This window comes from Paenibacillus sp. 32352 (assembly GCF_002042965.1).
GTDB lineage: Bacteria > Bacillota > Bacilli > Paenibacillales > NBRC-103111 > Paenibacillus_S > Paenibacillus_S vulneris.
The window spans coordinates 115,343-230,685 of the sequence record NZ_MZNT01000012.1; the positions used below are offsets into that span (position 1 = coordinate 115,343).

Genomic DNA, 115,343 nt, shown 5'->3' on the forward strand with positions numbered 1-115,343 from the left:
AGCGGGCTGGTGCGTCAGGATCCGGAAGCGCAGCAGATGGATTTTGTACTGCTCCGTGAGGTGGCAGGTGTGGCTTATGATCATGAAGCGCTGCCGGAGCTATTGAGACCCCGCGCCTATGGGACGCTTGGGGCAATATGGCGGGAAAGCCTTCATCTGTATCTTAGAGACGGAGAGGAAGCCGTACCGTTCAACGCTTTGTGTCATCTGGAACGTTCGGGGAAACCTTTCATCGATGCGTGGGTGCAGAACGAGGGAGTAGAGGCATGGACTTGGCAGCTGCTGGAGGCGGCGGTTCTTCCCTTAATTCATTTGCTTTTCGCTCATGGTGTGGCTCTAGAATCCCATGCCCAGAATATGATTCTGCTGCATAGAGACGGAAGGCCCACACGTGTAGCCTTCAAGGATTTCCATGACGGAATCCGGTTTTCCCGGCGACATCTGGCTCATCCTGAAGCTTGCCCTCCATTGCACTCATTATCCGATCATCATAGGCGGATTAATCCGAATTCTTTTATTGAAACGGAGCAGGCGGACGGGGTCCGGGATTTTGTCCATGATGCCTTCTTCTTCATTAATATGACAGAGCTGTGCTTCCTGCTGGAGGACCATTACGGGCTCTCGGAAAAAGCCTTCTGGCAGATGACAGCGCAGCTCATTCATGACTACTGCCGCAAGCACCCGCAGCACGAAGCGCGGTTTCAAGCTTTCGATTTATTTGCCGACACCATCGAAGTAGAGCAGCTGACGGCAAGACGGTTATTCGGGGACACGGAGCTTCGTCTGCAGAAAGCGTCTAATCCGCTCCGGCCTTACCGATGAGCGCTATGCTAAGAGAAAATCGTTTAAAGCGGAAGCTTGGGCTGGGGGAAGCGGTATTCGGCTTGATCGGTTCGATCCCCTCGCCCGTTGTCGTGGAGATGATCGGCTGTGCGGGCTTTGATTTTATCATTATCGATACGGAGCATGTGCTGGTTAATCCGGAGACGCTAGAGCATATGATACGGGCCGCCGAGACGTCGGGTCTTACACCATTGGTGCGCGTTAGCGAGCCCAATCCGAAGGAAATACTGCGCGTTCTCGATGCCGGCGCCCTCGGGATCGTCGTTCCCCATGTGGAGACCCGGGAGCAGGCGGAGCTAATTGTTCGTTCCTGCAAATACGGGCCTATCGGCAGCCGAAGCTTGAACAGCGGCCGGGCGGGAACGTTCGGTAAATATGACTTGACGCAATATATTGAGAGGGCTAACGAGGAGGTGATGGTCATTCCCATGATCGAGAGTAGAGCTGGGGTGGATCATGCCGAGATGATTTTGTCGGTTCCGGGCATCGACATGGTGCTGGAGGGAGCTGCTGATTTATCGCAATCTTATGGGATTCCGTGGCAAACCCGATCGCCTCAGGTGAAGGAGGGATTGAGGCAGCTGTATGCCTCTTCCATAAAGGCAGGCGTGCCTTATTGCGCCATTCCGCGCGCCGCAGAGGATTATGCTGAATGGCAAGAGCTTGGCGTGAAATCGTTCGTGCTGGGTGATGAACGAGGTGTTTCGTTTCGTGCGTTGAGGTCGCATCTGCAGGCATTTCATCCTGATAGGCGGCTGGCTCCGGTCAGCCAGGGTCAGACCGAAGGCTGACTGTGTGGTGCAAAACCTGAGAGCGGTCAGGAACCGGGGAACCGTGAGTACAATGAGGAAAGGTGTGGGTGAGATTTAATGAGTCAGTTGGTTGCGGAAGATCATAAGGTTATATCCCGCATTGCACAGTGGAAGCAGGAGCGATCGGAACCGGTGTGCGCCTTCTTCTATGATCTGAAGGCGCTTCGCGAGCACGTGAGGGCGTGCGTCAGCACACTGCCGGAAGGCTGCCGCTTGTTCTATGCCATGAAAGCGAATCCGGCCAAGGAGCTATTGGAAACCTTAGCTCCGATCGTTCATGGCTTCGAGACGGCGTCGATCGGCGAAATACGTAAGGTTCGCAGCGTTTCCGGCGATATTCCGGTTATTTTTGGCGGTCCCGGGAAAAAGGATTCCGAGATTATCGAGGCGCTAGCTCTAGGCGTGACCTTAATTCATGCTGAAAGCACGCATGAACTGCGACGCATCTCGCATATTGCGGGACAGATGAACGTCAAGGCGTCCGTGCTGCTTCGCATCAATCTTAGAGCGTCTTTCCCTGAGGCCACTCTGGTCATGGCCGGCAGACCGACCCAGTTCGGAATTGACGAGGAGCAGGCGGACAGCGCCATTGAGTTAGCGGCTGCACTGCCCCATGTACAGCTGGAGGGCTTCCACCTGCATTCGATTTCAAATAACCTGGACGCCCGTCTACATGCCAAGCTCGTATCTGTGTACTTAGAGCGTGTTCAGCAATGGCAGGCCCGTTACGGTCTGCGGCTCCGCTATCTTAATGCAGGCGGAGGGTTTGGCATCTCGTATACGGATTTGGAACGCAAATTCGATTGGTCTGAGTTTACGTCAGAACTGCGCAGCGTATTAGAAGCGACGCGGCTTCCCGGTGTCGAGCTGTTATTTGAGCCGGGTCGTTATTTGGCAGCTGCCTGCGGCTATTACGCCGCCGAGGTCATCGATCTCAAATGCAACCATGGCAAGCATTACGCCATACTTCGGGGCGGCTCGCACCATTTTCGGCTTCCCGGTGCCTGGCAGCACAGCCATCCGTTCGACATTGTCCCATTGGAGAGATGGGATTATCCATTTGAACGGCCAGAGGTCCGCGATGTGGACATCACAGCAGCCGGAGAGCTTTGCACACCGAAAGATGTGCTGGCGAAGGATGTTCGTGTATCCCGTCTACGTGTCGGAGACGTACTTTTGTTTCGTTATACCGGAGCGTACGGCTGGACGATTTCGGCCCACGATTTCTTAAGCCATGCCCATCCCGAGCATATCTTTATTGATCCGAGTTGACCAGGAGGTGATTTAAGATGAAAGAGGCCACCACAGAACTGCTCACAAGCAAAGGCAGGATCAGAATCGATCAGGCTTCACAGAATGGGGGCGGCATACGTTCTCTGCAGCAAGCAGAGGAAAAGATACTGTCTGATCTCATCAACGCACTTCTGGCAGAAGGCTTGTGGGATGTTGGCGGACGCGGTGAAATCATCGAAGCGGGAGAGCTGCTGTCTACGGATAGCTTCGCAGGGAGTGTTCTTAGGGCTCTGCTTACGGCAGAGGATCACGAGCTGTCCGAGCGTAGGTCATCTTCTGATTGCATAAAGCTGTTTCGCTGGCGTCGTCTTCCTTCGGATGCATCGTATCTGCTGTTTCCGGTCCGGCCGGCGATCGTTCAGGCCTATCGTCATGTGACCGGGGGAGGCGTGTATGAGGTGTCCCCGGCAGCACAGGCTGTTCCTGTCCGTATTGGTGCTATGGAAGTATGGGGCCGTATAACAGGTGCATTATACCCGGTGAACGCTGGTCAAACGGAGGGGGAGAAGGAAAACGGCGTGACCCGCTTGACAAAGCTGCTGCAGCTGACGCTGGAGCAAACCGGCTGGACCTGCGAGGAGCAGTCTGGTACCTCACAGGTCTCCATCGGCACGAATCCGCCGCAATTGGAGGATTTGGCAGGTCTTGAGCGGCTGGCAGCCTTCCGGGATCGCCCGTTTCATCCGGTCGCGAAGGCCAAGGGGGGCTGGAGTCGGCAGGATTACCAGAGCTACAGTGCAGAATTCGGGCAGCCGATCACGCTGCGATGGGTTGCGGTGCAGCGACGGCATTTACTGCAAAGCGGAGGCTCTCGAGTGTCAGAAACGGACGCTCCGCCAAGCCCTGCGGAGCTGCTGCTGAGCGTGGAGGAGCAGGGACTGTTGAAGAAAGCTATGCAGCGACTTCAGCTGCCGGAGGATGAATATATCGCGCTGCCCGTTCACCCTTGGCAGCTGGACGTAATCCTGCCTGTAATGCTCGCGATCGAGCAGGCAGCAGGTGACTTCGTGCCGTTGGATGTGGTGACCGGCACTTATTATGCGAGCTCGTCCGCTCGTTCCTTAGCTCCGGCCAGCGGAGGTACGGCGCATGTGAAGCTGCCCCTTGGAATTGTATCGCTTGGTGCTGTCCGCTATTTGCCTGCGGTACACATGATGAATGGGGAGCGCGGACAGCGCCTGCTGGAGCAGGCGAAAGAACGTGATCCCGTACTTCGGGATCAGTTAAGCCTGTGCGACGAAACATGCTGGTGGGCTTACCTGCCGGAATCTGCCGATTATTTTGACGATCCGCCGAGACATTTGTCCGCTTTGGTTCGAAAATATCCATCCAGCTCGATGGAGTCGGATGGAACGGCACTCGTGCCGATGTCGGCATTGGCAGCCTATGCGCTGAACGGCTCGCATGTTTTGGATGCATGGATGCGGGTGAAGGGGGAGGAGCCGAGCCCAGCAGGAGCCGAGGTATTGTTCGGCGAGGTATGCCTGCACTTTCTCCATCTTTGCTTGCGGCTGTTCCGGCTAGGTGTCATGCCCGAAATTCACGGGCAGAATGCGGTGCTTGTTGTAAAGGACGGGCATGCAGCAGGTCTGCTGCTCCGAGATCACGATTCTGTCCGCTTGTACCTTCCGTGGATGGAAGAAAATGGGCTCGCTGATCCCTGCTACAAGATGAAGCCGGGTTATCCTAATTCCTTGTATAACGTGACACCTCAAAAGCTCTTGTACTATTTGCAAACCTTAGGCATTCAGGTCAATCTATATTCCATTCTTGAAGCGGTCGCCGAACATTACGGTATCCATGAGAGTCGGTTATGGCAGGTAATGAAAAGCAGCCTCCTGCAGGCTATGGAGCTAGCAGAGCTCTCTTCCGACGTCAGAGCTATTGTCGAGCAAGCGATGTTTGATCAACCGGTTTGGCCATGGAAAAACCTGCTCAAGCCGCTGCTGGAGCAGGAGGGAGTTCCTTCGGGCAGCATGCCTTCAGGCGCCGGGCAATCGGTGAATCCGTTTCATCGTTTGAGCCTCAACTGAAAAGCTCACAAGAATAAAACAAATCCCCCACTGAAATATCAGCAGGGGATTTGCCTTTTTTACCATCCATATGGCTTTATATTTCTCCCCTCACATTGGCAGCAGTTCGGGAAAACTATTGAAGTGCGAACACTGCTTTACCAAAAGCGCTTGAAGAATCGGCGAATTTCCATTAAAAAGTACCCGCTACCGCAGCTCACCGCGTAAATAACTGCCGGTGATCGATCGCGCAGCATCACCGTGCCCTTCGATCAGCTGTCGCGGTGTCCCCTGGAACATGACGGTGCCGCCTCGGGTTCCACTTTCCGGGCCCATATCGATGATCCAGTCGGCGCTCCGGATGATGTCCGGGTGATGTTCGATGACGATGACCGTATTGCCGGCGTCAACCAACCGGTTCAAGATGTCGATCATCAGTCCGACATCGGATATGTGGAGGCCTGTCGTCGGCTCGTCCATGACGTAAATGCTGCCCGCCTTATGCAGTTCGCAGGCGAGCTTCAGCCGTTGGCGCTCGCCGCCCGACAGGGTACTCAGCGGCTGTCCGAGCGTTACGTAGCCTAGCCCGACGTCCGAGACCGCCTGTAGGCGGCGACGGATGGCCGGCTGTTTGTCGAAAATAGCCAAGGCCTCTTCCGTTGTTAGCTCCAGTACATCTGATATGGATCGGTCTTGATACCGGTAGCGCAGCACTTCCTCCTTGAACCTACGGCCGCCGCACGTTTCACAGACGGTACGTATCCCCTCCATGAAGGCGAGATCCGTATAGAGGACGCCGAGCCCCTGGCACGTCTGGCATGCGCCCGATGAATTAAAGCTGAACAGGGAGGCGCTCACGGCATTCACCCGTGCAAACAGCTTGCGCAGCTCATCCATTATGCCCGTATATGTTGCCGGGTTCGAGCGGACTGAAGCCCCGACGGCCGACTGATCTGTCGCAATCGTCTCCGGGTAGCGCGATAGAAACTCGCCATTGATCAATGAGCTTTTGCCGGAGCCAGCTACGCCGGTCACGACCGTCAGCACGCCTGCCGGGATGTCAACCGATACCCGCTTTAAGTTATGAAGCGTCGCATCGACGATCGGGTACATACCGGTCGGTTTACGGACATCCTTGCGAAGCGGTACCTCGTGCCGCATGTGACGGCCCGTTTGCGTATCTGCACGCAGCAGTCCTTCTACGTCCCCTTCATAGACAATCCGCCCGCCATTCACACCGGCATGGGGGCCAACATCAACGATATGATCGGCTGATGCGATGACGTCACGGTCGTGCTCGACGACGAGCACCGTGTTTCCCTTGTCGCACAGTCGGCGGAGCAGCCGATTCAACCGAATGACATCCCTCGGGTGCAGCCCGGCGCTTGGTTCGTCGAAAATGTATAGCATGTCGGTCAGGCTGCTGCCGAGGTGGCGCACCATCTTGACTCGCTGCGATTCGCCTCCGGATAGCGACGCCGTTTCCCGGTCGAGGCTAAGGTAATCGAGTCCGATGTCGATCAGCTGCTGCAGCCGCTCGGTCAGCGCGGACGTTACGGTCACCGCTTCCGGCTCCCGAATGCCATGAACGACTCGTATGAGCTCTCGGATCTCCATGGCGGCCATCTCTGCGATGTTCAAACTGCCGATACGACAACCTAGCGCTTCTTGATTGAGCCGCGTCCCACGACAGAGCGGGCAGGGGTTGCAGGACATATACGGCTGAGCGCGACTTAACGTCGCTTCGGCTATTTCCTCCGAATCCCGCTTGATGTAAAGCCGTTCAAATTTCGTAATGACACCCTCGTAGCTGGCTTCCATCGGGCCGGTCGGTGTATCGAACGTTATTTTCGCTTCCTTGCCGCGAATACCGTATAGCAGCAAGTTCCATTCCTCTTCAGAGTAATCTCCCAGTTTCTTGTCGTTGTCGAACAACCCCGACATGACGTACAGCTTCCAATACCACGTGCCTACGCGGAATGTCGGAAAGGCAATGCCGCCTTCGTTCAACGATTTCTCCCGGTCCAACAGCTTGCCAGGATCCGCCGTGACGATCTTCCCGACACCATGGCATTCTGGACACATCCCGGCTGGTTCGTTGAAGGAGAAAGCGTTGGAATGACCGACGAACGGTTGCCCGACACGTGAAAACAAAAGCCGCAAGAGTGTGTAGGTATCTGTAATTGTACCGACAGTCGATCGCGAGTTGCCGCCAAGCCGCTTTTGGTCGACGACGATGGCAGGGGAAAGGTTTTCGATCGCTTCCGCATCGGGCTTGCTGAATTTCGGGAGCCGGTTACGGATGAACGCGCTGAACGTTTCATTTAACTCCCGCCGCGCCTCGGCACCGATCGTGTCAAAAACAAGCGACGACTTGCCGGATCCAGATACCCCGGTGAAAACCGTCAGCTTCCGCTTCGGGACAAAAAGCGTGACATCCTTCAAGTTGTTTTCACGTGCGCCTTTTATGAAGATGCAATTTTGATCCATGCTTTTAACACCCTTCCAGTAGTTTATTACACGAATCAGTATACTGGGGTATTTATGCCATCTTCTGTCATATTCAAGCAGGGAATGAAACTAACAGGCAGCATAGTTGAAAAGTTACTCGATCCTGTCGCTAATATGACATAAGGTGACGTATATAAGGTTTATAATGAGGGGTATATTAACGAAAAGGAGTAAAATATCATGAAACGAAGAATAATTTTAGATTTAGCAGTTACTTTAGATGGTTTTATTGAAGGGAAGAATGGGGAAGTAGATTGGTGTATTATGGACTCTGAGCTGGGGTTTACTAATTTCTTAAATCAAATAGATACTATTTTTTATGGAAGAAAAAGCTATGATTTATGGGGACAGTATACTCCAGGAACGGAACAAACTGATGTCGAAGGAGAAATATGGGACTTAGTTCATAGTAAAGAGAAGTATGTGTTCTCCCGGACAAAAAAAGGGACAGATCATAAAGCAATATACATTAATGATAATATTCTCGAAGAAGTAAATAAATTAAAGAGTAAGCCTGGCAAAGACATTTGGCTATATGGCGGGGCAAGTCTTATTACAACTTTTATCAATTTAGGACTTGTTGATGTATTTAGATTATCTGTTCACCCCGTTATATTGGGAGAAGGAAAACCATTGTTTAATGAAATAAAACAGAGGTTGAATCTAAAATTAGTGGATACTAGAACGTTCTCTTCTGGCGTAGTGCAACTAATCTATCATTTGAACAAGAATGAATAATTGCAAGTGAATTTATGGGATCAAGCTTTTGTCAAACGGAAAGACCTTGTCGTAACTGACGGGGTCTCTTTCTTTTGCGGTCATATTCCATTTTCTCAGTAAACATTAAGGAAACTTTCATGAGTATTTCAGAGAGAGGAGGCATAATGAAATTTATTATTTATGATCACAAAAATTCTCTCACCGAGATAAAACATAGGAGGTATTGGCTAACATGAAACAATCCAAATGGTTTAAATGGCAGGTTGGTATGGTGGCTTCGGTCATTGCAGCTTTTCTCTTCCATGAAGTGAAAGCAAGCTCAGCATTCGAGCAAGCGACAACAGCTGCCAAAAACAGCACCACGGACCCAAAGATCTCAGCGAATGCTGGGACAGAAGATTATATGGATCGTTGGGCTAGTCAAGCAATGTCCGGCTCTAGCGATACGCCTGGTTCTTCAAGTTTAACCAACCCGAGCACCAAGAATAACCAAAACGATTTATCCGGCAACACGGAGAGGCGCTCGAGCCACAACTCGGACACGTTCTCCCGCTCAAAGACTGGAAGATCGTAATCGCCGGCCTGCATGTCATTATTGAAAAGAGGGATACATGATGTCGTCCATGAACGTTACCCAATTTAATACGCTTGGTCAATATGAATGTAGCTTCCGCGCCATGAATACCTGGATCGAGGTTAAGTTCCAAGCTGCGGAAAATGAGGTAGAGAATTTGATCCATCTCGCAAAAAACTGGTTTGAGACGGTTGAACAGTGCTTCAGTCGATTTCGGGCGAATAGCGAGTTGTGTTATCTGAATCGGTCGGCCGGCAAACCGTGCTTGGTATCGGACCCCATGCTAGAAGTCTTGCAGCTTGCAGAGCTGTACCGCGTCAAGACAGATCACATATTCGAACCCTTCGTATTGCAGGCGTTGATAGAAGCGGGCTATTGTGAATCTTTCGAGCTGCTCAACATAGATAGAGTGGATTCAAGTCCGTTCCGCGATAAGGCCCAAGCTTATCCATTAATCGCTCTGGATATTAAGATGAAATCCGTACTCCTGCCGGCGGGCTTACATCTGGATCTGGGCGGAATCGTCAAAAGCTGGTCGGTTAAACGCTTCGCTTCTTATCTTCGGAATAAGCGTTTCGTAGAAAAAGGCCTCATAAACGCGGGAGGAGATCTCCTTGCATGGAACTCTAGTGAAGAAAGAACGCACCAGTGGTCTATCGGGATCGAAGATCCCTGGAATCCCAATAAAGAGCTTTGCGTAATTAACCGCAACAATTTGGCAGTCGCGACCTCCAGTACTTTAGGCAGACAATGGACCAACAGCCAAGGAGCTCAGCATCATCTGATCGATCCGCGCACGATGCAGCCGAGTACGAGCGATACGGTGCAATGTACGGTCATAGGGCAAGACCCGGTTGAATGCGAAATCTGGTCCAAAACCATTTGCATTCTAGGCAGAGAGGAAGGAACGCAGATGCTCTTGGCACGTGCCCCCGGTTATGAAGCGCTGGTGTTTACGGAAGACTACCAGAGTCATTTTTATGGGAAAAGTGAATTGTGGAAGACAGTCGATACGGATGAATTTCATTTTACGGATTAATCAGAACGGATAGGAGGAGCCACTATGCTGCAAACCATAATCAACTTACCGATGTGGCAGATTATTCGCTCATTAGGTATCGTATCTTATTTGTTTCTTGCTATCGGGATTTGTCTCGGGATATCCTATAGCATGCCAATCTTACCTGTAACTTGGAAAAAAAACATGTACAAGCTGCATAACTTCTTTACGCTCGCAGGCGCTGGAATCGGTTCGCTGCATGGCATTATTACAGTGATCGATGCATATATGCCGTATACATGGATAGAAGTATTGGTTCCTTTTACATCGAAGCAACACCCGATTTTGAATGGGCTCGGCACGATTTCCGGTTACCTTATGCTGATTGTGATCCTCACAACGGACCTCCGCAATAAGCTGAAAAAGTCTGTCTGGTTCGTCCTTCACTTAATGGCATATCCGTCATTTTTCATGGCCTTCATTCACGGATATTACTTGGGTACGGACACCAGCAATTCTGCGGTTCATGTGATGTATCTCGTTACCATCGCTGCTGTATTAGGTGTATCCGTGATTCGCGGCTTCGTTCACGGCAAAGCCAGCCCTTCCCAAGCAACGAACTAAGCCTTGGTGTCCCAAGGCTCTTTTGTTTTACAATCTCCTGAGAGCTAGTCTGCAGGTTTGAAAATATGTACTTTCGGACCATTGAGTTCCAGGCAATCTCCACAGTATCTCACGTTAATGAATAGAAACCCACTTTAATTCCCACTCTTTGGACATGCTCGGCATAATTAATCCATGAATGCTCGCTCTTTTCACAAAGGTTCTTGTACGGTAGTAGAGCGGAGCCATTGGCATATCCGCCATCAATTGCTTCTCGGCATCGACAAGCAACTCGGAGCGTTTCGCTAAATCGACTTCTTTATCTGCAGCTTTCACTAGGTCGTCATAGGCTTTGCTATTGTATTGCATATAGTTGAAAGATTCGTTATCAGATACCCACATGTCTAAAAACGTCATCGGATCATTGTAGTCGGCACCCCATAAGGCAATCATAGCTTCGAAGTTGTCTTCCTGCATGTTTTTCACGCGCTGTGCGAATGGTAATGGTTCAACTTCAATGTCGATACCCAAGTTTTGTTTCCATTGTATTTGAATGAACTTGGTCGTTAAGATGGCTAAGTTCGTATCGTCACTTGTCAGCTTGACCCCAATATTACTCCCCGATCGATTCCGGTTATGATATAGCGGCGTATTCATCTTAAATGCTGGAACGAAAGAGCAGGGAGGAGGGTAGCATTGGCGGCCAACAGATGGCTCTTTAACCTTACTTGGAAATATAGAAAGTATTATTTTCAAATTTAGTAGTCAGCCCAAGCTCCTCAACTGCAAATTTCCAAGTCATAGGGAAATAAGTCACATCATTTAAAACCAGCAAAGGATATTCTTCAGTCGAATTATCAATCCAGGAATCATTTACATAAACACTAAAATCAGGGAGTTTAGCATAAAGTTTTGAGTCAGGTGTACCGTTTTCTGCTGTTAACTTAGTTGCTTTATTATCAGATTTTCTAATGACAAAGCCAACATCCGCATCCCATTTAGTTTCTAGTCCTAAAGCCTGAGTATAGTTCCAGGTCATGGGGAAGTATGTAATATTCTTATACTCAAAAACCGGATACTTGGAAGATGAGTTTGAAACTAGTTGTCCGTTAACATTAACTTTGTAGGAAGGTAAGTTAACCTTTACAGCGCCTGACGGAACGGTTTCCTTAGCTGGTGTCACAGCCTTTGGTGAATCTGAAGCTGAGCTTGAACTTGAACTTGAAGAACCTCCGCCACCATTATGGTAATGGTACTCGCCATCTTTTAACCCCCACTTTGCACAGTTGGTTCGGCAAGTATGCCCGCCATTAGCATCCGTCCTGCCCGGATGTGCGTTTGCGATAGAGGAGAATGGTAAAGTTAATAGTGCTATAGTAATGATAGTTTTTCTAAGTTTCATTGTAGTGCCTCCTTGTATTGGTTCCAATTTCCTAGTAGATATTACCATATGCAAGAATGTGAGGCAATGAAAATGATAGGATCATGATGCATTATCCGTTAATAAAAGGGGTGCCCCGGCAGGGACATGCTTGTGGAGCTGCCGCTAGGACAGCTCTTTTTAATGATCTTTGAAGTAGAGCGTAAGCGCTCAATTAAATGAGAAACACCTATATGAATCGGAGTCATCCACCTTAATAGCATCAAAAACCAACCGTCTGAAATAATCTGACGGTTTCTTCGTTTGCAAGCAACACGAACGCTCGATGAAAGGGTGTTTTGCATAATCGTGTTGACAACTGAAATCGCAAAGTATTATAGTATGTTACATGACTAACATACCGGTATGGCTAGTTGTTTTATGATTACATAGTTAGTGGGATCGGAAAATATAGGAGCTGATGTTCCAAGAGGAGGCTATATCATGAAAAAAAAATCTTTTATTGTAACCATGGCCAAATGGAGCGCAAAACATCCATGGTACTCCATAATAGGTTGGGTCCTGTTCGTCGCTCTGTGCATTGCTGCGGGCAACGTTTCGGGAGTAAATAAGACGGAAAATGAAGATTTCTGGGTAGGGGAAGCCGGACGAGCGGAGGCAATTATTGCGGCCGGTCAGTTAGATCCGCCTTCTATTGAGAAGATCCTAATTACTTCTCCAAATGGAGAGCTGACCCGTCACGTAACGGATGCAGCTGGGCTTATTTCTAAGAAGATGTCTGTTCACGAAGCAGTCGAGAAAGTAGATAAACCTATTGGTTCGGCAGATGGAAAAGCACTCATGATAAAGGTCACATTGAAAAAAAACTACAAAGCGAGGGATTATGTACAATCGTTACGGGATCTGACCCATGCTGTGCAAGCCGAATACCCGAACGTGCAAATAGAACAAACGGGGGACGCCTCCATTTCAAAAGGTAATGAAGAGATGCTGGGAGGAGGGCTTAAGCGTGCGGAGATGATAACTTTACCGATCACAATTATCATTTTGTACCTTGTATTCGGAAGGTTCCTCGCTGCGGTAGTGCCGCTAATACTAGCCTTAACTTCCATAATAGCTTCTTTGGGGTTATACAAAGTCGCTACCTATGTGTTCCCAGATGCGGGTGGTGCAGTCACCAACGTAGTTCTAATGATAGGCTTGGCGGTTGGTGTTGATTATTCATTGTTTTTTCTCAAAAGGGTACGTGAAGAGCGGGAACGCGCCAACGGACAAATTAGTCATGCAGCCGCGGTGGAGCTCGCTGCGTCAACCTCAGGAAGAGCGATCCTAGTTTCCGGGTTTGCAGTGCTCGTTTCGCTGTTAGGTTTATATGTTGCGGACGATGTGATTTTTTCCTCCATTGCTACTGGGTCCATTATTGTCGTTTTAATTGCCATGATGAGTTCGTTGACAGTACTCCCGGCGCTATTGGCCAAACTTGGAACGAAGGTAGATAACCGGGCTTACAAACGAAAGGCTCAATTATCTGCATCAGCCCCTATGTTATCCCGTATGCTGAAAGTTATGATGAATCGCCCATGGCTCACGTTCCTCTTGGCAAGCCTGGCTATGGTTGTTATTGCAATTCCGGTGTTGGATTTACAGTTAAAAGTAGAAGGGAAAGAAACGTTTCCAAGGTCAATGCCAGCCATGTCGGCCTACGAGCGTCTGACAAAGGCGTTTCCTGACGAGGGCGTATCGCATGTCATTGCTATTCGCAGTGATTCGGCCCATTCCGCTGAGGTCGTTACTGCTCTGAAGCAAATGTCGCAAAGTTTGCATAATAATCCCCTGTTCGCAGTTGGCGATACTCCAAGGATCCGAACGTCTGCAGACAAAACGGTCAGTACCCTTGAACTACCGATTCCATTTGGGTCCAGTTCCCAGGAGGCTGCCAATTCATTGGAGCTGCTTAGGAACGGATTGGTACCGGAAATGATCGGGTCTATCGCCGGTGTTGAATACGCTATAACCGGAGAAACAGCCAGATCGGTAGATACCGTGACTCATCAAATCGCCAAGCTCCCTTTGGTTGCGCTGTTTGTTCTCATGTTGAGCTTTTTCATTCTAGTTTTCGCATTTCGATCTGTCGTGATAGGATTCATCGGAATTTTGCTGAATATCCTTTCCGCTTTGGCAACGCTTGGAGCTCTAGTCATGGTATTCCAGTACAACTGGATAGAAATACTCGGCTTGGCAGGGGGCGGCTTTGTCAGCTCGCGAATACCGCTCATTCTGTTCGTCATTTTATTTGGGCTTTCAATGGACTATCAGGTTTTCGTAGTAAGCCGTATCAGAGAAGCTACCCTGCGTGGGTTATCTACCCAAGAAGCAGTATTTGAAGGGATTACAGGCTCGGCTACGGTTGTAACAAGTGCAGCTGTTGTCATGGTATCCGTATTCGTAAGCTTCATGTTCGTTCCTTATCTGGAATTGAAAGAAATGGGATTTGGACTTACCGTTGCCGTCCTGCTTGACGCCATAGTGGTCAGGATCATGATTCTTCCCTCTATCATGACGCTTCTTGGTAAGGCAAACTGGTGGCCGTCACGCTTGGTGGAGCGTATGCAATCAGCTAAATCATCTAGCATTTAACAATAGAACGGACAGTAACGGATATTATGCAATGAGCACCTCATTTAACTCCTGATTTACTATGTAGGCCGGGTTAACTGCGGTTCACATAACACCAGAGTTCTGTGTGAATGAAAGATTGACATTGGAATTCATTAGGATTATAGTGTATCGCAGTACTAACATACAGGTAGGGAGATAAAATGACTATTAACTTTGAGGATAGGCAACCGATATTTCAGCAAGTTGCCATAATGATTGAAGATGATATTCTAAACGGTACCTACCGCGAAGATGATCAAATTATCTCTATAGCGCAGTTCACACGAACGTTTCAGATTAATCCCGCAACCGCAGTGAAAGGGATTGCTCTGTTAGTTAGTGAAGGCATTTTATACAAAAAAAGGGGACTAGGTATGTTTGTTTCCCCGGACGCCAAAAAAATTATTATGAGAAAGAGACGAGATCGTTTTTTTAACGAGCTAGTGCTGAAGCTGCTTGATGAGGCTGAAAAGCTGGGACTGACGAACGATGATGTGATAGAAATGATAAAACAAATGAAACGGGGGTGAGCGAGTGAGCACTATTCTGAAATGCACGAATATATGCAAAAGCTACGGGAATACCAAAGTGATAAGCAACCTAGAACTGCAGCTGGAAGAAAACACAATATATGGGCTGCTCGGGCGCAACGGCGCTGGCAAGACGACACTGCTCAATATGATAACCGGAAGCTTTTTTCCTGATAGCGGGGAAATTCAGGTTGCCGGATTACTGCTAAACCGGGGGGATACGCCTAAAGAAGCTTGCTATGTTCGGGAGAAAAATCTGTTTTTCAGCGACGCCAAGGTCATTGAGATATTGGATATGGCTTCGGCATTTCATCCAAACTGGGATGGGGCGTTTGCCAATGAGATGCTCAAACTGTTTCGGCTGGATCCATCAATGAAAATTCGGAAGCTTTCCAGAGGAATGGAGTCGGTCGTTGGCAACATCATAGGTTTAGCGAGCCGAGCATCGCTGACGATTTACGACGAGCCCGTACTAGGCCTTGATGCGCTCATGCGTGAAAAATTTTACAGTGCACTTATGGAAGATTACGCTAACCACCCCCGTACGATTGTTATATCCACGCATCTGATTGATGAGATCGCCAAGGTTGTCGAACAAGTATTTATACTTGAAGCGGGGAGTATTTTGTTAAAAGATAGTGTAGATCATCTTCAAAACCGTTCTCTTTTACTAAGAGGGAATAGTGAGGCACTCAGAGCGTTCACCCGGGGTAAACAAGTCATTTATCAAGAATCTTATGGTCATGGTATGCTCATGGCTGTCTACGATACTCTTAGTGAATCGGACAAAATAGAGGCAGACAAGCTAGGAATTACAATGGACGGTATACCGTTACAGAAACTTTTTGCTTATCTGGTCGAAGGGGGCAAAGGTTTTGAATAAGGTAAAAGTTCAAATGAAGGCGTCCTACTTGCAACTCCGAATTTATTTACTTATTGTCCTCGGGTTAATGGCAATAGGAATTGTCACTAGTGTCATACTGGACCTGACTATGGGAAGCGACAGAAACCACCATGTTTCCGTCGGTAATGTGTTTACATTATACCTTATTCTTGCGGCCACCGTGCTTCCGCTCATCTATTTTAAACGGATCATAAACATCGGGGCTACACGAACAGAATATTTCATTGGCCTGCTTGCTATTTATTCCTTTTGGGCAGCAGTTAACGCGGTATTCAATACACTGTGGCTTCAGCTTGAAATAAGTCTAACCTATATCCGCGCGAACAATTACATTAATATCCTAGAGGTTTTTCATTGGGATCAATTCGGGATTATTGGAATGGCCATTTACCAATTCGGGATTTACATGCTGCTCCTATCCGTAGTGAATCTGTTATTCTCGGGAATGTGGCATTATATCGGCTGGCTCCTGTGGGCCATCCTGATTGCAGCGATATCGGTCGGCACATCAATCGCTTTTTTACGAGGCTATGTAGCAGATTTCTTCAAGACGCTGCTATTCAATCAATCACTATTGCAAGGATTCATGCTTGCTATAGGTCTTAGTATTCTTTTCTTATTGGCCGGATGGCTATTAACCAGAAGACGGACGATTTAAAATGGTAACTGCTCCCCTAGTTGCGGTCCTTTCAAGCGTTATCGTGACTGTGAGTTGTAATAAATTTTGTTGTTGTACTTGAACAATAAATGTATCAGGCTCGTTCCTTTATGGAACGGGCTTTCTTTATACTGGGCTTTATCTTGCTTTAAAGGGTGGTCGTTGTCTGTTATTAATTAAGAGCAGTGTTTATTATCATTCGGTATGTAATGGGTTATAATGGAACTATACAAGCATTAGGAAACATCAGGCATTTGTTCGCCATCTTTATAATTATCCTCGAGGATAGGGTATACATTGTCGTACCTTCCCTTGCAATAAATATTAAGAAAGCGGGATTTTGTATGAGTCGAAAGAAAGAACTGAAAATGAAGAAATTGGGAATTGAGCATTTGGAACAGTATAGTCAACTACTTAAATATGTTTTTCAAGTGACTCGTAAAGATCTATACCAAATTGGTTGGGAAGAGGAAGAGATGATTCAAGCCTATTCCCCTATACTACAACAAGCCGATGTCTGGGGATGGTTTGACAAAGAAAAGCTGGTTTCTCAATTGGCTGTTTACCCATTCCAGGTCAGGATATTCAACAAAACGTATGATATGGGCGGATTGACAAGCGTCGGAACTTTTCCAGAATATTCTGGTCAAGGTCTCATGAATAAGCTAATTTATCAAGCACTAGAAAAGATGAAAGAAAGAAAACAATCCATTTCTTACTTGTACCCCTATTCCATTCCATATTATCGTAGAAAAGGGTGGGAAATTATAAGCGACAAGATTACTTTTGAAGTTCACGATTATCAATTACCTAAAATGAAACAAGTTTCCGGGGATGTTGAAAGAGCTACCGCTGACAGTGATGAGGTTAAACAAGCCTACAAACGATTTGCATTACGAACTCATGGGGCGATGCTGCGGAATGAATTAGCATGGAATGAATATTGGCTTTGGGATTCAGACGACTTAATGGCTGCGATTTACTACAACGAAAAGCACGAACCTGATGGCTATATTCTTTATTGGATTGAAGATGAAGTATTTCATATCAAAGATATGATCTTTCTTCATGAAGAAGCCCGCATCGGACTTTGGAACTTTATTAGTGCTCATTTTTCGATGATAACAAAAGTCATTGGTCACACACACACAGATGAACCTTTAGCGTTCTTACTTGAAGATGCAGATATAAAAGAAACCATCTCACCCTATTACATGGCACGTATTGTTGATGTTGTGCAGTTTATTGAACAATATCCGTTTAAGCCGGATACCGAGAAAAGAGAATGGATCTTTAAGCTGGAAGACCCCCTTCTGACATGGAACCAAGGAACTTTCGCACTACGGATCTCCCCCTCAGGAAAAGGAGAAATCAATCGTACACTAGAGCACAGCAGCTCCAGAATTGATATTCAAACTTTGACAACTATGCTGCTTGGATACAAACGTCCGGATTATTTGAGTAAAATCGGACGGATCACATGCACCTCTGAGACGTTAGATATGCTTGAAGATGCGATTGAACAACAAACACCATATTTCTCGGATTATTTCTAAAAAACAACTTGCCAATTGGAATTGTCCCTGAGGCGAAAATGAAACAACGATTGGATGAGATTTCAGCATGATGTGCAAGAAACAAGATCAATGAAAGACATCGCAGGCAGGAGTAGTCTAGAATGAAAATAGAGGAGATCGTAGAATACTGTTTATCCTATCCAGGGTCTTATGAAGATCACCCCTTCGGAGAAGGATGGACGGCTATACGCCATAAAGAAAACAAGAAGTTATTCGCCTTGATTTTCAACCGAGATGAACATCTTTGCGTTAACCTTAAATGTGATCCTGAACGATCCGATTTTCTTCGACAAGCATTTAAGGAAGTCAAGCCAGGGTACCATATGAATAAAGAGCACTGGAATACAGTGATTCTGGATGAAGGACTTCCGGAAGATGATCTTCATGACATGGTAAGGCATAGTTTTGAACTCACAAGGCCTAAACGTAAAACCAAAGAATAGTGCGGATAAACCTTAAGGGCTTCGATAGGAGGCTAGGTAGCTTGACAAGGTGTCAGGTACTAATCTAATAAACCAATCTATTTTAAGCCGCTTGCCTTAAGCGGCATTTTGTTTTTAACCGGGGGAACTTTAGAGACCCGACTGATCGTTGCCGCTGGGTAAAGAAGGAACTTTTGCTTCCGAACACCGAGCCGCAATGCTGGAATACTTTACTTGAAACTTCGTCCGCCATCGAATTGTAATTGTGGTACGATATTCACACAACATGTTAATCGAACAGGAGGGGAAACGATGGTGGCAAAACCGAATATCGTCGAAGTGGCAGCGCTCATCGGTGACGCTTCGCGGGTCACGATGCTTTCAGAAATGTTAGGAGGTAAAGCTCTTCCGGCAAGCGAGTTGGCGCGTATCGCGCGTATTACGCCACAAACGGCAAGCTCGCATCTGGCTAAATTGGTCGAGGGTGGACTGCTCTCCATGGAAACATGCGGCCGACACCGCTATTATCGGTTGGCCGGACCCGAAGTTGCCTATGCACTTGAAGCTCTCAATGCTATCGCAACGCAAAAGCCGAGCCAGTCACTCAAGGAATACGATCGCTTAAAAGTGCTGCGGTATGCCCGTACTTGTTACGACCACATCGCGGGAGAAGTGGGTGTTAGGCTGACGGATCAATTGCTTGCTTTAGGAATGATTGACCGATCAGGTCGAGACTTTGTCGTTAGCGAACGGGGTTATGAGCGATTCAGGAACTTCGGCATCGATGTAGATAATGTAAAAAAAGAGCGTCGCCATTTTGCCAGGCAATGTTTAGATTGGAGTGAAAGAAGGCACCACATTGCCGGTAGTCTTGGCGCTGCAATGACCAACAGATTGTTTGAACTCGGATGGATTGCCCGTATTCCCGGCGGACGTGCAATCCACGTAACGGACGCGGGTTTAAATGGCTTGGCTGACGAATTTTGCCTGAAACTATGACAAGCAAATCACTTCAACTAACACATAACATTCATCATTCGATGAATGTCGAATGGTTTTCCGGCTATAATGCTCGTTGAGGTGAGTAAAATGAATAAACAAATAAAAACAGCAATTCGGGCCATTCAACCAAAAATATTGTATTTTGGTACTCCAGTCGTATTGCTTTCAACTTTGAATGAGGACGGGACGACAAATCTCACACCCATGTCATCAGCCTGGGCACTGAGGAACCGCATCGTTCTTGGGCTTGGTGAAGGTGGGAAAGGGGCGGCCAATTTGCTCCGCTGCGGGGAATGCGTTGTCAACCTGCCAGATGCTTCCCACTGGGAACAAGTTGAGAGGCTAGCCAGATTAACCGGCGCAAACCCGGTACCAGACTACAAGCAGGAACTGTACCGGTTTGAGCACGACAAATTTTCAGCCGGTAGTTTCACACCGCTTGCTTCAGATGTAGTGCGACCGCAACGAGTGGAGGAGTGTCCTTTGCAAATTGAGGCCAAAGTCGTCAACCTCTACGATACAGACGGATTTACCATCATCGAGGTAGAGGCACAAAAAGTCCATGCTCACGAAGCGATTATGCTAAATGAGCAGCATATTAATCCAACTGCATGGAACCCGCTCATTTACAACTTTCGCCACTACTTTGGCCTAGATCAGGAGTTGGGCAAGACCTTTAAGTCAGAAACATGATGAACATGGTTACCTCGTTTTTGACAACCATTCGATCATTCAGCAATGGATTAGGGGATGTCCCACAGGCTCAATATCCTTCTTTGCACCTCGACTACAGTAAAGTCAACTTTGATTTTACACCAGTATTTATGGTATGATTTTCCTTAATGAGGCTCTTATCTTTGGGTGATGTGTTATGGATAAAACACAATATCTACCAAAGGTAAGAGTTTTTTTCATAACCGTCGCATTTCGAAATAAGGGAGGGTTTGCATTGCTTAGAGTTATCTTTGTAGACGACGAACCCTGGGCTCTGACAGGAATCAAAAATATTATCGATTGGAATAAGGAGGGATTTGAAGTCATCGAAACCTTTTTAGATCCGCGGCAGGCATTGGATAGCCTTCCCCGAATTCAGCCAGATATCGTCTTTACCGATATACGAATGCCGGGAATGACCGGACTTGATCTGGTTAAGGAATCCAGAGAAAAAGGAATTCATTCTGAGTTTGTGATCGTAAGCGCTTATAGCGATTTCGAAGTAGCCCGCGGGGCTTTGCAATATGATGTATTTCACTATATTCTTAAACCTCTTGACCGGGATGAAGTAGGGACAGTGGCGGATAGGCTAAGAAAAAAACTTAATTCCGGCAAACACCCAGTCTTAATGGAGGTTTTTCAAACAGGCAAACTCATGAGTAAAAAACAAAGAGAGGTGCTTGTAGCAGCTGCAATCCATAATCATTGTTACGTTGCAGTTGCCGATTCCAAAGATTACAACCTGCCCAATAAGAAGGACATCTATGTTGAACAATTTTTGCTTAGTGATGGAACACGCCTCTACCTGCTTTCATCAAAGCAGAGTCTGGAGCCCCTTTTCAATCAATGGAGGATATCTGCTGCCGCGTGCGGGGTAAGCTTAGGAATAAGTGTGCAGCGTCCAGGTTTTGAAGATTTCGATAATATGTTATCTGAAGCTGTCTGTGCTGCTCAACTGGAAATTGATTATTCTGCAAACTCTATAGTATCGGCGATCCAGGTATACCTTAGCAGAAATTATCAAAATGAGCTTTCACTTAGCGAGATCTCTGAACGATTCTATTTATCCGAAACATACTTATGCGAGCTTTTCAAGAAGCAAACAGGGGTTACACTAACAGGCTTTTTGACTGCGATCAGAATGAAGAGGGCGGCACACCTTCTTGTGGAAAACGAAGCACCTGTACAACAAGTGGCGGACAAGGTAGGTTATTCAGACTATGGATATTTTGGAAGGATATTCAAACGGTTTTTCGGATTTACTCCCAGTAAGTACCGAAAAATTCAGCATGCTGCCATCATCAATAAAAACTTCAGTGCGTTGGAAGAGTAAAATTCGGGCTTAGTAATGTGAGCGCTTTAGGCACGCGGATGATGACTTTGGCGTAGTGACCCTTAACAGAGCGGACCTCAAAGCGATATTGGTCACCATAGCTGTTCTTTAGACGCTGCTGGATATTATAAAGACCTATACTCGTTTCTCCGTGTGAGGTATTATCGTTTATTGGCTGGGTAAAGTTATTTATTTTTCGGAGCTCATCACCGGAGATGCCGGCACCATTATCGGCAATGTTCAATAAAAGGGATCCATCTTCTTGAAGCCGGCCTGATATTCTTATGATGCAGGGTGGTTTTTTTTCAGCAAATCCATGTTTAATGGAGTTTTCAACGATAGGCTGGAGAAACATGGCATGCATAGGATGGTTCATTGCCTCATCCTGAATATCCAGCTTTATTGTGTATTTCCCCGGAAAACGCTGGCTCATTACCTTCACATAATCGCAGGTGTGTTTTATTTCATCTTGCAGGGTCACGATAGTTCCAGTGCTTACCGAATAACGGAACATGCTGGCCATGGATATGCAGATATCTTCAATACTTCTGACACCATAGACTTGGGCCATGCTTCGTACACACTCCAAGGTATTAAAAAGAAAGTGTGGATTTATTTGGCTTCTGTATGAGAGCAATTCGGCCTTTTGCTGGGCAATCATGGATTGGTACAAATTCTGCTGGGATTTCCTAATCTCTTTTTGAGAAATATCAATTCGCTCCAGCATTTCATTGATATCCTCGGCAAGTCTGGCAAGTTCGACCGTTTTCGGTACACGAACCCTGGTTACATCTTTCCGCAAAGTAAGATTTCTCATATCACTGATAATCTGATCTATAGGATTGGTCACGGAACGGAGCACAAGCTGCATCTGGAAAAAAAGCAGAAGTCCGGCAACAAGAATAATAAAGATACCGATACTTCTTATAGGAATCAGATCGCCAATCAGGGAATGTCTCGTGGCTAGTGAAACAAAACGCCATCCGAATTCGGGTACCGATACGGAGCTGGTGAGAAATTTTTCTCCATTGACGTCCGCCTTGCCCCGGCCCTCTTTAGCGTTTAGCAATATAGACTTTTCTACTTCATTCATTTCCCGGCTAGAATTTATGATTTTATCTTCAAATATGAGTGCAGTTAGACCATCGCTGGATATTCCGGTGCTAAGTTCGCCTGTAAATGATTTCAAATCGACTACGACTGTACATAATGCTATATTTTTTTTCTCGCTATATCCTTCTAATATGGAACGGACAGGGAGAATGTACAGAAAGAAGGGTCCGTTATTGCCGCCGTTATTATCGAAGAATACATTGCTAACGATCGGATTGCGCAGTGTGATATCTTGAGCCAGCCCGTTTTCCGCCATCGCCTTTTCTCGAATCTCACGGAAAATATCGCTAATATAAAAGTTATTCCTATTTCGGGATGTAAGGACAATGCTTTTTATATTTTTGCTGCCGTAAGTGGAGTCATATAGAACCTCGGTAGCTGAAGTCTTCAATTTAAAAAATTCGGATGGTTCATCCGTTAACAGGAACTGCTGAACAGCCGTAGAGTAAGACACCCGCTTGGCAGCTCTGTCGATTTCATTGATAGCCATACCAAGTCTCCGGTCCATCTCATCGGACAGGAGTTCAAAGGTCTGATAAGCCCGGCGCTCAATGATGGATTCGAACCCCAAATTGTATATGATGATTAAAACTCCCATGGAGATTAGAAATAGAAGTGTGCTTCCTATAATCCGGCCCCGAATTGACTTGAACTTACCAAACCTCATCATAGATAAACTCCTTCAAATAAATTAATGAAAGCCAGAATAATATGCCTTTATTATATAGAAGATCAGAGAAAATTCGCAATATTCCGAATATAATCCTATTTCAACCTAATCCAATGCATATCGCGGTTTCCTTGCACTTGCTAAAATTTATCTATGAAAGCGATTACTTTTGAAGCAAAGTCCAAGGAAAACGTGTTGCCGATTCGATTGCGGGTTTGAACAAGGGACTTAATATAAGGGAGGATGAAGCATGACCATGTTAAGGAAATTAGTATGTTTGGGAACGGCTGTATCCATGATCCTTACTATTGCAGCATGCAGCAGTGACTCAGGCAATCAGCCTGATTCAAAAAGCAGCGACAGTTCCAAGCGTGTCAAACTAACAATGGCGTCCGTACAAGGAATCGAAGGGTTTAATTACACCAATGGCGATGCCCTTGCCAAGTATTATTCCGATAAGTTCAATTATGAGTTGGATATGACGGCGCTGAACTGGGATAACTGGAACGAAAGACTCCGCATATGGATCAACTCAGGGGACATGCCGGATATTGCCGTATATAACTATATTCACGCGGATGCCGCCGCTTTCGTCGATCAGGGACTTATCAAAAAGCTTCCCGACAACTGGAAAACCCGTTGGCCTAATGTAGCCAAAGTGTTTGACAAAACGTCACTCGGGCCTCAGATGGAAAAGGTCTTCGGCGGAACTTATTTCATTCCAAGAGCACGGTTTATGAATAACTTGCCAGGAGATCCATTGTCGAATCATCCAGCCTTATTTATACGTAAAGATTGGGCTCAAGCTGTGGGTTTCCCTATCAAATCCGCATACACGACCTCTGAGATTATTCAGTATGGTAAGCTGCTCAAGGAAAAAGATCCTGGAAAAGTAGGCGACAAATTAATTCCGCTTGCTGAAAATACGAATCATGCAGTTGACTTGTTTGTTGCACGAAACAGCACTTATTACAATAACTTCTACAAGGACAAAGACGGCAAGTATAAATGGGGCGGGGCTTCTGAGGATACTTTGAAAGGGCTTAAGGTATTCTCTGAAGCCTACCGATCCGGTGTCCTGAGCAAGGACTTCTTCACTGTGAAAAACGAAGAGCATGGCTCCTACTTTAATGTCAAAGGCAATGCAGGAGCAACCTACTTCCAGGCACCGACATCAGCTCTTCAGGTATATTTTGATGATTTTCAATCTAATACAAAGCTTGATTCTTATCAAAACATCCATATGGCTATTATTCTGGGAGAAGACGGAAACTATCACCAGGAAGACCTGATTAATTTCTGGGGCACTATTGTCTTTAATCCGAAAATATCCAATGAAAAATTTGAGCGTTATATGGATGTGCTCGATTATAACGCTACTCCGGAGGGCAATACAATTACCAATATGGGGTTAAAGGATGTGGACTGGACTTATGACAGTAATGGCAAAGTAAAATCGCTCTACGATCAAGTGAAAGAAGGCAAGCCGCTTGGCGGAGCAAACGGAAAGTATCCTTCCAATGGTTATCTGCTAGGCAGCACGATACTGTTTGACGATTTCGCATTCGACAATCCCAATACCGACCAAAGATTAAGGGATTTGTCCAAGCAGCTTTATGCTGAAAAATCGAAAAAAGGCACTCCAAACACTTTTACAAAAGTGAACTGGGATCTATACACCTACGATTCGCCAAGCAAAAGAAGAGCCCAAATCGATTACAATACAGAGTACGCTAATCTTGTTACTATGCAAGGGGATATAGAGGCAAACTGGAAGAAATGGGTGGAATCGAAGATGTCAATCATCCAGCCGGTTCTTGATGAACTGAACTCAAAATTGGCTAAATAGTCAGCCAATACACTTCGAATCATTGTCCTCGGGTAGCTGCGGTGGATCCGATTAGATTTGCCCAGCTACTTCATTTAAATCCATTCTGGCAGAAGGGGGATTGTATGGAGAATCTAGTAGCGGAAAAGAAGAAGGCAGCCTTGGAAACGAATCATTCATCTTTATTGAGTCGCGTAGTAAGGTCCAGGGAAGTTTACCTCCTGCTGTTACCGGGAGTCATATGGTATATCATCTTTGCTTATATTCCCATGTATGGGTTAACATTGGCGTTTAAAACATATAAAGCTAATCTTGGAATTTTTGGCAGTCCGTGGTCTGGGCTTGAGAACTATATCTATGTTTTTAGAGATCCGGCTTTTATTGAATCGATTTGGAAGACACTGTGGATTAACGCAGGCCGGATCCTATTTCAGTTCCCCATTCCGATTATATTGGCTCTAATGTTGAATGAGGTGCGTGTGAACAGATATAAAAAGGCTATACAAACGATTTATACATTCCCCCACTTCTTGTCCTGGATTATCGTTGCCAGCATTATGATTAATACTTTAAATACTCAAGGTATGGTAAACGGTATTATCAAAATGTTGGGATTGGAAGCAGTGAATTTTCTAGGCTCCACACAAATATTTCAGCCTTTGTTATATATTACTGAAAACTGGAAGTCGTCGGGATGGGTCATGATCATCTATCTGGCAGCTATTGCAGGGATTGATACGGAACAGTATGAATCCGCTCAGCTCGACGGCGCAAGCCGTTTGCAGACGATGTGGTATATCACCCTTCCAGGAATACAAAGCACCATTGTTGTTATGTTGATTTTATCTGTGGGAAATCTGATGAATGCAGGATTTGATCAAATTTTTAATATCAGTAATGCTGCAACTGCTAAAGCCGGTGAAATCCTGGATATGTATATTTATCGAATTACATTTCAGTCTGCCGCCGACTTCTCTTTCTCAAGTGCAGTAAGTTTGTTCCGGTCTGTAATCAACTTTGCGCTGCTGCTATTCGCTGATCGGGTTTGCAAATGGCTTGGTTCGGAAGGACTTTTTCCGTCCAGGAAAAAGACGGTTCGGGCATAAATCGGATGCGAATATGGGAAAGGAAAGTGAATATGGCGGACATTAGATCCATACCGAAGAAAGCTTATCGTCATAATCAAATACAATTGCTGGATATTGTTTTGTTGGTTATTCTCACCTTGTTGGCTATCGCCATCATATTACCGTTTATCAACGTTACTGCAATCTCTTTATCCACGCAACAGGAATATTTGAAAAGAACGGTGTTGTTAATACCAACGGAAATTACACTTGAAAACTTCAAAGCCTTGTTTGAAGACGGACGCATATGGGTGGGTTATCGTACTACATTGCTGCTCCTTGTAATCGGATTGCCGCTCAACATGTTTCTGACGACCAGTATGGCTTATGGGCTAAGCCGCCCCGATTTTCCGTTTAAGCGATTTTTCGTTTATTTTGTTGTCGTTACTCTGTTGTTTCACGGCGGTATTGTCCCCATGTACCTGTTAATGAAGCAGCTGCAATTAATTAATACCATTTGGTCTGTTGTGCTGGCCTATGGAGTGAATTCGTTTTATTTGATCATTATGATGAACTATTTCATGTCGTTACCGATATCGCTTATGGAGTCGGCTAAGCTGGACGGAGCAGGTGAATGGCGGATCCTCTTTAATATCATATTGCCGTTATCCATGCCTATCATTGCAACAATCTTGTTGTTTTATGCTGTGGACCGTTGGAACGAATGGTTTAATGCAATGATATTTATCAGGAAAGGCAACCTTGTTGTCCTGCAGCTTGCTTTACGGTCTATTGTTATCGATTCCCAGATCAGTCAGCAGATGAATATTTCGAATGTACAAACCGATGTTAAGTTTTCGGAAGGTATGAAAATGGCGGCAATTATTGTAACGATGATCCCTATCATGTGTGTATTTCCCTTTTTGCAAAAGCACTTTGTCAAAGGCATGCTGGTAGGGGCAATAAAAGCCTAAATCATTCAAGAAATGAGGGTCTTTAATGGTAAAGAAGGCGAAAGTGACCGTACAGCCGGATTATAAGATAGGTAGGGTAGATAAACGTCTGTTTGGTGCGTTTCTCGAGCCGATCGGCAGTTGGGTATATGGAGGGATCTATAATCCCAAGCACCCGACTGCAGATGACATGGGTTTTCGGACGGATGTAATAGACGCTGTCAAGGAATTTGATCTTCCAGCTCTTCGCTTTCCCGGAGGCAACTGGGTTTCGGGCTGGGACTGGAAGGATTCAATCGGACCGGTTGAAAACCGCAAGGCACAGCTGGATCTGGCGTGGTTCCAGGTTGAGCCGAATATAATCGGCCATGATGAATATATTGAGTGGACCAAACGTGTCAATACGGAACCGATGTACACTCTCAATCTCGGTACGGAAGGTATCAAAAGCGCCGCACACTTGGTAGAGTATTCCCGTCATATCGGCGGCACTTATTGGTCTGACCTGCGCAAGAAGTACGGGCACCCCGAGCCTTATCCCATCAAGACCTGGTATCTTGGGAATGAAATGGACGGCCATTGGCAGATCGGTTCCTGGGAAAAGGATCCGGTTGGCTTCGGCATTCGTACCCATGAGATTTCCAAAATGGTCAAATGGATTGACAACAAGGCGGAAACCGTTTTTGCGGGTACCTCCGACCATTACAAGCATTTCCCCGAATGGGAAATGGCGGCGCTTGAGCAGTGCTACGAATCGGTAGACTACGTATCCCTGCACCATTACCACTCCGCGCCGGAGGGCGACATCGCCAATTATCTTAACATTTCCTCCGTATTTGAGAACTATATCAAGACGACCATAGCCATTTGTGACTATCTGCAAACCAAGCTGCGTACGCCTAAGAAAATGTACATCTCCTTCGACGAATACGGCTGCAGCTTTGGCAAGCAGGGCGAGGTTCTCTTCGGACGCAGAGGCTGGCAGGATGTAACCAAGAGTTATGCCCAGTTTGCTCCCAGAGACAATGTCTTTACAAGATATGACCCGGAGCATTATGTAGAGCGAAGGTTTGGTTCCCACCAAATGCTGAATGCCCTTGCCATGTCTTCCGTGCTTCTGACTTTCCTGCGTCATGCGGATCGGATCAAGATAGGCTGCATGACCGGCGGAATTCGAAACGCCCTGGCATTTAACGGTGCACATGTGTGGAAGAATGCGGCATATTATCCATACTACCAGATGAATAAGCTTGCCCGTGACGGCATCTCGATCCTGCCCGTGGTCGACGGACCGACCTTCAACACCGAGCAATTTGCCCTTACAGGTTCTAATCAGTGCCATGCCTATGAAAATGTTCAAGCTATTGAAGCGGCCGCAGTACAAAATGAGGAAAAGGGCGAGGTCTACATCTTTATCATCAACCGGGGGATTGAGGATGACATCGAGGTTAACCTGGACGTTCGGGGCTTTGATGGTTATAGGTTCGCCGAGCATATTGAGATGTACACCGATGACCTGGAAAAGGGGAATAGCTTCGAGAATCAGGAAGCGATAAAGCCCACGAAAAATTTCGAAACGAAAATTGAAAACGGTAAAGTAACAGCCTTGACCCAAAAGCTTTCATGGAATGTCATTCGCCTTATGAAAGAGACAAATAATTGAAGAGAGGGGCATTAAGTATGCTTAGAGTTGTGAAGGTTGAAAACGGTATCGTTCAAGGGCTGCCGGCGGCCGACCCTCGTATAACAAGTTTCAAAGGGATTCCATTTGCCGCGCCCCCCGTGGGCGAAAATCGCTGGCGTGCCCCACAGCCTGCTAAAGATTGGGAAGGTGTGTTGAAAGCATACGATTTCGCGCCGGTTTCCATGCAGGTAAGACAAAAGATCGATGTAAATAACATCTATACCAGGGAATGGGCTGTGGACCCGGACATCCCCATGGACGAGGATTGCCTCTACCTGAATGTGTGGACCCCGGCTAACACTCCCGATGAGCAGCTGCCGGTGTTTGTATGGTACTTCGGCGGCGGGCTGCAGGTCGGTCATACGGCTGAGATGGAGTTTGATGGCGAACGCATTGCACGCAGAGGCGTCGTGGTGGTAACGATTAACTACCGTCTGAACGTGTTCGGATTTCTATGCCATCCGGAAATAACGGCGGAAGCCCCGGAAGCTCCCGCAAACTTCGGACACCTCGATCAGCAGTTTGCTACCCAATGGGTCAAACGCAATATCGCGGCTTTTGGCGGTAATCCCGACAACATTACGATTGGCGGTCAATCTGCCGGCGGCGGAAGCGTGATGAGCCAGCTCACTTCGCCTCAGAACGAAGGTCTTTTTCAGAGAGCTATTGTTCAGAGCGGTGTCTCAGCACCGCTTTACCCGGGAGGCCGTATGCCGAGAATTCGGCACAATCTGGTGGAGGCTGAGCAAGAGGGTCTGAAATTCTTTGAATTTATCGGAGCTTCCTCCCTTACAGAAGCCCGTAGACTTGATGCTGAATATCTCCGTGACAAAATGCTGGAATATAATAAGGGGTTTGGGTTCTGGGGCACCGTTGTTGATCAAGTATTCTGCATGGGCAACCCGTTTGATCTATTCCTAGAAAACAAGCGCCGAATGGTACCGGTTCTTTGGGGGCACACTTCGTCCGAATTTATCAGTGTTCCGAATGTCAAGACGCTGGAGGAATTCCGGCAAATGGCTGCCCATATGTTTGGCGAGAATGCCGAAGAGTTTGTTGCACTTTGCCAGGGACAGTCGGAAAACATAGATGAAATAGTGAAGAATGCTTCCGTGAGCGGTTTCGAATATGCAATCCGGATTGCCTCACAGGCCAATGCGGATACCGGAGCCAATATCCCGCTCTATTATTACAATTTTGATGCGGAAATACCCGGATGGGATAACCCTGGAACCTTCCACTCGGTGGATCTCTGGTTCTTCTTTGAAACTCTGGCCAAATGCTGGAGGCCATTTGTCGGCAAACATTATGATCTTGCCCGTCAGATGTGCAACTACTGGGCAAACTTCATCCGTTCCGGAGATCCTAATGGGAATGACTCCACTGGAGAGAAGATGCCGCAATGGGAACCTTATACACCTGAGGCACCGTACGGGATGGTATTTAAAGATAAACCAGAGTTTGTTAGAGAACAACCCGGCGATGTAATGAAATTTCTAGTGAAGCAATATTTCAATAAAACCAATAAGGGGATGTACCTATGAATGTACCTATGAAGCTAGTATGCGGCGACTATGCTATTATCTTTCAGGACGGCGGCGTTGAGGTACAAAAGGGCGGAAAGCTTCTATATTTTAATAAACGTCCAATGTTTGTAACGGTAAAGACAACCGTTGCCCTTAGCGAGTTTTATGACAAAGCTTACTGCGAGATTTCTGCTTCCGGCGATACCATCACCGCCCAAGGTACATTAACCGTACCCTCCGGATCTGAATTTTCCTTTACAGATACTTATGAGGCAGCTGGAGCCGGATTGAAGGTAAGCAGAAACGTAAAGGTGCTGAAGGCGGGAGGAGACCTTGGTTTTTCCACCAAGCTCTCCTTGGTCATGACAGATTCGGATGATCCGCATGACTATAACTGCTTCGCCCCCGGTGTATGGTATAAGCAAAACGAATTTGCGCGTGAGAATGCCTTTGGCAAAGACCTGGATTGCGAGTATTTCTGGCGGCTCGAGACCGCTTGTGCCCTGCCTTTGTTTGCTATGCAAAACGTCGCATCGGGCGAAATGGCGGCAATATCGCGTTGGACGTCAGACGTAACCATGCGGTCTCTGGATATTGCACAGGCTGCAAATCATGTAGATCCCAAATTTACCATTGGAGCCGTTGGCATGAGCAGGCCGGAAAGCAGAAGCATGAACTATATGTATTATGGTTTTGCCGTACGCAAGGATTTCGAGACGACGGTCGACGGCTTGTCTATCGATTATGTATACCCAGGCTGCGACGGTCAGATGCCTGCTGCAAGAAGGTATGCGGGACTTGACTTCAAAGATGAGTTCAAATTCTTCCAGCGCGTGAGCCACCCGGTGGAGGTCGGTTTTGAGCAAAACTACGCTGTGGCAGTAAATTTCGGACACTATAGCAGCTTCCAGCTGATGATGAGAGACATCTGGCGGATGACCTACGACCGGATGCGCGACAAGTTATTCGATGTAGATAATGGGCTCCATTTCCACAACTGCATGAAGATGCTCACCCAATATACGCAGCAGTACGGCGATTCGTACGGGTTGCCTTTCTCCTGCCAACTGCCCGACATGGATGTATCCAGTGTGTCTTTTCAGTTCGGCTTTGTCGGACAACAGCCTGGTATCGGTTACCAGCTGCTGCGTTACGGTGACAAGGAAAACGTGCCCGAAGCCTTCGAAAAAGGCGTCAACATTATTGACTTTTGGGTACGGACGGCGATGACCGAGTCCGGTTTGCCGCATATGTGCTACCATCCCGGCATCCAGGAGTTTGAGCCGTATCCTCATTATATCCGGATGCTTGCCGACGGAATTGAGGCCATTCTGGATGCGTACCTTTATATGCGCAAGATAGGCGACGAGCGGCCGGCATGGCTGGAATTCTGCAGAAAGACCGCCGATTGGATTGTGAACATTCAGAATAAAGACGGCAGTTTTTACCGTGCATACAATACCGACTGCTCCATCCGTATGGACTCCAAGGCCAACACGCCCAGTGTGATTCGTTTCCTGGTGCAGTTCTATCTGGTGTCGGGTGATGAAAGATATAAAGCCGCTGCGATCCAGGCGGGAGATTGGTCTTACGATAATGCCTACTTGAACATGGAATACCGTGGCGGAACCTGTGATAACATGGACATCATGGATAAAGAGGCCGGGATCTACGCTTTGTTCGGCTTCCTTGCCTTGTATGATTTGACCGGTGAGAAGAAGTGGCTGGAAGGCGCGATTGGCGCCGCCGATTATACCGAAACCTGGACCTATGCGTGGACATTCCCTGTGACTACCCCCTGGCCGAAGCATCCGTTCAACAAGTATTCTATCAGCGGGCAGAGCATTATCACCATCGGCGGGGGGGCCGATGTATATATGGCCGCCTGTTCATATACCTATTACAGGCTGTATGTGATTACAGGCGACGAGCATTATCTCGATTTTGCCGAGTTCATCGATAAGAACACCCGACAGTCGAATGATGTAGACGGCAGCATTGGCTATATCATGCCTGGCTTGGGGCACGAATCAGGCAACTTTACCAGTCAAATCCTGCAAAGTCACTACCACTGGCTGCCTTGGTGCACCTATGTGGAAATCGACCCCTCATCAAGGCTGTATGATACCTTTGGCGGCTATGAGATTGCAGATGCCCAAAAGCTCAGTCCGGAAGAGAGGGCCAAGCGAAACCGTATCTACGATACATTTACTGAAATTCAGATCGGAAGCTAGGGGCTTGCTATATAATAGGAGAAATCTTTTTAAAAAAATCAATGTTTAATGAATAGGTACGAATGCAGCTTAATGGGGTGGCGATCGCCATCCCTTTTTTTATTTGTTTCTGTACAAAATTAGCAGCCCTGGAAATATAATTAAATATGTACGTTAGTCCTTTTCCTATGTAATGTCGTAATTTATGAATGCGATTGTCTGAATGTTGAACTAATATTATCGCGGGGCTTATGCTACTTTATTATTATCTTATAGAGATGAGGTAAACGTCATGAGCAGAATATTGAAGATCGGTATTATTGGCAGCGGGGGGATTGCTGGCTCGCATGTGAAAGCATATCGAGAACTAACCGATGTAGAAATCGTTGCGGTTGCGGATGTAATACCCGGGAAGGCTAAACAATTTATTGACTTCTGGAATATTCCATCAGCACAACCTTTTGATGACTATAGGAGGTTATTGGAATTAGATTTGGATTGCGTAAGCATCTGCACACCGAATGTAGCCCATTATCAAACCACTATCGATGCTTTGAAGGCTGGGAAGAACGTCATGCTGGAAAAGCCCATGTCTGTTACTTTAAATGAAGCGATAGAAATGGCCCAAACTGCAAAGCAAACTGGCTTCATGCTCAATATAGGCTTTCAACCCCGTTATGATCCGAATATGAGAATTATTCAGGATATTGTGCAATCTGGTCAGCTCGGAAAGGTATATTATATAGAAACTGGCGGAGGCCGGAGAAGAGGCATGCCTGGGGGAACATTTATTTCCAAGGATATTGCTGGAGCAGGTGCGATTGCAGATATCGGCTGTTATTCCCTCGATATGGCATTGAATGCGATGGGTTATCCTAAACCGGTTACAGTTTCCGCAAGCAGCAGTAATTATTTTGGAACCAATTCCCGCTATCATAAGGAAGCAAGTCGTTTCGATGTAGAAGACTTCGGTGTTGCTATGATACGTTTTGAAAATGATCTCGTACTGAATTTTAAAATATCTTGGGCTATGCATATGGATACTCTGGGTCCAACTTTATTCTTGGGGACAGAGGGCGGACTGAAAGTTACGCCTGCCGGTAAAGGTCCATGGAGTGGTGTATTTGATGGGAGCGTAGGTGCTATATCTTATTTCCACGATGTTAGAGGTCAACATGTTGAGAGCCAGATTCCGATAATAGAACATAATAAAAATTTGTTTCACGAAAAAGTTCGTGATTTTGTTCATGCGGTATTAGAAGGCAAGCAGGCGCCTATACCTGGGGAGCAAATTGTACGAAATCAAGCCATTATTGATGGTATTATACGATCATCCTTACTGAAGCGAGAAGTAACCATTGATCTTGAATAAATTGCTCTATTCCATAAGTGTTCACCCGATAATTACGGACATTTTATGGTGAAATAACAATATTAATCTACATTGCTGGTAGTACCAGTGAAGCTGACACCACCAGCAATGTAGATGGATATATATGTTAATTCTAATCTGATGCCTTTTTTAAAGTTAAAAAGGGTTTCTTACTTGGTTTAAAATTAGCCTCAATGATCCAAACCTTGGCATTATGGTCCAAACCAATATCAAAGCCTATAATGCTTTGTGACGGATAATAATCACTTAGTTGTTTTGCTGCCAATAAACAGACTTTTTTTATGCTCTTTAATAATTTATGAGTTGGGGTTGGCTTCAGGAATGTTTGTTCAATCGCTTTCTTAACTGGAAGTATTGTTCTGGAAACGTTCGTAACAACATAGTCTCTTTCAGCCACTACCGCCAGCATACAGCTTACTTTCCATAATAATTGTTTTTGTTTTTTTCTTTGTACAAGCACTTTTATATCAAACGGTCTTTTATTTATTTCAGCCAAACATATACGGCGTTGTACTAAATATTTTGATTGACAGATCATTTTTTTTAGTTGACCAAAGACAGCTCGCTTACCGTCTAAAACGATTTTTTTGTTTTCATTTTGTAGCTCATACCGATTCTCTTCTAATGTAGAAACTTGAATTATGCCGTACCCTGATTTTCCGTGATATGGCTTAAGTATCACCGCTCCGTATTTCCTCATATATTCCCATAAAGACTTCCGTGAAAAACTTTGGGTTTCCGGCAAATACCGGTCAAGCTTTTTCGTGCCTTTCAACACTTTGAATTTTGCCCACTTGTTTTGTGAACGATCCTTCATCTATTCATCCAACTTCACGTTAGAGATTTGCGCGGATAAATCGTACTGCATTTAATCCGATCATCTGAGCAGGTATGGAAGTATTGCCATCAGGTAAAACAGGAGCGACGGAAAGATCGGCTACTTTAAGATTTTGGGTTCCAAAGACATTCAGGAATCCATCAACGACTCCTTCACGGATATTTTTCCCCATTCTACATTGTCCACCAAAATGGTCAAAATTCGCATAAGATGCCCTAACATAAGAAGCAAGCCGGTTTCGTTTATCTTCCTCTTTCGGTAAATTGAATATATCCTCAGGAGGGAATACAACCTTAAAAATACCGTCTGGATCCAGAGCACGAGCCCTCATCATAATATTGAACGTTTCAATGTATTGATCCACCAAAAAAGTTAAGTCGTCCGGATCTTCTAGTGGATTAAAGGAAACCGACGGATAAGCCTCGGGATCACTGTGTGCTGCCGTTATCGTGCCCTTACTTTTAGGGTTTAGATTAATAATTGAAATACTCATTATATTACTTGGTTTCGCAGGATCAAACTCCCAATTATTTATAAACACTTCCTGAACCGGGAGCGCCGCCGGTACCGGAATCCCCATTAATTGAAGACGGCGTCCTGATCCGTTATCCTTTTTAAAAGCGCCTATTGTTATCGGCTGGTCGGGATCAGCAGCCAATACCTGCAGAAGCCGGTTTGTTTCTACTTCTACACCCAATCCAACAGAATGATGAGCCTGAAAATTGTGACCGACATTTGGGCTCTCTACCAATGTTGATATCCCTGCCTGCGCTAAATCAGCCGAACTGCCGATTCCTGAACGCTGTAGTATGACCGAGGACAAATTACCTGCAGAGATAATGATCCCTTTTCGGGCAAAAGCTGCTTGTGACAATCCGTCTCTGACAAATTCAACGCCGTTGGCAATCATCAGCCTGTTCTTTTTCTTGAATAAGACTTTGTTTACCGTTGTTTTTGCGAAAATAACCAATTTTCTCTGGCCAACTCCGAACTCATCGGGACGGAACTCATTGCCTTGAGTAACAATATTTCGATTCAAATACCCGGTTGCCGTAGATGAACGAACAAACATACCATCTACTTCTTTCTGGGTAAATTGAGATTTGAAAAATGTACAATCCCTTATGCCTGTATTATAATCTTCGACAATCGGGATGCCTAAAACGTCTGATGCTGCTTCGGCTAATGTGCGAGTAAGCCCGTCATTCGGAATCATTTGTTGCCTGACAAAAATAGGACCTTTTGTCCCCCGGTCATTCGGACTTTGCGTAAGACCTGTATACGTTTCATTTATTTTAAATAAAGAACGTACACTCTCATAACTCCACTGATTTCCGACGAGACTTGCCCATTCGTCATATAGGTTACGACTTCCGCGTACTGCATACATGAAATTATGTTGAGAACTTCCCCCAAATACTCTGCCACCTTCTAATTTAAGCTGACGTCCGAGATTTTGCTCCAAGATGGAAAGAATGTTGAAGGACAGCTTATTATCACTGGCTAATAATAAAGCCATCTCAACAGAAGGACTATCATTCATCATATTCGTTCCAGCTTCAAGAACGAGCACCGAAGTTTTTTTATTATCAGTCAGTTTTTTGGCTATTACTCCTCCGGCAGTTCCAGCACCTACCACGATATAATCAAAAGTATCATTTACAGGAGGCCGAATTCCCACTAAATCCACTTCCTTTTCTGAGTTATCCAACCAGGTTAATGATAATGTTATTACATTACAAGATGCTGCTCAGTGTTGAAGCGCTCTAAGAATTTCCGGTAACGTCATGTGAGAAATCTTGCTGACGATATTGATTGAGATTTCACTCTTTATTGGTTGTGATACTTAAACCACTGCAACAGTCTATGTACGTTCGCACAGGGGAAACACGGTCTTTGCCTATTTAGTGGATATATGAACGCAAAAAGATCCCCCATGCGAAAGAGCACGGGGCTAGGATGGCGACTGCATTCCACAAATAATCGTATTCAAAGTGGGTTACCCAACGTTTCGGATCAAGCTTGCTAAATTCACCCCAAAGAAGCACAGTTACTACTTTTTTGCATTGTTTTAAAGAGTGGAAGCAGCAAGGGCATGGCCACAATGGCTGGATACCGGTTAGCACAGACCTAGTCATTATTAAATAAGTTCCGTTTTTGGTTTTGTAATTTGAACTTCATTGAGTTTTAGTTTCTCATTGCCCAGTGTCAAAAAAGTGTAGTGGCAGCATTGGATTTATAAGAGTCTGTTGCTGACATTTTTTTGAACCTATGGCTTAAACACTATTGGTACCGTAATGGCAGATATGGTTTCGTTAATTCAACGAAATCGTGCTAATGGCATGAATGAGCTGCACCCCAACTGTTAGATGGTGTCTAACAATGGGGGTGCAGTTTTTCACTGATTAAGGTCGGTAACGGTTCCTTGGCTTTTCCGCTGGCAGTCGTGCTCTGGACTTACATGCCTCCTGCTGCGGCTATCCCTTTGTAACGATGTGCAAGTGCTTTATGATAGTATTCGCATTCGGCATATTTATAAAATAGTTCAGGATTACCGGCACATGCCATTTTCATTCTCTCGCAGTGTTCTGCCATCACAAAATGCCGCCCTGCTTGATGTAATGGATTATTATGGTACGTATAGATATCACGGGTCATAGTTGCTGACAAAATAAACACTCCTTTTTTAGATGCAAATATTAGGCCATATTACAATATGATAAAAGCCCGTAAGCGGCACATGATAAGCGCCTAAGGAATCTGGAGATCATTAGTTTCAACCCGCTTCTGGATGTCGGTGCCGGTCATCAATTCTTTCATTTTCTAATGGTCTACTCGATCAGGAGTCGAGATTCCAACTATACAAGAGTTTTCAACAAATGGAGTTCGTATATCGATGGGAGGATGGTACTTTCGATTTGAATGCTTTTGACTGATAGGTAGAGGAGCCCTTAGCACGTTTTGAGCTAAGGGTTTCATTTTTGTTGTGAGCCTTTTCAAGCGATTGCTAGCGGTTTGCGCAGTATACTTAAGCGAGCAGCGGCTAAGTATGTGATATTATTCACATACTAGCGAGCCCGTTTTTAGCTTATTCAGAACGGTCACGTTGACGATGAATTTGTAGCCAATCACACGAACGGCTTTGAAGAGATGAAAGAGGTTGTGAAGGAATTCACACCTGAATATACAAGCGAGATCACAGGCGTTGCACCTGAGAAGCTCATTCGCGCAGCTGAAATATACGGCAAGGCGCCCAATGCGATTGTGATGTTTGCCCGCGGGATTGAGCAGCAGCACAAGGGAGCGGACAATGTCTCCGCGTACACGAATATGTGTCTGGTCACTGGCAAAATCGGCCGCCCGAAGTCTGGCGTTGCTACATTTACCGGACAAGGAAACGGTCAAGGCGGACGTGAGCATGGACAAAAGTCCGATCTGCTGCCCGGTTACCGCAAGCTGACCAACCCGAAGCATGTGGAAGAAGTATGCAAAGTGTGGGGGATTACTCCCGAAGAAATGCCTCAGCCAGGCGTATCGGCTTATGAAATGTTTGAGCTGATGGAGCAGAAGACCATCCGCGGTCTGTACCTGCTCTGCTCGAATCCGGCTGTTTCCGCGCCGAACCAAAATTTTGTCCGCGAGGCGCTTAAGAAGCTTGACTTTATGGTTTGCTCCGATATTTATTTATCAGAATCCGCCGAGTTCGCCGATGTTGTGCTCCCTTCTGTTACTTGGTCTGAGGACGAAGGCACCGTAACGAATTTGGAAGGCCGGATCATTAAAATCAATAAAGCGCAGGAGCCTATCGGCGAGTCGAAGCCGGATTGGCTGATCGAGATAGAGCTGGCTGAGCGGCTTGGAAGGGGGCAGTACTTCCGCCACCTGAAGACGGCCAGAGATGTAGCTGACGAATTTCGTCTTGCTTCTAAAGGCGGCTATGCCGATTATTACGGAGCGACATGGGAGAAGATCGAGAAGCAGGATGGCGTCTTCTGGCCATGCCGCAGTGAGGAAGATCCGGGCACGCCGCATATGTTCCTGGATCACAAGTTTTATCACGCAGACCGTAAAGCCAAGCTGTGCGCGCTCCCTTACAGGCCGCCGGCCGAGGAGCCTTGTGAAAAGTATCCGCTCCGCTTAACGACTGGCCGGGTCGTGTATCACTACTTGTCAGGCAACCAAACGAGAAGAATTCCGTTTATGCGGGTTATGTGCCCGGAGCCATACGTTGAGGTGCACCCTGAAACGGCTGCCAAATATAACATTCAACATGAAGAAATCGTTCGTTTGTATACTCGCCGCGGGGAGGCATTTTACAAGGTCAAAATCATCGAAGCGATTCGCAAGGATACCGTATTCGTTCCTTATCACTTCGGTCATGAACAGTCCATTAATCTGCTTACGATTCCAGCGCTGGATCCAATGTCCAGAATGCCTGAATTTAAAGCTTGTGCGGCCCAGATTGAGAAGCAGCCGGAGGGGATGAGCATCCGATGAAACAGCATCTGTATATTGAAATGGACCACTGCATCGGCTGCCGCAGCTGCCTGGCTGCTTGTACGCAATGCGGAGGGCATGATGAAAGGAACCGGAACTACGTATATGACGTGAATCCGCTGGTCACGCGGCAAACGATTCCGCTCATGTGCCTGCACTGCGTCAATCCTGCGTGTGCCCGAAGCTGTCCGGCGCAAGCAATCCAGATTACAGAAGAAGGCGCTGTGCTCTCAGCTCTGGTTGAGAAATGCATCGGCTGCCAGAACTGCACAATCGCTTGTCCCTATGGAATCCCCAAATTCGATGAAGAGCAGAACCTGATGTATAAGTGTGACTTGTGCTATGACCGTACCAAAGAGGGCATCCCGCCGATGTGCGCATCGGTTTGCCCGACGAATACCCTGCAGTGGCTGACTGAAGAAGAGCTTGCTGCAAAGAAATCACAGCATCAATTGGGCAAATGGACGGCAAGCCGCCAGCCAATCGACCCGCTTGAAGGGGAAACCAATGTAAAGATCAGCCTTCCGGGCATTCTGCAAGGAAAGCACAAATTGTTCTAATCCACATGTAATGGGGTGAGTCTATATGGAACAAGACAAAAAGCGTGATAATAACCATAGTCCGTTTAATGAGGATAACTATACACATAACATACGTAAAAACAACGAAAGAAAGCTGGATCGGCGCGGGTTTATGAAGACGCTGGCCGGGGCTGCGGGGGTCTTCGCCGTATCTACACTTCCCTGGGGAGCATTGGCGGCAAAAGAATTGACAGGTTTAAAGAAGAAAGCTTATCCCGAGCTGAAAATAACCGATATCAGCTCGCTGAAGATTGGCGACGCTGTGGAATTCGCTTATCCGGGAGAGCATGATTCAGCGCTGCTCATCCGACTTGGCGAGGATGAATATAAAGCCTATCAGAATGCATGCACACATCTGAAATGTCCCGTGTTCTGGAGCAAGGAACAGGACGAAATGGTATGCCCGTGCCACCATGGGTTATTTGATGCCAGAACAGGGGCACCAACCGCCGGCCCGCCGAGAACACCGCTGCCTGAAGTCCTGCTGAAGAAGGATCAAGGCGCGATTTACGCGATAGGAGTGAAGCGCTATGAAGCGTAGCTATGCAGGGGTGCTTCTACTATGTGCAGTTCTGTTTCTGAATATTATTTGCACCCAGAAAGCAGTCAACGCGTACTATTTGGAACAATATCGTACGGTTATTATCTATGCAGCATGCAACATCCTGTTGTTTCCACTGGCTTTATGGATCTACCGTCGGGAGCGTGATACTCAATGAATGCAATCAAAAAAATGCAGCTGCCGCTGCAAACCGTTTGCTTGGTGCTTGGCTTCATGGTATGGGTGATTCTCTCTTCGTTAATGCCGTTTATTAAGGAATCGATCAAGCTGACTCCTTCCCAGCTGACATGGGTTACGGCCATCCCTGTCTTGTTCGGCTCAGTAATGAGGGTGCCTGTAGGGTATTGGACGAACCGGTACGGTGCCAGAAAACTATTTGCGATCAGCTTCATTCTTCTGCTGGCTCCTGTATATTGGGTAAGTCAAGCAGATTCCTTCATGGATCTGATTATTGGCGGCTTTTTCTTGGGTATTGGCGGAGCTGTGTTTTCTGTTGGGGTAACCTCTCTGCCCAAATATTATCCTAAAGAACGCCATGGCTTTGTTAACGGAATCTATGGGGCCGGTAATGTGGGTACAGCGATTTCGACATTCGGAGCGCCAATCGTTGCCAACCATTTGGGATGGTCTAAAACGGTCATGTTGTACAGCATCCTACTTTTTGCCATGGCTGCCTTGAACTTTATTGCGGGAGACCGTAAGGAACCTCCTGTGAAGACCTCTCTTGTGGAGCAAATTAAAGGGGTTTCGGGAAATTCCAAGCTATGGTTCTTATGTTTATTTTATTTTCTTACCTTCGGCTCTTTCGTAGCTTTTACAGTTTATTTGCCCAACTTTATGGTCAGCAGCTTTCATCTTACCAAAGTTGATGCTGGCATGCGCACAGCGGGATTTATCGTTCTTGCAACGCTTATGCGGCCTGTTGGGGGATATCTTGCAGATAAATTGAATCCTTTCAAAATTCTGATGTTTGTTTTCGCTGGTCTAACGGTCGCCGGTATTCTGCTTTCCTTCGCTCCATCCATGACTTGGTACACAGTAGGTTGTTTGACGATCGCATTGTGCGCGGGTACAGGTAACGGAACAATTTTCAAGCTGGTGCCCATGTATTTCTCGAAGCAAGCCGGCATTGCGAATGGTATCATATCGGCGATGGGCGGGTTGGGCGGATTTTTTCCTCCATTGATGCTAACATTCCTGTTTAAACTCACAGGTCACTACGCCATAGGCTTTATGGCTTTATCCCAGGTGGCTTTAGCAAGCTAAATTCTCATTGTCTGGATGTTCTATCAGGAAGCGCTGGGACTGTCGTCCAAAATTATTGAAAATACGGTAGAAGGGATCATGGTTACTGATACCAGCGGTAATATTCGTTCAGTCATGCGGCATTTACCGAGCTTACGGGTTACGAGGCCGAAGAAGTCATCGGCAAAACACCAAGTTTATTGAAATCGGGCAAACAGGACCGCGGATTTTACAGCGCAATGTGGGATCAGATTCGCAGTCAGGTTTTTTGGCAGGGGGAGATCTGGAATCGTAAAAAGAACGGAGACATCTATCTGGAGTGGCTCACCATTAGCGGGGTCAAGAATGAAGCAGGGGATATCGTCTATTATGCCGGTATGTTCAGCGATATTACCAAACAAAGGGGACATAAGCAGGAAGAAGGAAGAGGATGATGGCTAGCGAATTTGCATTGGATTTGTGTTTTATTCGCGAGCATGCACAGCCCCCGTTTAAGACGGCGCTTGACCAACAGCTGCAGGAACTCTTTGCCGGGCGGGGAAGCTGGTATATCGATTACCGGGAAGAAGAAGGACTCGATATTGCTGTCGCTGAAGTGAAGGGGCTCGGGATCTGGGAGTCAGAAGATGACCTGATCTGTTATATCGAAGATTCTATCGAGAATGACGGGAATTCCGCTTCCAGCTGTTGGGGGCATCTGCAGGGTTATCAAGTGAAGGTAACACCAAAAGAGGATGCGGGATGCTGCCGTGTAAAGACGAGGTGAACGTGGATGAAGTGGGATGAAAAGCTGTCATGCTGGCTAGGCTCAGAGATTGAGGTGCATATTGAGGATCAAGCAGGTTATGATCCCGTAGCGCCACCTAAAAAAATGACACTTGTCAAAATAAAAATGACCGATAATGATGAATACCTGAACATTTATATGAATGAACATCAATTTCTTGCCATTCCCATCAAGGGGGAAGCATTGACCAGCCTTGTCATAACCGATCATGGCGCTGTGCTTTGTTCCTCCGATTTAGGTGCGCAGCTTGTATATAAAGTGCATTTTGGCCAATAGGTCTCCTGTTTGCATTCTTTAATATCATAATAGTGTCCCTTAGCTACTGACCTCAAGAGGTCAGTTTTTTGTTGTTATACCCTCACCTGAACAATGGATTATGGAGCTCAGGAAATACAGACTGGTTAATATTGCCAGATCTATGCCTAATCTAGCAGTATAAGCATTATGGTGTATAGTCGGTAACTATGAATAATCACGGACATCTTGATTTTTTGCCCTATAAACCCATATAATGGCGACGAGTTCTTCATAGCACATGAGAATTAAAGATCATGCACGGAAAAAGGGGATACTACATGATAATCAAAAAAAATATTTTCTCAAAAATCAACGCCGTTATCTTTATTTTTCTAATACCCATCTTACTCCTTTACGGATTATCGAATCAGGTTAGCGTTCGTGTCGTGGAAGGGCTCTTACAAAAAGAAAAAAGCAATCAGCTGGAGTTTTTCCGCAAACAATTGGATTCGATAGCTGTTAGCTTAGCTATGAATGCGATCACACTTACTAGAGATACAACAGTTCTGGGTATGGAAAGAACCCTGTTGACCGGCAAACAACAGCCCTCTAGTCGGATCGAATCGACCGTTCAGGAAAAATTGACTCTTCAGAGCTCCGCCAGCAGTTGGTACAACGATATCACACTGTACTTTCCCTCTGTTCAAAAAACTCTATCGACCACTTTACGACAAATCCCTTATGATGAGCAGCAGCTAGACAAAAATATAAGAAATACCAGTTGGAGCTACAGATCGGATCCTGACCACCCAGATATGTCATCCTTTGTTTACTACGCAGGCGGGCCGATAAATGATAACGGGAAGCTGGATCAAAGCGTCGTTATTGTAGAAATGGCTTTTTATGAGCAAAATATTACCTCTCTATTGGATCAGTTGAAGACGGGCAGCAAAGGCGATCCCTTCATGGTTGACCGACAAAATCATATCAGCTATAACCGAACCTCGGATACACAAACTACGGATGCGATCGTCGATTTTCTTTTTCAAAATGCATTAGAGGAAAAGGGTGACTTTGTAACGGAAGTAGCTAAAAAAAGCTATATGATAAATTACGTCTATTCACAAGCACTCGGGTATTATATTGTCGATTACACACCGCTGGAGCAAATTTTAGCTCCCATCACCGAGATTCGAAACTTATTTTATGGTTTTATTATCCTCTTGCTAGCGGTAGGAATACTGACATCCTTCCTGCTGTATAAACATGTTCAGGCTCCTCTTCACGAACTCACCAGTGTATTAAAGAGATTTCAAAGCGGTGATTTTAACGTGAGGCTGAATCGTTGGTTTCATAATGAATTTGATTTTGTAGTTGTTCGATTTAATGATATGGCAGGGCAAATTCAACACCTGATTGAGGATGTATATGAAGAAAAAAACCGGTCTCGGCTGGCTACACTGAAGCAGCTGCAGGCTCAAATTAATCCGCATTTTTTGTACAACTGCCTTAACTTCATCATCAGTTCTGCCAGTCTTGGGCGCAATGAGCCTGTTATCGCCATGGCTTACAATCTCAGTGATTATTACCGTTATATCACCCGGCTGGACGATCCCCACTCCTGTCTTGGAGATGAACTGAAATTAGTGAAAAACTATTTGGAAATTCACTTGTTAAGGATGCAGCGGATTCAATACGAAATGATAATTCCTGATGAAATGATGAACTTGCGTATGCCAAGGCTCCTTATACAGCCCATCGTAGAAAATGCGATAGTTCATGGCTTGGAACCCAAGATGGGGGAAGGCGTCATTCAGATTACCGGAGAGCTTACAGAGGATTGCATTCGCATAAAGATCGAGGATAACGGCGTTGGCCTTACAGCAGACAGGCTGCGTGAGTTAATGGAAGAGCTTGATAGACCAATGGATGAAACAACCGGATATGGACTATGGAATGTGCAGCAGCGTTTGAAGTATTGGTTCGGTGAAGAAGCCGGACTGGAATTGCGACCATCATCAGGTCTGTCAGGACTTAGTGTGACTATTTACTGGAGAAAGGGGACTCAACATGATTCGATTGCTTCTCGTTGACGATGAACCCGTTATTTTGGAGGATTTGGCCTTATTTATAAGGAAAACTACAAACTTTGATTGCGTATATACAGCTGCCTCCGGGCAGGAGGCTGTGCAGGTCGTTGAGCAGTTCCCTGTCGATATTGTTGTCACCGACATTCGCATGCCGGGAATGACAGGGCTTCAATTTTGCGAGTATATCAAACAGAATCAGATAGATATCGAATGTATCCTTTTATCTGGCTATGCTGAGTTCGAATATGCACAGCAAGCGTTAAAAACTAACGCAGCGGCATACCTGTTAAAGCCGGTCAAGAAAGACGAGCTGCTGCAGACCATTCTTCAAACAGCTGAAGGATTACAACAAAAGAGGGCAGCCGTGGTCTCCAACAAAAAAGCGCAGGAAACGCTTCGTTCTCATATCGTGCGCTTACAAGCATCTCTACTGCTCGATGTACTTAAAGGCGGAAAGCAGACCCCGGAGAAATTGACCGAAGAAATGGAAAGGTTAAATATTCCTTTCTCATCAGGGGATAAGACAGCTTTGATGCTGTTAAGAATTGAAAATCGCTTTTTGGAATTTGAGGAGCGGGACATTTCCTTGTTTGAATATGCAATAGTCAATATTGCAGAAGAAGTGCTGCGAGAGTTTTTTGAAGTCTGGTCCTGCAAAGACGACAGTCAATATCTGGCTTTCTTAGTAAAAACAAAAAACAATGATTTGCTGGATGCCTCCCGAATAAAACTGGAGCAGCTGATCCCGCAATTACAGCATTATATAACGATATACCTTCAAGGAAAAATCTCGGTCATCATCAGTGACTTTGAAGCTTTCCCCCAAGGTCTTACCGAGCTGTATCAAAAAGCTTTGATGCTGTTCAGAAGGCTGCCCGAAAGCGAGCAGGAGCTGTTTCATCGTCTGTGGGACCAACCGCCTCATACACCACTGCGGCCTCTTCAGCGGTTGTACGAACCTCCTACCGTTCTACAGCTGTTAGAGACGGGCAGGTGGCAAGATGCACAGGTGAGATTGAACTATATTTTTGAAGAGCTGAGCAGCAACGGAATGGACTCCGCGGAATATTTATCGGAAGTATATTTTGCTTTATCGAATGCCTACACCTATGTGATTCACATGTACGGGCTGCAAATGGCGGATGTGATAGAGGCGCCCTATATGAGAGGGAATAACACTCCTGCGTTTCGTACCGTGAAACTGCTTCATGATTGGGCGGTTCAGGTGCTGAATCGGCTTAAAGAACGCGTTGCTATTCGCGGTAATGTGAGTAAGAGTAAGAGCCCCCTTGTATTGCAAATTCATCAATATATCGAGCGACATCTCTCCGAGAATGTAACCCTGCAGGCGATCAGCGAGCATGTCCATCTTCATCCGTCTTATTTGTCGGCCGCGTACAAACAAGAAACCGGCGAGAACTTGAGCGAATATATATACCGGTACCGCATGGAGAAGGCTGCTTACTTGTTGAGAAATTCGAAGGCCAAAATCTATGAAATCTCTGCCATGCTAGGTTATCAATATACCCCCTATTTTACAAAACTGTTTAAAAGCTACTATAGCGTATCGCCGCAAGAGTATCGCGGCATGTCGGGTCGGGAATAAATCGCAATCTTTAGATTGTCCTCTATGATCTTAAAATATCATCCGTTTTCGCCTCCCCCTATACAACCTATACTTTAGTTATGAATCGGAAATATCTCAAAACAAATAGGGGGACTCCAGTTATGAATCGCATAGTACTCGATACGGATATCGGAACGGATTCGGATGATGCCGTCGCACTAGCGCTTGCGCTAAGATCGCCGGAAATCAAGCTTGAAGGAGTTACAACCGTATACGGTAATGTACAAGTCCGTGCGGAAATTGCCAAGAAAATCATGGCCTTGTCCGGTAACAGCGAGGTCGATGTGTATCCCGGGATTGTACAGACCTTACTGCACAACCGTGAGGTGTTCTGGGCAGGGATTGAAGGAAAAGGGCTGGACATTGAAGACCGGGATAGGAACGACGGCAAGCATGCCGTTGATTTTATCATTGAAGCGGTGATGAATAACCCGGGTCAAATTACTTTGGTGACCATCGGGCCGCTGACAAACATCGCTGCAGCTATCATTCGAGAGCCGCGTCTAGTGAGGCACGTCAAGGAAATCGTCATGATGGGCGGTGTCGTTCGGTTAGGCAGCATCGCAGCGGAGCTCCCTCCCATTGAGCATAATGTGAAATGCGATCCTGAAGCAGCGTCGCTGGTGTTCTCCAGTGGAGCCCCAATCCTTATGGTAGGGCTGGATGTAACCAGACAGGTTGCCATTACGAGACAAGATAAAGACGATTTGGCAGCCTCAGGGACCCCATTGGCCGGTACTTTGACCAAGCAAATTGAAGGTTATATGGATTACCGAAAGAGGGATTTCACATTTATGCACGATCCTTTAGCTGTTGCGCTGCTGATAAATCGCCAGCTTGTAACGACCCGCAGGATGAGTATCCGCGTTGATTACGATCATCGACATCCGACGGGCATCACAGTTGGGGAGCTCAGTGCGGACGGGAATGTTGAGGTTTGCCTAGAAGTGGACCGCGAATCCTTCCTGACGCTGTTGAAAGAAAGAGTGTTTTGCTGATATATACGCATTAATAGAAGGGGGCTTTTACTTTGAAAAAAATACAAACTGGCGTTGTTTGTTCGCTTGCACTATTGCTCATTGCAGGATGCTCCGGGACCCCGGGCAAAAATACTCAGTCCGCCCAGCAAGAGGCTAGCTCTTCAGGCACGACAGAAATTTCGTACTTGGCTAATTCCATCTGGGAAAAGCCTATTAAGAAAGTTATCGAATCGGCTTAAAGAACGCGTTGCTATTCGCGGTAATGTGAGTAAGAGTAAGAGCCCCCTTGTATTGCAAATTCATCAATATATCGAGCGACATCTCTCCGAGAATGTAACCCTGCAGGCGATCAGCGAGCATGTCCATCTTCATCCGTCTTATTTGTCGGCCGCGTACAAACAAGAAACCGGCGAGAACTTGAGCGAATATATATACCGGTACCGCATGGAGAAGGCTGCTTACTTGTTGAGAAATTCGAAGGCCAAAATCTATGAAATCTCTGCCATGCTAGGTTATCAATATACCCCCTATTTTACAAAACTGTTTAAAAGCTACTATAGCGTATCGCCGCAAGAGTATCGCGGCATGTCGGGTCGGGAATAAATCGCAATCTTTAGATTGTCCTCTATGATCTTAAAATATCATCCGTTTTCGCCTCCCCCTATACAACCTATACTTTAGTTATGAATCGGAAATATCTCAAAACAAATAGGGGGACTCCAGTTATGAATCGCATAGTACTCGATACGGATATCGGAACGGATTCGGATGATGCCGTCGCACTAGCGCTTGCGCTAAGATCGCCGGAAATCAAGCTTGAAGGAGTTACAACCGTATACGGTAATGTACAAGTCCGTGCGGAAATTGCCAAGAAAATCATGGCCTTGTCCGGTAACAGCGAGGTCGATGTGTATCCCGGGATTGTACAGACCTTACTGCACAACCGTGAGGTGTTCTGGGCAGGGATTGAAGGAAAAGGGCTGGACATTGAAGACCGGGATAGGAACGACGGCAAGCATGCCGTTGATTTTATCATTGAAGCGGTGATGAATAACCCGGGTCAAATTACTTTGGTGACCATCGGGCCGCTGACAAACATCGCTGCAGCTATCATTCGAGAGCCGCGTCTAGTGAGGCACGTCAAGGAAATCGTCATGATGGGCGGTGTCGTTCGGTTAGGCAGCATCGCAGCGGAGCTCCCTCCCATTGAGCATAATGTGAAATGCGATCCTGAAGCAGCGTCGCTGGTGTTCTCCAGTGGAGCCCCAATCCTTATGGTAGGGCTGGATGTAACCAGACAGGTTGCCATTACGAGACAAGATAAAGACGATTTGGCAGCCTCAGGGACCCCATTGGCCGGTACTTTGACCAAGCAAATTGAAGGTTATATGGATTACCGAAAGAGGGATTTCACATTTATGCACGATCCTTTAGCTGTTGCGCTGCTGATAAATCGCCAGCTTGTAACGACCCGCAGGATGAGTATCCGCGTTGATTACGATCATCGACATCCGACGGGCATCACAGTTGGGGAGCTCAGTGCGGACGGGAATGTTGAGGTTTGCCTAGAAGTGGACCGCGAATCCTTCCTGACGCTGTTGAAAGAAAGAGTGTTTTGCTGATATATACGCATTAATAGAAGGGGGCTTTTACTTTGAAAAAAATACAAACTGGCGTTGTTTGTTCGCTTGCACTATTGCTCATTGCAGGATGCTCCGGGACCCCGGGCAAAAATACTCAGTCCGCCCAGCAAGAGGCTAGCTCTTCAGGCACGACAGAAATTTCGTACTTGGCTAATTCCATCTGGGAAAAGCCTATTAAGAAAGTTATCGAAGAGTTCGAGAAGGAAAATCCCAATATCAAGGTGAATCTGCAGCTCAGTCCTTCGACCAAACTGACCGAAACCATTGAAATTAAGCTTGCTTCCAAGGCACAGGATCTGGATGTTATCTCGGTCGATGTTCCGCTGACAATGGGTTATTCGTTAAAAGGTTATTTGGAGCCGCTCGATGCCCTGATAGGCGCTGATGCAAAGAAGAAATGGATAGCTTCGGCAACAGAGGCAGGCTCCTATCAAGGACAGCTAATGGCGGCGCCGATGAATACCTCCAGTGTCGTGCTGTTTTATAATAAAGATTTGTTTCAGAAAGCAGGCATTGCGTTTCCATCGGATCAGTTGGAATATCGGATGACGTGGGAGAATGTACTGGAAGTTGCCAAGAAATTATCCAAGGATACGAACGGCGATAATCAAAATGACGTCTATGGTTTCAGTTTCGATCAGGTTGGCAAGGCTTATCAGCTCATTGCACTTGGACAAAGTAAAAACGCGAAGGTGCTGAGCGACAACGGTCTAACTGCTACAGGATACACGAATTCACCGGAGATGGTGAGCGCGTTCCAATTCTACTCGGACCTGTTCAATAAAGAGAAGATTAGTCCAAAGATCAAGCGGGAGGAAGCTCTAGATTACTTTATTTCCGGAAAAGTGGCGATGTTCTTGGCTTCAACCCAGAATATGCCGCGAATTAAAGATGCCGGGATGAATTTTGGGATAGCTCCTCATCCTTATTTTGCCGGGGGTAAGATAGTAACACCTACAGGCAGCTGGCATGTAGGCGTCTCCAAATATTCGACGAAAAAAGAAGCGGCAGCCAAGTTTGTCAAGTATTTAACGTTAGGAAAGGGCTCGCAAATTTGGTTTGATGAAAATGGGGCGCTGCCGGCGAGCTTGGAGCTGCTGGATCAGATCGATAAAGACCCTAAATATAAAGAATTTCCCAATAGCATTATGAAATTAGCAGCAAGGGAAGCACGCGAAACAGCAGTTGCACGCCCCAAAACGCCAGGCTACTTGGAATGGGAAAACAATGTTAACAAGGCATTTGAGGATATAAAAAACGGTTCCGATCCGAAGAAAGCGTTAGACGATGCCGCAACATTGATCGATAGTCAGTTAAAGAAGTATCAATCTGTGGTGAAGTAAATAAGTGTTCTGGGGATGAGGGTGGGTAATCCCATCCCTTTATTCAGAACTATTGAACAAAAGATGACTGAAGGTGAATGACATCAGAATAGAGAGGATCACCCCTTATATCTTCTTATTTCCAGCCATGCTCGGATTGCTAATGTTTAAGCTGTATCCGGTGTTTAAGGGCTTGGAAGACAGCTTTTATGCACCTTCTTTTCTAAGCGACAGTGGAGCATTCATCGGTTTGAAAAATTATAGCTTTCTGCTCAGCGATCCGGTTTTTTGGAACTCTTTGAAAATTACGTTGTTATTCAACGTATTCGTCAATCCGATACAGGTCATTCTTGCTTTTATGCTGGCGTTATTACTAAATGCCAAGCTCAAGCATATAGGGCTGTTTAGAGGGATTCATTTTGTTCCCGTAGCCGTATCGGTTTCTACCGCTTGTATTTTATGGAACATCATGCTGAGTCCTGAACAAGGAGTCGTCAACTCCATGCTGGTCGGCTTAGGCTTAGACCAACAGCCCTTTCTAACGGGTTCCAAACAAGCTCTTGCTTCAATCATCGGGATTGCAACATGGAAAGGTATCGGGTATTGGGCTATCTTTTTTCTTGCCGGGCTTCAGGAGGTTCCCGTTTCGTTATACGAGGCGTCATCCATAGATGGGGCATCGCGGTGGGAGCAGTTTAAACAGGTCACATTTCCGATGATGAAGCGGTCCATAACGTTTGTCGCTGTATCGGTAACGGTTTCCAACTTCCTGCTGTTTTCCCCCATGTATATTCTTACCCAGGGCGGACCGGAACACAGTACGAATGTCCTGATGCTGGAGAGCTACAACAGCGCTTTTCTTTACTCTGATTCGGGCAGAGCCTCAGCGATCGTTATTATTCTGCTCCTTTTAACTTTAAGCATCGTTGCTCTGCAATTCAAATTTCTTAGGGCCAAACATTAGAGAGGAGATTCCATGAAACGCAAACAAGGTACGATCCCACTGCTGTATATCGCACACATCCTTCTGGGGTTAGTGATTTTGCTCCCTCTGGGGTTTGCGCTGGTCTCATCGCTGCGGCCTCTGGACGAGATCTTTCGCTATATGTCTCCAGTATCTTGGAGAACGTTTGTTCCGACTGAAATTACTTTTGATGCTTACATCTCCTTATTTGTAGAAAGAGGCTTTGGACGAATCTTCTTTAACACGTTTTACGTTTCCATTGTTAATGTTGTTATCGGCTTGATTATCGCTTCGATGGCAGCCTTTGCTTTTGTCTATTTCGAATTTAAAGGAAGAAATTTATTGTTTTTCCTCGTTATTCTGACTTTTATGATACCGTTTGAGGTTATCGCAATCCCTTTGTACGGCCTGGTTGACAGCCTGGGGTGGATTGATACCTACTCCGGCATTATTGTTCCCGGGTTGGCTAATGGTTTGGTTATTTTCCTTTACCGGCAATTTTTCCTTGATCTTCCTAAGGCGCTTATCGAATCGGCCCGTATCGACGGAGCTTCATGGTTCAAAATTTATGCGGGAATCATCCTGCCGTTGTGTAAGCCTGTAACGGTAAGTGCCGGATTATTAATTTTTATCCATCAGTGGGAATCCTTCATGTGGCCGTTAATTGCAACCCGGTCGAAAGAGTATAAAGTCATCCAGGTTGCGTTGAGCGATTTTGTCACCGAGTTTGCAACCTATTGGAATGAAATGTTTGCCGGCATCATCATAGCCGTAATCGTGCCTGTCCTTGTTTTGCTGCCGCTGCAGCGTTATTTTGTCAACGGTATCGCAAATACAGGGTCGAAGGAATAGTTCCATGAATGGAAGCGGCAAATGAAATCGGGTGCAGTGGAAAGTTCAATATCTGCTAGGCCTATGGGAGGTAAATTCAATGGGAAACATAGTGGTCGTTGGAAGTATTAACATGGATTTTGTATGTTATATTCGAAAGCTTCCACATCCGGGAGAAACGGTTCAAAGCTACAAAACGGACACGAAATCTGGCGGTAAGGGAGCCAACCAGGCTGTTGCGGCAGCTCTTTCGGGCGGAAATGTTACTTTAGTCGGGGCGGTTGGTAATGATTTTTACAGCAGAGATATCCTGTTTGCCATTAAAAAGTACCAAGTAAATACAGATCGGGTCTTATGGAAGGATAGCGATATTGGTACAGCCTTTGTTGTTGTAGACGAGTCAGGCCAAAACAACATTTTCCTAAGCGAAGGCGCGAATGGGTGCATGACGGTTGAAGATTTACAAGGGCTGCCGGAATTGTTCGACTCCACATCGATATTACTTGTACAGAACGAAATACCGTGGGCCTGTACGCGATACGCTCTTGAAACTGCAAGGCAACGGGGGGCACAAACTTATTTCAATCCTGCACCCGCACTAGAGATAGAAGAGGATGTATTTCCATTAATAGATGTAATGATCTTGAACGAATCTGAGGCCGAATTCATTACTTCAATTCGACTAGAGGAAGATTTATCGAACGTCAGACAAGCCGCCTGGCAAATTATTGATTTAGGGGTCAAGGAAGTTATCATAACGTTAGGCGAGAAAGGGTCTCTCTATATGAACGGCCAGGAAGAAGCTGTCTTTACGTCAGCTTATCCTGTCCATGTCGTGGATACAACGGCTGCAGGCGATACGTTTATCGGTTCTTTTATTGCGGCCAGGCAACAAGGTATGACGATTAAGGACGCTTTGCAGCGAGCTAGCGCCGCTTCAGCTATTGCGGTGTCCCGTGCCGGAGCCCAAGAATCAATACCCAATGCTGAGGAAATCATCAAGTTCTTGAAGGACCATAGCCGTTCTAGAGGAACATTGGCAGTATATTAATAAGTTTGGTGGCAGATTAATGAACCCCGTATCTTAGGACAGTGGAGATCGTAGGGTATCCGGCGTACAGAACAACCAGTTACGACTGGATCATATGCTGCACCTTCAGAACGAAAATTTCGTTGTTGTGAAATAGGAACCGTCAGTCTAAAGAAGACTGGCGGTTTTTTGTGTGTAAACCGCCGAAATCAGCCAAGTTGGATTAGTACGATGAGCTGCAAAAGATGATAATTCAAGATGTACAACTCTTGCAATCCCGCGCAGTTATGGGCTTTTCAGCCGGAAATCAATTGGTTTGATCGATACTATTGCCTGTCGCATTACCGACGTCTAAGATGTGATTGTGATGGCCGCCAAGCACAAGCAAAACTACTTTGTCAGGAGGAAAGCCGTTGAAGGAGCGATATGAGGCCCGGCTGCAAATAACGGATAGATTCAACTTGAAACGATCCTTGATTCTTCGGGATCTGATCAGAGACCGATGGTTGTATCTTATCTTATTTCCGGGAGTGGTTTATTTTATTATTTTTAAATATGTACCTATGTGGGGATTGGTAATGGCTTTCCAGGATTACAAGCCGCATTTGGGTTTTTCCGGAAGCCCTTGGGTAGGGCTGAAGCATTTTGAGCGTTTTTTCACCGAACCGCAGTTTTGGATGCTGTTTCGCAATACGATAGTTCTTGCGGTTTACAATTTGCTGTTTTTCTTCCCGCTGCCGATTGTTCTGGCACTAATGCTCAATGAGGTGCGTAAGGAAGCGTTCAAACGGTTTACTCAAACGCTGCTGTATCTGCCACACTTTGTTTCCTGGGTAGTGGCGGTAGGGATCTTTTATATCTTATTTACAACGGAAGGCGGGGTTGTGAATGAAATGATCGCGAGACTCGGAATGGAGAAAATCCCGTTCCTGCTTAGCGAGGATTGGTTCCGGCCGATGATAATAAGCCAATCGATCTGGAAGGAAGCCGGGTGGGGAACGATCATATTTTTGGCAGCGCTTTCCGGGGTAGATCTGCAGCTCTATGAAGCTTCCCGGATGGATGGCGCAGGAAGATGGCGTCAGCTGTGGCATATTACCCTTCCGGCTATACGCAGCACCATCGTCATTTTGTTTATTTTACGTCTGGGCAGCTTCCTCGACACGGGCTTCGAGCATATTTTCCTTATGCTGAACTCAATGAACCGAGAGGTAGGGGAGGTGTTCGACACCTATGTCTATTTGAAGGGGTTGACGCAAGCACAGTATAGCTATAGCGCTGCAGTAGGCATGTTTAAGTCGCTAGTAGGTCTAGTGCTTGTATTAGGGGCCAACTGGCTGGCTAAAAGATTCGGTGAAGAGGGCGTTTATTAACCAGAAGGAGGCGGGGGACGTTATGCCAAAGGAAGATCGCAGCTGGAGCAACCGGTTGTTCAATACAGTCAATTATACTCTGCTCATGCTCATCTCAGTAATTACGATTATTCCATTTCTTTATATCGTTACAGTGTCTTTCGCTACACCCGTGGAGGTCGTTAAAGGCGGATTGCTCTTGTTCCCGTCTCAATTTACATTGGGTGCTTACAAGTATATCTTTTCTACAGACACCATGCTGCGAAGCATCCTTGTCTCAATCTTCGTTACTGCGCTCGGCACATTAATTAACTTGATCATGACCTCGTTTACGGCGTATCCGTTGGCGCGGACGAATTTGCGTGGACGCCGTACCATCATGTTAATGATTCTGATTACGATGCTATTCAGCGGCGGCCTGGTCCCGACTTATTTTGTTGTCAAAGCGTTCGGCATGATCAACACGTACTGGTCTTTGATGATTCCGACGGCAATCAGCGCTTTTAATCTGATCGTCTTGAAAAATTTCTTTCAACAAATCCCCGACGGTTTGGAGGATTCCGCTAAAATCGACGGCTGCAACGACCTGGGGATTTTGTTCCGCATTATTATACCTCTTTCGATGCCGGCCATGGCGACCTTCGGTCTTTTTTACGCCGTAGGCCACTGGAACACCTTTTTTAACGCTGTAATGTACATTAACGATGCCGAGAAATTTCCTGTACAGGTCGTACTCAGGCAAATCATTCTGCTGTCACAAGATCAAATCGGTGACACGACGTCTCAGCAGGATCCGACGGATTATTTGCCGCAGACGATACGCATGGCATCCATTGTGGTCGCAACGGTCCCGATTGTGCTGATGTATCCGTTCCTGCAAAAGCATTTCGCTAAAGGCGTCCTGTTAGGTTCAGTAAAAGGATGAGCCATCCGTACCATCTTTTTATATAATAACTATGACAAGCATTCCGGGAGGGATTTAAGATGACAAAGAGACGATTTATTGCTATCGCTTGTTCACTCGCAATGACGGCAGGCGCGCTAGCAGGCTGTGCCGAAGACAAATCAAACCAGCATGGCGAAGCCGTCAAGGGGGATGGGACGCCGATGAAGGTGACCATTGCCACACCGCAAATTGGTGAAGCCCCAAAAAAGGACAATGAGATTGAACTCGCGATTGAGAAGTATACCAACGCCCAAATCGATATTCAATGGATTCCAGCGGCCGCTTTTGAGGATAAGAAGAACATCATGATCGCTTCCAGTGAAATGCCCAAAGCGTTCAAGCTAACATACAATGCCACTACGCTTAACGCGATTCAATCCGGATTGTTTTGGGAGATCGGCCCTTTTTTGAAGGATTACAAAAATTTATCCGCGGTCAACGCCCTGCACTATGATAACATCAAGGTAGACGGTAAACTGTACGGACTGCCGCTGTACCGGGATATCGGTCGTGCCGGCATTGTGTACCGAAAGGACTGGTTCGATGAGATGGGACTGAAGCCGCCGGTTACACTAGACGATTGGTACAATATTATGAAAGCGGTCGCAGAACAGGACCCGGACAAAAACGGTCAAGCCGATACTTATGGCATGTTTCTAGAGAAGTCTTACAATGACGCGGCAGCCAGCAGCTCCTTCTTAACACGACTTGCTGTGTCGCAGGGAGCGCCGAATAAGTGGGGGATCGAAAATGGTAAGCTCATCGCTGAGTTCATGTCGAAGCCATATTTCGATAGCATGAAGCTTCTTAGGAGGCTGTATCAGGAGAAGTTGATCAATCAGGATTTCTCGGTTGTTCAAGCTGCGGACGCTGACAATAAGTGGAATGCAGGGAAAGTGGGGATCCGGATCAACACCGTTGCTTCCGCAGCAGCGACATCGTTTGAGAACGTGTCTAAGTCCGCACCGAATGCGGTAGTCGACGTTGTGCAGTATATGGGTGCTTCGGGCAATCGCGTGCCGGCAGAACCGGGCAACAATGGCTTCTTCGTTTTCCCGAAATCGAGTGTCAAAACCGAAGTGGAATTAAAGCAATTGCTAGCCTTCTTCGATAAGCTGCTCGATCCCGAGATGTCGACACTGTTGACGAGAGGCATTGAAGGGAAGCATTTTACGAAAACGGACGACGGCAAAGCCCAGTTTAAAGACTTGTCTTTGTTTAACCTTGAAGTGAAACCTTATCGCGACAGCTTGCCTTCCTTTGAGGTGACTGGAACCGGGCTGCCGCTAAAACTAAACGATCTGCAGGCTAAGGGCTGGAAGGTCGTAGCCGATAATTTAAAAAATACCGTGCCAAATATTGCGCTAACGCTCACCTCCAAGACGTATTCGGAAAAAGGCGGAGAGCTCGACACCTTAATCCGCGATGCCCAAACGAAGTTTATTATGGGCAAAATCGACGAGGCCGGCTGGCAGGCGGAAGTGGATAAATGGAAAAAGGCCGGCGGTGACAAAGTGATCGAAGAGCTCACTGCAGAGTACGCGAAGCAGAAGAAATAACGCTATCCTGTAAGGCTAGAAATGGATCAGCGGAGCCGCACGCAGAGGGGGGAAACTGCTGGGTGCATACCCGGCAATTTTTCATTACGATGACATAGAAAAGTTTCTGATATAATGGTTATCGTCGAAGCCTTGCATGTTCAGAAAGGAGAGGTTTCCGGTGCCAAAATATTTATATCGCTTGCTTATGTTCACCCTGCTGCTCGGAGCAGTACCGGTTGCGTCCATCGGGGTCATCTCCTACTATATTGCCTCTAAGGATATCGAAAAAAAGGTGAACGAAGGAAATGGACAAATCTTGCTGCAAAATCAGATGCGTATGGAGCAGGCGCTGAAAAACGTGGAGATGGGTGCTGTGCAGTACGTCAATTCCTCACTTGTAAGCGATTACTTGAACGATGCTCTTACCAATAACGATTTTCAAACGATCGCCAATCTGTCCAAGGGCTTGTACAACCTTCATTCCATATGGGGGGTAGCCGATGCGCATCTCATCAATCTGGAGCATGGATGGATGATCAGCAATCTAGGCTTCACCTCAATGACGGACTTCACCGACCAGAATGCACTTAAAAAATACGCAAGCCAATCCAAAAATTTATTTTGGCTGGCTGAAAAATCGGCTGGTCGGTCGGACAATACCATGGATCAAACGGGGAGCAGCGACATGATCAGGCTTGTCGTGAAGCTGCCGATGGTTGCTTCCACGAGTATACCCAAAGCGCTGCTTATCATTGACATGTCGCATAATGCACTGGAAAGCGATTTGGGTCCGGACAATCAATGGGGAAGCATCTTTGTATTAAACCGGGAACATGAGCCATTTCTAACAAGTCCAGGATCGGGAGAGCAGCATTATCGTATTCTGCAGCAAATGCCGAAGTGGGATAACGCTGAGGGGTATTTTGAGAAGGATCGGATGGCTGTCAACTACCGGGTATCCGCCAACTACGGTTGGTCCTACATTTCCGTCGTATCGATTGATGAAATTACGAAGGCATCGAAAAAAATCGCATTTATTACGGCCAATGTTTGCCTAATTATAATCGTTATTATTGCCGGTGCCGCATTCTACGGTACGCGTCGAATGTATAAGCCGATACGCCGACTGTTTATCATTATGGAGCAGTTTGGGGTCGAGACACCGAGCCTGAAGAAAAAAGATGAGTTCGCCTTCATCGAGGACCGCTTTCAAGTATTGTTCAGCACGCGCAAGCAGATGCAGCAGCAGCTAGTAGCCCAGAGATTGCAGGTGAAGGAGCACTTGCTGCTCAAGCTCTTTATGGGGCAAGTTAGCGAGAGTGAATTTTTATTCAAAATGGAAACGTATGGCTTTGCGGAGCGAGGCAAGGCTCTCGGTGTGCTAGCTTTACAGATCGACTCGCTTGAGGGAACCCGTTACTCGGAGAGCGATAAGGAGCTATTGCTGTTCGCGATCAATAACATCGTAGGAGAGCTGCTGCCTGACGGATGCCTCATCGGCACTCTACTGCTCGACCAGTCACAGGTATCGCTGCTGACGGCGGATACGGATGACCCGGCGGAGCTGAACGCTTACTTTTACGGGATGGCCGAGCGGATCAAGCTTAAGCTAAACGAACTGCTGCAGCTTAGAGTGAGCATCGGCATCAGCCACCCGTTCCACCGCTATGCGGATGCGATGGACGCTTATTCGGAATCGCTGGAGGCCTTGAAACGCCGCATTAGCCTAGGCCACGAATTGGTTCTTAGCTACGGGGATATAGAATCGAATCCCGGTACTCTGCAGCCTTCCGTATCATGGGCTCATATGGAGGATTATTTGCTCAATGCGCTCAAGACCGGGGATTCAGGAGCGGTCTATGATTACTATAACAGCTATGTGTCTTCTCTTTTGGATAAGGGGGTTATGTTTAACGATTTTCAAATGCAGATGATTCAGCTGATCACGAAAATATATCGGCTGGTCCAGCAGCAAGGGGGAACGCTCGACGGCTTAATCGGTTCCATGTCGGTCGTCAACCGTTTTATGAAGCTGCATACCGTGGAGGAGATTACATCCTGGTTCAAAACCTTGCTGCTACCGCCGACGATCGCTTTTTTGCAAGGGCGAATCGATACGCAGTATATCAATATCGCTCATCAGATGGTCGAGATGATCCATGAACAGTACGACCAGGATATTACTTTGGAGTCCTGCGCGCAGCAGCTGAAGTTTCATCCGGTTTATTTAAGCCGCGTGTTCAAGAAGGAGATCGGTGTGACATTTAGCGACTATTTGACAAATCATCGGATGAATATGGCGAAGCTCTGGCTGAAGGATAGTCAAATGAAAATCACCGAAATCGCCGAGCGTCTGAACTATAACAGCTCAACGGGGTTTATCCGTACTTTCCGCAAAGCAGCTGGCATGACGCCGGGTCAATACCGCGAGCTTCATTCGAAAATGAACTGACAATTCCCGCGGATCGCGGCATGAGCTCTTAGGGGGTGCTTCCTGATGCTGTATGCACTAGTGGAACAACTGAAGATGGAATATAGGTCGGAGTCAAGATGGTATTCGCACCGATGGCATTATATCGAAGGATGTATTTTGAAGGCCTATATGGACAGCTATGAACATTTTGGAATTGAAGACGATTACCAGTTTGTTAAGGGTTTTATCGACGGATTGTACAATAGGGATGGGGAAATAAGTGAAATCAAGGCCGATATGTACAATATAGATCAAATTCGGATGGCCACTCTGCTGTTTCCATTGTATGAACGTGAGAGAGACCCGAAATATAAACATGTTCTAGATTTGCTCTACCAGCAGCTAGCTAACTACCCGAGAACTAAGAGCGGTTCCTTTTGGCACAAGCAAAATTACCCATTCCAGGTTTGGTTGGACGGTCTGTATATGGGGCAGCCGTTTTACGTCCGTTACATGAAGACCTATGCCGAGCACAAACATTACTCCGATTCGTTGCATCAATTCGATAATGTCCGTAGGTTCATTTATAACGAGTCAAAGGGTTTATACCACCACGCATACGACGAAAGCAGGCAAGTGTTCTGGTGCGATAAAATGACGGGCCAATCACCTAATGTATGGGGGCGAGCAGTCGGATGGTTCGCGATGGCACTTGTAGACGTTCTGGAGCTGCTGGAAGGAGAAACGGCGGATACACAACCGATGAAGCAATTGTTAATTAAGCTAGTCGATAATATGCTTCCTTACCAGCAGCCCGGAGGGATGTGGATGCAGGTTGTCGACAGGATAGAGCATCCGGACAATTACTTGGAAACGAGCGGAACGCTGATGATTGCTTATGCCATAATGAAGGGTGTTCGTTTGGGTTATTTGCCACAGCAGTACTTCATCTACGGAAAACAAGCTTTCGAAGGAACGATATCCACTTACTTGCGGGAAGAAGAGGGTCAGGTGCTATTGGGAGGCATTTGCCGTAGCGCTGGTCTTGGTAAGAAGCCAGAAAACGGCCAGATAAGGGATGGCAGCTTGGAATACTATATTTACCAGGAGCAGGTAGTGGATAATAACGGACATGGTGTAGCGCCTCTATTAATGTGCGACAATGAAATGAAGTTGCGAAAAGTTTTACAAAAACAATACTAATACTAATAATACAAAAAGCCAGCAGAAATTGAACTGCTGGCTTCTTTAACTCAAGGTAAAAGATCTTAATTGATCATTTTCGCATCATCCGAAAGACGGGCTGAATGTAGATAGGATACTGAGGATACAACACCAATAGAAACATTATTGCTTGTTGTAGTTATCAAGGCCTTTCTGCATAATCACGATCATATCATCTACATGCATACTCTTAAGTTTCGCGACGTAGGCATCCCATTCCTGTTCGATGCCGCCTTGGACGACCCAGCGAATGAATGTCTGTCTTACATAGTCCCTAACGTTCATCTGCAATTGCGTCAGTTTGTCGCGGTCGTCTGCCGAATAGGCGACATAGTCTGGGAAAAACTTGTCGAGCGGCGCAACAACAGGCTCGTACATCTTAACAGCTTGAGAACGGTTATTATTGCTATTTCCCGGTAAGAAGCGGAGCTTGGAGGCTAAGTCTGGTGTGATCGCCGAGACTGCATCCACATTAGGGACTCCACCATCGTTTGCGATTTCCGGCAAGATGTCATAAGTACCGTCACTATTTTTTTTCGTGCCTGCTCCAAACAATCCGTAAGTTTCCTGCACAGACCAATCGGGATCAGCCAGCAGGTCGGCCAATCGGGCGGAGGCGATAGGATACTTATTATTTTTGAAAAGGGTGAACTGATTAGTGCGGACAATCCATGTTTGTCGTCGATACAACTGCTCTTGGGTACCCTCAGCTTTGGGCGGAAGCATCGGCACATAAACGTCGGGATTAGGATTGCCGTAGGCTGAAATGGCACCGACCATTTCCGGTGATGCTGCCAACTTGGCATAGTAAGCGCCCCAGTCGTCCGTAAATACTTCGGGTGGAATCAATCCTTCCTTATACAATCGGTGCAGATAAGCCAGCGGCTTTTTGATATCCGGGTTAAGAGCCTGGAAGCGGACTTTGCCGTTCTCGACCGACACATAGTTATCGTCCGGAACCAGTATGCCGAAGGAACCGCCGTATAAATCCAATTGACCTCCTACATATTGGTCCCATCGAAAATAATAAGGGATCATGTCTTTTGGAATGGCCCCGACTCCAGCGTTCGCCTTGAATTGTGCCAGGACAGAGGCAAATTGCTCGGTTGTTGCCGGAACCTCCGCCCCGATCTGATCCAACCATTTCTTGTTGATCAGCCATTGGTCGCGTATGCCCAAATAAACGGGATTTTGTTGAATAAGTCCTAAGCTGTAAATGCTCCCGTCTGGGGCAGTCATCGCTTTTTTGGCCGCCGGGTTTGACTCGAGCACTTTTATCCAATTAGGTGCATACTGCAGCAAGCTTGAAAAAGGGATAATATCCCCGTTGTTTTGAGCAATAGTAATTTGATACGGAGACGCATCGGAACGCAGTAACAGATCGGGATACTGACGGGAGGAGAACATTAAATTCAATTTATCCCTATTATCGACGGAGACTTGCTTAATATCGAGATGAATTCCGCTCTTTTTCTCCAGTTCCTGAAAAAACTTCGATTGATTGTAGTCGCCTTTATAGGAAGTAACAACAATGGTTTTCAATGTAATGGGCTGATTGACAATGGGGTATCCCGTCAAGTTGACGGTGACACCGTTCTCTATGATTTGGTTACCGTTCGTTTCTTCATAGCTGCCTGAAGCATTGTTGGTATTTGAAATATCCGATGGTTTGCATCCCGATAGAAAGATGGCATTCCATAATGAAACAATTAGAAGCAACCCGGCTTTATTGTTCACACACACTTACTCCTTTCACAGAGGTTCATCCGTTGATTCAATTAAATATCCTAACCATAACAAAAAGAACATCGATAAGTAAATATGCCATTGTAGAGGCATTGGTCATTGTTCTAAAAGGGCATTTCCATGCTGGATGAAATATACAATCAATGAAGGATATGCTATATTGAATACAACAAACCTGTGAAAGCGCAAACAATTTCGAACTGGATTCTGAGAAAGCATATAAGTGAGTACAAGAGAGTAAGAGGCTACCAAAGCGGGGTGAAATTATGTTTTGGCCACAACGAAATGTTTTGCAAACAAACCGGTTGTTTCTGCGCTATTTGTTATCGTATATGCTGGTATTGGCTATTCCTCTCTCGATTATCGTCATCCTGGTTTACAATTATTTCTTCCATATGTTGCAGGAAGAGGTAATCAAGAACAACGTTAATATTCTCCAGCACGTCGTAACTTCCGTAGATCATCAAATCGCGGGGATGAACACGATTGCCTACCAAATATATAACAATCCGGACCTTACTACGCAGCAAATCGGCGATGGCCCGTATAATACTTCCAAAGGGATTCGCCAATTAAAAAGCTATATTTCCGGAAATAACTTTATAAGCGATACTGTCGTTTATTACAAGCAATTGAATAAATTCGTTTCTTCGACGCGGACTTATACGTTAAAAGAATTTTTGTCAGCCTATTATGGCGATACAATTTCGGAGGAGCAATTTCAAGCCGTAGCCCGGGATATTGACGGCAATGGGGTATGGGTACCGGATGGTGCAAGCGGAGGAGAAATGGGTCATGTCGTAAGCTATCTTATTCCCAATAGCTCGAATTACGATAAACGCATGGTATTGTTTATCATCAAACAGCATGCATTTGAACAAATGATGAACAGCAATAAAGGCAATATCCTGGCAATAAATCCAGAGCGCAAGATCGTTGCCGCTTCGAAGGAGAGCAATCGTCCTCAAGAACAGGATTTAATGGCTATCATTCAACCTGACCGGATTGAACATTCTGTCATCACGAATATCGGTCCCTCGTCCCATTTCGTCTCTTATATCCAGTCCCCAGAAACCGGCTGGAGCTATTTTATAGTCATGCCTGTAAAAGAAGCGATGAGCCAAGTCTATGCCGCCAAGAATGCTTTCCTTGGAGCACTTCTTGTTATTGTACTAGCAGGTGGTACGGTCATCTTGTTCAACATGCGCTTAAACTATCGTCCCATCCGCCAACTTCGTTTGTTTGCCGAATCGGAGACAGGAAGCGTAGCAGATACCGGAAATGAGTTTGAAGCGGTACGAATGACGATTAACCGGATCAATCAAACGAATAAAATTTTGAAAGATCAGGTCACAAGCAATCGTAGCGCTGTCAAAGAATATCTATTGTCCCATTTGCTCAGTGGGATTTTCCCGAATGCAGAATCGTTTAACGAAAAAGGCAGCGATTTTGGCCTTTCCTTTAGCCTGCCATTTTTTCGCGTCGTCATCTTTTCCGCAGCTGCCTTGGAACCGCAGCAGAGAGAGCGGGCTTCCATGCTTCAAGAGCTATTGGAACAGGCGATACCTGACGAAATTGAAGGCTATGTCCGTTTAAATATCGACAATCGGTTGATTCTTATACTTGCCTGCGGCCAGGAATCGGATCGTCAAATGCTGCATGATACTTTAATGCATATGCAGCAGCTCTTAACAAATGAGCTGCACTCTCATATTGCGATTGGTGTAGGTAACCCGTACGAGGCAGCAGGACAGGTCGGCAAATCGTGCCTGGAAGCCTATACGGCACTTGATTACCGATTGGTCAAGGGAACGGATCAAATCATTTACTTTGAAGACATCCGCATTGCCGCCGTATCTGATTTTCCTTACCCGGTAGATGAACTAAGAGCGCTGGAATTGTCTATCATAGAAAGTAATACGGAACGAATCTCCTTCATTGTGGAGGAACTGGTGGACAAAATTACCCAGTACGACATCCCGTTGTTCGAAGCTCGTTGCCTCTGCTTCGATATTATCAATACGGTGCTGAAAGCTATGCAGCAGATTAATAAAAAGTTCATTGGCCTGGACAAGGGAGCTATAGATGTCCTATCCCTAGCCCAATTTGAAACGGTAAAAGAACTTGGGCAAAGTATCACTGTTGTTTGTCAAACTCTGTGCAAATATATTCAAGATACTCGTGAGAAGCATGATGACGAGTTATTGAAGCAATGGGTCGCGTATATAGACACGAACTATCACGATATAAACTTTACAGTCCAGAACATGGCCGATCATTTTAATATGTCTCTTTCCAACTTAAGCTATTATTTCAAGAAATGCTCTGGGCAAAGCATTTCCGATTACATCAATTATCTGCGTATTGAAAAAGCCAAACAGCTTTTAAGCTCGACCGAGAAGCCCCTTATCGAGATTATTTCTGAGATTGGTTACTGCGACGTTTCCAGTTTCGTACGGAAGTTTAAGAAGGAGGTCGGGACGACTCCGGGGGGGTTTCGCAAATACAACAATATTTAAACGGTTTATACTTCGCCATAGAAGAGGACTGGATGAACCGGCTTCCGGTATAACGCATCATCGATGTGTTGTTCGGAAGCCGGTTCTTTTGTTGTGGAAATGAACAGAAGATTATGCCATCCGTCAGAGGCTTCATCTAAGAAAATATAGGTTTTGTTGCTTGAGCAAATAGGCTTTGCTTAAGAATGGCATATCGTCATTTAACGGCATATTTACGTTCCGAGCCTGCATCTGCTAGTTTGAAAAGGCGATCGATTCGTAATATGCATATGCAAACGATTACATTGTTCACGTAATTTTTCTGCGGAAGGTACAAATGAGCGGACATTATTTTCACGAGCTCATGGAAGGACGAGAGAGGGCCTGTATATGTTCTTGTGATGCCATCGAAAAAACATGCTGAGGAGGTATGGGGCATGACCGATGAAAAAGATTCAAAGGAGAAGTTAACCCGTAGAAAGCTTCTTGCTTCAATGGGCATGGCGGGAGCCGCAGCGCTTCTATATGGAGTATCGGCCGGAGGAGCAAATGCCAGGGAATCTTCATCCGTCACCGATTCCGTTTATGGAAACCATGGTGATTCAGAACATACGCCAGGCAGTTTTATCCGTGCCCGCGGCGTTTTTAGACCCCAGGTACGGATCACGCAGGAGTGGGAAGTATTGGAATTCACTACACCAGCCGGTGTCACAACCGGATATCGGTGGGCTGGAGCACGACCGCACATAACTACTTCAGATAACCCGCTTGCTGACGGAGGTATTGGCGTAAATGCATGGGTAGCTGTATATCAGACCGGTCTTGATAAATCATTGGCCCGTATCAGCGGTGCAAGTCTTGTCGGTGGCGCCAAACCGATCTGGCGTGTTATTGATTCCGATTTGTGGCTCACGGATCCGACGGCTGCAGTCAAGTATGTTCTGGTATTGGCAGCCGAGAAGGGTGGGACAGTGCTGCTTCCCGCCGGTACGTACGACTTTACAGCATCAGGAGGGAATATAGACCTACCTCCAAATGTAATTATTTGCGGAGAAGGGGTTGGCGTTACCAATCTACTGTGGAATGGTGCCGGATACTTGTTCCGTTACTGGAGAGATTCGACCACCTGGAGCGGCGCAGTCGGAACCAGTCATGCCATTGTAGATTTATCCATAAACGGAGGCACCAATCCAAATTCGATTGCGATTGAAATCTCGGATACATATGGGTTCAAGCTTCGCAATGTCAGTCTGTACGGTTTTACAGGCGGCGATGGCCTTGTATTACATACCCGTAATTTCTGGGTTGAAGGAACGACGTTGGAAAATGTCTCTATCAGTAACTGTAAGCGTCATGTCGTATTCAAACGTCAACCGGGAACATCCAACATGCCATCGTATGGTTATACTACGTTCCGCAATGTCTCCCTAAATGTTCGGGACGGTCAGATTGGGATGCTAGTCGGTGACAATACTTATAACAACGCCCAGCATGAAATTTATAATGCAATATTGGAAGTGAATATTTGGACATCAGGCGGCTCGATCGGCATTGGCTTTGGAAAAAATGGCACTATTCGTGACTCCAGCGGTATGTTCAGATGCGAGACGCCGCCGGAGGGAGCGGGGTTTACCGGCAAATTCATTCAAATCGATGATCCGGAAACATCCGGAATTATTAATTTCGACGGGCCGGTAAGAACCTCTCATTTAAGCAAAGCAGAGGATTGGAAAAATACATGGCGTGATCTGCGATACCAAAAGCTGCGGGATATAGGTGAACCTAAGCCCGGTGTACAAAACTATGCGCAATGGTTTCGGGTGTGTCGTATAGGAAAGGATAAATCGTTATTCAGCGGTCGTGTCAGAACTGTTACGGATTATGGCAAAGCCTCTTACCGTACAGCATCAGCCGAATTTGCTTTCGGAGTTCGAGGCAATGAGGCCGGAGGATTTAGACCGGTATTTACGGTAGATGGAGACGGATTTAACGGATCGGGGGATTTATTCGCGAAATTTGCTGTATATGCCGACGCGGCCTCCAATTACTGGTTATACTTCCGCCGTCCCAAATATACGAACTACTGCGTGTTCGAGTACACATACGACTTGTATCCGCAAGGCACGTACGAATACTGGGATAAGGTAGATTCGCCGGAGACGGATACAACTTTGACCAAAGTGTGGGACTCTGTATCGTATCCGTCGCAGTCCTCCTATATAGGTGATGAAATCGTATTTACGGGGCAGCGGACTATCGTTACGGTAAATGGCGGTAATGTCACTTATTATGTACCCCACCTTCTAGGCATTGCCCCTGAGTGGTATATGGCTTCAGCGTTATCAGCCGATGCCAATATGACTGGAATTTTTTCGGTTACCGCCGATAAGAGCAACATCACGATCACATTCAAATCCGTGACACCTGCCGGGACCGGAAACATCATGATTGCAGTAGAGTGGGGGCGGAAGCAGTTTAACAACCGGTTCCGGCCATCGTGATCGAACAACAAAATACAGGAAAAAAGGGGTTACGAAACATGTTGAAGGATGGCGTCTGGCCTACAATGATTACACCGTTTACGGAAACCAAAGAAATCGATTACGAAGCGCTGGAGCAGCTGATCGAATGGTATATCGCCAAAGGCGTCGACGGCTTATTTGCGGTATGCCAATCGAGCGAAATGTTTCATTTGTCATTGGCTGAACGGGTACAGCTGGCCCGGTTTGTAGTCGAACAGGCGGCAGGACGCGTTCAGGTTATCGCCTCGGGACATATATCGGATTCGCTGCAGGATCAGGTGAAAGAAATAGGTGCCATATCGGAGACAGGGATCGACGCTTTTGTCATCGTCAGCAACCGGCTAGCCGGAAGGGAAGAAGCCGACGACATTTGGAAGCGGCATGCCGAGCAGCTGCTGCACCAAATCCCTAAGATGAGCTTCGGCATCTACGAGTGTCCGCATCCTTATAAGCGGCTGCTAACTCCCGAGCTGCTTCGGTGGTGCGCGGATACGGAGCGGTTCCTGTTTTTAAAGGATACCTGTTGTGATCCCGATCAGCTTACAGCCAAACTGAACGCCGTTCAGGGGACCCAGCTAAAACTATTCAACGCAAATGCAGCCACTCTGCTGATGTCGCTGCAGGCCGGGGCATCCGGCTACAGCGGCGTGATGGCTAATTTTCATCCCGACCTGTACGTCAGCCTGATGCGGCTAGCTCGAAGCCACCCTGAAGCTGCAGCCAGGCTGCAGCAATTCCTCGGATTGGCATCAAGCATTGAACGCCAGCCTTATCCGCTAAATGCCAAATATTATCTGGGCTTAGAAGGCTTGCCCGTCCAATTGCAGGCTCGTTCAAGCAATACCGCAAGCTTAACCGCTTCAATGAAGCTGGAAATTGAGCAGCTGAGAGGTATAGAACAAGAGATTCGAACCATGGCAGAAGCCGCTGTATTGTAAAACGATATATTAATTCTAGGGGGACTATTCGATGGGGAATAAGGCTATTGCCGGCATACTAAGTACCGTGCTCATCGGTGGAACATTGATCGGCTGTACGGATACAAAGCAATCCGAGAATGAAGCTGAACGTGAGATTTCCGATACCACCAAGCTGGACGGCGGAATAACGAACGCAACAGGATATCCGATTACCAAAGAACCTATTACTTTAACGGTAGGAATCGCGTACGGCGCCCATATGGGGGATATCACCAAGTACAGCATATGGAAGAAAATAGAAGAAAAGACGAATATTAAGATTAACTTGAAAGTATACAGCGATGTAGAGAAAACAAATTTGATGTTCAGCAGTCGTGACTATCCGGATATCGGTCTGAGAATGGATGCCTCGGATCAGTCCATGACCGATGCGATCGAAGCTGGAGATATTATCGGTATCGATAAATTGCTGCCCTATACCCCAACATGGCAAAAGTTTTTTGATTCAAACCCCGGCTTGAAGCTTCAGGCGATGATGCCGGACGGCAAATTATACGGCTTTCCTTATGCGGTTATTAATGAAACTTCCTATAATTTGCGTGATCAATGGTTTATCAACAAAAAATGGCTAGATGAGCTCGGACTTCAGATCCCAAAGACGACGGAAGAATTCAAAAGCGTACTCTTGGCTTTCAAAAATAACGCAGGAAATGGCTCGATTCCTAAAAACGTCATCCCATACTACGCTCTATACGGCAGTAGCATCGGCGGTCAGTTTGACATTTACGGAACATTTGGCGTGTATACCCCCGGCAGCTACTTTATTGTGGAGGACGGCAAGTTCAAATCGCAGGCAACGAATCCCGACCTGAAAGAACCGATCAAATATATGGCCGATTTATATAAAAATGGACTGATGGTTCCGGAAGCCTTCACCGATGACTGGGGAAAATATACAGCGGCTGTTTCATCCAATCCTCCATTAGTCGGATCAATGACCTCTTTCTTGGATCAAGGGCAAAATAGCACGGATGGCAAATGGTGGTACCCAATGGCACCTTTGAAGTCGCCTAATGGCAAGGATCCATATATTCGCCGACAAACGAAAAGCATTTGGCCGAGAAACTTCGTTATCTTCAAAAACAACAAGTATCCCGTTGCATCAGCAAGACTAGCGGAGCTGCTGGCCGATCCGGAGTGGTCCCTAACGGAAAACTACGGAAGTCAGGGTGTGATGTGGAAGAAAAATGCAGAAGGCAAATATGAGTTATTGACGCCGACGGCCGAGGTTGCAGATGCGGATAAGGGGCTAGGTAACTACGGTATAGCGCTACTTGACGAAGATATGTTCAATAACAAGATCGTCAACACCAATTTTACAAAAGAAGGTACTCGAGAATGGGCGTATGTAAATATTTACAAGAAATTTTTGCCGACCAAAGAACTGAACTTTCCTCCCTTGCCGAGCGGATTGCTGAGCGAGACGGAAAAGCTGAGAATGGCCGACTTAAGTAAATCAATCAACGATTACATTAAAACGACGATTGCAGGCTGGATTTCTGGAAAAGGAAGCATCGATGCCGAATGGGATGCTTATACCAAAAAGCTGAAAGACCTTGGGCTGGATGAGTACATGCAGCTGAATCAAAAACAACTAGACGCTGCAAACAAGCTTAGAAAATAGTTTGGTCCTTAAGGTCGCATTGGTAGTAAGGAGATGAAAGCGATGAATCCGGAACAAGTTATAGCTACGCGTACTTCAGTTAAATTGTTCAGTAAAAAGCTGCTTAAGGTCAAGGAAAATATCGGCCTATACTTTCTTGTGCTTCCAGCACTGATCTATGTCATTCTTTTCGACTATGTTCCTCTATATGGAGTGCTGATTGCCTTTGAGAACTTCAAGCCTATCAAGGGAATATGGGGTAGCGAATGGGTGGGGCTATATCATTTTCAACGGTTATTTAAATTGGATCTATTTTGGGTGCTGATCAAAAACACATTATCTTTAAGTCTTTACTCCTTGGTTGCAGGATTTCCAGCTCCTATCATCCTTGCGTTGGCACTACATAGCGCTGCAAGCAAGAAAATAAAGCATATCGTGCAAACCGTTACGTATGCGCCTCATTTTATTTCGATGGTCATTTTGGTGGGAATGTTGAATGTTTTTCTTTCTCCCAGATTAGGAATCGTCAGTCAACTGCTTAATTCTATCGGGGTTATCGACGGGCCGCTTATGATCTTGACGAATCCGGATGCATTTGCACATCTGTACGTCTGGTCGGGCATTTGGCAGGGAATGGGCTGGGGAAGCATTATATACTTGGCTGCGCTATCGGGTGTTGACCCTTCATTGCATGAAGCGGCTACCGTGGACGGCGCCAATAAGTTTCAACGGGCTTGGTATATCGACATTCCTTCCATTATGCCGACCATTGTAACCCTGTTGATCTTAAACTGCGGGGGCATATTGGGGGTCGGGTTCGAAAAGGCTTTTCTGATGCAAAACTCCTTGAATTTGCAAACCTCGGAGGTCATCTCGACTTATGTGTACAAGGTTGGGCTGCTTCAATCCCAATTCAGCTTTTCTGCTGCGGTCGGGTTGTTCAACTCAGTTATTAATTTAGTCATGCTGCTTACCGTTAATAAATTAGCTAAGAGACTAGGCCAGTCCGGCATTTTCTAAGGAGGGACCCATGAGCATCGTTGTGCGCAGAGGCAGGGCCGATAAGATCTATGATATTATTAATTTTACCTTTTTGGCCGTACTATTCGTCATCGTGCTGTATCCGCTGTATTTTGTTGTTATCGCCTCCTTCAGTGACCCGTCTGCTGTTGGTACGGGGAGAGTCTTTTTATTCCCCAAAGGGTTTAATTTAAACGGGTATGAATTGATTTTTAACTATAAACAGCTATGGATCGGTTATAGGAACACCGTATTGTATACGATAGGCGGGACGGTACTTAGCGTCTCTCTGACGCTTATGACCGCCTATGCATTCTCACGGAAGGATATGGTTGGGCGGGGATTTATCGTTACCCTGTTCATCATTCCCATGTTCATTCACGGAGGACTTATTCCCACCTATTTGCTTGTACGAAATTTGCATATGCTAGATAATCCGTTGACTGTCATTATTTTGGGCTGCGTCAGCATGTGGAATATCATCATCACACGGACTTTTTTTCAATCCACCATCCCTCACGAGCTGTTCGAAGCTGCAAAAATGGACGGATGCGGAAACATCAGCTATTTTACGAAGGTTGTTTTACCGCTTTCCAAGGCGATTATTGCCGTACTGGTCGTATTCGCTGCGGTCGGACAGTGGAATTCATTTTTCAATGCTCTAATCTACCTGAACGATAGAAACTTGATCCCTCTCCAATTGGTGCTGAGAGAAATCCTGACAAGTCAGACGCAAATGATGCAGCAGCTTGAAATGGGAATTGGAGATCAGGATATGGCTCAAAAAACGTTTTTGGCTGAATCAGTCAAATATGGAATTATCATCGTTTCCAGCCTGCCAGTGCTATGTATTTACCCTTTTGCCCAAAAATATTTTGTCCAAGGAGTCATGATCGGCTCGCTTAAAGGATAGGAGGTAGTTAGATATGAAACCGCTTGCGGACGAATTTATCAAAATATATGAATCGAGTGAGCCGTCATCTGTTTATTGCTATAGCCCGGGTCTCGTTCGGCTTGCCTCGGGGAGACTGGTGGCGACCATGGACCTGGGAGGTCCAGGTATGAAGCAACCCATCGGAAAAATATTCACGTCGGATGACAAAGGGAAAACATGGGTTCATCGAGGGGATTTTCCGTTTGGCCACGCGAGGCCTTTCGTTGCGGGCGAATCCCTCTATATACTAGGCCATCATGGAGATCTAGCGATCATTCGCTCCGATGACGAGGGAGAATGCTGGACGGAACCGGTATCACTGACGAATGGAGAGCAGTGGCATCAGGCGCCATGTAACGTTCACTATGCGAATGGCTCTGTATATTTGGTCATGGAGAAGCATCTTTATGGCAAGATCGAAGTTTGGGGTGTCGGTGAATTGGCGCCTGTCCTGATGCGTGGCCAAACGGATACGGATTTGACGAAGGCCAATAGCTGGACGTTCGCTTCTGAGCTCGCCTTTTGTGACGCCGTTCCTGCTGAGGAGCTGGATTATTTCGGAGTTCCGTTCTTTCACACTGATCCGAAGCGGTATATTGATCTCGCACCGGGCAGGGGATGTGCACCAGCAGGGTGGCTAGAGACCAATGTAGTACAGTTTGTAGATCCCGACCATTATTGGCATGATCCGAGCGGACGAACGTTCCATTTATGGATGCGATCTCATACGGGAGGCAGCGGCTATGCCGCCATTGCCAAGGTCGTCGAGCAGGAGGACGGTTCGATGATCACAAAGCTGGAGCAGGTTCCTTCGGGGAAACGGATAGTGTACGTTCCTTGTCCGGGAGGGCAAATGAAATTTCACATCCTCTATGACGATGTGACCCGTCTTTATTGGCTGTTGAGTACGCAGGCGACCGATAGTATGACTAAAGCGGAACGGCTCCCAGCCGACCGTTACAATCTGCCGAACAATGAAAGGACGAGGCTGCAGCTGCATTTTTCCAAAAACTGCATCGATTGGTGCTTTGCCGGACTAGTCGCGGCAGGGCCTTCGGCCAGGCAGTCACGTCATTATGCAGCTATGGCTATTGATGGGGAGGACCTCCATATCCTCAGCCGGTCTGGCGATGAGCTGGCTTACAGTGCACATAACGGCAATTTTATCTCCTTTCATACCGTCAAGCATTTTCGCGAACTCGTGTACTGAAGCAAGCTAATTTAGGGAGGGGATTTCTATATGAAACGTGCCCAAAAGAATGGCAGCACTTTACTATTTCTGTTCATTGTGCTTTTCGTTATGTTCGCGGGAATTCCTGTTGCATCCGCCAACAACTATATGGATGTAGTAAAGTCGCAAATCGATTATTCCGATCCAAGTACGGGTGTTTACATTGGGAGTCCCAGCCTCGTGAAGCTCTCCGATGGGACGCTTCTTGCGAGTGATGACGACTTCGGACCGAATGCATCGAACAAAACCACCAAGGTTTTTCGTTCTTTGGATGATGGAGCCACCTGGACGCAAACGGCAACGATCGACGGTCAATATTGGAGCACGTTGTTCGAGCATAACGGGGCTGTTTATTTGCTGGGGACCAACTACAGCCTAGGCTCCATCGCCATCCGCAAAAGCGTCGACGATGGTATCACCTGGAGCGATGCTTCCATTCTTTATCAAGGGGATGACAAGAATGTTAAATATCACACTGCGCCTACACCAGTGATTAAAGCGAACGGGCGCATCTATAAGGGCTTCGAGGTCTTATATCCATGGGGAATGTGGGCGTTTATCGTTTCTGCACCGGACACAGCGGACCTGATGAATCCTTCGAGCTGGACAAAATCGAACGAATCCGACGTCAATCTTTATATCGAAGGCAACGCCGTAGTCGGACCGGATGGTCAGGTGTGGGATGTGCTCAGACGCTCGGTAATCAACCGTGCCGGCATATACAAGCTCAGCGCGGACAACGAGACGTTTACTAAATACGGAGAATTTGACTTCCCCGGAGGAGACGTGAAGTTCACCATTCGTTACGACGCCGAATCCGGCAAATATATCGCACTCGTTAATGAGCATACCGACTATAACGTGACGCAAAACAATCAGCGCAACGTACTGTCGCTTATGTATTCGTCCGATCTTGTCCATTGGACGCGGGGCAAGCTGCTCATCCAAGAAGACGAGAACTTAAGCTGGGCGAATTCCACCGCGAAAGACGGCTTTCAATATGTCGATTGGCAATTTGAGGGCAACGATCTGATCTATGTGTCCCGCACTTCTTACAACGGCGCAAACTCCAAGCATAACTCCAATCGGCTGACGTTCCATCGCCTCGCCGATTTCCGGAATTATTTGCAGCCGGCCGAGTTAATCGGAGACTACTCCTTCAACGGCTACTCTCACGACGATTCTGCTCAGGGGAACGACCCGATCCGCATAGGCACGGGCGGGTATACAGACGGTAAATATGGGCTAGCGATCTCGATGAAAGGCACGGATTCCCTCAACATGCATTACATGATCGGTAATGAAATGGCCAATGCCGATGCGGTTTCCGTCAGCGTATGGATCAACCCGAGTCTAATGCCCGCACAAGGCGCGCGTTATGATATTCTCAGCACGCGCATCGATGGCACGAATGAAGGGTTCGAGTTGATTGTCGACTCCGATTCAATACGGCTAGGAGCACGAAGCGACAAGGTCGACAGCTACCAAAGTAAGAGCTTCAGCTTCAACAGTCCGAACTCGTGGCATCATGTGGTAGGGGTTGTCGATTTTAAGAATAAGGCCATCAAGCTGTATTTAGACAAGGTTGAGCAGTCCCCCGGCGGAACGTTCACGTTCAGCCAAGATTATTACCGGCGATATTCACCTTCCCAGGAGGATCGAGTCGGCATGAATCCTAGCGGCGGCAAAAACTTCTATGGCATGCTGGATGAATTGAAAATATACCGAAAAGCGCTGACACCGTCGGAAATCAACAGCTTGTACTATAATTTTGACGTTACGACTCCCGTTACTACCGCGACTGTTTCTCCGGCACAGCCAGACGGTACGAACGGCTGGTATGTGCATCCGGTTATGGTAACGCTGGCTGCCTCTGATAATGGCTCAGGAGTAGCTTCATCCGTGTACAGCCTGGACGGCGGAGCATCCTGGCAGACGTATACGGGCCCCGTAACGTTCGATCGCGATGGCGAGTATGCGCTTAGCTATCGTTCGACGGATCATGCAGGGAATGTCGAAGCAGCGAAGACCATCTCGTTTAAAATCGACAGGACCGTGCCGACAGCGACGATTACATACGGTAAGGCGGCCGATGGACGCGTCGTTGCGACCCTCTCCCCAAGCGAACCGGTAACGATTACGAACAACGGGGGTTCGCCTAGCTACAACTTTTATGATAATGACAGCTTCACCTTCGAATTTGTTGATGTAGCGGGTAATAAAGGGACGGCAATGGCTTCTGTGAACAATATCCCGTCCCCAAGCACGGGTGCACCTGGAAAGCTCGTTCTGTCCGATGATAATGGGCACGATACAGGCATTCAAGACGGCAATTACAACATCACCATGAATATGTGGTGTGGTAATAACGGTGAAATTTATAAATTGTATGAAAACGACATTCTGATCGATACCCAAACCCTGATGGACCGGTCGCCCAATGCGCAATCGACCGTAACGGCGGTGACCTACAAGAAGAACGGCTCGTACCGGTATTACGCCGAGCTGACCAACGCATACGGCACCACGAGAAGCGATGTTCGGACCGTCAACGTTACGCAAGCGGCTCCGGGCAAACCGATTCTATCTAACGATAACTGGGACGGGGATGGGAATTTCAGTCTCAGTATGAACATGTGGTGGGGGACGAACGGGACGACATACCGATTGTATGAGAACGGTATTCTTGTTGATACGAAGAAACTTATAGGCACATCGCCGCAAGCACAATCGGTGGTTACGGCGATTCAAGGCAAGCCGGTCGGTACGTACGAATACCGCTGCGAACTCGTCAATTACGCGGGAGCGACTTCGAGCGAAACGATGATTGTGCAGGTAACTAAGTAATCGTGCTTACAGTTTAGTTGAATAAAATGGATAAAAAAATGACGACCAAAAGGAATATTCCTTATTCCTTTTGGTCGCTAGGCTGTCGAGAAACCTAATAGAGCTTGAACTATTGCCAATATACTCCGATGGGGTATCCCCCTCCAGCCGCTGTTGAAACCCGTGAATTAGATTATATTTAGTGGTATTTTCACGGGTTTCAAAGGCGGACGTAAACTCCTCCGAGGCATACCCCACCTCCATATGTAGCATAGTTCACGCAAAACAGGGTTTCTCGACAAACTCACGACCAAAAGGAATATTCCTTATTCCTTTTGGTCGCCTTTTTATTTTAACAGGGTGAGGTACAGGAAAGGGTTCGGGATCTTTTGGGTTGCCCCCAATTAGAGCCATCCAGCGCTTACGTGAAACGTTACCTTAAAAAAAGACATTGAGTTCACCTTATCACTCTATATTTTGCTGCAAGGGTCATACATCCGCTTTACCTACAATATCATAAGTTTAGATCTGCAATCTAAAGAGGTGAGCCAATGGCGGTCGTAAAAGCCAGGAAACAGGATATTGATATGCTGGCAAGGTTGCTTCGAGCTGAAGCTGAGACTGAGGGCGAAATGGGGATGCTCCTTGTTGGAAATGTTGGCATTAACCGAATAAGAGCGAATTGCTCCGATTTTAAAGGCATCCGGACAATTCCCCAAATGATCAACCAGGCGCATGCGTTCGAAGCGTTGCAACATGGTTTGTACTATCAAAATGCAAGAGATAGGGAACGCCGTCTGGCGCGACGGGCTGTGAATGGGGAGCGGAACTGGCCAGCCAAATTCTCCCTATGGTATTTCCGTCCAGGAACGTTCGAAAATCCAGGACCATGTCCGGAAACCTGGTATAATCAGCCGCTCGTAGGACGATTCAGGAAGCACTGTTTTTTTGAACCGACCGGGGAAGAATGTGAAAATGTATATAGAACGTTTTAGTTTTTATAAACGAAAAGAGCCCAGGATCTCTTAATCTTGTCAAACAAAGAGGGTGCCCTCAGCCATTTTCATGGCTTTTGGGACACCCTCTTGACTTGCTCATGAAAATTCTTACATGCTAAATGATAATGACCACAAATGCCTGGTGGGGGTTTAGTGGAGCAAACGAAAGCCAGTTTGCATTCTTGGCGAATGGAAACTGGCTTTCGTTTACCATGAACCTGATTTTTCTAAAGGAAACCGTTCTCTACAGTCGGATATGGGGTGGAAAGTGGAATGTCCCATTTACGACAAATATCTTTGAACCTCTCGTGAACGTTCTTTTTATTGTTTGTTTCATACCGCTGACAATGAGCTCAATAGTTGCTTTGTTTGCAGTTGAAAGGTAAACTACATGCCCGTCTGACACCTTTTGTCTTATCCAATTTTGTCGAAGGTTGCCAGCAATAAGTGGGGATGAAAGGGACACATGTGAATGAAAAGTATTATATTTATGATTTGCTTGATTGGAAATTCAGTCCGTATTACATAGTTATTTGACCCTTTGAACCCCACAATAACTAAAGGAAATCTCTGGCAAAGTAGAGAAAGATTTTAGGAAAGGTAATTTTGCTAAAGGATTGTAAGTAAAAAATTGTTAAATAGTAAACATTATAGTAGTATTTTAGGAGCAGTAAGCTACTTATTGTTATTAAATCATGAACCCTCTGAAAGGTAGATTGAGATTATGTTTAAAAGAAAGTTGTGCATTTTAGTGCTGATGCTGCTGGCCACGGGATGCGGAAAGTCCATTGATGTAAAACATGAGGAAATGATCAAAACGACAAATACAGTACCAGAATTGAAGGAAAAGAAGATCGAGTTGGCTAAAACAGAGAATGGCATTATGCTACTTGCAAATAAGCAAGCAGAGGGGGACTTATTTAAGGAGATTACCATCCAAACTAAGGAAAGAAGTAAAGTTTTTCCTTGGAGCACTTCAACAAACCCCACCTACTATCCGGTAGTTAAAGTTGGTGATTTCTATACGGACAATAAAGAAGAACTAGCTGTTATCCTTACAAAAGGCTACGGAACGGGTGTTTTAGAACAAAAGGTTCATGTATTAAATGTAGCAGACCTTTCAGAAATTCCAGTTGAAAACCCTATGGACGCCGCATACGAACAGGTTCCTTCGAAAATTACCACTGCAGGCGACTCAGTTACGGTTGAATTAGAAATAAATAAAAAAAAGATTGAAAAAAAATACAAAAAATCAGATGCAGCTGCTTGGTTTGAAAAGGTTGGCTATGGAGCAATAACCGAGTATACATTTAAGGACAATAAGTTATTGGCAACCTTATCGGTAAATATATCTCCTGCAGAAACTGCAGGTAACTTAGTTGTGGAGTATGGTAACGATCTAAAAGTAAAGAGTATTACTTTTAAAGATTGAGTAATCAAAAGAGGATCCTTTTACTGCCTGGAAAAACGATTTCTCCCGGTAACCCTGTTATGCCCATCACACGACCCCCCGGCTTGAAATGACCCGCTTTTCCGCCAACCTCTTTTACTTTAACCTACTGGATAATGCAGTAAAATTCTCTCCACAGGTTTGAGAAATACATATCCGAATTTATGATACGACCGACCAAGTATTCGTTCTGATCAGCGATAAAGGACCGGGTATTCCATTGGAAAAACAAAAGTATGACTTTTTGATAAATTTTATCAAGGTGCGAAGTTGCACATCCTCAGAACTAATCACGATAATTTGAAAGGGATCTCCTTAAATGAGGAGTTCCCTTATTTCGTGGTGTTCTATTATCCCTGCCATATATTAGCGATTATCTGATATATCCTGATATGAATATAACGATATATTAAGATAATATTAACAATATCAAGTGATTTACAAGATCTCAAAATATATATCATTGATTATGTCAGTGACATAAAGTAAGCTCGATTTAGATCACCAATCTGGGGCACGCTTCATACGGGGTCGAGAAAAATTTGAACCAGCTGCAAGGCTTCTAAAGTACCACAGCGGCGTATGCAGTCTATGGACAAATGTCCGAATGATAACGCTTCCTTTTTTTGCAGCTCCGTTCGTTACTATCGTTTAAACAAAGGATGACCATGGATGAAAAATGTAAGTGTGACGAAAAAACCGAATCAACAGCTATATTTGCAAATTGCGGATAAGGTGATGGAGATCATCCATAGCCGCAGGCTCCAGCCGCATGATCCGGTGCCGTCGGAAGGGGAGCTGGCGAAGCTGTTCGGTGTCAGCCGGATGACAAGCAAGCTGGCGCTGGAGCGTCTGGCGGAGCAGGGGATGGTGTACCGCCTGCCCAGAAGGGGGACCTTCCTGGCGGTCCAACAGGACTATGAGCCTGACAGCCGTACTCTTCAGGAGGTCAGCAAGCCGGAGCGGGAGGGTGTGAATCGCAGCAGGCAAGTCGCTTTGGTGGTGCCGCATCTGTCCGATTACACATCGAAGATCATCGCCGCAGCGGAGCTTGAGGCCAGGAAGCATGATTGCGATCTGATATTGAAGATCAGCAAGAATAAAGACGACGAAGACCGCTGTTTGCAGAAGCTGGTGGAGGGTGGGATCGACGGCATCATTTTATTCCCCCAGGGGCGCAAGACGTGCAGCGACCACGTGCTGAGATTGAAATTGCAGCAGTTTCCGCTTGTGATTATCGACCGGATTTTCCGCGAGGTTCAGATTGACTGCGTCTACCACGATCATTACCGGGGCTCCTACGAGATGACCCAATATTTGATCAAGCAGGGGCACCGGAAGATCGGATATACCTCAAACGCGATCGATAATATCACGAGCAGGGAGGAGCGCTATCAAGGATACATCCAGGCGCTGCTCGATCATGCAATTCCTGTTAAAACTCAGCACATTCATTTTCGAAGCGTGCTATGCGATCCTAGCCGGATGAATGAAAGGGACCCTGAGCAGGAACAATTTCTTCGGGATAATCCGCAGATAACCGCTCTATTATGCGGAGATGACCATGTCGCCATTTCTACCTTGAATACGGCCTTGAGCATGGGAATCCAGGTCCCCGACAAGCTGTCGATCGTCGGATTCTCGGATATTCAGCTGTCGGCGCTAACGGCTGTTCCGCTTACTACGGTGAGACAGGACACAGAAAAGCTTGCGCTATCGGCGTTCAATCTCATTATGAAGCGAGTTAACCAGTCTCAGGAGAAACCGATAACTATCAAAATTCAAACAACAATCGTAGAGAGAAAATCTGTTCTCAAAAACGACCAGGAGGTTTAAGATGAAGATTCATTTTCTTGGAACTGCCGCCGCGGAGGGATTTCCCAATGCCTTTTGCCGCTGCGAGTATTGTGTCCGGGCTCGGCAGCTTGGCGGAAAGAACATCCGGACGCGAAGCTCGGCGATTATAGACGATGTCATTAAATTCGATTATTCGCCGGATTCCTATATGCAGTCGCTGCGCGACAACATCGATTTTAGTGCGATTGAGCACATGCTGGTGACTCACACGCATATGGACCACCTCAATGCTCTCGATCTGGAATGCCGGAGAGCGGGTATCGCCCATAACCTGGATCGCCCGCTTCATATTTATGGAAACGATGCGGTCATGTATCACGTGCGCACTGCCATCGGACGTTTTGAGGGAGAACGCTTCGCCTTCCATCTGCTCCGCCCGTTCGAGACGATCACTGTAGGGGATGCGCGTGTGACCCCATTGCTTGCCGATCACGACCGGATGGAGACCTGCCTGTTGTATGTGGTGGAGAAGCAGGGCAAGAAGCTGCTGTACGGTCATGATTCCGGCTGGTTCCCGGAATTGACCTGGGCTTGGCTCCAAGGGAAGCAGCTGGATGCGGCTATCCTGGATTGTACGCATGGCTACACGGGGAAATCACGCGACCGTAACCATATGTGTATAGAGACCGTCCTCGAAGCTCAGCGTGAGTTTCATAAGGAAAACATCTTGAAAGAGGACGGCCGCATTATCGTCACGCACTTTAGCCATAATTCAAGGCTTCTTCACGATGAGTTCGTAGAAATCTTTAAGCCGTCTGGAGTCGTAGTAGCCTACGACGGAATGATCCTTCACATTTAGATTAACCAAAATCAACATACACCCAAAGGAGAGTCGAACAATGAAGAAAAAAATGGTAAGCCTGTCTCTTTTATCGGTATTGTGCCTTGCTGTAACAGCTTGTGGCGGAGGCGGCAGCAATAACGCTGGAAGTACGCCTCCGGCCGCCGCGCCTTCCGCGTCTGCACCTGCTGCGAATGAACCCGTAAAGAACGAGAAGCTGATCGTTTATACGAATGCAAACTCAGACGGCCGCGGAGAGTGGCTGATTGAGAAAGCGAAGACAGCCGGCTTCGAGATAGAGTTAGTAGGGGCGGGAGGCGCCAACCTGACAAACCGCCTGATTGCCGAGAAGAACAACCCGATCGCCGACGTCGTCTTTGGCTTGAACAACATGCTGTACGAGAATCTGAAGAAGGAAAATGTCCTGACCAAATACGTTCCGAAATGGGCCGGAGATGTGGAGCCGGGACTGAACGATCCGGAAGGTTATTACCATGGACTTGTAAAGCAAGCGATCCTGCTCGGCTATAACCCAAAAAACTTCACCCCTGAAACGGCGCCTAAGGATTGGACCGATCTTTACAAAAATGACGCCTTTAAGGGCAAGTACGAGGCTCCGACTTTGCTTGGCCAAATTACGCCGCAGCTTGTCGTGGCAGGCATCTTGACCCGTTACAAGGATCCGAAGGGGGATCTCGGCATTGCCAAGGAGGGTTGGGATGAAATCAAGAAGCTCTATGACAACGGCGTTAGAGCGGTTGAAGGCGAAGACTTCTACGCCAATCTCGCCAGCGGCAAAACGCCGCTTGGAGCTGTCGTTTCCGGTACGCTGAGCAAGAAGGAAGAGCAGTATAAAGTGAAGGCCGGCATCGTAAGCCCGTCCGTCGGTGTTCCGATGATTGTCGAGCATGCTGCTATCGTTAAGGGTACGAAGAAGCTGGCAACGGCCGAACGTTTCGTTGAATGGATGGGATCGGCCGAGGTGCAAGGAGAGTTCGCCGCCAAGTTCAATGCTATGCCTGCAAATACGAAAGCGGTAGATAAAGCGTCCGATTCCGTCAAAGCCCTTTATTCCTCGCTTAAGGCGCAGCAGCTTGATTGGGGCTTCGTCGCTGACAACATCGGCAAATGGGTAGAAAAAATCGAACTGCAGATCATGAAATAATACGAAAAAAGGATCAGGGATAACGATGATAACCTTTCGCGATATACAAATTAAATTCGGACAATTTCATGCGATTAAAAACCTGAATCTCCATATCAACGAAGGCGAATTCTTTACGTTTCTCGGGCCGTCCGGCTGTGGGAAAACGACGATTCTGCGGAGCCTGGTCGGCTTTATCAAGCCGACCAGCGGACAGATTATGCTGGCTGAAGCGGATATTACCCACGTGCCTATCGAGAAAAGAGGCATCAGCATGGTGTTCCAAAGCTACGCCTTGTTCCCGACGATGAATGTGTATGAGAATATCGCTTTCGGGATGCGCGTCAAGAAGGCTTCCAGGGAAGAGGTTGACCGGGAGGTCAGAGATATCGCCCGGAAGGTGGATCTGAAGGAGGAACAGCTGTTCAAGAAAGTATCTGAGCTGTCCGGCGGGCAGCAGCAGCGGGTCGCGATAGCGAGGGCGCTGGTCCTGAAGCCGCGCATTTTGGCGCTCGATGAACCCTTGTCCAACCTGGACGCCAAGCTAAGAGTGCAGCTCCGCAACGAGCTGAAGTTTTTGCAGAAGAAATTCGGCATTACGACGATCTATGTCACCCACGACCAAGAGGAAGCGTTAACCTTATCCGACCGGATTGCCGTCTTCAACAGCGGAGTCGTGGAGCAGGTGGGTACCCCTCAGGAGGTATATAATCAATCGCAGACGGAATTCGTTTGCAACTTCATCGGGGATATCAACAAAATCGATCCTCGCATTATAGAGAATAGCAGGTTGAAAGAGCATGTCGGCGCCGGTAAAGTAGCGTATATCCGCAATGAGAAGGTCAGCTTGCTGCCACTTCCGGGCGAGGATGTCGTGACACTCGAGGGAACGATTGCAGAGCAAGAATTTTATGGACTGTACAGCAAATATTTGATTGAGGTGTCCGGCGGGGGCGTGCTGAAGACGATTGAGAAAGAATGCGGCCTCACGAGCCACAAGGTCGGCGATAGCGTCCGGCTGCACATCCTGGCCGGAGACATTTTACAGTACTAGGGAAGGAGGAAGCGGGTTTGAACACAGAAAGATTAAGAAAAACGTTATCATCCTTCAACCCGGCCGCAATTATTTTCTACGGGCTGATTGCCTGGTTCGTCATAGCATTTCTGATCTATCCCAATATCAATATTTATTACGAAATCTTCTTCAAAGGCGGCAAGCTTTCGTTCGGAGCAGCCGAGAAGCTTCTATCGTCCGAACGCGCTATGCGAAGCTTGTACAACAGCTTTATTCTAGCGGTGTCCCTGGTTTTTACGGTCAATGTCGTCGGCGTTACGCTGGTTTTGATTTCCGAATATTTTGATATTAAAGGCGCGAAGGTGTTAAGGCTCGGGTACTATACAACCTTGATCTACAGCGGCGTGGTACTCGTGTCGGGATATAAGTTTGTATATGGCGAGAACGGCTTTATGACCAAGCTTTTGGCCGGGATTTTTCCTTCCTTTGATACGACGTGGTTTCATGGATATTGGGCGGTGCTGTTCGTGATGACCTTTGCGTGTACGTCCAACCACGTTCTCTTTTTGAGCAATGCCATCCGTAAAATCGATTTTCAAACCGTCGAGGCGGCCAAAAACATGGGAGCGTCTACCTTCTATATTTTGCGGCGGGTAGTGCTTCCGGTTCTCAAGCCCACGATGTTTGCGCTCACGATTCTGATCTTTCTGACGGGTCTGGCCGCCACATCCGCTCCTCTGATCCTCGGCGGGGTGGAATTCCAGACGATCACGCCTATGATCCTGACGTTCGCAAACAGCACGTCCTCCAAGGATTTGGCAGCGCTGCTGGCGCTCATTCTGGGCCTAGCTACGCTGGTCCTGCTCACGCTGATGATCCGTTTCGAGAGAAAGGGCAACTTCATGTCCGTCTCCAAAGTAAAGTCAGAGCTTGTCAAACAGAAGATCGACAACAAGCTCGCGAATATAGCCGTACATGTTCTGGCGTATTTCTTATTTCTCATTTATATGATCCCGGTAGTGCTGATTGTCGTGTTCTCCTTCACGGATGCGCACAGCATCTCCACATCAACGCTCGATATCCGCGGATTTTCCTTGAACAATTACATGCAGGTGTTCTCCAGTATGTCCGCGTTCAAGCCTTATCTCGTGAGTATCGTCTATGCGGCGGCCGCATCCGCTGCCGTGGTCGTTTTGGCTTTGATGGCATCGCGAATTCTGCATAAATTCCAGAACAAGTGGACGCTAGCTCTGGAATACTCGCTGCTCATCCCGTGGATGCTGCCTTCGACTCTCATTGCCATCGGCCTTATCGTCACGTTCAACACGCCGAGATGGATCATCGGCAATTCGGTTCTGGTCGGTACGGTCTGGATGCTATTCATAGCCTATGTCATCGTGCACATTCCGTTCACGCTGCGCATGGTAAAGGCGTCCTTCTTCAGTCTGGACAGCAGCCTGGAGGATGCGGCGAAGAATCTGGGAGCGAAGTCCTTCTATACGTTCCGAAAGGTTCTGCTGCCGATTATTTTGCCATCCACACTGGCGGTATTGGCCCTTAACTTCAACGGCATTCTGGCGGATTATGACCTCACCGTATTCCTGTATCATCCGCTCTACCAGCCACTCGGCATCGTAATCAAAAACAGCACCGACGCTCAGGCACTGGCTGATACCAAGGCGTTAACTCTGGTCTATTCCGTCATCCTGATGATCATGTCAACCATCACGTTATATTTCGTTTATGGAAGAAAAAGTAAATCCTAGCAACACACATAGAAACCTGCCGCAATCCCATCATGGGGGGTGCCGGCAGGTTTTTTTAGATGGAAAGACATTTGTTGCCGGACCGGATTTCGGGCTCACAAAGCAGGATATTTTGAACGTGCGCTCCGTCAGTGTGATAGGTATGATGCTGTCCCCGCTGTCCGGACGGTTGCCCGGCTGCTTCGCTATTCCATTTATTCGCCGATAACACAATTTAAAGAAACGGCCATCCCGCAAAGGATGACCCTAATATTTGCCGTTTCTATTACATGTGCTCGCGGTATCTCTTGCGGGTTTATTTTTGTTTCCTAATAAGAGGAGCAATGGATGGAAACAGCATGATGCATAACAAGACAATTAAAGCGACATATTCCGAATCTGTCATAATTTGAAAAGGACTAATTGAATTTCTTATGGATACGGAAAGCTGAAGCCCCATGAGTAAATCGACTATGACAACAAAGCACATATTGATTATTAAAAACAAGATAAAGTAACCAATAGTTCCTATGCAAATCACACCTGTCCATTAAAATTTCTGTATACAGAATCACGTTTAGTATTGGAAAATGGGTGCGCTCCAATACATTTCTGGAAAGGTATAGAAACAAATTCAAATGTGAATAAATACTTGTATTAAGAACGGAGGGATTTCATTATGGTTGATTGGAGGCGGTTTCGTAAACATAAAACTATAGAAGTGCAAAACCATAATGAAGAAATGCTTGGTTATATAAATGAAAGCACTTTATATGTTAGTTTAGAACATAACCTTCAACAAATAATGCAGGAGTTTGGAAATAGTCCCGATGTAAAAATTCGGGAGTTTGCGATTGGAAATCCAGGAGTTCGAGCAGCCGCAGTTTTTATCGACAATTTAACCGATAAAACGATAGTCGATGATTTTATCATGCGTTCCTTGATGATTGACACCGCCAAAGAGGCTATCAAAGATACGGCATCGGGTAAGAATGTCTTTGAGTTCATAAAAAATCATGCTTTTGTTCTGGGAGAAGTCCAAGTTGTTAAAAATTGGAAAGGATTCATGTTGTCCTTATTATCCGGTAATACGCTTATCTTGATTAACGGCACGAATGAAGCGATCAGCGGCGATACGAGAGGCGGGAAATTGAGAGACCCATCGGAACCGACTTCACAGGTAGTCATTCGTGGGCCTAAGGATGGTTTTACTGAAAATTTAGTCACTAATGTGTCTCTTATACGTCGTCGTATTAAAAGCCCCCATCTATGGCTTGAGTCTAAAAGCATCGGCAGTGTCACACAAACAACGGTAGCGATCATGTATATCCAAGGAATCGCCAACGATCAACTTGTCCAAGAAGTCAGACAAAGGTTGAATGGCATCCGGATTGACGGTATTTTGGAATCCGGTTATATCGAAGAATTAATTCAGGATCAACCGTTCAGTCCATTCCCGACCATTTACAGCACCGAACGGCCGGATGCTGTGGCCGCGAATCTGTTGGAAGGCCGAATAGCTGTATTGGTAGACGGAACTCCGTTTGTCCTTGTTTTACCGAGCTATGCTGCAATGATCATCGCTGCAGATTTATTCCAACTGATGAAACCGCAAAAGTTGGCATTGCCCATAGGAATAACCATACTTTTATCGTCGATGATGACGGCAGGCAGCTGGACGGAATTTGAACAAGAAGGGAAACAAGTTATTATAGGGGTGTTCTTGCCTCTTCTAAGTATTATCATACCTGTCTTGCTACTTGTGGTCCATCTTATTCGTAAGCGATTCGGTCTGTATTAAGATAGTAAACGCGTCCTTCTTGATCACATATAACTTAAAGCTTTCTTTCTAAGTTCCAGTTTTCGATATCCAAGCGCAAGCACCATGGAGGGTATAGTACAAACAATCATTCCGATAAAGGCATACCTAGGCTCGATTTCGTATAAATAGCCGCCGAAAATTGTGAATATGGCAGTACTCCAGCTAAGTGCAAGCGCTGAATACATGCCTTGAGCTTTCGGAATCTGCGCGGGTGGAATCTGTTTGATCAAATATTTCATAAATGCATAATGCGCCATTGCAAATGAGCATGCATGCAAGGTTTGTGCAATACAGAATACGATCACATTAGGAAAAGAAAATACCAGTAACCATCGTATGGATGAACCTAGCGCCGCAAGTGCCAACAAGGAGCCAACCGAAAACCGCTGAAAGCGTTTGTCAGCCACGGAGAAGAAAATGATCTCTGCGATTACGGCAATATTAAGAATTAGTCCAATCAAGTACTTTGGTGCATGGATTTCCTGTAAAAAGATATAGCCGTAGCTGTAATAGGAGGCGTGTGCCGCTTGTAATAAAATTACGATAACAAGCACTAACCCGAAGTGTTTTATGCGGAACAAGCTCATCATTCCGTGTTTTTTATTTTGATCCATGTTCGTAATTTCCGATAAAACGACGGGGGAATGCAGGAAACCTAGTAATAGGAATATCAGCGCCCCAACTAACAGGGACCATAAGATGACTTCATCACCCATTGCCCCTGTAAACAAAGTTAAGATCATGCCAGCCACAACAAATCCGATCGAACCAAAGGAGCGGCTCTTGCCGTAATCCCATAATTGTTTATTTTGCACAAGTGTGCTAGCAGCACTATCTAAAGCTGGCATTAATGCTGGATAAAAGAAATGTAGAAGCAGGGTAGCCAAAAGTAAGCCGGTAAAGGAGGTTGCAGGGATATAACTCAAAAGGCTGATGATTGTACCAATGGCCATTGTATTTACTAATGTTTTACTACTGAATTTTTCCGAGAAATAGGGAAATACGGCCATCGTAGAGAGACCTCTAGCACCCAATCCCAAGCTCATAATCAAACTAGCCTGTGAAACGGTAATCCCTTTTGTATGAATCATCCATCCGGTCCAATACGGCAGAAAAATACCCCATGTCATAAAAAAACTAAAAAACTGACTACTCATCCAACGTTGTGTGTTCATTTGTTCTCACCCCATTGGTTGCATAATATCATGGTGATTCTTACATTAATATGAGATATCTCATGTTCCAAAAGGTGATATATGGAGATTTATAAAAATGGAAAAAGACAGAGCTATCTGAAAGAACACTCCATCGCACATTTATTTTCATTTCCGGTCGAAGAGTTTTTACAAATCCACGAATATCAGCGTGATGAATGGATTATTCAAGAAGGGATGCGCCCGGATTTTCTATTTTATATTATGGAGGGAAAAGCAAAAATCTATGTGACACATCAAAATGGGAAAGTTTCCTTAATTAATTTTATCAGCGCAAATGACTACATAGGGGAAATGGAATTATTACATGATGTGTACTATACAAAAGGGATTCAAGCCTCAACCAAGACCATTTGTTTTGCACTTCCTATTCATCGCTATCGCGCACAATTGCTGGAAGATTCAAAATTTCTACGTGAATTAACCAGGTTTCTAAGTGCAAAGGCAACACTTATGGCGGCAAAGTACTCTCAAAGTCTTGCTTTCCCGCTTGAAAACCGGCTTGCGGATTTTATTTTGGAAACTGCAGATGAAGGGGTTTATAAGGAGAAACATGTTACCGTTTGTGATTATTTAGGCACATCCTATCGGCACTTATTGCATGTATTAACACAATTTTGCGATAAAGGGTATTTGCAAAAGAAAGGACGGAACTATCAAATTAAACAGTACCATTCCCTATATGAGCTTGCTAAGGTATTGAAGCATAAGTAGTCATACAATTTGGTACCTTCGGAAAGAAGTTGGGAGACAAAATAGATTAATTCTGTTGGGTATTTTTAAAAATGTGATTCGCGGTAAGGTTCCGCTGTTCTGTTGACATATAAAGTTAAAAAGTGGTACGATTTTTCATAAATTCATTATATATAGGTGGCTTATGAGAAAAAAATTGCAAGTCTACATTTGTTCTACTTATTACGATTTGATTGAGGAAAGACATGCCGCTGTTGAAGCTGTACTTAATAACGGTCACATCCCTGTTGGAATCGAGCAATTTTTCAATGAACGACAACTAAAAACGATAAAGAGATCCATTGATGAATCTGATGTATTTGTCCTCATTCTCGGAGGATTTTACGGTTTATTGCTTCGTGACGAATCAAAGAGTTATACACAGTGGGAATATGATTATGCCGGAGAAATCGGCAAACCAAGATTTGCTATTGTTGTTACGGATGAAGCCTTAAGACAGAAGCCATATGACTTTACAGAAATAGAACACTATCAGAGGTTCCAAGAGTTTAAGCAAACTGTATTTGAAGAAACACCTACATATTATGCTGAAAATGAATTGCACGTTAAATATGTTATTCAAGAAAAAATGAAGGAGTTTGCGGGAAGGGACGATTTGTCCGGGTGGTATTCCGGCAAGGATATCCCGGACGTGAAACAGTTAATGGAAGAGAATGCACGTTTGTTGAAAGAGAACGCAAAGTTACGCGCAGAGTTAGGGAAAAATGATTAAGCGAATACGTCCTTTCAAGCACGGGCTAACACTCATTTTATGGCGTCAGCCCGCTTTTTTATGTTTCAGAAAGATGCTGCTGTGCGCTGTCCGGCTGTCACGTTGCAACCATAGCAGAGATTTCGATAACATTCATATGCCAACATGATAAAATAGTTTTATTCTGACTTTATCAGACTAATAGAAAGGACTGAAGTTTGGTGGGTATGCATGAAATAGAAGGCGCTGTCGATGGCGCTGTTCTTGTATTGGATGAAAGTCCCCTTGGCGAAGGATTGGATCTGCGCTCTTTTTACCACTCCCTGGCATGTTTTGTAAATAGATGGGACGCTTCGTTCCAGCATTTTCACGTTCTCAAGCCTTTGTTGAAACATAGGTATACCTATGCGTTTCCGGTAACGGAGCACCCTGAGTATGAGCGGCATAAGGCATACTTCGACGGGTTGAGCAAGCAGAAATATCTGCTGCTTCATCCTGACCGCGAGTGGGACGAGGAGACTAACCCCGATGCAGGCATCTACTGCCATCCGATGGAAGCTTGGGGTGAGAGCTATTTGGACCAAATACCGGATCATTTGCGAAATGTCGGCATGATGTATTTTGATGCGGGCAGCGAGCTGTGGCAGCTGTTTGTGGACGCGGGCAAATTGAACGGCAAAGATGCGGAAACGCCTCGGGACATTCCTTTGGAGGAGATCATCAGCACGACGCTGACAGAAGCGCGCAAACAAAGTCATACGATTCTGATCAGCATCTGGTATCCGCTAATGGCAGCCTATGCCATCTTGAATGCGATGGATACGGCTTGGCAAGCCGAGCGCACGGAGAGCGGCTTGCCGCAGGACGGATACAGCGCCCAAGCGGTAATGGCAAATCCGCATTTTCAAGCGATTCGGAACGTAGTGATTGAAACCCGCGCATACGAATACAACAACGATTACGGTCTTACCCGATTGCCGTCCGAGAAGGAGTTTGAAACAGGATTCGAAGTGCTAGGCGGTGGTTTATCGGAGCAGGGCTGGGGGCAGTTTCTCGACTGGTGGTATGCGCCACTAAAGAACATGTATGCGGAAAAACGGAATCAGGTATAGCCATACACACGTAACAGCATGGAGGTATCGGAAAGTGAATAATCGACATCAAATCGTTCCGCTGCTTCAGGTGAAGGATAAGCTGCCAAGCGATAGTTTGGGTTATTATGCCTGGATCGAGCGGAGGCCGGAAAGACAGGAACAAGAGCTTGTCGCCTACTTCTCCGGGGATACCACACTGGAGAGCTTGGATCTGGATGCGCCACTGGGCAACGAACAGATAAGTATAATCCTGGTTGACGGCAATCTGACAGTAAACAATTACATTTATAACGAAAACACGGACGGCGCTGCGGGACTGATCGTGATCGGGCATCTATCCGCTAAAAATATGCTGGTGGGCGGCCAGCAAATCTATGTGAGCGGCAGTCTGACGGTACAGGAACTGTTCTGGGGCGATTACAACCACGGGCAACTTGTCGTAAAAGGAGACGTAAATGCGACGGTCTTTGCCGAAACGGAAGAGTATCACGTGGAAATTGCAGGATCGCTGAATAGCAGGCAGCACCTTAAGCAATATGATGAGCAATGGTACTTGCCGGGTTTAGACATCGTGGCGCTGGGGAAATGGCTCGTCGAGGAGCTGTATGCCGCGGATGAAGAAGAATGTTGGCTAACCCGGGGAAGCGATGTGCTGCAGCTTTTGAAGGCCGGGAAGTCGCTGTTGAAGGTAAAAAGCGAGGATTCATTGCTTCAGCCTGAGGATGATTTGCAGAAGCTGCGAGCAACGGTCACGGTTCAAGCCATCGAAGAGATTTTGGCTTTGCCGCTTGTGCAGGAGAAATACAACGATTATTACGATATGGATAAGGGCGGCTACTGGTACTTGAACCTGTTTCTCGGATTTCGTCTGCCGAAGCCTGGCTTATCCGCGCGCGTTGTGATCGGGGAAGAGATCGTTAATGAAGACGGCGAGGACGATCTTTTCTTTTTCCATTACGATATTGCGGTTGATGAACAGGGAGACAAAACGGTCGCCCTGTATTATCAGGAAGGTAACGGGTATGAAAAAGAGTTAAAGCCGCTGCCGCCCGACGACACGAATATGCTGAAGAAAGCTCTTCGCCATTTCAAGCGCCTTGTCGCAAAGGTCCGGGTCGACAACAAACAATATGTGAAAGAGAAAGACCGTCAAATAGCTGAGAGCGATGCCTTTAAGATACAAAAGGAGCAATTTATGAAGGAGCTTGCGGAGCAGGAGGATCTTGTCGATCGGACATGCACGCTGCTTGGGCATACGTTTCGCGTCATCACAGTCAAACAGGCGGATCGTATTTTGAATGCGATCGTTCATCCCGCGCACAATACTCCGCTGTACGATATCTTTGGCAGCGCCTTGCTGCATCTTAACGATAAGCAACCGGTTTATTATTTGCTTTCGGAAGAAAACGCGCATCTGCAGCGGCTGGATATGAAGCAGCTGGCGGAGGAGGCGGAGCGGCTCCATTTATCAATTGCAGGTTACATATTTGCCGCGAATGTAGTGGTAGACACCTATATTACAGCATATGATATCGATCATTCACCGCCAATGGTCGTGTTCGGCGATCTGACCGCAAAGCACATCGCATTGTTTGGCGCCTCTTTCTATGTAAGCGGGAACGTGAGCTGCGAATGCTTGTATGGCTATTACAACCATGGTCAATTGATCGTAGCCGGCCGCCTGGAAGCCGATGCGGTCATTGCCAAAGATTTCGTTATGCATATCGGGACAATCGGCAGCAATGTGCTCATATCTCACAACGATATCTATGGCATCGACAAACTGGAAAATGAGAGCGGCTCGATGATCGAGCGATGGACGCTGTACCCTTCGACACATCGCGCCAAGGATGTTTTGTATGACATTTTGATTGATTACGATGCCTCGCCGGAAGGCCTTTGGCCGGATCGAAGCAAGCTCCTTGCCAGCTTTGAGGAAGGGTTGCCGGTGATCAACGAGGAGAAGCTGACGCAAACTTATGCGTCTTTTGCCGAAGAGCTCCCCGCCGCATTTTCCGAAATTTTTCACAGAATGAGTCCGGATAGCACGGATGTATACAGAATCAAAGCTAACGATGCCGGGAGCTGCTTTTTCTACCAAAATCATAAGCAGGATTGGCAGCAGGTAGGATTTATCGACGGCGTGCAATTTTATATTTTAAGGGTCACTCGGTATATGAATGACGAAGAATGGCAAATGTCGTACGATGTCTACAATGATAATTGGGAGTTGCAGTGCCAGTTTCAAACCGCTCCAGAGGATCGCTACACATCGACGCTGGCTGTGAAAAAAAGGTTACGCGATGCGCTGCAGGCGCTGCGCGGCCAACGAATGCCGGGAGCGAAGCTGCTGGACATACTCAGAGCAGGGGAAAATCACCCCGATGTGAGGCAAATCGTTCGTTTGCCCGATTTATACGTGCCTACCGGCAGCATTGTCGCCACCGATCCGCTCGCAAACATGGAAAGGCCGGCATTTTCGCGCCGTACGCCTGTCGGAATGTTTCCGGTCAACTTGTATATAGAGCAGCAATACGGTTGGATTTGCTGCGCCGAAATCCGCTTTTCCGACGATGAGATCGCGGCTTGGGAAATGGCGGTGCTGCCCGGGCAGAAGCTTGAAGAATTAATGGCCGGGGAAATATACGGCTATCCGGTCGATGCGGGACTCGGCTGCTTTATGGATGAGGAAAGCGCGCAACGGTTCAGGGAACACCAACAGCAACTGACGGAGCAGCTAGGCGAAGCATACGACAATTATTATGACGATTATCTAAGCGAGCTTCTGGAAGGGGACGATGCGGTCAGTTCGGATTACTGTAACGCGGTTCCTTATCCGGGACAACCGCATAATGCTGCCGTATTCAGATCCGGATGGGGCGACGGGTTCTACGCCTCCTACTTCGCCTTGAACGAAAAAGGAGAAGTTGTGCGGCTCATCACCGATTTCGCATGCTTAGGGGAATGATTTTTCCACATAATCCAATAGAAAAGCTTGAGCATTCAGGCTTTTATTTTTTTATGTAGGGAAGGTTGTGTAACAAAAAAATGCACAAGATTCTCTGGTAGAGATTTAACTTTCATCTGCTTCATATTCTGTTACAAAGTTAAGAGAAGGCACAAATATAAAGGATTACCCTATGTTTAATAACATAGGGTAATCATGTGTGTCACAGCTGGTGGATGAGCAGCTTATGTTCGATTATGCCCAAGTCGTAGTGGTTTCAACGGGAAGGCGGTAAGAAGGATGACCTTCTTTGGCTGCTTTTCCGATTGAGATCAACATGACCGGTTTGAACCTGTCTTTATTAAGACCAAAGACTTCAGCAATCCGTTCCTTATCATATCCTGCCATTGGGTTAGTATCATATCCATGGGCTCGTGCAACAAGCATGAGCTGCATGGATACAATACCCGAATCTATCAAGTTCATGTCTCGCAGGTCGGATTCAGATAGGTTGGCATAGTAGGATTTCGCTTGTTGTACCTGCATGTCCATAATGTCCTGCGGCATGTATCCATGTTCTACAGCTTTGCCAAATATCTCGTCAATATATTCCATGTTATTAGCATCGTAAAATACCGCGATGACAGCGGAGGAAGTCAGAACTTGCGTCTGATTGAAGGATGCTAGCGGGGCAAGTTTTTCTTTGCCTTCTGGGCTGTCGATAACAAGGAAACGCCAGGGCTGCATATTAATAGCAGAAGGCGCGCGGGAAGCTTCCGTTAAAATTTCGGTCATTTCCTCCCGGCTAATTTTCACTTCTGAATCGTAGACTTTCACCGAACGGCGCTCCAAGACAATTTCATTGAAATTGTTAGTTTTGTGGAATTTGCCAGTGATTGTGTTCATGTAGTGTTCTCTCCTTCATCTATACTAGTTGTGAGATTCCGGTCCCTTAACCTCACTATTAGAATTGTAAACTATGAAGTATACTTTATAGCAAGAGAAGGCATTGAGGTGATGAATATGAAGATTAGTGAAGTTGCAAAAATGGTTAACCTTCCAATATCAACTATCCGTTACTATGAGAAAATAGGGATTATCACCAATGATTATATTAGGAGAGAACAGAATAACTACCGGGACTATGATTCAGAAATTATTGCTTATTTAGAAGTCGTAAAAAAATGTTTATCCATGGGATTTTCCATTAACGAAATAAAAGCCATGATCGCGAGAAATGGAATGTCCAAAGATGTTCAAACACATATCATTAAGGAGAAAATATCTGAAATCGAGAAGGCTCAAAAAAAGTTAGAGGAATCAAAAAGAAACCTCTACGATGTACTTGAATTGGATATTACATGTGAAGATGGGTTTGGAAAATATTAATTCAAATATGCAAGAGGATGGATTAATTAATCGTAAAGTTTATCCCGCATTACCTCCGATTGTTGAGTATTCAGTAGCATCAAAAGGGGAGCCATTGATTCCAATCTTTGATCTAATGGAGAAATTCGGAAAGAAGCTTGGAGACAAAATAGTAGGAGCTCAATAAAAAGGACGCTCCCGCGCCTTCGCTTGGGCTACGTCCTCCTCATTATATTTCATTTCCAATTATCGTGAACAGATAACAAGAAAAAGCCACCGATTTTTATTTGATGTGCTGTGTAATAAAGAGCGCGGCGCGATCCAGGGCTTGATCAGCTTCATCAAGAATACCGGCGAACGCCTGAAAAACGTGCGGGACGTCGGCGGTAACGTCAAGGATTACATCCACGCCAGCTGCCCGTGCACGGTCGGCTAACTGCGTGGAGTCGTCAAGGAGGACCTCGTTGGTTCCGACTTGTAGCAGGAGCGGTGGGAATCCGGTAAGATCGGCAAACCTCGCGGGGCTTACGAGTTCATGGTTCGGATCCTGTCCAGCGAGGTACATCGCATCCGTAAATTCAAAGCTCTCACGAGTGAAGAACGGATCGAGCCCAATTTTGCTATCCATACTAGCCCCAGAGTGCGTTTTATCTAAACCCGCCGAGAACGCCACTACCGCTGCCGGCATCGGCAGTCCTGCGTTCCGTGCCGTCAAGCATGTCGATACAGCAATACCGCCGCCGGCGGAGTCGCCGGCAAACGCGATAGACGCCGCATCAACTCCACTCTCCAGAAGCTCACGGTAGGCCGCAAGCGCGTCGTCAAGGGCAGCAGGAAACGGATGTTCCGGAGCCAGACGGTAATCGAGTGAGATAGACCGGATGCCGGTCCTGCTGACTAGATTCGCGGTAAGGGACATCGCAGTGTAGGGAGAACCCATACTATACGATCCGCCATGAAAATAAAGGATTATTCCCGGGAGGGCATCCTTTACAGGGTCGACGATGACACCGGGTCTATTACCCAGGGTCGTTGGCTTGTTCAGAACATCCGCAGGTACTTTCATAGTCGCCATCATGGCAGCGAAGCCTGCACGCATCTCCTCAATAGTTTGTGGCTTGACGGGTCGGGGACGCCGCAGCATAGTATCCACGATCCGACGTTGTTCTTTTGTCATAGATATACCTCTTTTCCGTAGTGTTTGTCCAGAAATTCTGCTAGCCACTGTTCCGGCTTATTCATAGTGTATAATACAAATGCGACAAAACTTGTCACTGTTTTTGGGGGGGAGGGGTAAATTCAATGGGAAAGTCGAGACGCCTGATTGAATTGATGATGGCGGTAAATCGGAAACGGAAATTCACCGTCAAAGAGCTTGCTGAAGAGTTTGGTGTATCTACCCGGACCATGCTGCGCTATTTGCAGGAGCTGAGTGGAATGGGAGTGCCTTTATACTCTCAAGTAGGTGCAGGAGGGGGATACCAGGTTCTTACGGAGCGAAGTCATCCACCTATTTCAATTACGGAAAATGAGGCATTCTCACTCTTTTTTGCTTCCCATGCTCTTCGACACTTCAGTTCGCTGCCCTTCGAGGCATCTGCAGAATCCGCACTTCGTAAATTTTACAGGCATTTATCGGAGGATGTGAAAAGCCAGATAGATGAGATGCGGCACCGAGTTGACTTCTTTACGCATACACGCCAAGAACGCTCCGAATACCTTGAAATATTGCTCCAAGCATCCATCAGAAGGCTGCCCGTAACAATCCATTATGGAATTCGTACGTATGAGGCCAATCAAAGAACAATTCAGCCGATCGGTATATATGCCTATGAGGGATATTGGTTTTGCCCAGCTTACTGCTATCTGCGAAAAGCCTTCCGGTTGTTCCGGGTTGATCGGATACGTTCGGCCGCTTTGGCGGACGCCGAGACGATAACGCCTCCAGTGGATATTTCAAAGGTGGACTTAACGAACTGGGGATTTCATTTTTACAGCGAACAAGAAAGCGTTGAGGTCAAAGTAAAATTGACGGTAAAAGGAATTGAGTTATTCCGGGATAAGAGTTGGATTTTCCCTTGGGGAGAAGTTCATGTTTCCGATAACGGTACAGGCTTACTAAAAGCGGCTATTTTATCTTCAGAGATACCATTCTTTTCCGATTATTTTTTTGCGTTCGGTACAGAAGCGGTCGTGCTTCAACCGGAAGAACTAAGAGAAGCTGTCAAAAGAAAGTTGATCCGCACTCTCGAAGAGTACAATACCTGAAACTCCTAGTCTCAACGGGGAGGATAATGGAAATGTCTGGTGAATAGATTAGGGGATGAAAAAGTAAAAATATATATTTTGTGATATGCCAGCAAGTTTAATTTGCAATGGCGTATAAATCGGAGGTTAGATTATGCAAAGTAGATTAGAACAAGACATTATTTCAACGGCAGAAAGCTTCAAAAATAACTTCTCCGATAAAGGAAATTTTGATTTTAGTGTACAAAGTTTACGTGAAGTAGACGATATCCTTGAAGAATTATGTGAGTATGAATTAGATAATGATACTTTGGATTCTGTTTCTTCTATGGTTGGAAGTTACATTTTCGAAGTGGCAAGAAGGAACTACGGCGGGAAGTATTATTGGGTACAAGAAAGAGAGCAGCCCGTTTTAGTTACTGGTGAGCCTGAATTTTCAATTTCAATATTTGCATTCGATAAAGTTAGAGGCAGAATTCAGAATGGCAAAGAAGATGAGATCCCTTATTACTTTGATGGCTATATCCAGTCAGTTGAAAAAGGTAAGCAAACAGGATACTGTGCAACAATTGTTTAAAGTCTAGGTCGTGTCTGAAAACTCTTCATTGAGTCAATTTGAAAATGGCAGCTACGTACACAAGAGCCAGGAATGACTTGGCCAACTTGTCGTAACGAGTAGCCACACGGCGAAAGTGTTTGATTTTATTGAAAAAGCACTCCACTAAGTGGCGTTCTTAGTAGCGGTACCAATCGACTTTCCATGGGTTTTGACTATTCGTTTTAGGCGGGATGGTGTAGGATGCCTGCTTAGCTGTAATCCAATTCCAATATCGCTTCTGAGCCATAAGCTTTGTCGCCAAGAATATGACTTCCTGTAATATCAAGCTTCTGAAGTAAATCGATCGCTGGAACGGAATCGTAGACTTGACCACCCGTCAGAAGAAAAGCAAGGGGGGTTCCTAATCCATCGACGACGGCGTGAAGTTTGGTTGTCTTTCCGCCACGATTGACCGCCGATGTGCTGATTCACTTCGTGTCCTGGGGCGTTTTTTTAGCACCAGCACTATGTTGATGGGCTTGACCGATGTAGAATCAATGCTCAAGTTTTCAAAGTCAGGTTCGACCTGAAGAGTTTGGAAGATCGCGACAAGCAGTCCGGTATCTCGCCACTTGCAGAAGCGACTGTAGACCGTTTTCCATGAACCATAGCGTCACTCCGGTAGATCGCGCCAGGCAGCACCACTTCGAGCGATCCATAGAAAAGCGTTAAACATGGTTCTTTCACTTAATTTTGTCGGACGTCCTGTTTTGTAGGGTGGAAACATGCCCTTAATTTGTTCCTACTGTTCATCGCTTATTTCGTACCGTCTTTGAATCATGCTTGACGCCCCATTCGTTCTCTCTAATCTTACCATGTTATTTAGTTTTCAGACACATCCTAGATATTATAAGAACCATTTTCGCTATAGCACTCGGCTTAATGACTTTCTATTACATCCTAAATCGAAACTATACATTCTTCCAATATATCATTTTAGATTACCCAAAAATGACGTCTGATGATTTAAATCAATTTATGCAACTCCTGGTACAGTCTTTGACCTTCCCTGCAGGATATCCGGGACCTGCCGTCCGAGATTGCCCAGGATCTCGGGTATGAGCACAGGCGCTATTTCAGCGAGGTGTTCAAGAAATATACCGGCATGACCCCGTCCGACTTCAAACTGCATTATCTTGGAAAAGAATAAGAATGCGCAGGGGAGGCATGTCCGCAGGGCGGAGGTGGCCTCCCTTCTCTGTATAAAGCTGCTGCAGAAATCTGCCCTTAATGTGGGCTTACCCGCCTTATCCGGATGCGCCAATCCGTCTATAATCAGGTTGTAAGCGAATACAGAAGGGATATATAAGGGTGACTACCAATGATGAAACGTATGCTAATAACATCTCTGAGGTTACCGATGATCTGGAACACTTCGAGGTGCTCAGCCTGTCTACACCGGACCTGCGCAATATTGTACTGTTTCCCGAGTTGATCGGCGGCAAGTATGTCCGGCTTTAGCGTCCCTTCACGGTATACAGCCGCGGCGGCCGGGACCGCTTCGATGCCTGGATCTCCGAGTCGCCGGACCTGAAGCATTGGGGCAACTCCAGCCTACTGCTCGCCGTCGAGCAGGTGCCGTTTGCCAATGACAAGATTGGCCAGGCCGCACCTCCGGTCCGGGCGGATAATGGCTGGCTGACCACCTTCCATGCGGTGGATGTGGACCCGGCCAGTGGCAAGCAAGGTTGGGAGGACACCTGGAAGAAGCGCTATACCGCCGGAATTATGCTGCTGGATCTGGAGGACCCCCGCAAGGTGATCGGCATGAGCAGGCAGCCGCTGCTGGCACCGGAGACAGACTATGAGATTGGCGGGGGCTTCCGCAATCATGTGATTTTTCCGGGAGGGATAATTCTGGAGGATGACGGCGAGGTCAAGATCTATTACGGCTCTGCGGATACGGTGGAATGTCTGGCAACGGCCCATGTGGACGATCTGCTCCGGCTCTGTCTGGAGCCGGAGCATAGATAAGATTGGAAGCAGGCTGAGGGCGGAAATGCGGAGTAACAGTGGGGCCATGTACCATGATTGGAGCGGCTTGCGCGGAGATTGTGCATGAAGTGCAACAATGCTAAATCAATAGCAGCAACCGTGGGGAGATTGTGCATAAAATGCAACAATACAGCTCAGTAGTAGCGACCAACGCAGAAATCCTGCACAAGGTGTAACAAAACCGGGGCCGTATTTTAAAAGGAAACTTTGCTGATGCAGAAAAGGTTAGTATTACTCTGCCACTTCCGAAGCTGAGCAGGAATATATTTACTTTATGAAAAGAGTAAAGAGCATCGCTGGTGAAATCATCATTCATTGATGATAGAGTGTTTTCTAAAAAAATATGAAAGAGGTGTTTATTTATGTTAAAGCGGTTAAAGTTTTTAAGCTTAATTATTTGTATGGTGGCCAGTCTTGTAACTGTCGTTCCTTTGACAGCAAGCGCGGCTACAGTTGTAAGCTATCCATTACCGTCGATCTATACCACGACCAGTCAATACACGGTAACAGCAGACTCTACGAATATACCGGTAATTGACACTTCGGAGGTATTTGTAAACTATAATTATTGTAATTTCTCTTTTTCAGGTACTACTACAATCACAATTACAGCAAGCGAGCCAATCAATACATATAATATTTCTCCCAAAGCTTTGGGAATCACTGCAACAAAGAGCGGAAATACACTTACATTTACACTTTCATCACCAAGATATCTTATAGTTAAAATCAATAACCTGAAAGATCTGGTTATTGCGGCAGATGCTCTTGAAACCAATGTTCCGGCTTCATCCGGTACAGGCATATACAATGTTAAAACTCAATACGGTGCCGACAGTACCGGGTTCGCTATGGCTACAACTGCAATACAGAACGCCATCAATGCGGCTAACGCAGCAGGTGGCGGTATAGTATACGTTCCAGCCGGAGTTTATAAGTGCGGAAACCTTGTTTTAAAAAGCAATGTTTCGGTTTATCTGGAGGGTGGTTCTGTTATAAGGGGTTCAGGAAATCCAAGCGATTACACTACCCATTTTCATAAGAATTCTCTGAAAAAGGATGGAACATGGTTTATCTATACCGAAACAAATGCAAACAATATTAAGATATACGGCAGGGGGACTATTGACGGCAATGGCCATTATATGAGAAATACAAACAATTATTTGAACAATATTCTTGTACCCTTGCAGTGCAGCAACTTCACGGTTGACGGCATAACCATAAGAGACAGCGGTGGCTGGGCTACAATCGTTACAAGATCTAATAACGTAACATTCCAGAATACAAAGCACTTCAACAACAATGAACTTGATTATGAAAATGATGCAATAGACATTCAAGAGAGCCAGAATGTACTCATAAAGCACACTGTAGCAGTATCAGAGGATGACACCTACTCATTTAAGACTTGGGATGTAGCAACTACGGATATAGCTGCAAACTGGCCGGGAAGTCCTGAAAACCAGTCAAATGTAGTTGTGGATGATGCTTTCGCTTGGAGCAGATGTGGAGCATTCAAGGTTGGAGATGGAGTAAAACAGCTTCAGGATGGCATCGTTGTTAAAAACTCTTATGTATACCGGTGCTGGCGCGCTTTAGCGGTAGGTCATCTTTATGGAACTCCAGCAGCACAAAACATCATATTTGACAATATAGATGTTGAAGGCTTCTGGCCAAGATCCGGTGTTCACTCCAGATGGTTTGATCTTTCTGCAAAAACCGGTCCGATAAAAAATGTGGTCTATAATAATATCAATTTACGCGCTTTAGGTGAAGTTTCAATAATGAAGGGTTGGAGTGACACATCTACTGTCTCCGGAGTTACATTAAACAATGTTCGCGTCGGTGGAGTTGCGGCAACTACATTGGCAGAATTGAAAATAACAGATACTAACAGCTATGCTGCAGCTCCAAAATTCAACACATTGAAATTTGAAGCGGAAGGCTATAACCTTAGTTCAGGTGTTTTATCCTATGAGGCAAGCACTGATGGTGGGCTGGATGTTGGTGGAGGGAGTAATGGCGACTATATAGCATTTAAAAATGTAGACTTTGGTAGTACAGCTAAAACAAGTATTGATTTGAAGGTTGCATCCGCTAATTCCGGCGGAAGGATAGAATTCCACTTGGACAGTCCTACAGGCACTATGCTGGGTTATTGGACAGCAGAAAGCACAGGCGGATGGCAGACATGGTCGGTCAAGAATATCCCGCTTAATACCGGGACAGCTGTAGGAACCCATACTGTATATGTTACTTTTGTTAAGTCAGATTCAACCACAGTTGCAAATTTAACTTGGTTCCAGTTCAAATAGAATGGAAACTGTTTGATGTAATTGCAGTAAGATGGATAAAGGGGGGATCAAATGATATGCCTCTTCATTCTGCTAAAGTTTTTTCTACGACTGATCAACTAACACAAAAAAACAGCAAGTCTCCTAAGTGAAGTGAAATAGGGACTTGCTGTTTGAGGTTTCAATTATTTCTTAAAGCTATGAATTGGAGCTGGGATTCGTCCGCCACGATTAACGAAGTTCGCGCAGTTAAAGCCGTTTACTGCTATAACTGGTGCATATCCGAGCAGGCCGCCAAATTCGCAGTTTAAGCTAGCTTGATGTTTGGATAACATGGTATCCTTAATCCAAGTCTGGGACAAGTACAGCAGCCAAGGAGAGCATCGTTATATATTCGACCGATTGCCGGAAAAACCTTGGACCCTTGAGGAAAGGACGGAGGAGAAACATGAGCGCGCGGAGAGGGAGAGTCATTCGAAAGAAGTTTTACGATCTGTTTTACGGGATATCTTTCAAACAAAGAATTCGCTCCTCATTCATCCTGTTAATCATATTGGCCATTAGCGTTGTAGGAACCAGCTCTTATTGGATTGCATCCAAGGAGCTGCAAAAGAACGCTTTCACCTCGAGCCAGGAGGCAGTGGACAAGACGACGCAAATTTTGGACGATAAGCTGAATAGCATCTCAATTTCTCTCCGTTCGTTGATGTTAAGCGACGCATTCCGGCAAATGATGCTCGACGTTCAGAGCAACAACATATCGAATTATTATGTTCATTTGTCCGGATTCCAGTATGTTTTCTCTCAATTGAGTTATAATGATCCTCTGATCGAGAGCATTCTTATAGCTACCCCGATCGGTGATTTTTACCCGACGGCGCAGCGAAGGTCACAGTCCCTATCATTCTACGAGTCAAATTTGTATTATGAGATTAAAGACAAACCGGATGGTTTGTGGGTCAAGGGACATACGGATATATTTTTTACTGGAGAAAAGCGTGTATTGTCCTTCGTCACCAAAGGAACACAGGATAATGTGACGAGCACTAATGTATTTATCGTCGTCAATATAAATGAAAACAGTTTGATCGGGGTTATCAATAAGCACTCATCCCAAAATGACAGTAACTACTTTATGGTCGATTCTAAAGGCGAGGATGTCATCCGCACCACCTGGTCTACACAACATAATCTGATGAAGGATGAGCTTTTTCTGCGTAATGTGTCCTCGAATACCCGCGGGTCCTTTTTTCATAGCTTTGATAAAACGGATTACTTGGTAAATTATACACGCTCTGGCGTTGTGAAAGATTGGCTTTTGTTCGGTATGCAGCCCAAAGACAAGCTGCTGGAGCAGATGAATCTTGTGCAGCGTACAACGATTTTCATCATGATCGTCTTTTTATTGGTGGCGTGGTTGTTCTCGAACAAATTGACGGCACTGTTGCTCAACCCCCTGTTCAAGCTGCAACGACTGATGCGGGAAGTGGAGGATACCCGGCTTTCCGTCCGGTTCGAGAGCCGCTACCGCGACGAGGTGGCCCAGGTCGGCTTTCAATTCAACCGGATGCTGGATGAGATCAATCGTCTGATAGATGATGTTAAGTCGAGTGAGGCTGGCAAGCGAAAAGCGGAGCTACGCTCGCTCACAGCGCAAATGGAGCCTCATTTTTTGTACAACACCTTGAACACGATATATTGCAAATCGGTTATGGGCGAGAATAACGATGTCAATGAGATGATTCTTGCATTGAGCCAGATGTTCCAATTGGGGCTCAGCGGAGGCCGTGATTGGAATACGCTAGAGGATGAGCTGTCCCATGCACAGCAGTACTGTGCTATTCAGCAAAAATGCTACGAGGGTTTATTCGAGTACGTTATCAACATAAGCGATGAGCAGCTGTTAACCTGCTATGTACCGAAGATATTGCTCCAGCCGATCATCGAGAACAGCATTCAGCATGGCTTCAGCAACCGCCGGTCCGGGGGAATCATTCGCGTATCGGTAAGTAGAGAACATAATATGCTGCATCTGGTGATCGAAGATAACGGCACCGGCATGGAAATGGACAAGGTCATGCAGGCGATGATTCATCAAGTTAGCTCGAAGAAAGGATATGCAATTTATAATATATTAAACCGGCTCCAGCTCTATTATGGCGAGAAAGCAAGCATGGAGCTGTTCAGCAGCTTGGGAAGTGGAGCCAGAACCGATCTCTGGATTCCCATTAGGAAAAGGGAGGGAGAGTATTATGAATGAGAGTCCGGTCGTAAAATTATGTGTCATCGATGACATCCGCAGCGTCGTTGACATGATTGCCCGCAAGCCATCGTGGCATGAGCATCGTGTCGAGGTTGTCGGCACTGCTTTAGATGGCGAAGAGGGACTCAGACTCGTTAGAGAGTTGAAGCCCGATATTGTCCTAACTGATATTCGAATGCCAAGAATGGATGGACTTGCTATGACGGAGGCGATTCTTGAAGTGTCGCCGCATATCAAAATCGTGATTTTAAGCGCATATACTGACTTCTCCTATACGCAGCAGGCGATTCGACTGGGGGCATTTGACTTTATCAAAAAGCCGTTCTCGATCGATGAGATTGTGAAGGTTGTTCTCAAAGCGAAGAAAGCCTATGAGGAGGAGATGAGGGAACATTCTGAGAGGCTAGAACTCGAGAAGAGTGCGCGTACGAGTATGCCTATGCTGCAGCGGGAATATGTATCGCTTCTCGTGCATCATCCGGCAAGTGAAGAGCGGGCATTGAAGGAATGGGAGCAGCTCAAGATCGAATTGGAGCCGCGTCACTTCAACATTTTCATCGTTGAGCTCGACCATTTCCCGGACAAGTATGGCAGCCAACCTGCACGGGAGATTGAATTAATTCAATTTGCTGTGCGGAATATACTGGAGGAGACGATAGCTGCTTGGACACGTGGCATGGTGTTTCGTGAAGGTGTGAGCCGGTTCATATGCATCGTTAACTGCATAGACAATATCACAGCACAGCAAATTTCGGAAGCGTGCCGTGCGAATATTTCCCAGTTTGCGAAATCTACCGTCTCTGTCGGCGTAGGTCTGTGCGTCGATACCATTTCGGAACTACCTCATTCCTATACCCAGGCGTTAAGCGCGCTATCGTACCACTTCTACACGGAAGGTGACGGCGTCAACAGCTATTCTCCTTCGGCGGGACGGAGTAATAGCCTGCCAACGTATTCGATTTCAACAGAGCAGGAATTTTTGTTCGCTTTGCGTTCTGGAAATAAGGACAACTGCCTGCATATTCTGGAGCGGATTTTTAACAAATGGATAAGCAGTGATCCTCTACCCAAACCGCAATATGTCGAGAATCTATGCATGGAGCTTTCGAATAAAATAAATCGGTTGATGCTCGAATATTTTCCGCCAGAGAGGGTTTTCACACTGGAGCGCCAATACGGTTCGGTGAACCTCCGGGGGTACAGCACCTTTCAGGAAATGCGGGAGCGCATAAGGAATCACTGCACGGAAGCCTGCGGCTGGATGGAAGAGGAACGTTCGGATGAATCCGTCAAGTTGATTTATCAGGCAAAAGACTACATCTGTGCGAATTTGCAATTGAATTTGTCTTTAGAGCATTGTGCCAAGCAGGTAAATCTAAGCCCGGGCTATTTTTCCAACCTGTTCAAAAAAGTGCTCGGCATCTCCTATCAACAGTTCGTTACCCAACAAAAAATGGAGAAAGCCAAGTCCATGCTCATTGACGGTTACCAGGTACAAGAAATCGCACTGACACTGGGCTATGAGCATAGAAGGTATTTCAGCGAAATCTTCAAGAAATATACCAGCATGACGCCTTCCGAGTTCAAGGCCTACAGCATGGGGAAGAGCGCTTCTTCACAGGATAACAAGTCCTAACCCGTCACATCTTTACGCCCTCGTTTCCTAGGAACCGGGGGTGTTTTTATATAACGGCTAAAAAAACCTGCCCTTAATGTGGGGATTACCGCATTATGTAATAATGCTTTCAGGTTTAAAATAAGGACATAGAGATTCACGAATTGAAAAGGGGAGGCAATGAGATATGAAAACACGTATAGTTCCGGCGTTGCTTGGATTGGCTATGGCAGGCAGCTTGGTGGCCTGCAGCAGCGATAACGGGCCAAAAGAAGGACAAGGGAATAAACCCATAGCGAAAACGAAGATTACTTACTGGACGGGTGACCGCCACGACTCTGATTTTATTAAAGAAATGGTTGATAAGTTCAATACGACAAATCAGGACAACATTGAAGTCGAACTGGTGGTCAAGGGCGACGATTTCGACCAGGCGCTCGATCTATCGTTCCAAACCGCGGAACCGCCTGATATTATACGAGTCAAAGAAAATACGATTCAAACGTTTTATAAAAAAGGCTTCCTAGCGCCAATCGATGAATTCATGACTGACGACTTGAAAGCCAAATTCCCGGAGATGAAAGATCTGAACAGCTTTGACGGAAAAAGATACAGCCTTCCGAATTACGGCACGACGATGCGCCTCATCTACAACAAGGAGCTTTTCGCTAAAGCGGGTATTACAAACCCACCGACAACATTGGCGGAGCTGGTCGAGGATGCAAAGAAACTTACCGAAGCTGGCAAAGCCATTGGAGCTTACGGATTCGCACAAAATTTCAAGAATCCAGGCAGCGCGCTCGGCCGTTCCTCCCGCGTCATAGCTGAGGTCAGCGGCTACGGAGGGTTCGGATATGACTTCAAGACTGCCCGCTACGACTTTAGCGGCATGAAGCCGATCATCCAGGCGTTCAAACAAATTAAAGACGATGGCAGCATGCTGCCCGGTGTGGAATCTCTTGATATCGATCCGCTGCGTGCGCAGTTCGCCCAAGGTAAAATCGGGATGTATCTCTCATTCTCAGCCGAAGCGGGTGTATATCAATCGCAGTTCCCGGCCAAAATCGATTGGGCGGCGGCACCGGTTCCATCAATCAATGGAAGCTTCAACGGAGCCTCGGGTTTCCTGGGCGGCCAATGGCTTGCACTCAGCTCAAAAACGGCTAATAAAGAAGCAGCCTGGAAATTTATGAAGTACATGTACAACGATTCTTTGCTGCAACAGTACCAGGAAAAAGGATTCGGCATTGCGATGGTGCCATCGATAAGCGCGGTAGCGGCCAAGCCTCAAGTGAAGGGCATCGAAGGGTTCCTGCCTAACAAATATGATGGTGTCTGGCCAGTCTATCCTGTCGTGCCAGTACAAGGAACAAAATCCGATGATGCCTTCTTCAAGTACATTCTAAGCGGAGGCGACTTGGAATCCATCATAACTGATTTGAATACGCGCTATAATGCTGCGCTGGATACGGCTATCGCCAAAGGCGACGTCAAGGTGCAGCCTATGCCGGATTTCAAACCTTCAGACTTAGCTGGGAAATTTGTCAAATAACATTTCTATGAGGATGGGGATGACCGACGCCCCATCCTTATGTATACAAATAAGGAGTTGAGATGGATTGAATAAAGCCAAACATGCCGCTTTTGCCTACAGTTACTTGCTTCCCAGCTTTATTCTAACCGCTGTTCTAGGGATCTACCCGATCTTATGGGCCATGAGGTATATGTTTTACGATTATAAAGGGTACGGTCAGGAACGGTTTATTGGATTGGATAATTTTGTCCGGGTAATGAAGGACCATGATTTCTGGGATTCCGTCGTAAATACATTCGTTTATGCCGGTGGGAAGCTGGCCATTTCGATTCCGCTGTCACTACTTTTAGCCGTAATACTTAACCGGGGGATTTGGGGCAGGAACCTGATGCGGGCGATATTTTTTATGCCGACGATCATAAGCACGGCCGTCATGGCCGTTGTCTTTTTTACAATATTCAATTCGTATAACGGCATCCTGAATCAATTTCTGATGAAATACAAGGTTATTCATCAAGCTTTCGATTGGCTCGGTGTGGATCATTCCATGCTGACCGTGATCATTGTAGCTGTCTGGGGGGCTGTCGGCAACTACATGCTGCTTTTTCTTGCGGGTCTCCAGAACATCCCGGAGGACGTCTATGAGAGTTCCTCTCTCGACGGAGCGAATAAGCTGCAACAGTTCTGGTATATTACGATACCGATGCTGGGTCCGGTGCTGCAAATGATTATCATGCTTGCAATTATCAACGCACTCAAAGGGTATGAAAGCATTATGGTTATGACCGATGGAGGTCCGATCGGTAAGACAACGGTTATGTTTCTCTATGTATACAAGCTTTTTTTTCCTACTGCAGGCACCGGAGCGGCTACGCAGGTACAGGAAATCGGGTATGGCAGCGCCGTTGCCTTCGTCACCGCGATTATTGTGGGGCTGATCACGTTACTGTATTTCTTTGGTTCAAAACGGCTGAACCGCAACGATTGAGGAGGATAGCATCATGAGAATCGTATGGAACATCGTCTTATGGGTTTTTCTGCTTCTGGTTACGTTAGTCACGTTGTTTCCGGTTGTCATCACAATCTTCGGCTCTTTCAAGACGAACATCGAATTAACCACGGGCGCGACCTTGCTGCCCTCCAGCTGGCAATTCGGCAATTACGTGGAAGCCTGGAAGCAAGCTAATTTTTCGACCTACACCAAAAACAGTTTATTTGTTGCGATTACCGTTACGATCGGTACGTTATTAGTATCTTCGATGGCCGCATATGTTGTAAACCGGATGGAATTTCGAGGGAAGAAGCTGTATGTCGGAATCCAAGCCTTTACGATGTTCGTCGCAATCGGTGCTGTCGTCTTAAGACCCCAGTTCGAACTAATGATTAAACTTCAACTGCATAATACACTGTGGGGTGTCATCCTTATTCTGATCAGTGCACATGCATCAACCTTTTTCATTCTTCTTAGCTTTATGAACGGCATTCCCAAAGAATTGGACGAGGCGGCGCGCATCGACGGCTGTTCACGAGGAGGAACATTCTGGAAGATTGTTGTTCCGCTGCTGACGCCGGGACTGGGTGTCAGCGCGCTGTTCACGTTTCGCGGAGCATGGAACGAATACCTGCTGCCGTTTGTGTTTACTATGAGTAAGCCCAAATTGCAGACGCTGACCGTCGGTCTCGCCAATTTGAAATATGGGTTAGCTGCCGCTTCGCAAACGCATTTGATGATGGCGGGGGCCTGCTTGTCCATCCTACCGATCCTGATCGTCTACTTGTTCGCCAACAAATCATTTATGCAGATGACAGCAGGTTCGTTAAAAGGTTAGCCTGAAGTATACTATGGGGTCCTTACAGGTCTTCGCTTGTTCTTAAGCTTATATTATGACTAGGAGGAAAGTATTTTTATGACATCGTTACCTTTGATTGGAGACCTGTTCTCCAGCAGCATTATTAAGCGGTATCCGGCGAATCCGATTCTGGATGCGGCTTCCGTGCCTTATCCGACAGCACTTGTCTTTAATGCGGGCGTCACCAAGTTCAACGGTAAGTACGTGATGGTATTCCGCAATGATTACGGTTCACTTGAGAAACAATCGATAGAACCGCATCATACGACGGATTTAGGCATTGCGTTCAGTGATGACGGCATCCATTGGAAAGCGGGTCCGAAGCCCTGCTTTAAAATGCATAACGAGGAAATCGTTCGCGCTTACGACCCACGGTTAACCGTTATCGACGAACGCTGCTATATGTGTTTTGCTGTGGACACCTTGCACGGCATTCGTGGAGGCGTAGCGGTAACCGATGATTTCGAACATTTTGAAGTACTCAGCTTGTCGACGCCGGATCTGCGAAATATGGTGTTGTTCCCGGAAAAAATTCATAACCGTTACGTTCGTCTAGAGCGCCCGTTTACCGTATACAGCCGGGGTGGGATCGATCGGTTTGATACCTGGATATCCGAATCGCCAGATTTGAAGTTCTGGGGAAATTCCGACCTGCTACTGGCAGTGGAGCAGGTGCCTTTCGCAAACGATAAGATCGGTCCCGCTGCTCCACCCGTAAAAACAGAGAAAGGTTGGCTAACTCTGTTTCATGCGGTCGATATCGATCCTTCCAGAGGCAAAAACGGATGGGAGCCGACTTGGAAAAAACGGTATACGGCCGGCATTATGCTGCTCGATCTGGATAACCCGAAAAAGATCGTCGGCATGTACAAGAAGCCTCTGCTTGCGCCTGAAGCAGACTACGAGGTGGACGGAGGCTTCCGCAATCATGTTATTTTTCCGGGTGGCATGGTTCTCGAGAAAAGCGGCGAAGTTAAAATCTATTACGGGGCCGCCGATACAGTGGAATGCTTGGCGACAGCCCATGTGGACGATTTGCTCAAGCTTTGTCTGGAAGGATGAGTCAGCCCGTTAGGAGGTGGAAATATTGACGTTCTGGGGAGAGCTACGGCGGCCACCGAACCGTTACCGTAGTGTACCGTTTTGGTCATGGAACGACAAGCTGGAGATAGCCGAGTTGGAGAGGCAAATTGAAGAGATGCATAATGCGGGAATAGGCGGTTTTTTCATGCATGCCCGTAGCGGGTTAAAAACGCGTTATATGGGTGAGGAATGGATGGCGGCGATTCGAATTTGTATAAAGAAAAGCAAATCGCTTGGAATGGAGCCGTGGCTTTACGACGAGAACGGCTGGCCGAGCGGGTTTGCTGACGGTCAGGTGCCCGCAATGGGTCTCGACTTTCAGCAAAAGCGGATTGCATATGAGGAAGCCCCGTTCCGATTATCGCCGGAACGAACGATTGCTTACTATGCTAGAGCCGGGAACGGTTACCGCAGGCTAATGACCGGTGAAGAGAGCAACGCCGACTTACGAATTTTTTACATGGTGAATCCGTATTATATCGATACGCTCAGTAGGAAAGCGGTTCGCGCTTTCATCGATTCGACCTACGAAGCGTATTGGGACAAGTTTGGAGAGGAATTCGGAGATGTTGTAAGAGGCGTATTCACCGATGAACCTCAATTCGCGAGGGGACAAAATCCATGGTCGTTCGACCTGGAAGAAGAGTTCGGCTCCCGTTATGGATATGATATACGGGATGTTCTTCCGTCGCTTTTCTTCACGACGGAAGGATGCGGGAAGGCGAGGTACGATTACTGGGAATGCGTCACCGCCATGTTCACTCAGGCTTATACGAAGCAAATCGGCGAATGGTGCCATAGTAGAGGCTGGGTGGCTACAGGTCATGTCGTTGATGAACAGGAATTAATGAATCAGATCACTTCTGTCGGAGATCCGATGGCATTTTATGAATATTTGCAAATTCCTGGATGTGACTGGCTGGGGCGGTTTGTAAGCGAAGAGCCGATAGTTCCCAAACAGGTTAGTTCGGTAGCCCGGCAGCTTGGCAAGAAGAGGACCATCACAGAAAGTTATGGGTGCTCCGGATGGAATGTAAGCTTTCAGGATTTGAAAAGGATCGGGGAATGGCAGTTCGTTCATGGCATCAACTCCATCTGCCAGCATTTGCAGGGATATTCGCTCAAAGGGCTGCGCAAGCGTGATTACCCGCCTTCCTTGTTCTATCAGCAGCCATGGTGGGATGATTACCGTGCATACAACGATTACTTCGCACGGTTATCGCTTCTGTTGTCAGAAGGCAATCGTCAGGCAGACGTCCTGCTGCTTCATCCGATCCGCTCGGCATGGGTGGCGCAATGCGGACACGACTCCTCAGCTATCATCCCATATCACCAATCCTTCGCTCAACTTACGCGCTGGATGTGCCAAAGCTTTCTCGAGCATGATTACGGCAGTGAGAGCATCATCGAGACGCATGGCAGCGTCTGTGACGGACGATTCATCGTAGGGCAGGCTTCCTACAATGTGGTCGTTATTCCACCGAGCATCTCTTTAAACAAGAGGACAGTACAGCTGCTTCAGCAATTTATGGAGCAAGGGGGACGCCTTATCGCATTTTCTCCGTATCCGACGCAGATGAACGGGGCGGAAAGTGAGGAATTGAAAGAAATTCTCGGTTATGCACAGAAACCAGGGTGGAGCCGGGAGGAACTGCTGCAAGCGGTATCCGCTGCAGCAGCGCCATTCATCCGGGTGACGGACAGTACAGGAAAACCAATAGCTGCGGATTCGATCAATGTGCAGACATTAACACTGGAAGGTGCTTTCTTATACTATTTGGTGAATTCCGGTGAAGAATGCTATGAAGACATTCAGGTAGAACTGCTGCGAAGCGGTACTGTAGAAATAATTGATTTGACAACAGGCGATGTGGTTCCGCTTAACCATGTAGGAACGGAAGATGGCGTTCGGTTCACGCTCAGCTTGCTTCCGGCGCAATCGCATATGCTTCGGCTTGTGCCAGTAACTGCTAAAATCTTTAAGGGGGAAAACTTGTTAGCGAACCGAATTGGAGCCGCTGCTCGTACAATGTCTGACGGAGCGAAGGCAAGGATCGCGTACTCGCTGGACCGGCCATGGACTATTGCATATTCAGATCTGAATAGCTTGACGCTGGATACTTGCCGACTGCGAATAGAGGACGGCGAATGGTCAGACCGCCAGCCGATTATTTTTATCCAGGAACAGCTGCTGGCCATAGGGGGCCCGGTTCATATAGAGCTGGAATTCGAATTTCAGGTTGATTTCGATGTGTCAGTTCCACGAGAGCTGTATATGGTTATGGAACAGCCAGAAACTACGCAGATCACGCTGAACGGTTGCGTGGTGAATCCAGTAAGCTGCGGATGGTGGAGGGATACCTCCTTTCGCAAGATCGATATTCGCGGACTGGCCGTAAGGGGAAGCAATACGCTGATTATTGCATCGTATTTCAGCAATTCGAGCGCTACCTATGAAACCATTGAACGGGCGGCCGTGTTCGAATCGGAACGTAATAAACTGACACTTGATTCCGAGATCGAGAGCGTATATTTGTTGGGGGAGTTCGGCGTCAGATCGAAATCGTCTTTTACGGAAGGTGAGAGGCGCGCCGTTCGCACCGACGGTCCATTCGAGCTTACGGAGCCGCCGACAGAAGTACAGGCGGGGGATTTCGTCCGGCAGGGGCTTCCGTTCTTTGCAGGAAAGCTACGCTTGCGGCAGCAAATTCGGATGAACCATGAAGTCTGGTACGTGGCTAGACTGCGATTCCCGGTGCCGCCGGATGCCATTGTCACGCGCTTGATCGTCAACGGTGAACAGGCTCATACTTTTCTGTGGGAGCCTTACGAGGCGGATATCGGAGCATTGCTCCGAAGAGGGGATAATATCATCGAGCTAGAGCTTGCGAACAGCTGTCGCAATCTGCTGGGTCCCCATCATCATATAAAAGGCGAGGTATACAAGGTGGGACCGGATAGCTTCAAAGATAAACCCGGATGGACCGATAAGGACCTGGATCCCAATACTCGGGTATATCAAGACCATTATTCATTTGTCCGATTGGGCTTTCAGGATGCACCACGGATAGAACTGCAGTTGTAACTGCAGGAGTTCGAAATACGAGACAATCACCTTCGACAATATAGATATCGAACGATTGGAATATACCAATGATAACAACCGAACCTGGGCGTTCTTCATCATTCGTAACGCCGACGGCTTCGGAGGAGGGACTATCAACAATCTGAAGGTAAAAAATATCAATGTACGCGATCAGGGAACGACAGCGGGTACTCTGAAAGGTTACAGCAGTACCAAAAATATTAGTGGGATTACGTTCGATACCGTTATGATGCCGGGAAGTACAGGGCCTGCTACTAATTTGTACGAAATGAATATCATCAATAAAGCCAATTATACACAGCCGACTATTTTACCGACACAGACCCCTGAACCGATCCAGCGGCCGAATCTGGCTCGGAATAAACCGGCATATGCCTCCTCTTCAAAAACGGCCCCGTATCTTACAGTTGACGGAGATTATACTACAAGATGGGGCTCTAATTATACGGATAACGAATGGTACTATGTCGACCTCGGTTCAAGCATGGACATTGACGAAGTTAAGTTGTACTGGGAGACGGCTTATGGAAAAAGTTACCGAATTCAAGTGTCAGACGATGCGGCGAACTGGAAGGATGTATACCACAACCGGGGACGGCGGCCTCGACGTAATCCGCTTCACTCCGACAAAAGCCCGATATGTCCGGATGAACGGCACCTTAAGAGGTGAAATTCGACAGCTGAGGTACCAGCAAGAGCTTGTTTCTATATGACACCACCAAAAGTCATTGTCCCATTATTAAAAGAAACTGTTCCTTGGTAAAATGGAAGTACCACCCACCATTTACGAAAGGAACGGTTTCTTTGTATTTTCAATATATAGGCAGCCGGAACAGTTACAGTAAGACCGACAAATATGCCACGTTTATGCTGATGAAAGAAGATCACATGCGAAACGGTCAGCTCAAACCGGGCTACAATGTACAGATAGGTACCGAAAATCAATTCATCTTCGGCTGCGGCTACAGATTGCTATTTCTTCGCTGCAAAATATCTGGCGACCGTAGCTGGAGTGTTCACCGTCTCGCTTAGAATTGCGATCATAGAAAAATTAATGCCCGATTTTCGGCGCAACGATTTTTTGAAAATATTATAATCATAATTGTGTTCGGAGAAGGCTTCAATTCATTTTGAAACTGTTATGAAAAAAGGAGGAGCAGAATGATACCGCCCGACAGGAAACTCACGTATTATCAGGCGCTTATCGATAAGAAGTCCGAGTATGAAGGCATTTTCTATGTAGGAGTCAAGACAACTGGTGTGTTTTGTCGGCCTACCTGTCCGGCAAGAAAACCTAAGTTTGAAAACTGTGAATTCTATGAGACTGCTAAGGAAGCCCTTCTGGCATCATTCAGACCCTGCCAACGCTGCCGTCCGTTGTCTCATCCGGGCCATGTCTCGGAGCTGGTTCGTAAGCTAGTCAACGCGGTGGAAGAAAACCCCGAACACCGCTGGACAGACGAAGACTTCCGAAAATTATCTGTGGATGCCTCAACTGTGCGCCGCCAGTTCAAGAAGAGATTCGGAATGACTTTTGTTGAATATGCAAGAGCTCGGCGAATGGGAATAGCCTTGAAGCAGATCCGAGCAGGCAGCGCGGTCATCGAAGCACAGTTATCCGCAGGTTACGAATCCGGCAGCGGCTTCAGGGATGCGTTTTCGCGCATTATGGGTGCAGCGCCTGCCCAATTGGGCAATCAACAGATTTTAAAGGCATCGTGGTTGGATACGCGTCTTGGCCCGATGATCGCAATCGCCGATGAACAAGCGCTATATTTACTCGAATTTATAGATCGCAGAGGATTGGAGCGA

Annotated in this window: 94 protein-coding genes and 4 pseudogenes (2 of these 98 running past the window's edge); 84 read left to right on the forward strand and 14 right to left on the reverse strand. The window is 46.4% G+C overall.

Features of this window, described 5'->3' with window-relative positions; genetic code table 11:
- The 4 genes from B1728_RS25395 to B1728_RS25410 all read left to right on the forward strand — a co-directional run.
- Positions 1-822, forward strand: the 3' portion of a protein-coding gene (locus tag B1728_RS25395) for an IucA/IucC family protein (RefSeq protein ID WP_079913224.1). 1,032 nt of this gene lie to the left of the window's left edge; 822 of the gene's 1,854 nt are visible here — the last part of the coding sequence; the start codon falls outside the window, past its left edge; it ends in the stop codon at positions 820-822.
- A gap of 5 nt (positions 823-827) precedes the next feature.
- Entirely contained in the window at positions 828-1,634 is an 807-nt protein-coding gene (locus tag B1728_RS25400; RefSeq protein ID WP_079913362.1) for an HpcH/HpaI aldolase family protein, read from the forward strand.
- A 78-nt stretch (positions 1,635-1,712) separates the two neighbouring features.
- The gene (locus tag B1728_RS25405) at positions 1,713-2,927 is read left to right on the forward strand and encodes a type III PLP-dependent enzyme (protein ID WP_079913225.1); all 1,215 of its coding nucleotides are present in this window, start codon (positions 1,713-1,715) and stop codon (positions 2,925-2,927) included.
- A gap of 17 nt (positions 2,928-2,944) precedes the next feature.
- Positions 2,945-4,981 (forward strand): IucA/IucC family protein, encoded by a 2,037-nt coding sequence (locus tag B1728_RS25410; RefSeq protein WP_079913226.1) that lies wholly within the window; start codon positions 2,945-2,947, stop codon positions 4,979-4,981.
- Positions 4,982-5,167: 186 nt separating this feature from the next.
- Here the strand turns inward: B1728_RS25410 and B1728_RS25415 are convergent, their stop codons facing one another.
- On the reverse strand, positions 5,168-7,045 hold the full coding sequence (locus tag B1728_RS25415) for an ATP-binding cassette domain-containing protein (RefSeq protein ID WP_256865499.1): 1,878 nt from the start codon (positions 7,043-7,045) through the stop codon (positions 5,168-5,170).
- 217 nt (positions 7,046-7,262) lie between these two features.
- Here B1728_RS25415 and B1728_RS36940 point away from each other — a divergent pair, with 217 nt between their 5' ends.
- From B1728_RS36940 to B1728_RS25435, 5 genes are all read left to right on the forward strand, one after another.
- A complete protein-coding gene (locus tag B1728_RS36940) occupies positions 7,263-7,445 on the forward strand; it encodes a hypothetical protein (RefSeq protein ID WP_256865500.1) in 183 nt (60 codons plus the stop codon).
- 206 nt (positions 7,446-7,651) lie between these two features.
- Positions 7,652-8,209 (forward strand): dihydrofolate reductase family protein, encoded by a 558-nt coding sequence (locus B1728_RS25420; RefSeq protein ID WP_079913228.1) that lies wholly within the window; start codon positions 7,652-7,654, stop codon positions 8,207-8,209.
- 214 nt (positions 8,210-8,423) lie between these two features.
- Positions 8,424-8,765 (forward strand): hypothetical protein, encoded by a 342-nt coding sequence (locus tag B1728_RS25425; RefSeq protein WP_079913229.1) that lies wholly within the window; start codon positions 8,424-8,426, stop codon positions 8,763-8,765.
- A gap of 37 nt (positions 8,766-8,802) precedes the next feature.
- Positions 8,803-9,804, forward strand: coding sequence for an FAD:protein FMN transferase (locus tag B1728_RS25430; RefSeq protein ID WP_079913230.1), 1,002 nt, complete (start codon positions 8,803-8,805; stop codon positions 9,802-9,804).
- A gap of 24 nt (positions 9,805-9,828) precedes the next feature.
- Positions 9,829-10,389: a ferric reductase-like transmembrane domain-containing protein gene (locus B1728_RS25435; RefSeq protein WP_079913231.1), complete on the forward strand. Its 561-nt coding sequence runs from the start codon at positions 9,829-9,831 to the stop codon at positions 10,387-10,389.
- A 114-nt stretch (positions 10,390-10,503) separates the two neighbouring features.
- On the opposite strand, the gene B1728_RS25440 is transcribed toward B1728_RS25435, so the two are convergent.
- Both B1728_RS25440 and B1728_RS25445 read right to left on the reverse strand, forming a co-directional pair.
- On the reverse strand, positions 10,504-11,025 hold the full coding sequence (locus B1728_RS25440; protein WP_079913363.1) for an ABC transporter substrate-binding protein: 522 nt from the start codon (positions 11,023-11,025) through the stop codon (positions 10,504-10,506).
- A gap of 67 nt (positions 11,026-11,092) precedes the next feature.
- On the reverse strand, positions 11,093-11,770 hold the full coding sequence (locus B1728_RS25445) for a YHYH domain-containing protein (RefSeq protein WP_079913232.1): 678 nt from the start codon (positions 11,768-11,770) through the stop codon (positions 11,093-11,095).
- A gap of 462 nt (positions 11,771-12,232) precedes the next feature.
- On the opposite strand from B1728_RS25445, the gene B1728_RS25450 reads away from it, so the two are divergent.
- The 9 genes from B1728_RS25450 to B1728_RS25490 all read left to right on the forward strand — a co-directional run bounded on the left by B1728_RS25450 (position 12,233) and on the right by B1728_RS25490 (position 21,547).
- Positions 12,233-14,386, forward strand: coding sequence for an MMPL family transporter (locus B1728_RS25450; RefSeq protein WP_079913233.1), 2,154 nt, complete (start codon positions 12,233-12,235; stop codon positions 14,384-14,386).
- 182 nt (positions 14,387-14,568) lie between these two features.
- Complete coding sequence (locus B1728_RS25455; RefSeq protein WP_079913234.1) at positions 14,569-14,937, forward strand: GntR family transcriptional regulator; 369 nt, start codon at positions 14,569-14,571, stop codon at positions 14,935-14,937.
- A 4-nt stretch (positions 14,938-14,941) separates the two neighbouring features.
- Positions 14,942-15,820: an ATP-binding cassette domain-containing protein gene (locus tag B1728_RS25460; protein WP_079913235.1), complete on the forward strand. Its 879-nt coding sequence runs from the start codon at positions 14,942-14,944 to the stop codon at positions 15,818-15,820.
- A complete protein-coding gene (locus tag B1728_RS25465; RefSeq protein WP_079913236.1) occupies positions 15,813-16,499 on the forward strand; it encodes a hypothetical protein in 687 nt (228 codons plus the stop codon). Before B1728_RS25460 ends, B1728_RS25465 begins: the two co-directional genes overlap by 8 nt.
- Positions 16,500-16,843: 344 nt before the next feature.
- Entirely contained in the window at positions 16,844-18,055 is a 1,212-nt protein-coding gene (locus B1728_RS25470) for a GNAT family N-acetyltransferase (RefSeq protein WP_079913364.1), read from the forward strand.
- Between the two features lie 122 nt (positions 18,056-18,177).
- Positions 18,178-18,519: an MmcQ/YjbR family DNA-binding protein gene (locus tag B1728_RS25475; RefSeq protein WP_079913237.1), complete on the forward strand. Its 342-nt coding sequence runs from the start codon at positions 18,178-18,180 to the stop codon at positions 18,517-18,519.
- 291 nt (positions 18,520-18,810) lie between these two features.
- Entirely contained in the window at positions 18,811-19,497 is a 687-nt protein-coding gene (locus B1728_RS25480) for an ArsR/SmtB family transcription factor (protein ID WP_079913238.1), read from the forward strand.
- A 90-nt stretch (positions 19,498-19,587) separates the two neighbouring features.
- Positions 19,588-20,193: a flavin reductase family protein gene (locus B1728_RS25485; protein WP_144028011.1), complete on the forward strand. Its 606-nt coding sequence runs from the start codon at positions 19,588-19,590 to the stop codon at positions 20,191-20,193.
- Positions 20,194-20,371: 178 nt separating this feature from the next.
- Positions 20,372-21,547, forward strand: coding sequence for a response regulator transcription factor (locus B1728_RS25490; RefSeq protein ID WP_079913240.1), 1,176 nt, complete (start codon positions 20,372-20,374; stop codon positions 21,545-21,547).
- Here the strand turns inward: B1728_RS25490 and B1728_RS25495 are convergent.
- A complete protein-coding gene (locus tag B1728_RS25495) occupies positions 21,528-23,150 on the reverse strand; it encodes a sensor histidine kinase (protein ID WP_179136202.1) in 1,623 nt (540 codons plus the stop codon). The genes B1728_RS25490 and B1728_RS25495 overlap by 20 nt on opposite strands.
- 430 nt (positions 23,151-23,580) lie before the next feature.
- On the opposite strand from B1728_RS25495, the gene B1728_RS25500 reads away from it, so the two are divergent.
- From B1728_RS25500 to B1728_RS25530, 7 genes are all read left to right on the forward strand, one after another.
- A complete protein-coding gene (locus B1728_RS25500) occupies positions 23,581-25,179 on the forward strand; it encodes a type 2 periplasmic-binding domain-containing protein (protein ID WP_079913242.1) in 1,599 nt (532 codons plus the stop codon).
- A 104-nt stretch (positions 25,180-25,283) separates the two neighbouring features.
- Positions 25,284-26,264 carry an ABC transporter permease gene (locus tag B1728_RS25505; RefSeq protein WP_079913243.1) on the forward strand — a complete coding sequence of 327 codons (981 nt, stop codon included), beginning with the start codon at positions 25,284-25,286 and terminating at the stop codon, positions 26,262-26,264.
- A 32-nt stretch (positions 26,265-26,296) separates the two neighbouring features.
- On the forward strand, positions 26,297-27,199 hold the full coding sequence (locus B1728_RS25510) for a carbohydrate ABC transporter permease (protein WP_079913244.1): 903 nt from the start codon (positions 26,297-26,299) through the stop codon (positions 27,197-27,199).
- Positions 27,200-27,224: 25 nt separating this feature from the next.
- Positions 27,225-28,841, forward strand: coding sequence for an alpha-L-arabinofuranosidase C-terminal domain-containing protein (locus B1728_RS25515; protein WP_079913245.1), 1,617 nt, complete (start codon positions 27,225-27,227; stop codon positions 28,839-28,841).
- 17 nt (positions 28,842-28,858) lie between these two features.
- Positions 28,859-30,406 (forward strand): carboxylesterase/lipase family protein, encoded by a 1,548-nt coding sequence (locus B1728_RS25520; protein WP_079913246.1) that lies wholly within the window; start codon positions 28,859-28,861, stop codon positions 30,404-30,406.
- Positions 30,403-32,622 carry a hypothetical protein gene (locus B1728_RS25525; RefSeq protein ID WP_256865501.1) on the forward strand — a complete coding sequence of 740 codons (2,220 nt, stop codon included), beginning with the start codon at positions 30,403-30,405 and terminating at the stop codon, positions 32,620-32,622. Before B1728_RS25520 ends, B1728_RS25525 begins: the two co-directional genes overlap by 4 nt.
- A 271-nt stretch (positions 32,623-32,893) precedes the next feature.
- Positions 32,894-33,973: a Gfo/Idh/MocA family protein gene (locus B1728_RS25530; protein ID WP_079913247.1), complete on the forward strand. Its 1,080-nt coding sequence runs from the start codon at positions 32,894-32,896 to the stop codon at positions 33,971-33,973.
- Positions 33,974-34,106: 133 nt separating this feature from the next.
- Here B1728_RS25530 and B1728_RS25535 read toward each other — a convergent pair whose 3' ends face one another.
- The 3 genes from B1728_RS25535 to B1728_RS25545 all read right to left on the reverse strand — a co-directional run bounded on the left by B1728_RS25535 (position 34,107) and on the right by B1728_RS25545 (position 37,502).
- Positions 34,107-34,811, reverse strand: a complete 705-nt coding sequence (locus B1728_RS25535; protein ID WP_079913248.1) for a YheC/YheD family protein — start codon at positions 34,809-34,811, stop codon at positions 34,107-34,109.
- Between the two features lie 19 nt (positions 34,812-34,830).
- On the reverse strand, positions 34,831-36,513 hold the full coding sequence (locus B1728_RS25540) for a GMC family oxidoreductase (RefSeq protein ID WP_256865502.1): 1,683 nt from the start codon (positions 36,511-36,513) through the stop codon (positions 34,831-34,833).
- A gap of 776 nt (positions 36,514-37,289) precedes the next feature.
- A complete protein-coding gene (locus B1728_RS25545) occupies positions 37,290-37,502 on the reverse strand; it encodes a hypothetical protein (RefSeq protein ID WP_256865503.1) in 213 nt (70 codons plus the stop codon).
- A gap of 417 nt (positions 37,503-37,919) precedes the next feature.
- Between B1728_RS25545 and B1728_RS25550 the strand changes: the two are divergent.
- The 23 genes and pseudogenes from B1728_RS25550 to B1728_RS25655 form a co-directional block, all read left to right on the forward strand.
- A pseudogene (locus B1728_RS25550) lies at positions 37,920-39,329 on the forward strand (molybdopterin oxidoreductase family protein); the annotation flags it as partial.
- Positions 39,326-39,889 (forward strand): 4Fe-4S dicluster domain-containing protein, encoded by a 564-nt coding sequence (locus tag B1728_RS25555; RefSeq protein WP_079913250.1) that lies wholly within the window; start codon positions 39,326-39,328, stop codon positions 39,887-39,889. The pseudogene B1728_RS25550 and the gene B1728_RS25555, both read left to right, overlap by 4 nt.
- A 25-nt stretch (positions 39,890-39,914) precedes the next feature.
- Positions 39,915-40,451 carry a Rieske 2Fe-2S domain-containing protein gene (locus B1728_RS25560; RefSeq protein WP_079913251.1) on the forward strand — a complete coding sequence of 179 codons (537 nt, stop codon included), beginning with the start codon at positions 39,915-39,917 and terminating at the stop codon, positions 40,449-40,451.
- Positions 40,441-40,629, forward strand: coding sequence for a hypothetical protein (locus B1728_RS25565; protein WP_079913252.1), 189 nt, complete (start codon positions 40,441-40,443; stop codon positions 40,627-40,629). Before B1728_RS25560 ends, B1728_RS25565 begins: the two co-directional genes overlap by 11 nt.
- A complete protein-coding gene (locus B1728_RS25570; protein ID WP_079913253.1) occupies positions 40,626-41,738 on the forward strand; it encodes a nitrate/nitrite transporter in 1,113 nt (370 codons plus the stop codon). The genes B1728_RS25565 and B1728_RS25570 overlap by 4 nt, the downstream gene beginning before the upstream one ends.
- Positions 41,739-41,896: 158 nt before the next feature.
- Positions 41,897-42,151, forward strand: a complete 255-nt coding sequence (locus B1728_RS25575) for a PAS domain-containing protein (RefSeq protein WP_079913254.1) — start codon at positions 41,897-41,899, stop codon at positions 42,149-42,151.
- Entirely contained in the window at positions 42,148-42,483 is a 336-nt protein-coding gene (locus B1728_RS25580) for a hypothetical protein (RefSeq protein ID WP_079913255.1), read from the forward strand. Before B1728_RS25575 ends, B1728_RS25580 begins: the two co-directional genes overlap by 4 nt.
- 6 nt (positions 42,484-42,489) lie before the next feature.
- Positions 42,490-42,780: a hypothetical protein gene (locus B1728_RS25585; protein WP_079913256.1), complete on the forward strand. Its 291-nt coding sequence runs from the start codon at positions 42,490-42,492 to the stop codon at positions 42,778-42,780.
- A gap of 299 nt (positions 42,781-43,079) precedes the next feature.
- A complete protein-coding gene (locus tag B1728_RS25590; protein ID WP_179136203.1) occupies positions 43,080-44,834 on the forward strand; it encodes a sensor histidine kinase in 1,755 nt (584 codons plus the stop codon).
- Positions 44,812-46,437 (forward strand): response regulator, encoded by a 1,626-nt coding sequence (locus B1728_RS25595; protein WP_079913258.1) that lies wholly within the window; start codon positions 44,812-44,814, stop codon positions 46,435-46,437. Before B1728_RS25590 ends, B1728_RS25595 begins: the two co-directional genes overlap by 23 nt.
- Before the next feature lie 122 nt (positions 46,438-46,559).
- On the forward strand, positions 46,560-47,456 hold the full coding sequence (locus B1728_RS25600) for a nucleoside hydrolase (protein WP_079913259.1): 897 nt from the start codon (positions 46,560-46,562) through the stop codon (positions 47,454-47,456).
- A gap of 32 nt (positions 47,457-47,488) precedes the next feature.
- Positions 47,489-47,677 (forward strand): hypothetical protein, encoded by a 189-nt coding sequence (locus B1728_RS36945; RefSeq protein ID WP_256865504.1) that lies wholly within the window; start codon positions 47,489-47,491, stop codon positions 47,675-47,677.
- A gap of 52 nt (positions 47,678-47,729) precedes the next feature.
- Entirely contained in the window at positions 47,730-48,041 is a 312-nt protein-coding gene (locus B1728_RS36950) for a helix-turn-helix transcriptional regulator (protein WP_256865505.1), read from the forward strand.
- Positions 48,042-48,163: 122 nt separating this feature from the next.
- Entirely contained in the window at positions 48,164-49,060 is an 897-nt protein-coding gene (locus B1728_RS25610) for a nucleoside hydrolase (protein WP_079913259.1), read from the forward strand.
- Between the two features lie 32 nt (positions 49,061-49,092).
- On the forward strand, positions 49,093-50,424 hold the full coding sequence (locus B1728_RS25615) for an ABC transporter substrate-binding protein (protein ID WP_079913261.1): 1,332 nt from the start codon (positions 49,093-49,095) through the stop codon (positions 50,422-50,424).
- A 73-nt stretch (positions 50,425-50,497) separates the two neighbouring features.
- Entirely contained in the window at positions 50,498-51,367 is an 870-nt protein-coding gene (locus tag B1728_RS25620; protein ID WP_256865506.1) for a carbohydrate ABC transporter permease, read from the forward strand.
- 12 nt (positions 51,368-51,379) lie between these two features.
- The gene (locus B1728_RS25625) at positions 51,380-52,219 is read left to right on the forward strand and encodes a carbohydrate ABC transporter permease (protein WP_079913263.1); all 840 of its coding nucleotides are present in this window, start codon (positions 51,380-51,382) and stop codon (positions 52,217-52,219) included.
- Between the two features lie 79 nt (positions 52,220-52,298).
- Entirely contained in the window at positions 52,299-53,249 is a 951-nt protein-coding gene (gene rbsK / locus B1728_RS25630) for a ribokinase (protein WP_079913264.1), read from the forward strand.
- 416 nt (positions 53,250-53,665) lie between these two features.
- Positions 53,666-54,601, forward strand: coding sequence for an ABC transporter permease (locus tag B1728_RS25635; protein WP_256865514.1), 936 nt, complete (start codon positions 53,666-53,668; stop codon positions 54,599-54,601).
- 22 nt (positions 54,602-54,623) lie between these two features.
- Complete coding sequence (locus tag B1728_RS25640) at positions 54,624-55,505, forward strand: carbohydrate ABC transporter permease (RefSeq protein WP_079913266.1); 882 nt, start codon at positions 54,624-54,626, stop codon at positions 55,503-55,505.
- Positions 55,506-55,564: 59 nt separating this feature from the next.
- Positions 55,565-57,085, forward strand: a complete 1,521-nt coding sequence (locus tag B1728_RS25645) for an extracellular solute-binding protein (protein WP_079913267.1) — start codon at positions 55,565-55,567, stop codon at positions 57,083-57,085.
- Positions 57,086-57,245: 160 nt separating this feature from the next.
- A complete protein-coding gene (locus B1728_RS25650; protein ID WP_079913268.1) occupies positions 57,246-59,519 on the forward strand; it encodes a helix-turn-helix domain-containing protein in 2,274 nt (757 codons plus the stop codon).
- Positions 59,520-59,564: 45 nt separating this feature from the next.
- A complete protein-coding gene (locus tag B1728_RS25655; protein WP_079913269.1) occupies positions 59,565-60,683 on the forward strand; it encodes a glycoside hydrolase family 88/105 protein in 1,119 nt (372 codons plus the stop codon).
- A gap of 144 nt (positions 60,684-60,827) precedes the next feature.
- Here B1728_RS25655 and B1728_RS25660 read toward each other — a convergent pair whose 3' ends face one another.
- Positions 60,828-62,441, reverse strand: a complete 1,614-nt coding sequence (locus B1728_RS25660; protein WP_079913270.1) for a type 2 periplasmic-binding domain-containing protein — start codon at positions 62,439-62,441, stop codon at positions 60,828-60,830.
- A 275-nt stretch (positions 62,442-62,716) separates the two neighbouring features.
- On the opposite strand from B1728_RS25660, the gene B1728_RS25665 reads away from it, so the two are divergent.
- The 15 genes from B1728_RS25665 to B1728_RS25735 all read left to right on the forward strand — a co-directional run bounded on the left by B1728_RS25665 (position 62,717) and on the right by B1728_RS25735 (position 85,075).
- Complete coding sequence (locus B1728_RS25665) at positions 62,717-64,969, forward strand: helix-turn-helix domain-containing protein (RefSeq protein ID WP_079913271.1); 2,253 nt, start codon at positions 62,717-62,719, stop codon at positions 64,967-64,969.
- A 416-nt stretch (positions 64,970-65,385) separates the two neighbouring features.
- Entirely contained in the window at positions 65,386-67,449 is a 2,064-nt protein-coding gene (locus tag B1728_RS25670) for a hypothetical protein (RefSeq protein WP_079913272.1), read from the forward strand.
- 38 nt (positions 67,450-67,487) lie between these two features.
- Positions 67,488-68,408 (forward strand): dihydrodipicolinate synthase family protein, encoded by a 921-nt coding sequence (locus tag B1728_RS25675; protein ID WP_079913273.1) that lies wholly within the window; start codon positions 67,488-67,490, stop codon positions 68,406-68,408.
- 31 nt (positions 68,409-68,439) lie between these two features.
- Positions 68,440-70,074 (forward strand): type 2 periplasmic-binding domain-containing protein, encoded by a 1,635-nt coding sequence (locus B1728_RS25680; protein WP_079913274.1) that lies wholly within the window; start codon positions 68,440-68,442, stop codon positions 70,072-70,074.
- 42 nt (positions 70,075-70,116) lie between these two features.
- Entirely contained in the window at positions 70,117-71,073 is a 957-nt protein-coding gene (locus B1728_RS25685; protein WP_256865507.1) for an ABC transporter permease, read from the forward strand.
- A 10-nt stretch (positions 71,074-71,083) separates the two neighbouring features.
- Positions 71,084-71,986, forward strand: coding sequence for a carbohydrate ABC transporter permease (locus B1728_RS25690; RefSeq protein ID WP_079913276.1), 903 nt, complete (start codon positions 71,084-71,086; stop codon positions 71,984-71,986).
- Positions 71,987-71,999: 13 nt separating this feature from the next.
- Positions 72,000-73,217 (forward strand): sialidase family protein, encoded by a 1,218-nt coding sequence (locus B1728_RS25695; protein WP_079913277.1) that lies wholly within the window; start codon positions 72,000-72,002, stop codon positions 73,215-73,217.
- Positions 73,218-73,247: 30 nt separating this feature from the next.
- The gene (locus tag B1728_RS36955) at positions 73,248-76,085 is read left to right on the forward strand and encodes an OmpL47-type beta-barrel domain-containing protein (protein ID WP_079913278.1); all 2,838 of its coding nucleotides are present in this window, start codon (positions 73,248-73,250) and stop codon (positions 76,083-76,085) included.
- 530 nt (positions 76,086-76,615) lie between these two features.
- Positions 76,616-77,059, forward strand: coding sequence for a cell wall hydrolase (locus tag B1728_RS25705; RefSeq protein WP_079913279.1), 444 nt, complete (start codon positions 76,616-76,618; stop codon positions 77,057-77,059).
- A 727-nt stretch (positions 77,060-77,786) separates the two neighbouring features.
- Positions 77,787-78,494 carry a hypothetical protein gene (locus B1728_RS25710; RefSeq protein ID WP_079913280.1) on the forward strand — a complete coding sequence of 236 codons (708 nt, stop codon included), beginning with the start codon at positions 77,787-77,789 and terminating at the stop codon, positions 78,492-78,494.
- Between the two features lie 690 nt (positions 78,495-79,184).
- Positions 79,185-80,348, forward strand: a complete 1,164-nt coding sequence (locus B1728_RS25715) for a GntR family transcriptional regulator (RefSeq protein ID WP_079913281.1) — start codon at positions 79,185-79,187, stop codon at positions 80,346-80,348.
- Position 80,349: 1 nt separating this feature from the next.
- Positions 80,350-81,168 carry an MBL fold metallo-hydrolase gene (locus B1728_RS25720; RefSeq protein ID WP_079913282.1) on the forward strand — a complete coding sequence of 273 codons (819 nt, stop codon included), beginning with the start codon at positions 80,350-80,352 and terminating at the stop codon, positions 81,166-81,168.
- Between the two features lie 40 nt (positions 81,169-81,208).
- A complete protein-coding gene (locus tag B1728_RS25725; RefSeq protein ID WP_079913283.1) occupies positions 81,209-82,315 on the forward strand; it encodes an extracellular solute-binding protein in 1,107 nt (368 codons plus the stop codon).
- Between the two features lie 25 nt (positions 82,316-82,340).
- Positions 82,341-83,348, forward strand: coding sequence for an ABC transporter ATP-binding protein (locus B1728_RS25730; protein ID WP_079913284.1), 1,008 nt, complete (start codon positions 82,341-82,343; stop codon positions 83,346-83,348).
- A gap of 17 nt (positions 83,349-83,365) precedes the next feature.
- Positions 83,366-85,075: an ABC transporter permease gene (locus B1728_RS25735; protein ID WP_079913285.1), complete on the forward strand. Its 1,710-nt coding sequence runs from the start codon at positions 83,366-83,368 to the stop codon at positions 85,073-85,075.
- A gap of 295 nt (positions 85,076-85,370) precedes the next feature.
- On the opposite strand, the gene B1728_RS37490 is transcribed toward B1728_RS25735, so the two are convergent.
- Entirely contained in the window at positions 85,371-85,595 is a 225-nt protein-coding gene (locus B1728_RS37490) for a YczF family membrane protein (RefSeq protein ID WP_483310995.1), read from the reverse strand.
- A 138-nt stretch (positions 85,596-85,733) separates the two neighbouring features.
- Here B1728_RS37490 and B1728_RS25740 point away from each other — a divergent pair, with 138 nt between their 5' ends.
- Positions 85,734-86,855 carry a spore germination protein gene (locus tag B1728_RS25740; protein WP_079913286.1) on the forward strand — a complete coding sequence of 374 codons (1,122 nt, stop codon included), beginning with the start codon at positions 85,734-85,736 and terminating at the stop codon, positions 86,853-86,855.
- Positions 86,856-86,878: 23 nt separating this feature from the next.
- Here the strand turns inward: B1728_RS25740 and B1728_RS25745 are convergent, their stop codons facing one another.
- Positions 86,879-88,051 carry an MFS transporter gene (locus B1728_RS25745; RefSeq protein WP_079913287.1) on the reverse strand — a complete coding sequence of 391 codons (1,173 nt, stop codon included), beginning with the start codon at positions 88,049-88,051 and terminating at the stop codon, positions 86,879-86,881.
- Between the two features lie 81 nt (positions 88,052-88,132).
- On the opposite strand from B1728_RS25745, the gene yeiL reads away from it, so the two are divergent.
- From yeiL to B1728_RS25765, 4 genes are all read left to right on the forward strand, one after another.
- Entirely contained in the window at positions 88,133-88,804 is a 672-nt protein-coding gene (yeiL, locus tag B1728_RS25750) for a transcriptional regulator YeiL (protein WP_079913288.1), read from the forward strand.
- A gap of 163 nt (positions 88,805-88,967) precedes the next feature.
- Complete coding sequence (locus B1728_RS25755; RefSeq protein WP_079913289.1) at positions 88,968-89,555, forward strand: DUF4062 domain-containing protein; 588 nt, start codon at positions 88,968-88,970, stop codon at positions 89,553-89,555.
- A gap of 206 nt (positions 89,556-89,761) precedes the next feature.
- The gene (locus B1728_RS25760) at positions 89,762-90,646 is read left to right on the forward strand and encodes a hypothetical protein (RefSeq protein WP_079913290.1); all 885 of its coding nucleotides are present in this window, start codon (positions 89,762-89,764) and stop codon (positions 90,644-90,646) included.
- 34 nt (positions 90,647-90,680) lie between these two features.
- Positions 90,681-93,596 carry a DUF4241 domain-containing protein gene (locus B1728_RS25765; RefSeq protein WP_179136204.1) on the forward strand — a complete coding sequence of 972 codons (2,916 nt, stop codon included), beginning with the start codon at positions 90,681-90,683 and terminating at the stop codon, positions 93,594-93,596.
- A 234-nt stretch (positions 93,597-93,830) separates the two neighbouring features.
- Here the strand turns inward: B1728_RS25765 and B1728_RS25770 are convergent, their stop codons facing one another.
- A complete protein-coding gene (locus B1728_RS25770; RefSeq protein ID WP_079913292.1) occupies positions 93,831-94,481 on the reverse strand; it encodes a nitroreductase family protein in 651 nt (216 codons plus the stop codon).
- 111 nt (positions 94,482-94,592) lie between these two features.
- Between B1728_RS25770 and B1728_RS25775 the strand changes: the two genes are divergently transcribed.
- Together B1728_RS25775 and B1728_RS25780 are read left to right on the forward strand one after the other, a co-directional pair.
- Positions 94,593-94,964 carry a MerR family transcriptional regulator gene (locus B1728_RS25775; protein WP_079913293.1) on the forward strand — a complete coding sequence of 124 codons (372 nt, stop codon included), beginning with the start codon at positions 94,593-94,595 and terminating at the stop codon, positions 94,962-94,964.
- A 7-nt stretch (positions 94,965-94,971) separates the two neighbouring features.
- Complete coding sequence (locus tag B1728_RS25780) at positions 94,972-95,130, forward strand: winged helix-turn-helix transcriptional regulator (RefSeq protein ID WP_256865515.1); 159 nt, start codon at positions 94,972-94,974, stop codon at positions 95,128-95,130.
- Between the two features lie 96 nt (positions 95,131-95,226).
- Here the strand turns inward: B1728_RS25780 and B1728_RS25785 are convergent, their stop codons facing one another.
- Complete coding sequence (locus tag B1728_RS25785; RefSeq protein ID WP_079913295.1) at positions 95,227-96,120, reverse strand: alpha/beta hydrolase; 894 nt, start codon at positions 96,118-96,120, stop codon at positions 95,227-95,229.
- A 125-nt stretch (positions 96,121-96,245) separates the two neighbouring features.
- On the opposite strand from B1728_RS25785, the gene B1728_RS25790 reads away from it, so the two are divergent.
- On the forward strand, positions 96,246-97,211 hold the full coding sequence (locus B1728_RS25790; RefSeq protein ID WP_079913296.1) for a helix-turn-helix transcriptional regulator: 966 nt from the start codon (positions 96,246-96,248) through the stop codon (positions 97,209-97,211).
- A 133-nt stretch (positions 97,212-97,344) separates the two neighbouring features.
- A complete protein-coding gene (locus B1728_RS25795; RefSeq protein ID WP_079913297.1) occupies positions 97,345-97,767 on the forward strand; it encodes a hypothetical protein in 423 nt (140 codons plus the stop codon).
- 25 nt (positions 97,768-97,792) lie between these two features.
- Here B1728_RS25795 and B1728_RS25800 read toward each other — a convergent pair.
- Positions 97,793-98,515: pseudogene (locus B1728_RS25800) on the reverse strand (IS5 family transposase).
- Positions 98,516-98,827: 312 nt separating this feature from the next.
- On the opposite strand from B1728_RS25800, the gene B1728_RS37380 reads away from it, so the two are divergent.
- From B1728_RS37380 to B1728_RS25815, 3 genes and pseudogenes are all read left to right on the forward strand, one after another.
- Positions 98,828-98,938 (forward strand): AraC family transcriptional regulator, encoded by a 111-nt coding sequence (locus B1728_RS37380; protein WP_368665241.1) that lies wholly within the window; start codon positions 98,828-98,830, stop codon positions 98,936-98,938.
- Positions 98,939-99,141: 203 nt separating this feature from the next.
- Positions 99,142-99,762 (forward strand): annotated as a pseudogene (locus B1728_RS25810) (glycoside hydrolase family 130 protein); the annotation flags it as partial.
- A 383-nt stretch (positions 99,763-100,145) separates the two neighbouring features.
- On the forward strand, positions 100,146-102,101 hold the full coding sequence (locus B1728_RS25815; protein ID WP_144028012.1) for a carbohydrate-binding protein: 1,956 nt from the start codon (positions 100,146-100,148) through the stop codon (positions 102,099-102,101).
- Between the two features lie 164 nt (positions 102,102-102,265).
- On the opposite strand, the pseudogene B1728_RS36960 reads toward B1728_RS25815, so the two are convergent.
- Positions 102,266-102,382: pseudogene (locus B1728_RS36960) on the reverse strand (hypothetical protein); the annotation flags it as partial.
- A 146-nt stretch (positions 102,383-102,528) separates the two neighbouring features.
- Here B1728_RS36960 and B1728_RS25825 point away from each other — a divergent pair.
- The 9 genes from B1728_RS25825 to B1728_RS25870 form a co-directional block, all read left to right on the forward strand.
- The gene (locus tag B1728_RS25825; RefSeq protein ID WP_079913298.1) at positions 102,529-104,340 is read left to right on the forward strand and encodes a sensor histidine kinase; all 1,812 of its coding nucleotides are present in this window, start codon (positions 102,529-102,531) and stop codon (positions 104,338-104,340) included.
- Entirely contained in the window at positions 104,333-105,979 is a 1,647-nt protein-coding gene (locus B1728_RS25830) for a response regulator (RefSeq protein ID WP_256865508.1), read from the forward strand. The genes B1728_RS25825 and B1728_RS25830 overlap by 8 nt, the downstream gene beginning before the upstream one ends.
- Before the next feature lie 166 nt (positions 105,980-106,145).
- Positions 106,146-107,510 (forward strand): ABC transporter substrate-binding protein, encoded by a 1,365-nt coding sequence (locus tag B1728_RS25835; protein WP_079913299.1) that lies wholly within the window; start codon positions 106,146-106,148, stop codon positions 107,508-107,510.
- A 67-nt stretch (positions 107,511-107,577) separates the two neighbouring features.
- Positions 107,578-108,480 carry a carbohydrate ABC transporter permease gene (locus B1728_RS25840; protein WP_079913300.1) on the forward strand — a complete coding sequence of 301 codons (903 nt, stop codon included), beginning with the start codon at positions 107,578-107,580 and terminating at the stop codon, positions 108,478-108,480.
- Positions 108,481-108,493: 13 nt separating this feature from the next.
- Positions 108,494-109,321, forward strand: coding sequence for a carbohydrate ABC transporter permease (locus tag B1728_RS25845; RefSeq protein WP_079913301.1), 828 nt, complete (start codon positions 108,494-108,496; stop codon positions 109,319-109,321).
- Between the two features lie 78 nt (positions 109,322-109,399).
- Positions 109,400-110,404 carry a glycoside hydrolase family 130 protein gene (locus tag B1728_RS25850; RefSeq protein ID WP_079913302.1) on the forward strand — a complete coding sequence of 335 codons (1,005 nt, stop codon included), beginning with the start codon at positions 109,400-109,402 and terminating at the stop codon, positions 110,402-110,404.
- Between the two features lie 25 nt (positions 110,405-110,429).
- The gene (locus B1728_RS25855; RefSeq protein ID WP_079913303.1) at positions 110,430-113,510 is read left to right on the forward strand and encodes a glycosyl hydrolase; all 3,081 of its coding nucleotides are present in this window, start codon (positions 110,430-110,432) and stop codon (positions 113,508-113,510) included.
- Between the two features lie 55 nt (positions 113,511-113,565).
- The gene (locus B1728_RS25860; protein WP_079913304.1) at positions 113,566-114,201 is read left to right on the forward strand and encodes a discoidin domain-containing protein; all 636 of its coding nucleotides are present in this window, start codon (positions 113,566-113,568) and stop codon (positions 114,199-114,201) included.
- 491 nt (positions 114,202-114,692) lie between these two features.
- On the forward strand, positions 114,693-115,343 hold the 5' portion of the coding sequence (locus tag B1728_RS25870; protein WP_079913306.1) for a bifunctional transcriptional activator/DNA repair enzyme AdaA. Its footprint extends 405 nt past the window's final position; only the first 651 of its 1,056 coding nucleotides appear in the window; its start codon is at positions 114,693-114,695; the stop codon falls past the right edge of the window.

Bases quoted from the DNA above. Each gene is read 5' to 3' on its own strand.
- B1728_RS25400 (WP_079913362.1), top strand. From the start codon at position 828: ATGCTAAGAGAAAATCGTTTAAAGCGGAAGCTTGGGCTGGGGGAAGCG.
- B1728_RS25405 (WP_079913225.1), top strand. From the start codon at position 1,713: ATGAGTCAGTTGGTTGCGGAAGATCATAAGGTTATATCCCGCATTGCA.
- B1728_RS25410 (WP_079913226.1), top strand. From the start codon at position 2,945: ATGAAAGAGGCCACCACAGAACTGCTCACAAGCAAAGGCAGGATCAGA.
- B1728_RS25415 (WP_256865499.1), bottom strand. From the start codon at position 7,045: ATGTGTCCAGAATGCCATGGTGTCGGGAAGATCGTCACGGCGGATCCT.
- B1728_RS36940 (WP_256865500.1), top strand. From the start codon at position 7,263: ATGAACGCGCTGAACGTTTCATTTAACTCCCGCCGCGCCTCGGCACCG.
- B1728_RS25420 (WP_079913228.1), top strand. From the start codon at position 7,652: ATGAAACGAAGAATAATTTTAGATTTAGCAGTTACTTTAGATGGTTTT.
- B1728_RS25425 (WP_079913229.1), top strand. From the start codon at position 8,424: ATGAAACAATCCAAATGGTTTAAATGGCAGGTTGGTATGGTGGCTTCG.
- B1728_RS25430 (WP_079913230.1), top strand. From the start codon at position 8,803: ATGATGTCGTCCATGAACGTTACCCAATTTAATACGCTTGGTCAATAT.
- B1728_RS25435 (WP_079913231.1), top strand. From the start codon at position 9,829: ATGCTGCAAACCATAATCAACTTACCGATGTGGCAGATTATTCGCTCA.
- B1728_RS25440 (WP_079913363.1), bottom strand. From the start codon at position 11,025: ATGAATACGCCGCTATATCATAACCGGAATCGATCGGGGAGTAATATT.
- B1728_RS25445 (WP_079913232.1), bottom strand. From the start codon at position 11,770: ATGAAACTTAGAAAAACTATCATTACTATAGCACTATTAACTTTACCA.
- B1728_RS25450 (WP_079913233.1), top strand. From the start codon at position 12,233: ATGAAAAAAAAATCTTTTATTGTAACCATGGCCAAATGGAGCGCAAAA.
- B1728_RS25455 (WP_079913234.1), top strand. From the start codon at position 14,569: ATGACTATTAACTTTGAGGATAGGCAACCGATATTTCAGCAAGTTGCC.
- B1728_RS25470 (WP_079913364.1), top strand. From the start codon at position 16,844: ATGAGTCGAAAGAAAGAACTGAAAATGAAGAAATTGGGAATTGAGCAT.
- B1728_RS25475 (WP_079913237.1), top strand. From the start codon at position 18,178: ATGAAAATAGAGGAGATCGTAGAATACTGTTTATCCTATCCAGGGTCT.
- B1728_RS25480 (WP_079913238.1), top strand. From the start codon at position 18,811: ATGGTGGCAAAACCGAATATCGTCGAAGTGGCAGCGCTCATCGGTGAC.
- B1728_RS25485 (WP_144028011.1), top strand. From the start codon at position 19,588: ATGAATAAACAAATAAAAACAGCAATTCGGGCCATTCAACCAAAAATA.
- B1728_RS25490 (WP_079913240.1), top strand. From the start codon at position 20,372: ATGGATAAAACACAATATCTACCAAAGGTAAGAGTTTTTTTCATAACC.
- B1728_RS25495 (WP_179136202.1), bottom strand. From the start codon at position 23,150: ATGGCTATCAATGAAATCGACAGAGCTGCCAAGCGGGTGTCTTACTCT.
- B1728_RS25500 (WP_079913242.1), top strand. From the start codon at position 23,581: ATGACCATGTTAAGGAAATTAGTATGTTTGGGAACGGCTGTATCCATG.
- B1728_RS25505 (WP_079913243.1), top strand. From the start codon at position 25,284: ATGGAGAATCTAGTAGCGGAAAAGAAGAAGGCAGCCTTGGAAACGAAT.
- B1728_RS25510 (WP_079913244.1), top strand. From the start codon at position 26,297: ATGGCGGACATTAGATCCATACCGAAGAAAGCTTATCGTCATAATCAA.
- B1728_RS25515 (WP_079913245.1), top strand. From the start codon at position 27,225: ATGGTAAAGAAGGCGAAAGTGACCGTACAGCCGGATTATAAGATAGGT.
- B1728_RS25520 (WP_079913246.1), top strand. From the start codon at position 28,859: ATGCTTAGAGTTGTGAAGGTTGAAAACGGTATCGTTCAAGGGCTGCCG.
- B1728_RS25525 (WP_256865501.1), top strand. From the start codon at position 30,403: ATGAATGTACCTATGAAGCTAGTATGCGGCGACTATGCTATTATCTTT.
- B1728_RS25530 (WP_079913247.1), top strand. From the start codon at position 32,894: ATGAGCAGAATATTGAAGATCGGTATTATTGGCAGCGGGGGGATTGCT.
- B1728_RS25535 (WP_079913248.1), bottom strand. From the start codon at position 34,811: ATGAAGGATCGTTCACAAAACAAGTGGGCAAAATTCAAAGTGTTGAAA.
- B1728_RS25555 (WP_079913250.1), top strand. From the start codon at position 39,326: ATGAAACAGCATCTGTATATTGAAATGGACCACTGCATCGGCTGCCGC.
- B1728_RS25560 (WP_079913251.1), top strand. From the start codon at position 39,915: ATGGAACAAGACAAAAAGCGTGATAATAACCATAGTCCGTTTAATGAG.
- B1728_RS25565 (WP_079913252.1), top strand. From the start codon at position 40,441: ATGAAGCGTAGCTATGCAGGGGTGCTTCTACTATGTGCAGTTCTGTTT.
- B1728_RS25570 (WP_079913253.1), top strand. From the start codon at position 40,626: ATGAATGCAATCAAAAAAATGCAGCTGCCGCTGCAAACCGTTTGCTTG.
- B1728_RS25580 (WP_079913255.1), top strand. From the start codon at position 42,148: ATGATGGCTAGCGAATTTGCATTGGATTTGTGTTTTATTCGCGAGCAT.
- B1728_RS25585 (WP_079913256.1), top strand. From the start codon at position 42,490: ATGAAGTGGGATGAAAAGCTGTCATGCTGGCTAGGCTCAGAGATTGAG.
- B1728_RS25590 (WP_179136203.1), top strand. From the start codon at position 43,080: ATGATAATCAAAAAAAATATTTTCTCAAAAATCAACGCCGTTATCTTT.
- B1728_RS25595 (WP_079913258.1), top strand. From the start codon at position 44,812: ATGATTCGATTGCTTCTCGTTGACGATGAACCCGTTATTTTGGAGGAT.
- B1728_RS25600 (WP_079913259.1), top strand. From the start codon at position 46,560: ATGAATCGCATAGTACTCGATACGGATATCGGAACGGATTCGGATGAT.
- B1728_RS25610 (WP_079913259.1), top strand. From the start codon at position 48,164: ATGAATCGCATAGTACTCGATACGGATATCGGAACGGATTCGGATGAT.
- B1728_RS25625 (WP_079913263.1), top strand. From the start codon at position 51,380: ATGAAACGCAAACAAGGTACGATCCCACTGCTGTATATCGCACACATC.
- rbsK (WP_079913264.1), top strand. From the start codon at position 52,299: ATGGGAAACATAGTGGTCGTTGGAAGTATTAACATGGATTTTGTATGT.
- B1728_RS25640 (WP_079913266.1), top strand. From the start codon at position 54,624: ATGCCAAAGGAAGATCGCAGCTGGAGCAACCGGTTGTTCAATACAGTC.
- B1728_RS25645 (WP_079913267.1), top strand. From the start codon at position 55,565: ATGACAAAGAGACGATTTATTGCTATCGCTTGTTCACTCGCAATGACG.
- B1728_RS25655 (WP_079913269.1), top strand. From the start codon at position 59,565: ATGCTGTATGCACTAGTGGAACAACTGAAGATGGAATATAGGTCGGAG.
- B1728_RS25665 (WP_079913271.1), top strand. From the start codon at position 62,717: ATGTTTTGGCCACAACGAAATGTTTTGCAAACAAACCGGTTGTTTCTG.
- B1728_RS25670 (WP_079913272.1), top strand. From the start codon at position 65,386: ATGACCGATGAAAAAGATTCAAAGGAGAAGTTAACCCGTAGAAAGCTT.
- B1728_RS25675 (WP_079913273.1), top strand. From the start codon at position 67,488: ATGTTGAAGGATGGCGTCTGGCCTACAATGATTACACCGTTTACGGAA.
- B1728_RS25680 (WP_079913274.1), top strand. From the start codon at position 68,440: ATGGGGAATAAGGCTATTGCCGGCATACTAAGTACCGTGCTCATCGGT.
- B1728_RS25685 (WP_256865507.1), top strand. From the start codon at position 70,117: ATGAATCCGGAACAAGTTATAGCTACGCGTACTTCAGTTAAATTGTTC.
- B1728_RS25690 (WP_079913276.1), top strand. From the start codon at position 71,084: ATGAGCATCGTTGTGCGCAGAGGCAGGGCCGATAAGATCTATGATATT.
- B1728_RS25695 (WP_079913277.1), top strand. From the start codon at position 72,000: ATGAAACCGCTTGCGGACGAATTTATCAAAATATATGAATCGAGTGAG.
- B1728_RS36955 (WP_079913278.1), top strand. From the start codon at position 73,248: ATGAAACGTGCCCAAAAGAATGGCAGCACTTTACTATTTCTGTTCATT.
- B1728_RS25705 (WP_079913279.1), top strand. From the start codon at position 76,616: ATGGCGGTCGTAAAAGCCAGGAAACAGGATATTGATATGCTGGCAAGG.
- B1728_RS25710 (WP_079913280.1), top strand. From the start codon at position 77,787: ATGTTTAAAAGAAAGTTGTGCATTTTAGTGCTGATGCTGCTGGCCACG.
- B1728_RS25715 (WP_079913281.1), top strand. From the start codon at position 79,185: ATGAAAAATGTAAGTGTGACGAAAAAACCGAATCAACAGCTATATTTG.
- B1728_RS25720 (WP_079913282.1), top strand. From the start codon at position 80,350: ATGAAGATTCATTTTCTTGGAACTGCCGCCGCGGAGGGATTTCCCAAT.
- B1728_RS25725 (WP_079913283.1), top strand. From the start codon at position 81,209: ATGAAGAAAAAAATGGTAAGCCTGTCTCTTTTATCGGTATTGTGCCTT.
- B1728_RS25730 (WP_079913284.1), top strand. From the start codon at position 82,341: ATGATAACCTTTCGCGATATACAAATTAAATTCGGACAATTTCATGCG.
- B1728_RS25740 (WP_079913286.1), top strand. From the start codon at position 85,734: ATGGTTGATTGGAGGCGGTTTCGTAAACATAAAACTATAGAAGTGCAA.
- B1728_RS25745 (WP_079913287.1), bottom strand. From the start codon at position 88,051: ATGAACACACAACGTTGGATGAGTAGTCAGTTTTTTAGTTTTTTTATG.
- yeiL (WP_079913288.1), top strand. From the start codon at position 88,133: ATGGAGATTTATAAAAATGGAAAAAGACAGAGCTATCTGAAAGAACAC.
- B1728_RS25755 (WP_079913289.1), top strand. From the start codon at position 88,968: ATGAGAAAAAAATTGCAAGTCTACATTTGTTCTACTTATTACGATTTG.
- B1728_RS25760 (WP_079913290.1), top strand. From the start codon at position 89,762: ATGCATGAAATAGAAGGCGCTGTCGATGGCGCTGTTCTTGTATTGGAT.
- B1728_RS25770 (WP_079913292.1), bottom strand. From the start codon at position 94,481: ATGAACACAATCACTGGCAAATTCCACAAAACTAACAATTTCAATGAA.
- B1728_RS25775 (WP_079913293.1), top strand. From the start codon at position 94,593: ATGAATATGAAGATTAGTGAAGTTGCAAAAATGGTTAACCTTCCAATA.
- B1728_RS25780 (WP_256865515.1), top strand. From the start codon at position 94,972: ATGCAAGAGGATGGATTAATTAATCGTAAAGTTTATCCCGCATTACCT.
- B1728_RS25785 (WP_079913295.1), bottom strand. From the start codon at position 96,120: ATGACAAAAGAACAACGTCGGATCGTGGATACTATGCTGCGGCGTCCC.
- B1728_RS25790 (WP_079913296.1), top strand. From the start codon at position 96,246: ATGGGAAAGTCGAGACGCCTGATTGAATTGATGATGGCGGTAAATCGG.
- B1728_RS25795 (WP_079913297.1), top strand. From the start codon at position 97,345: ATGCAAAGTAGATTAGAACAAGACATTATTTCAACGGCAGAAAGCTTC.
- B1728_RS25815 (WP_144028012.1), top strand. From the start codon at position 100,146: ATGTTAAAGCGGTTAAAGTTTTTAAGCTTAATTATTTGTATGGTGGCC.
- B1728_RS25825 (WP_079913298.1), top strand. From the start codon at position 102,529: ATGAGCGCGCGGAGAGGGAGAGTCATTCGAAAGAAGTTTTACGATCTG.
- B1728_RS25830 (WP_256865508.1), top strand. From the start codon at position 104,333: ATGAATGAGAGTCCGGTCGTAAAATTATGTGTCATCGATGACATCCGC.
- B1728_RS25835 (WP_079913299.1), top strand. From the start codon at position 106,146: ATGAAAACACGTATAGTTCCGGCGTTGCTTGGATTGGCTATGGCAGGC.
- B1728_RS25845 (WP_079913301.1), top strand. From the start codon at position 108,494: ATGAGAATCGTATGGAACATCGTCTTATGGGTTTTTCTGCTTCTGGTT.
- B1728_RS25850 (WP_079913302.1), top strand. From the start codon at position 109,400: ATGACATCGTTACCTTTGATTGGAGACCTGTTCTCCAGCAGCATTATT.